Annotated in this window: 115 protein-coding genes and 1 tRNA gene (2 of these 116 only partly in view); 62 read left to right on the forward strand and 54 right to left on the reverse strand. The window is 64.9% G+C overall.

Annotated elements, in window-relative coordinates; genetic code table 11:
- A protein-coding gene (locus tag H7828_RS02365; RefSeq protein WP_226779331.1) for a 1-acyl-sn-glycerol-3-phosphate acyltransferase crosses the window boundary here: on the reverse strand, window positions 1-1,005 show its 5' portion. Its footprint begins 372 nt before the window's first position; the window shows 1,005 of its 1,377 coding nt (coding positions 1-1,005); it begins with the start codon at window positions 1,003-1,005; the stop codon falls past the left edge of the window.
- A 156-nt stretch (window positions 1,006-1,161) separates the two neighbouring features.
- Here H7828_RS02365 and H7828_RS02370 point away from each other — a divergent pair, with 156 nt between their 5' ends.
- From H7828_RS02370 to H7828_RS02380, 3 genes are all read left to right on the forward strand, one after another.
- Window positions 1,162-3,129 (forward strand): methylmalonyl-CoA mutase family protein, encoded by a 1,968-nt coding sequence (locus H7828_RS02370; RefSeq protein ID WP_226779332.1) that lies wholly within the window; start codon window positions 1,162-1,164, stop codon window positions 3,127-3,129.
- A gap of 143 nt (window positions 3,130-3,272) precedes the next feature.
- On the forward strand, window positions 3,273-3,587 hold the full coding sequence (locus H7828_RS02375; RefSeq protein ID WP_226779333.1) for an H-NS histone family protein: 315 nt from the start codon (window positions 3,273-3,275) through the stop codon (window positions 3,585-3,587).
- A 400-nt stretch (window positions 3,588-3,987) separates the two neighbouring features.
- On the forward strand, window positions 3,988-4,428 hold the full coding sequence (locus H7828_RS02380; protein WP_226779334.1) for a hypothetical protein: 441 nt from the start codon (window positions 3,988-3,990) through the stop codon (window positions 4,426-4,428).
- On the opposite strand, the gene creD is transcribed toward H7828_RS02380, so the two are convergent.
- The 12 genes from creD to H7828_RS02440 all read right to left on the reverse strand — a co-directional run bounded on the left by creD (window position 4,388) and on the right by H7828_RS02440 (window position 13,158).
- A complete protein-coding gene (creD, locus tag H7828_RS02385; RefSeq protein WP_226779335.1) occupies window positions 4,388-5,821 on the reverse strand; it encodes a cell envelope integrity protein CreD in 1,434 nt (477 codons plus the stop codon). The genes H7828_RS02380 and creD overlap by 41 nt on opposite strands.
- Window positions 5,822-5,938: 117 nt before the next feature.
- Window positions 5,939-6,718, reverse strand: a complete 780-nt coding sequence (locus H7828_RS02390; RefSeq protein ID WP_226779336.1) for a succinate dehydrogenase iron-sulfur subunit — start codon at window positions 6,716-6,718, stop codon at window positions 5,939-5,941.
- Window positions 6,719-6,728: 10 nt separating this feature from the next.
- Window positions 6,729-7,040: a hypothetical protein gene (locus tag H7828_RS02395; RefSeq protein WP_226779337.1), complete on the reverse strand. Its 312-nt coding sequence runs from the start codon at window positions 7,038-7,040 to the stop codon at window positions 6,729-6,731.
- Entirely contained in the window at window positions 7,040-7,321 is a 282-nt protein-coding gene (locus H7828_RS02400; protein ID WP_226779338.1) for a hypothetical protein, read from the reverse strand. Before H7828_RS02400 ends, H7828_RS02395 begins: the two co-directional genes overlap by 1 nt.
- A complete protein-coding gene (locus H7828_RS02405) occupies window positions 7,321-7,662 on the reverse strand; it encodes a hypothetical protein (RefSeq protein WP_226779339.1) in 342 nt (113 codons plus the stop codon). Before H7828_RS02405 ends, H7828_RS02400 begins: the two co-directional genes overlap by 1 nt.
- Window positions 7,662-9,467, reverse strand: coding sequence for a succinate dehydrogenase flavoprotein subunit (sdhA, locus tag H7828_RS02410; RefSeq protein WP_226779340.1), 1,806 nt, complete (start codon window positions 9,465-9,467; stop codon window positions 7,662-7,664). Before sdhA ends, H7828_RS02405 begins: the two co-directional genes overlap by 1 nt.
- A 24-nt stretch (window positions 9,468-9,491) precedes the next feature.
- Entirely contained in the window at window positions 9,492-9,863 is a 372-nt protein-coding gene (locus H7828_RS02415; protein ID WP_226779341.1) for a succinate dehydrogenase, hydrophobic membrane anchor protein, read from the reverse strand.
- An 11-nt stretch (window positions 9,864-9,874) separates the two neighbouring features.
- Window positions 9,875-10,258 carry a succinate dehydrogenase, cytochrome b556 subunit gene (sdhC, locus tag H7828_RS02420; RefSeq protein ID WP_226779342.1) on the reverse strand — a complete coding sequence of 128 codons (384 nt, stop codon included), beginning with the start codon at window positions 10,256-10,258 and terminating at the stop codon, window positions 9,875-9,877.
- A 258-nt stretch (window positions 10,259-10,516) separates the two neighbouring features.
- Window positions 10,517-11,542 (reverse strand): MaoC family dehydratase, encoded by a 1,026-nt coding sequence (locus H7828_RS02425; RefSeq protein ID WP_226779343.1) that lies wholly within the window; start codon window positions 11,540-11,542, stop codon window positions 10,517-10,519.
- Window positions 11,539-11,751, reverse strand: a complete 213-nt coding sequence (locus H7828_RS02430; protein WP_226779344.1) for a DUF1737 domain-containing protein — start codon at window positions 11,749-11,751, stop codon at window positions 11,539-11,541. Before H7828_RS02430 ends, H7828_RS02425 begins: the two co-directional genes overlap by 4 nt.
- On the reverse strand, window positions 11,744-12,289 hold the full coding sequence (locus H7828_RS02435; RefSeq protein ID WP_226779345.1) for an NnrU family protein: 546 nt from the start codon (window positions 12,287-12,289) through the stop codon (window positions 11,744-11,746). The genes H7828_RS02430 and H7828_RS02435 overlap by 8 nt, the downstream gene beginning before the upstream one ends.
- Entirely contained in the window at window positions 12,286-13,158 is an 873-nt protein-coding gene (locus H7828_RS02440) for an HpcH/HpaI aldolase/citrate lyase family protein (RefSeq protein ID WP_226779346.1), read from the reverse strand. Before H7828_RS02440 ends, H7828_RS02435 begins: the two co-directional genes overlap by 4 nt.
- A gap of 195 nt (window positions 13,159-13,353) precedes the next feature.
- Here H7828_RS02440 and H7828_RS02445 point away from each other — a divergent pair, with 195 nt between their 5' ends.
- Window positions 13,354-13,668, forward strand: coding sequence for a hypothetical protein (locus H7828_RS02445; RefSeq protein ID WP_226779347.1), 315 nt, complete (start codon window positions 13,354-13,356; stop codon window positions 13,666-13,668).
- A 17-nt stretch (window positions 13,669-13,685) separates the two neighbouring features.
- On the opposite strand, the gene H7828_RS02450 is transcribed toward H7828_RS02445, so the two are convergent.
- Entirely contained in the window at window positions 13,686-14,438 is a 753-nt protein-coding gene (locus H7828_RS02450; RefSeq protein WP_226779348.1) for a sulfite exporter TauE/SafE family protein, read from the reverse strand.
- A gap of 163 nt (window positions 14,439-14,601) precedes the next feature.
- Here H7828_RS02450 and mdh point away from each other — a divergent pair, with 163 nt between their 5' ends.
- From mdh to lpdA, 13 genes are all read left to right on the forward strand, one after another.
- A complete protein-coding gene (gene mdh / locus H7828_RS02455; protein ID WP_226779349.1) occupies window positions 14,602-15,564 on the forward strand; it encodes a malate dehydrogenase in 963 nt (320 codons plus the stop codon).
- Window positions 15,565-15,788: 224 nt separating this feature from the next.
- Window positions 15,789-17,528, forward strand: a complete 1,740-nt coding sequence (locus H7828_RS02460; RefSeq protein ID WP_226779350.1) for a coiled-coil domain-containing protein — start codon at window positions 15,789-15,791, stop codon at window positions 17,526-17,528.
- A 232-nt stretch (window positions 17,529-17,760) separates the two neighbouring features.
- Window positions 17,761-18,954 (forward strand): ADP-forming succinate--CoA ligase subunit beta, encoded by a 1,194-nt coding sequence (sucC, locus tag H7828_RS02465; RefSeq protein ID WP_226779351.1) that lies wholly within the window; start codon window positions 17,761-17,763, stop codon window positions 18,952-18,954.
- Window positions 18,955-18,958: 4 nt separating this feature from the next.
- A complete protein-coding gene (locus H7828_RS02470; RefSeq protein WP_226779352.1) occupies window positions 18,959-19,540 on the forward strand; it encodes a hypothetical protein in 582 nt (193 codons plus the stop codon).
- Window positions 19,537-20,037: a hypothetical protein gene (locus tag H7828_RS02475; RefSeq protein WP_226779353.1), complete on the forward strand. Its 501-nt coding sequence runs from the start codon at window positions 19,537-19,539 to the stop codon at window positions 20,035-20,037. The genes H7828_RS02470 and H7828_RS02475 overlap by 4 nt, the downstream gene beginning before the upstream one ends.
- 70 nt (window positions 20,038-20,107) lie before the next feature.
- Complete coding sequence (locus H7828_RS02480) at window positions 20,108-20,401, forward strand: hypothetical protein (protein ID WP_226779354.1); 294 nt, start codon at window positions 20,108-20,110, stop codon at window positions 20,399-20,401.
- Between the two features lie 45 nt (window positions 20,402-20,446).
- Window positions 20,447-21,328: a succinate--CoA ligase subunit alpha gene (sucD, locus tag H7828_RS02485; protein WP_226779355.1), complete on the forward strand. Its 882-nt coding sequence runs from the start codon at window positions 20,447-20,449 to the stop codon at window positions 21,326-21,328.
- Between the two features lie 211 nt (window positions 21,329-21,539).
- Entirely contained in the window at window positions 21,540-22,058 is a 519-nt protein-coding gene (locus tag H7828_RS02490) for a DUF805 domain-containing protein (RefSeq protein WP_226779356.1), read from the forward strand.
- A complete protein-coding gene (locus H7828_RS02495) occupies window positions 22,055-25,018 on the forward strand; it encodes a 2-oxoglutarate dehydrogenase E1 component (protein WP_226779357.1) in 2,964 nt (987 codons plus the stop codon). Before H7828_RS02490 ends, H7828_RS02495 begins: the two co-directional genes overlap by 4 nt.
- A gap of 3 nt (window positions 25,019-25,021) precedes the next feature.
- On the forward strand, window positions 25,022-26,560 hold the full coding sequence (gene odhB, locus H7828_RS02500; protein WP_226779358.1) for a 2-oxoglutarate dehydrogenase complex dihydrolipoyllysine-residue succinyltransferase: 1,539 nt from the start codon (window positions 25,022-25,024) through the stop codon (window positions 26,558-26,560).
- A gap of 78 nt (window positions 26,561-26,638) precedes the next feature.
- On the forward strand, window positions 26,639-26,902 hold the full coding sequence (locus H7828_RS02505) for a DUF3303 family protein (protein WP_226779359.1): 264 nt from the start codon (window positions 26,639-26,641) through the stop codon (window positions 26,900-26,902).
- A complete protein-coding gene (locus H7828_RS02510) occupies window positions 26,899-27,294 on the forward strand; it encodes an MAPEG family protein (RefSeq protein WP_226779360.1) in 396 nt (131 codons plus the stop codon). The genes H7828_RS02505 and H7828_RS02510 overlap by 4 nt, the downstream gene beginning before the upstream one ends.
- Before the next feature lie 88 nt (window positions 27,295-27,382).
- A complete protein-coding gene (gene lpdA / locus H7828_RS02515; protein ID WP_226779361.1) occupies window positions 27,383-28,771 on the forward strand; it encodes a dihydrolipoyl dehydrogenase in 1,389 nt (462 codons plus the stop codon).
- 153 nt (window positions 28,772-28,924) lie between these two features.
- Here the strand turns inward: lpdA and H7828_RS02520 are convergent, their stop codons facing one another.
- Window positions 28,925-29,575, reverse strand: a complete 651-nt coding sequence (locus H7828_RS02520; protein WP_226779362.1) for a GntR family transcriptional regulator — start codon at window positions 29,573-29,575, stop codon at window positions 28,925-28,927.
- On the reverse strand, window positions 29,572-30,261 hold the full coding sequence (locus tag H7828_RS02525; RefSeq protein ID WP_226779363.1) for a M48 family metallopeptidase: 690 nt from the start codon (window positions 30,259-30,261) through the stop codon (window positions 29,572-29,574). Before H7828_RS02525 ends, H7828_RS02520 begins: the two co-directional genes overlap by 4 nt.
- A gap of 160 nt (window positions 30,262-30,421) precedes the next feature.
- Between H7828_RS02525 and H7828_RS02530 the strand changes: the two genes are divergently transcribed.
- The 6 genes from H7828_RS02530 to H7828_RS22800 all read left to right on the forward strand — a co-directional run bounded on the left by H7828_RS02530 (window position 30,422) and on the right by H7828_RS22800 (window position 33,437).
- Window positions 30,422-30,745: a TIGR02300 family protein gene (locus H7828_RS02530; RefSeq protein ID WP_226779364.1), complete on the forward strand. Its 324-nt coding sequence runs from the start codon at window positions 30,422-30,424 to the stop codon at window positions 30,743-30,745.
- A 100-nt stretch (window positions 30,746-30,845) separates the two neighbouring features.
- Window positions 30,846-30,921: transfer RNA gene (locus H7828_RS02535), tRNA-Ala, on the forward strand.
- Window positions 30,922-31,089: 168 nt separating this feature from the next.
- The gene (locus tag H7828_RS02540) at window positions 31,090-31,629 is read left to right on the forward strand and encodes an AAA family ATPase (protein WP_226779365.1); all 540 of its coding nucleotides are present in this window, start codon (window positions 31,090-31,092) and stop codon (window positions 31,627-31,629) included.
- 204 nt (window positions 31,630-31,833) lie between these two features.
- On the forward strand, window positions 31,834-32,757 hold the full coding sequence (locus tag H7828_RS02545; protein ID WP_226779366.1) for an Abi family protein: 924 nt from the start codon (window positions 31,834-31,836) through the stop codon (window positions 32,755-32,757).
- A 240-nt stretch (window positions 32,758-32,997) separates the two neighbouring features.
- On the forward strand, window positions 32,998-33,315 hold the full coding sequence (locus H7828_RS02550; RefSeq protein ID WP_226779367.1) for a hypothetical protein: 318 nt from the start codon (window positions 32,998-33,000) through the stop codon (window positions 33,313-33,315).
- Window positions 33,312-33,437 (forward strand): hypothetical protein, encoded by a 126-nt coding sequence (locus tag H7828_RS22800; protein ID WP_281070677.1) that lies wholly within the window; start codon window positions 33,312-33,314, stop codon window positions 33,435-33,437. The genes H7828_RS02550 and H7828_RS22800 overlap by 4 nt, the downstream gene beginning before the upstream one ends.
- Before the next feature lie 20 nt (window positions 33,438-33,457).
- Here the strand turns inward: H7828_RS22800 and H7828_RS02555 are convergent, their stop codons facing one another.
- Complete coding sequence (locus H7828_RS02555) at window positions 33,458-33,883, reverse strand: integrase core domain-containing protein (RefSeq protein ID WP_226779368.1); 426 nt, start codon at window positions 33,881-33,883, stop codon at window positions 33,458-33,460.
- Window positions 33,884-34,243: 360 nt separating this feature from the next.
- Between H7828_RS02555 and H7828_RS02560 the strand changes: the two genes are divergently transcribed.
- Together H7828_RS02560 and H7828_RS02565 are read left to right on the forward strand one after the other, a co-directional pair.
- Entirely contained in the window at window positions 34,244-34,633 is a 390-nt protein-coding gene (locus tag H7828_RS02560; RefSeq protein ID WP_226779369.1) for an antitoxin Xre-like helix-turn-helix domain-containing protein, read from the forward strand.
- Entirely contained in the window at window positions 34,630-35,331 is a 702-nt protein-coding gene (locus tag H7828_RS02565; RefSeq protein WP_226779370.1) for an RES family NAD+ phosphorylase, read from the forward strand. Before H7828_RS02560 ends, H7828_RS02565 begins: the two co-directional genes overlap by 4 nt.
- Before the next feature lie 19 nt (window positions 35,332-35,350).
- Here the strand turns inward: H7828_RS02565 and H7828_RS02570 are convergent, their stop codons facing one another.
- Complete coding sequence (locus tag H7828_RS02570; RefSeq protein WP_226779371.1) at window positions 35,351-35,800, reverse strand: nucleoside deaminase; 450 nt, start codon at window positions 35,798-35,800, stop codon at window positions 35,351-35,353.
- A gap of 155 nt (window positions 35,801-35,955) precedes the next feature.
- On the opposite strand from H7828_RS02570, the gene H7828_RS02575 reads away from it, so the two are divergent.
- The 11 genes from H7828_RS02575 to dtd all read left to right on the forward strand — a co-directional run bounded on the left by H7828_RS02575 (window position 35,956) and on the right by dtd (window position 45,631).
- Window positions 35,956-36,774, forward strand: coding sequence for a pseudouridine synthase (locus H7828_RS02575; protein ID WP_226779372.1), 819 nt, complete (start codon window positions 35,956-35,958; stop codon window positions 36,772-36,774).
- 66 nt (window positions 36,775-36,840) lie between these two features.
- Window positions 36,841-37,686, forward strand: coding sequence for a TerC family protein (locus tag H7828_RS02580; protein WP_226779373.1), 846 nt, complete (start codon window positions 36,841-36,843; stop codon window positions 37,684-37,686).
- A 60-nt stretch (window positions 37,687-37,746) separates the two neighbouring features.
- Entirely contained in the window at window positions 37,747-37,950 is a 204-nt protein-coding gene (locus tag H7828_RS02585) for a hypothetical protein (protein ID WP_226779374.1), read from the forward strand.
- Window position 37,951: 1 nt separating this feature from the next.
- Window positions 37,952-38,842: a 5-bromo-4-chloroindolyl phosphate hydrolysis family protein gene (locus H7828_RS02590; RefSeq protein ID WP_226779375.1), complete on the forward strand. Its 891-nt coding sequence runs from the start codon at window positions 37,952-37,954 to the stop codon at window positions 38,840-38,842.
- Window positions 38,843-38,878: 36 nt separating this feature from the next.
- Window positions 38,879-40,069, forward strand: a complete 1,191-nt coding sequence (locus H7828_RS02595) for a toxic anion resistance protein (protein ID WP_226779376.1) — start codon at window positions 38,879-38,881, stop codon at window positions 40,067-40,069.
- Window positions 40,070-40,076: 7 nt separating this feature from the next.
- Entirely contained in the window at window positions 40,077-41,042 is a 966-nt protein-coding gene (locus H7828_RS02600) for a DUF2927 domain-containing protein (protein ID WP_226779377.1), read from the forward strand.
- A gap of 84 nt (window positions 41,043-41,126) precedes the next feature.
- Window positions 41,127-42,233 carry an SPFH domain-containing protein gene (locus H7828_RS02605; protein WP_226779378.1) on the forward strand — a complete coding sequence of 369 codons (1,107 nt, stop codon included), beginning with the start codon at window positions 41,127-41,129 and terminating at the stop codon, window positions 42,231-42,233.
- 299 nt (window positions 42,234-42,532) lie between these two features.
- A complete protein-coding gene (locus H7828_RS02610) occupies window positions 42,533-43,084 on the forward strand; it encodes a cytochrome b (RefSeq protein ID WP_226779379.1) in 552 nt (183 codons plus the stop codon).
- A 40-nt stretch (window positions 43,085-43,124) separates the two neighbouring features.
- Window positions 43,125-44,213 carry a TFIIB-type zinc ribbon-containing protein gene (locus H7828_RS02615; RefSeq protein ID WP_226779380.1) on the forward strand — a complete coding sequence of 363 codons (1,089 nt, stop codon included), beginning with the start codon at window positions 43,125-43,127 and terminating at the stop codon, window positions 44,211-44,213.
- A 66-nt stretch (window positions 44,214-44,279) separates the two neighbouring features.
- Window positions 44,280-45,197, forward strand: a complete 918-nt coding sequence (locus H7828_RS02620; protein ID WP_226779381.1) for a carbohydrate kinase family protein — start codon at window positions 44,280-44,282, stop codon at window positions 45,195-45,197.
- Entirely contained in the window at window positions 45,194-45,631 is a 438-nt protein-coding gene (gene dtd / locus H7828_RS02625) for a D-aminoacyl-tRNA deacylase (RefSeq protein ID WP_226779382.1), read from the forward strand. Before H7828_RS02620 ends, dtd begins: the two co-directional genes overlap by 4 nt.
- A 200-nt stretch (window positions 45,632-45,831) precedes the next feature.
- Here the strand turns inward: dtd and H7828_RS02630 are convergent, their stop codons facing one another.
- From H7828_RS02630 to bhcA, 9 genes are all read right to left on the reverse strand, one after another.
- The gene (locus tag H7828_RS02630) at window positions 45,832-46,392 is read right to left on the reverse strand and encodes a PqiC family protein (RefSeq protein ID WP_226779383.1); all 561 of its coding nucleotides are present in this window, start codon (window positions 46,390-46,392) and stop codon (window positions 45,832-45,834) included.
- 1 nt (window position 46,393) lies between these two features.
- The gene (locus tag H7828_RS02635) at window positions 46,394-49,603 is read right to left on the reverse strand and encodes a PqiB family protein (protein ID WP_226779384.1); all 3,210 of its coding nucleotides are present in this window, start codon (window positions 49,601-49,603) and stop codon (window positions 46,394-46,396) included.
- Entirely contained in the window at window positions 49,600-50,148 is a 549-nt protein-coding gene (locus tag H7828_RS02640; RefSeq protein ID WP_226779748.1) for a paraquat-inducible protein A, read from the reverse strand. Before H7828_RS02640 ends, H7828_RS02635 begins: the two co-directional genes overlap by 4 nt.
- 74 nt (window positions 50,149-50,222) lie before the next feature.
- The gene (locus H7828_RS02645; RefSeq protein WP_226779385.1) at window positions 50,223-50,864 is read right to left on the reverse strand and encodes a paraquat-inducible protein A; all 642 of its coding nucleotides are present in this window, start codon (window positions 50,862-50,864) and stop codon (window positions 50,223-50,225) included.
- Window positions 50,865-51,095: 231 nt separating this feature from the next.
- Window positions 51,096-52,076: a type I glyceraldehyde-3-phosphate dehydrogenase gene (locus H7828_RS02650; RefSeq protein WP_226779386.1), complete on the reverse strand. Its 981-nt coding sequence runs from the start codon at window positions 52,074-52,076 to the stop codon at window positions 51,096-51,098.
- A gap of 89 nt (window positions 52,077-52,165) precedes the next feature.
- Entirely contained in the window at window positions 52,166-53,131 is a 966-nt protein-coding gene (gene bhcD, locus H7828_RS02655) for an iminosuccinate reductase BhcD (RefSeq protein ID WP_226779387.1), read from the reverse strand.
- 83 nt (window positions 53,132-53,214) lie between these two features.
- Window positions 53,215-54,375 (reverse strand): 3-hydroxy-D-aspartate aldolase BhcC, encoded by a 1,161-nt coding sequence (gene bhcC, locus H7828_RS02660; protein ID WP_226779388.1) that lies wholly within the window; start codon window positions 54,373-54,375, stop codon window positions 53,215-53,217.
- Between the two features lie 11 nt (window positions 54,376-54,386).
- The gene (gene bhcB / locus H7828_RS02665; RefSeq protein ID WP_226779389.1) at window positions 54,387-55,340 is read right to left on the reverse strand and encodes a beta-hydroxyaspartate dehydratase BhcB; all 954 of its coding nucleotides are present in this window, start codon (window positions 55,338-55,340) and stop codon (window positions 54,387-54,389) included.
- Window positions 55,340-56,530, reverse strand: a complete 1,191-nt coding sequence (bhcA, locus tag H7828_RS02670) for an L-aspartate--glyoxylate aminotransferase BhcA (protein ID WP_226779390.1) — start codon at window positions 56,528-56,530, stop codon at window positions 55,340-55,342. Before bhcA ends, bhcB begins: the two co-directional genes overlap by 1 nt.
- Window positions 56,531-56,693: 163 nt before the next feature.
- Here bhcA and bhcR point away from each other — a divergent pair, with 163 nt between their 5' ends.
- Entirely contained in the window at window positions 56,694-57,518 is an 825-nt protein-coding gene (gene bhcR, locus H7828_RS02675; RefSeq protein ID WP_226779391.1) for an HTH-type transcriptional regulator BhcR, read from the forward strand.
- A gap of 63 nt (window positions 57,519-57,581) precedes the next feature.
- On the opposite strand, the gene ade is transcribed toward bhcR, so the two are convergent.
- From ade to H7828_RS02690, 3 genes are all read right to left on the reverse strand, one after another.
- Window positions 57,582-59,282: an adenine deaminase gene (gene ade / locus H7828_RS02680; protein WP_226779392.1), complete on the reverse strand. Its 1,701-nt coding sequence runs from the start codon at window positions 59,280-59,282 to the stop codon at window positions 57,582-57,584.
- Window positions 59,283-59,575: 293 nt separating this feature from the next.
- Window positions 59,576-60,247, reverse strand: coding sequence for an SOS response-associated peptidase (locus tag H7828_RS02685; RefSeq protein ID WP_226779393.1), 672 nt, complete (start codon window positions 60,245-60,247; stop codon window positions 59,576-59,578).
- A gap of 112 nt (window positions 60,248-60,359) precedes the next feature.
- Entirely contained in the window at window positions 60,360-61,916 is a 1,557-nt protein-coding gene (locus tag H7828_RS02690) for a bifunctional metallophosphatase/5'-nucleotidase (RefSeq protein WP_226779394.1), read from the reverse strand.
- Between the two features lie 200 nt (window positions 61,917-62,116).
- On the opposite strand from H7828_RS02690, the gene H7828_RS02695 reads away from it, so the two are divergent.
- Both H7828_RS02695 and H7828_RS02700 read left to right on the forward strand, forming a co-directional pair.
- Window positions 62,117-62,455, forward strand: a complete 339-nt coding sequence (locus tag H7828_RS02695; protein ID WP_226779395.1) for a DUF952 domain-containing protein — start codon at window positions 62,117-62,119, stop codon at window positions 62,453-62,455.
- Window positions 62,452-63,537, forward strand: coding sequence for a quinone-dependent dihydroorotate dehydrogenase (locus tag H7828_RS02700; protein ID WP_226779396.1), 1,086 nt, complete (start codon window positions 62,452-62,454; stop codon window positions 63,535-63,537). The genes H7828_RS02695 and H7828_RS02700 overlap by 4 nt, the downstream gene beginning before the upstream one ends.
- On the opposite strand, the gene H7828_RS02705 is transcribed toward H7828_RS02700, so the two are convergent.
- The 3 genes from H7828_RS02705 to H7828_RS02715 are packed head-to-tail and all read right to left on the reverse strand — an operon-like array spanning window position 63,507 to window position 65,753.
- Entirely contained in the window at window positions 63,507-64,820 is a 1,314-nt protein-coding gene (locus H7828_RS02705) for an MATE family efflux transporter (protein WP_226779397.1), read from the reverse strand. The two genes, H7828_RS02700 and H7828_RS02705, sit on opposite strands and share 31 nt — an antisense overlap.
- Window positions 64,813-65,319: a PaaI family thioesterase gene (locus H7828_RS02710; RefSeq protein WP_226779398.1), complete on the reverse strand. Its 507-nt coding sequence runs from the start codon at window positions 65,317-65,319 to the stop codon at window positions 64,813-64,815. Before H7828_RS02710 ends, H7828_RS02705 begins: the two co-directional genes overlap by 8 nt.
- Window positions 65,316-65,753 carry a PaaI family thioesterase gene (locus H7828_RS02715; RefSeq protein WP_226779399.1) on the reverse strand — a complete coding sequence of 146 codons (438 nt, stop codon included), beginning with the start codon at window positions 65,751-65,753 and terminating at the stop codon, window positions 65,316-65,318. The genes H7828_RS02710 and H7828_RS02715 overlap by 4 nt, the downstream gene beginning before the upstream one ends.
- Before the next feature lie 137 nt (window positions 65,754-65,890).
- On the opposite strand from H7828_RS02715, the gene H7828_RS02720 reads away from it, so the two are divergent.
- The 7 genes from H7828_RS02720 to H7828_RS02750 all read left to right on the forward strand — a co-directional run bounded on the left by H7828_RS02720 (window position 65,891) and on the right by H7828_RS02750 (window position 73,296).
- Entirely contained in the window at window positions 65,891-66,277 is a 387-nt protein-coding gene (locus H7828_RS02720; RefSeq protein WP_226779400.1) for a MerR family transcriptional regulator, read from the forward strand.
- 217 nt (window positions 66,278-66,494) lie between these two features.
- Window positions 66,495-66,893 carry a MerR family transcriptional regulator gene (locus tag H7828_RS02725; RefSeq protein ID WP_226779401.1) on the forward strand — a complete coding sequence of 133 codons (399 nt, stop codon included), beginning with the start codon at window positions 66,495-66,497 and terminating at the stop codon, window positions 66,891-66,893.
- Between the two features lie 11 nt (window positions 66,894-66,904).
- On the forward strand, window positions 66,905-68,680 hold the full coding sequence (locus H7828_RS02730) for an acyl-CoA dehydrogenase C-terminal domain-containing protein (RefSeq protein ID WP_226779402.1): 1,776 nt from the start codon (window positions 66,905-66,907) through the stop codon (window positions 68,678-68,680).
- Between the two features lie 24 nt (window positions 68,681-68,704).
- Window positions 68,705-68,917 carry a hypothetical protein gene (locus tag H7828_RS02735; RefSeq protein ID WP_226779403.1) on the forward strand — a complete coding sequence of 71 codons (213 nt, stop codon included), beginning with the start codon at window positions 68,705-68,707 and terminating at the stop codon, window positions 68,915-68,917.
- A 289-nt stretch (window positions 68,918-69,206) separates the two neighbouring features.
- Window positions 69,207-69,872: a glutathione S-transferase family protein gene (locus H7828_RS02740; protein WP_226779404.1), complete on the forward strand. Its 666-nt coding sequence runs from the start codon at window positions 69,207-69,209 to the stop codon at window positions 69,870-69,872.
- An 11-nt stretch (window positions 69,873-69,883) separates the two neighbouring features.
- Window positions 69,884-71,095 carry an acetyl-CoA C-acetyltransferase gene (locus tag H7828_RS02745; RefSeq protein WP_226779405.1) on the forward strand — a complete coding sequence of 404 codons (1,212 nt, stop codon included), beginning with the start codon at window positions 69,884-69,886 and terminating at the stop codon, window positions 71,093-71,095.
- An 11-nt stretch (window positions 71,096-71,106) separates the two neighbouring features.
- Window positions 71,107-73,296 (forward strand): 3-hydroxyacyl-CoA dehydrogenase NAD-binding domain-containing protein, encoded by a 2,190-nt coding sequence (locus H7828_RS02750; RefSeq protein ID WP_226779406.1) that lies wholly within the window; start codon window positions 71,107-71,109, stop codon window positions 73,294-73,296.
- A gap of 5 nt (window positions 73,297-73,301) precedes the next feature.
- Here H7828_RS02750 and H7828_RS02755 read toward each other — a convergent pair whose 3' ends face one another.
- A complete protein-coding gene (locus H7828_RS02755; protein WP_226779407.1) occupies window positions 73,302-73,982 on the reverse strand; it encodes a Hint domain-containing protein in 681 nt (226 codons plus the stop codon).
- 131 nt (window positions 73,983-74,113) lie between these two features.
- On the reverse strand, window positions 74,114-74,758 hold the full coding sequence (locus tag H7828_RS02760) for a sulfotransferase family protein (protein ID WP_226779408.1): 645 nt from the start codon (window positions 74,756-74,758) through the stop codon (window positions 74,114-74,116).
- Between the two features lie 167 nt (window positions 74,759-74,925).
- On the opposite strand from H7828_RS02760, the gene H7828_RS02765 reads away from it, so the two are divergent.
- Both H7828_RS02765 and H7828_RS02770 read left to right on the forward strand, forming a co-directional pair.
- Window positions 74,926-75,942, forward strand: a complete 1,017-nt coding sequence (locus H7828_RS02765) for a hypothetical protein (protein ID WP_226779409.1) — start codon at window positions 74,926-74,928, stop codon at window positions 75,940-75,942.
- Between the two features lie 116 nt (window positions 75,943-76,058).
- A complete protein-coding gene (locus tag H7828_RS02770; protein ID WP_226779410.1) occupies window positions 76,059-76,373 on the forward strand; it encodes a DMT family transporter in 315 nt (104 codons plus the stop codon).
- 60 nt (window positions 76,374-76,433) lie between these two features.
- On the opposite strand, the gene H7828_RS02775 is transcribed toward H7828_RS02770, so the two are convergent.
- The 6 genes from H7828_RS02775 to cdd all read right to left on the reverse strand — a co-directional run bounded on the left by H7828_RS02775 (window position 76,434) and on the right by cdd (window position 82,681).
- Window positions 76,434-77,675: an SPOR domain-containing protein gene (locus H7828_RS02775; protein ID WP_226779411.1), complete on the reverse strand. Its 1,242-nt coding sequence runs from the start codon at window positions 77,673-77,675 to the stop codon at window positions 76,434-76,436.
- 73 nt (window positions 77,676-77,748) lie between these two features.
- Entirely contained in the window at window positions 77,749-78,387 is a 639-nt protein-coding gene (gene upp / locus H7828_RS02780) for a uracil phosphoribosyltransferase (RefSeq protein ID WP_226779412.1), read from the reverse strand.
- Between the two features lie 260 nt (window positions 78,388-78,647).
- Window positions 78,648-79,634 (reverse strand): adenosine deaminase, encoded by a 987-nt coding sequence (locus H7828_RS02785; protein ID WP_226779413.1) that lies wholly within the window; start codon window positions 79,632-79,634, stop codon window positions 78,648-78,650.
- The gene (locus tag H7828_RS02790; RefSeq protein ID WP_226779414.1) at window positions 79,631-80,824 is read right to left on the reverse strand and encodes a phosphopentomutase; all 1,194 of its coding nucleotides are present in this window, start codon (window positions 80,822-80,824) and stop codon (window positions 79,631-79,633) included. Before H7828_RS02790 ends, H7828_RS02785 begins: the two co-directional genes overlap by 4 nt.
- Entirely contained in the window at window positions 80,824-82,104 is a 1,281-nt protein-coding gene (locus H7828_RS02795) for a thymidine phosphorylase (protein ID WP_226779415.1), read from the reverse strand. The genes H7828_RS02790 and H7828_RS02795 overlap by 1 nt, the downstream gene beginning before the upstream one ends.
- 4 nt (window positions 82,105-82,108) lie before the next feature.
- Window positions 82,109-82,681, reverse strand: a complete 573-nt coding sequence (gene cdd, locus H7828_RS02800) for a cytidine deaminase (RefSeq protein ID WP_281070679.1) — start codon at window positions 82,679-82,681, stop codon at window positions 82,109-82,111.
- Here cdd and H7828_RS02805 point away from each other — a divergent pair.
- Entirely contained in the window at window positions 82,610-82,831 is a 222-nt protein-coding gene (locus H7828_RS02805) for a DUF3072 domain-containing protein (RefSeq protein WP_226779417.1), read from the forward strand. The two genes, cdd and H7828_RS02805, sit on opposite strands and share 72 nt — an antisense overlap.
- On the opposite strand, the gene H7828_RS02810 is transcribed toward H7828_RS02805, so the two are convergent.
- Window positions 82,807-83,898, reverse strand: coding sequence for a cupin domain-containing protein (locus tag H7828_RS02810; protein WP_226779418.1), 1,092 nt, complete (start codon window positions 83,896-83,898; stop codon window positions 82,807-82,809). The two genes, H7828_RS02805 and H7828_RS02810, sit on opposite strands and share 25 nt — an antisense overlap.
- A gap of 160 nt (window positions 83,899-84,058) precedes the next feature.
- Here H7828_RS02810 and H7828_RS02815 point away from each other — a divergent pair, with 160 nt between their 5' ends.
- Together H7828_RS02815 and H7828_RS02820 are read left to right on the forward strand one after the other, a co-directional pair.
- On the forward strand, window positions 84,059-86,338 hold the full coding sequence (locus tag H7828_RS02815; protein WP_226779419.1) for an NADP-dependent malic enzyme: 2,280 nt from the start codon (window positions 84,059-84,061) through the stop codon (window positions 86,336-86,338).
- Window positions 86,339-86,780: 442 nt separating this feature from the next.
- The gene (locus H7828_RS02820; RefSeq protein WP_226779749.1) at window positions 86,781-88,673 is read left to right on the forward strand and encodes an AMP-binding protein; all 1,893 of its coding nucleotides are present in this window, start codon (window positions 86,781-86,783) and stop codon (window positions 88,671-88,673) included.
- Between the two features lie 26 nt (window positions 88,674-88,699).
- Here the strand turns inward: H7828_RS02820 and H7828_RS02825 are convergent, their stop codons facing one another.
- Window positions 88,700-89,098 (reverse strand): rhodanese-like domain-containing protein, encoded by a 399-nt coding sequence (locus H7828_RS02825; RefSeq protein ID WP_226779420.1) that lies wholly within the window; start codon window positions 89,096-89,098, stop codon window positions 88,700-88,702.
- Window positions 89,099-89,112: 14 nt separating this feature from the next.
- Window positions 89,113-89,874 (reverse strand): NAD kinase, encoded by a 762-nt coding sequence (locus H7828_RS02830; RefSeq protein ID WP_226779421.1) that lies wholly within the window; start codon window positions 89,872-89,874, stop codon window positions 89,113-89,115.
- 168 nt (window positions 89,875-90,042) lie between these two features.
- Here H7828_RS02830 and glyA point away from each other — a divergent pair, with 168 nt between their 5' ends.
- Window positions 90,043-91,338 carry a serine hydroxymethyltransferase gene (gene glyA / locus H7828_RS02835; protein WP_226779422.1) on the forward strand — a complete coding sequence of 432 codons (1,296 nt, stop codon included), beginning with the start codon at window positions 90,043-90,045 and terminating at the stop codon, window positions 91,336-91,338.
- A 152-nt stretch (window positions 91,339-91,490) separates the two neighbouring features.
- On the opposite strand, the gene H7828_RS02840 is transcribed toward glyA, so the two are convergent.
- Window positions 91,491-91,853, reverse strand: a complete 363-nt coding sequence (locus H7828_RS02840; RefSeq protein ID WP_226779423.1) for a hypothetical protein — start codon at window positions 91,851-91,853, stop codon at window positions 91,491-91,493.
- Between the two features lie 91 nt (window positions 91,854-91,944).
- On the opposite strand from H7828_RS02840, the gene H7828_RS02845 reads away from it, so the two are divergent.
- Complete coding sequence (locus H7828_RS02845) at window positions 91,945-92,706, forward strand: alpha/beta fold hydrolase (RefSeq protein ID WP_226779424.1); 762 nt, start codon at window positions 91,945-91,947, stop codon at window positions 92,704-92,706.
- Here the strand turns inward: H7828_RS02845 and lepA are convergent.
- Window positions 92,703-94,502, reverse strand: coding sequence for a translation elongation factor 4 (lepA, locus tag H7828_RS02850; RefSeq protein ID WP_226779425.1), 1,800 nt, complete (start codon window positions 94,500-94,502; stop codon window positions 92,703-92,705). The two genes, H7828_RS02845 and lepA, sit on opposite strands and share 4 nt — an antisense overlap.
- Window positions 94,503-94,649: 147 nt before the next feature.
- Between lepA and H7828_RS02855 the strand changes: the two genes are divergently transcribed.
- On the forward strand, window positions 94,650-94,847 hold the full coding sequence (locus H7828_RS02855; RefSeq protein WP_226779426.1) for a hypothetical protein: 198 nt from the start codon (window positions 94,650-94,652) through the stop codon (window positions 94,845-94,847).
- Here H7828_RS02855 and gndA read toward each other — a convergent pair.
- Window positions 94,817-96,244: an NADP-dependent phosphogluconate dehydrogenase gene (gene gndA, locus H7828_RS02860; protein ID WP_226779427.1), complete on the reverse strand. Its 1,428-nt coding sequence runs from the start codon at window positions 96,242-96,244 to the stop codon at window positions 94,817-94,819. The two genes, H7828_RS02855 and gndA, sit on opposite strands and share 31 nt — an antisense overlap.
- Window positions 96,241-97,143 carry an SMP-30/gluconolactonase/LRE family protein gene (locus H7828_RS02865; protein ID WP_226779428.1) on the reverse strand — a complete coding sequence of 301 codons (903 nt, stop codon included), beginning with the start codon at window positions 97,141-97,143 and terminating at the stop codon, window positions 96,241-96,243. Before H7828_RS02865 ends, gndA begins: the two co-directional genes overlap by 4 nt.
- Before the next feature lie 80 nt (window positions 97,144-97,223).
- Here H7828_RS02865 and H7828_RS02870 point away from each other — a divergent pair, with 80 nt between their 5' ends.
- From H7828_RS02870 to H7828_RS02885, 4 genes are all read left to right on the forward strand, one after another.
- Window positions 97,224-97,643 carry a GlcG/HbpS family heme-binding protein gene (locus H7828_RS02870; protein ID WP_226779429.1) on the forward strand — a complete coding sequence of 140 codons (420 nt, stop codon included), beginning with the start codon at window positions 97,224-97,226 and terminating at the stop codon, window positions 97,641-97,643.
- 213 nt (window positions 97,644-97,856) lie between these two features.
- Window positions 97,857-98,630, forward strand: coding sequence for an SDR family oxidoreductase (locus tag H7828_RS02875; protein WP_226779430.1), 774 nt, complete (start codon window positions 97,857-97,859; stop codon window positions 98,628-98,630).
- 184 nt (window positions 98,631-98,814) lie between these two features.
- The gene (locus tag H7828_RS02880; RefSeq protein ID WP_226779431.1) at window positions 98,815-99,741 is read left to right on the forward strand and encodes an IS1595 family transposase; all 927 of its coding nucleotides are present in this window, start codon (window positions 98,815-98,817) and stop codon (window positions 99,739-99,741) included.
- Entirely contained in the window at window positions 99,734-100,738 is a 1,005-nt protein-coding gene (locus H7828_RS02885) for a P63C domain-containing protein (protein ID WP_226779432.1), read from the forward strand. The genes H7828_RS02880 and H7828_RS02885 overlap by 8 nt, the downstream gene beginning before the upstream one ends.
- Window positions 100,739-100,877: 139 nt before the next feature.
- Here H7828_RS02885 and H7828_RS02890 read toward each other — a convergent pair whose 3' ends face one another.
- The 3 genes from H7828_RS02890 to proS form a co-directional block, all read right to left on the reverse strand.
- Window positions 100,878-101,555, reverse strand: a complete 678-nt coding sequence (locus tag H7828_RS02890) for an ABC transporter ATP-binding protein (RefSeq protein WP_226779433.1) — start codon at window positions 101,553-101,555, stop codon at window positions 100,878-100,880.
- Window positions 101,548-102,834 (reverse strand): lipoprotein-releasing ABC transporter permease subunit, encoded by a 1,287-nt coding sequence (locus H7828_RS02895; RefSeq protein ID WP_226779434.1) that lies wholly within the window; start codon window positions 102,832-102,834, stop codon window positions 101,548-101,550. Before H7828_RS02895 ends, H7828_RS02890 begins: the two co-directional genes overlap by 8 nt.
- 159 nt (window positions 102,835-102,993) lie before the next feature.
- Window positions 102,994-104,331 (reverse strand): proline--tRNA ligase, encoded by a 1,338-nt coding sequence (gene proS / locus H7828_RS02900; protein ID WP_226779435.1) that lies wholly within the window; start codon window positions 104,329-104,331, stop codon window positions 102,994-102,996.
- A gap of 929 nt (window positions 104,332-105,260) precedes the next feature.
- Between proS and H7828_RS02905 the strand changes: the two genes are divergently transcribed.
- The 3 genes from H7828_RS02905 to H7828_RS02915 are packed head-to-tail and all read left to right on the forward strand — an operon-like array spanning window position 105,261 to window position 109,251.
- Window positions 105,261-106,349 (forward strand): AI-2E family transporter, encoded by a 1,089-nt coding sequence (locus H7828_RS02905; RefSeq protein WP_226779436.1) that lies wholly within the window; start codon window positions 105,261-105,263, stop codon window positions 106,347-106,349.
- 3 nt (window positions 106,350-106,352) lie between these two features.
- A complete protein-coding gene (locus H7828_RS02910) occupies window positions 106,353-107,036 on the forward strand; it encodes an HdaA/DnaA family protein (protein WP_226779437.1) in 684 nt (227 codons plus the stop codon).
- A 40-nt stretch (window positions 107,037-107,076) separates the two neighbouring features.
- On the forward strand, window positions 107,077-109,251 hold the full coding sequence (locus H7828_RS02915) for an RNA degradosome polyphosphate kinase (protein ID WP_226779438.1): 2,175 nt from the start codon (window positions 107,077-107,079) through the stop codon (window positions 109,249-109,251).
- Between the two features lie 109 nt (window positions 109,252-109,360).
- On the opposite strand, the gene H7828_RS02920 is transcribed toward H7828_RS02915, so the two are convergent.
- The gene (locus H7828_RS02920) at window positions 109,361-109,915 is read right to left on the reverse strand and encodes a pyridoxamine 5'-phosphate oxidase family protein (protein ID WP_226779439.1); all 555 of its coding nucleotides are present in this window, start codon (window positions 109,913-109,915) and stop codon (window positions 109,361-109,363) included.
- Window positions 109,916-110,043: 128 nt separating this feature from the next.
- Here H7828_RS02920 and H7828_RS02925 point away from each other — a divergent pair, with 128 nt between their 5' ends.
- A complete protein-coding gene (locus H7828_RS02925) occupies window positions 110,044-111,591 on the forward strand; it encodes a Ppx/GppA family phosphatase (RefSeq protein WP_226779440.1) in 1,548 nt (515 codons plus the stop codon).
- Here H7828_RS02925 and H7828_RS02930 read toward each other — a convergent pair.
- On the reverse strand, window positions 111,588-111,923 hold the full coding sequence (locus H7828_RS02930; RefSeq protein WP_226779441.1) for an AAA+ family ATPase: 336 nt from the start codon (window positions 111,921-111,923) through the stop codon (window positions 111,588-111,590). The two genes, H7828_RS02925 and H7828_RS02930, sit on opposite strands and share 4 nt — an antisense overlap.
- A 76-nt stretch (window positions 111,924-111,999) precedes the next feature.
- A protein-coding gene (locus H7828_RS02935; protein WP_226779442.1) for an endonuclease/exonuclease/phosphatase family protein crosses the window boundary here: on the reverse strand, window positions 112,000-112,029 show its final stretch. 975 nt of this gene lie beyond the right edge of the window; the window shows 30 of its 1,005 coding nt (coding positions 976-1,005); its start codon lies beyond the right edge, outside the window; its stop codon occupies window positions 112,000-112,002.

Consider the following 112,029-nt stretch of genomic DNA (forward strand, 5'->3'; position numbering starts at 1 on the left):
CGATGACAGCGCCAGCGGCGCACCGAAGGCCACCGCCGCGACGCCGAACCGCCGGGCCTTGCCGGTGATCCGGCGCAGCGTCCATTGCAGGACAAAGACAGCATTGCTGACGATCGAGCCGCGAAAGCGCCGCTCGCTGGCTTTCTGCGATGCCGCACGCACCAGGATGCGATCTTCCAGCACCTGATCATAGTTCAGCGCCACCGGCACGAAGACCACGTCGCGCCCCGTGTTCTGCCCCTCGACGATATAGCTCAGCAGCCCCATCCGTGCCGTGCCCACGGCTCCGGTCAGTGACAGGCGCCCCTCGGGGAACATGGCCTGGGTCACCCCCGCCGCCGTCGCCATCTGGACATAGCGCGCCAGCACCCGACGATAGAGCGCATTGCGGGACCGCCGCCTTATGAAGAACGCCCCCATCGCCCGGATCAGCGCCGACAGCGGCCAGACCCGCGCCCATTCCCCCACCGCATAGGACAGCGCCGAGCGGTTGCCCGCCAGCCAGGTGACCAGCACGTAATCCATGTTGCTGCGATGGTTCATCACGAAAACGATGGTCGAGTCGGGGTCGATGCCGCGCAGCAAATCCTCGCGCTCGGCCTGCACCTGCACCCGGAACAACGAGGTGGACAACCAGCGGGCCGCCCGGATGGCAAAGCCGAAGTAGGCCGAGGCACTGAACGACGGCACGATCTCGCGCGCGTATTTCTGGGCCAGGGCAAAGGCCGCATCCTCGCGCAGGCCGGTTTCGCGGGCGTGATCGGCCACCGCCTGTGTCACCTCGGGGTCATAGCTCAGCCGCAGGATCGTGTCGTGACGGCGCGCCAGCTTGAATGGCTGGATCGGAACCTGCAGACGCTGGTTCAGCCGGGCAACGGCCCGCTCCATCCGGCCCCGGAAGAACCAGCGCACCGTGGGGTTGATGAAATGGGTGGCAAAGGTGACCGCCGCGAAAAGCAGGATCAACAGCAGCAGCCACAGCGGGAGTTCGACCGGTCTGAACATGGCGTGAAACTGGCAGGTTCGCGCGCATGCGTAAATCTCAATCCCTCGTGCACGGACGTCGGGGAATACGAACCGTGCCGCAGCGCAGCGGTTGACGCGCTCACAAAATTACGCCTATCAATCCAATATGGTAATTTTATTACGCACGAGGCTGACATGACCGACGCCCCCACCCGCGACGCGCCCTGGTTGTTTCGCACCTATGCCGGCCATTCGACAGCGCGGGCCTCGAACACGCTTTACCGTGGAAATCTGGCCAAGGGGCAGACCGGCCTCTCGGTCGCCTTCGATCTGCCCACCCAGACAGGATACGACAGCGACCACGTTCTTGCCCGCGGCGAGGTCGGGAAGGTCGGCGTTCCGGTCGCGCACCTGGGCGACATGCGGGCACTCTTTGCCGATATCCCGCTGGACCTGATGAACACCTCGATGACGATCAACGCCACCGCGCCCTGGCTTCTTGCGCTCTACATCGCCGTGGCCGAGGAACAGGGCGCCGAGATCGCAGCTCTGCAAGGCACGGTCCAGAACGACATCATCAAGGAATACCTGTCGCGCGGCACCTACATCACCGCCCCCGAACCCAGCCTGCGGATGATTACCGACGTGGCCGCCTACACCCGAGAACATCTGCCCCGGTGGAACCCGATGAACGTCTGTTCCTACCACCTGCAAGAGGCCGGGGCGACACCCGAGCAGGAACTGGCCTTTGCCCTGGCCACCGCCACAGCCGTTCTCGACGATCTGCGCAGCAAGGTGGCGCCCGAGCACTTTCCCGACATGGTGGGGCGCATTTCGTTCTTCGTGAATGCCGGCATCCGCTTTGTCACCGAGCTGTGCAAGATGCGCGCCTTTGCCGAGCTCTGGGATGAGATCTGCCTTCAACGCTATGGCGTGACCGATGCGCGCTATCGCCGTTTCCGCTATGGGGTTCAGGTGAATTCGCTGGGGCTGACCGAACAGCAGCCGGAAAACAACGTCTATCGCATTCTCATCGAAATGCTGGCCGTCACCCTGTCGAAGAACGCCCGCGCCCGCGCCGTGCAATTGCCCGCCTGGAACGAGGCTCTCGGCCTGCCCCGCCCCTGGGATCAGCAATGGAGCCTGCGGATGCAGCAGATCCTGGCCTATGAAACCGATCTTCTGGAATACGGCGACCTGTTCGATGGCAACCCGGCGATCGCCGCCCGGGTCGAAACGCTGAAATCCGGTGCGCGGGATGAACTGGCGCTGATCGACGGCATGGGCGGCGCGGTGAAGGCCATCGAATACATGAAGTCACGCCTTGTCGACAGCAACGGCACAAGGCTTGCAGGCATCGAAAGCGGAGAGACTCCGGTTGTCGGCGTCAACCGGTTCACCACCGGCGAAGCATCGCCCCTGATTGCGGGCGACGATGCGGTGATGGCCGCCGACAAGGGCGCCGAGGCCGACCAGATCGCCCGCCTGCAGGCCTGGCGCGCCGCCCGCGATGAGAAAGCGGCGCAAGCCGCGCTCGAAGAGCTGCGCGCCGCCGCCGCCTCGGGGGCGAACATCATGCCCCCCAGCATCCGCGCGGCCCGGGCCGGCGCAACAACCGGCGAATGGGGCGACATGATCCGCGCCGCCTTTGGCCAATATCGCGGGCCGACCGGCGTGTCGCGCAATCCGTCGAACCGGGTCGAGGGCTTGGACAGGTTGCGCGCCGAGGTCGATGCCGTTTCGGCCAGGCTGGGGCGGCGCCTTTCCCTGCTGGTGGCCAAGCCGGGGTTGGACGGCCATTCCAACGGCGCCGAACAGATCGCCGCCCGCGCCCGCGATTGCGGCATGGCGACGACCTACGACGGCATCCGCCTTACGCCCGGCGACATTCTGGCCTCGGTGATCGAAAATCGGCCCCATGTCATAGGCCTGTCGATCCTGTCGGGAAGCCATATTCAACTTGTCCGGGAATTGATCGGCCAATTGCGCGCAGAAGGATACGAGAGCATTCCCGTGATCGTTGGCGGCATTATCCCCGAATCGGACGCTGCAGAATTGCACGCAATGGGCGTTGCGCAAATCTATACGCCAAAGGATTTTCGTTTGAACGATATCATGGGCCAGATCATCGCCCTGGCCGAATGCCGCATTGCGGCTGCCTAGGTGGCAGGTTCGCCACTTGCGCGCCGTTCTCCGCCTATCGTTTCAGATTTGGCCAATTTATTCTTGCCAATCAGGGTTCAATGTAAAACAACAACCACGGAACGGCGCTCATTGTACGGGCGTATTGAACGATTGGAACAGTTATGGAACTTGATAAACTCTCCCGTGCGGAGTTGCTGAAGTTGCGTGCCGAAGTGGAGAACGCTATCGATACTCTTGACAGCCGCCGCAAAGCCGAAGCCCGCGCCGCCGCAGAAGCCACCGCGAAACAGCACGGATACTCGCTGGACGAACTTCTGGGCAACGAGAAGAAAAGCCGCAAGGCCGGTCAGAAGAACCCGCCGAAGTATCGCAATCCGGCAGACCCGGTCCAGACCTGGACAGGCCGCGGCCGCCAGCCCGCATGGATCAAGGAAGCGCTGGCCGCTGGCAAGCCACTGGAAGACTTCGAGATCTGAGAACATGGTCTGGCGCCGGCAGGGCCACCCCTGCCGGCGCCAGATCCGACCCTGATTGGTTGGATCAATTGCCAATCTGCCCCTGGGTCAGGCCGGATTGCGCGACATTGGGAATTGGCAAAGCTGCATTCCGCGAATGGCCATTACCCCGCGTCAAATAATATGCGATGCGCCCGGAAAATCACCAATTGAAATATCTTAATAACAGAATTTGCAACCGCACGTTGCCTTGACAATATTCGCCCGCGGCAAGGTTGAAATGACAGATTGCGGACCAATCCTTGTCCGCGAATGATGAAAGGCAGTCGCCCTGCCTCCGGCCCATTCCCGCCATCATTGACGAACAGCCCACCGGTTGCGATCCTGCTGGCACTCCCTCGGAAGCCACCGGAGCCGTCCCATGCGCCTTATCGCCGCTGCCCTGCTTTCCCTGACACTTGCCCTGCCCGCATCGGCCCAACAGGGTTGGGGCAACCTTGACCAGATGCTGCTGAACGCCCTGGCGCCCGGCGAACCGCTGGCCGGGTCCTACTGGCTTCCTGACAGTGTTGATCCCGAAGCGGCCACGACGGCCCTTGGCGTCGTCTATCCGGTCATCGTCGGCTCGGCCGGCAGCACCGGCATTTCCGTGGGCGTTTTCAACCGGTCCGGTTCGGGCTGGGGGATGACAACATCGGTTCCGGGCCTGTTCGGCCTTGACCCGCGCGAACATGTCATCCTGCCCGACCGGATCGAGGTGACAACCACCATGCAGGGCCCGGGCGAGCCGCGCTGCTGCCCCACCCTGCCCGTCCGCTGGATCATTGATCGGGCAAGCGGGGCGGTTCAGCGTCTGAACTGACCACCCCCGCCCCGCCTTCGGGTTTCTCCTCCGCGCGGGTGCCGCCGAACAGCGGCTTGCGCGGGCCGGCCTTGGCAGGGCCATACCAATCTTCGTTGCGGGTGGCATACATGGTTCCGGCCAATGCGCCGAAGGCCAGCGTCGACCCGGCCAGCAGCGCGTAATCCGCACTTTGCAGGATCAGGTACAACACGCCGTAAAGCACCACCAGCATCAGCCCCAGAACCAGCGTCCGCCGCCCCAGTTTCAACCCCCAGGCCCCGAACAGCACCAGAAGCGCGATGGTCGCCCCCGCCGAAAGGCCATAGGCCGCCCCGAAGCCGATCTGTTCGGCATAGGCGACCATCAGTAGGACAAAGACCGACTGCGCCAGTCCGATCAGGATGTATTGCACCGGATGTGCGGGCGCCCCCTGGCGGTTCTCGATCAGCAGGACCGACAGGAAGGTCAGGGCGATGAAAAGAATGCCGTATCGCGCCGCACGATAGGCCTTCTGATAAAAATCGTTGGGCTGGAAGAACCGCACGCCCAGGGCTTCACTTCGGGCGATGCGGTCATTGTCGTCGCGCGACATCTGCGGCAGGGCCCGGGCCAGGTGCGGGATGGTCCAGCGAGCGGAAAACCCATCCTCGCCCACCTCCGACCCATCGGGCAGGAAGGCGCCGGAAAAGCTGGGATGGGGCCAGTCGCTGTCCATCTCGATGGTGCTGTTGCGGCCGACCGGGGCGATCATCAGCTGTTCGGCGCCGTTGAAGCCCAGCTTCAGGGTCATCGCGCCCAGATCGCGCGGATCGCCCAGGGCGGCGATGATCCCACCGGTTTCGCCCGCCGCGCGTGGCTCAAGCGGCACCTCCCTTTCGCCCACCTTCAGACTTGCCACACCGCGCAGGGCCCGGTTCGACGTCAGGCTCAGGTCAAGGGCGGCCTGATCCCACAGGATACGCTCGCCCTCCTGCAGCAATGCCTGGGCGCCCGATGGGTCCAAGGCAAAGCCCATGTCGGCCAGCGCGGTATAGACGGGCACGTCAAACAGGCCCCGGTGACGGATTTCGCTTTCGGTGGTGATGGTGGCGTCGAAACGCTCGGGGTAGATATAGATCGCGCCGCGCCGCGCAATTTCCACCACGTCGACGGATTCGATCCGCGTCAGCCCGGTGGCCGGATCAAGGATCTCGCGCCGTTCCGTCCGGGTCAGGGGGCCTTCCAGCGGCAAGACAAGGCGCGGGCCGGCAATCACCTGCCGCCCGCCCCACTCCTGCCCGACATCCTCGATGGTGCGGCGCGAATATTCCGCCCGCTCGCCCACGATCTCGCCGACGAAAAACAGCGGAATGAACATGAACAGGGCCAAAAGCCCGACGATCAGAAAACGAAAGCCCGCAGATCTCAGCATGTCATGCCCCCTTGTCCAGAAAGGCAGAATGCCGCCTCACGGTCCGGCGGCAAGGGGCAATGTGCCAGAGCGCAGGTACAAGGGGCGGACCGGCAAAGTTCCGCCCGCCCCCAAGCGTCAGATGGTGCGTTCGACCATCAGTTTCTTGATCTGGCCGATGGCCCGCGCCGGGTTCAGGCCCTTGGGGCAGGTCTTGGCGCAGTTCATGATGGTGTGGCACCGGTAAAGCTTGAACGGGTCTTCCAGATCGTCCAACCGCTCGCCCGTCGCCTCATCGCGGCTGTCGATGATCCAGCGATAGGCATGGAGCAGCGCGGCAGGGCCAAGATAGCGGTCGCCGTTCCACCAGTAGGACGGGCAGGAGGTGGAGCAGCAGGCGCACATCACGCATTCATAAAGACCGTCCAGCTTCTTGCGGTCCTCGATGCTCTGCTTCCACTCCTTGGCGGGCCGGGTCGTGGTGGTTTCCAGCCAAGGCATCACGCTTTCATGCTGGGCATAGAAATGGGTCAGGTCGGGGATCAGGTCCTTGACCACGGGCATGTGGGGAAGCGGGTAAATCTTCACGTCGCCCTTGATTTCGTCCATGCCATAGATGCAGGCCAGCGTGTTGATCCCGTCGATGTTCATGGCGCAGCTGCCGCAGATCCCCTCGCGGCACGACCTGCGGAAGGTCAGCGTCGGGTCGATCTCGTTCTTGATCTTGATGAGGGCATCCAGAACCATCGGACCGCAGGTGTCCATATCGACGAAGTAATTGTCGACACGGGGGTTTTCGCCGTCATCGGGATTCCAGCGATAGATGCTGAACTTGCGCAGGTTCGTCGCGCCCTCGGGCTTGGGCCATGTCTTGCCGGTGCGGATGCGGCTGTTCTTGGGCAGGGTCAGTTGAACCATGGGTGGGCTCCTATCTAAGCAGGGCGGGCAGACCTTGGGTCGCCAGACATTGAATTGTGGCCGGGCGCGACAGGATGCCGCTTACGGTTTCCACGGTGCTGGCCGTCGCGCCCGTCAGGCTGTCCGAGGCCAGAGCCAGAAGCTCGGGCGAATTGGCGTTGTCGATCACGCAGTCGCTGGCCGGTTCGATCGGAACACCGGGCAGTTTCTGCGCCAGAACCGGGCGGATCGCCGATTTCGCCGCCGCGCGGGTCACCTCGTCGCGGGTGGGCAGCGCACAGCCTGCAACGGCCAGAAGGGAAAGAATCAGCAAAGCTCTCATTACAACACCAGAGGCCGGATTGGCCCCTGCCCCGATTTTTCGCGCACGCAACTATCATAGACCTGGTAGGGGTCGCGCTGGCGGAAGATGTCGCTGCTGACACCCAGTTTCACCTTGCTGCGCGCCCCGCCGGTGCCGATCCCGATGCCGACTTCGCCGGTCACGCCATCGGCCGCACGCGCGCGCTCTTCGCACTGGCGCGCCGCCAGTTCCGGCGAGATGGGCGCGCAGGCCGCAAGCAGCCCGGCCATGACGACAAGACATGGTGCGAGGTGTTTCATCAGCAACCGTACGCCCGGCGGACATCATCCTTGATGATGTAACCCGAACCGCCCGAAAACGCCGAATCCGAAGGCCGGTACGGATAGCCGCAGATGGCATGGCGCGGCGTGGCGTGCGCCGTCACCACCGGACGCACCGGAGCGGACGGGGTTGTCGAAAGGACCACGCTCTCACGCACGACACCATAACGCCCGGCATCGCGGCAGACGAGCGAGCCGCCCTCGTTCCGCATGACATATCCGATCGGGCAGGTGATCTCACCGCGCCCGCCCGCAAAGGATGGCGCGGCAAACAGCACCGACGCCCCCAGCGCGGCCAAGATGGCAAGCCCCCGGCGCATCAGTACACCCGCTTCTTGGGCGCGATCTTCTTCAGGTCGATCCCGCCGTCGTTGTGGCTTGTCAGGGGTTGCAGATGCACGCCGCGATAGCCCAGCGATGCCTCCTGCCCCTTGAACCAGACCAGGCTGTGCTTGCGCCAGTTCTCGTCGTCACGGTCGGGATAATCCTCGTGGGCATGGGCGCCCCGGCTTTCCTTGCGCGCCGCCGCCGCCGTGATGGTGGCCACGGCGTTGGGCATCAGGTTTTCCAGCTCCAGCGTCTCCATCAGGTCGCTGTTCCAGATCATCGAGGTATCGGTCACCTTGATGTCGTTCAGCTTGGCCGCGACCTCGTTCATCTTCTGGCGGCCTTCCTCCAGCGTCTTGTCGGTGCGGAAAACGGCGGCGTCCTGCTGCATGGTCTTCTGCATCTCAAGGCGCAGTTCGGCGGTCGGCACATGGCCTTTGGCATAGCGCAGCCCGTCGAAGCGCGACAGCGCCGCCTGAACCGAACGCTGGTTCGGCGTCGGCACCCGCGTTGACGGATCGACGATCTCACCCGCGCGAATGGCCGCGGCCCGCCCGAAGACCACAAGGTCGATCAGCGAGTTCGAGCCAAGCCGGTTCGCCCCGTGCACGCTCGCACAGCCCGCCTCGCCCACGGCCATCAGACCGGGGCTGATATTGTCGGGCTTGTCCGCCGTCGGCGCCAGAACCTCACCCCAGTAATTTGTCGGGATGCCGCCCATGTTGTAGTGAACCGTGGGCAGAACCGGGATCGGCTCCTTGGTCACGTCCACGCCGGCAAAGATGCGGGCGGATTCCGAGATTCCGGGCAGGCGTTCGTGCAGCGCCTCTTTCGGCAGGTGGTTCAGGTTCAGGTGAATGTGATCGCCGTCCTTGCCCACGCCGCGCCCTTCGCGGATCTCCATGGTCATGCAGCGGCTGACCACGTCGCGGCTGGCCAGATCCTTGTAGGTGGGGGCATAGCGTTCCATGAACCGCTCACCCTCGGAGTTGGTCAGGTATCCGCCCTCGCCCCGCGCGCCCTCGGTGATCAGACAGCCGGCGCCGTAGATCCCGGTGGGGTGGAACTGCACGAACTCCATATCCTGCAGCGGCAGACCGGCCCGGGCCGTCATGCCGCCGCCATCGCCGGTGCAGGTATGCGCCGAGGTGGCGGAAAAATACGCCCGACCATAGCCACCGGTGGCCAGAACCACCATCTTGGCCGCGAAAAGGTGCAATGTGCCATCGTCCAGCTTCCAGCACAACACGCCCTGGCAGACGCCATCGTCGGACATGATCAGATCGATGGCGAAATACTCGATATAGAACTTCGCCTTCTGCTTCAGGCTCTGGCCGTAAAGCGTGTGCAAGATCGCATGGCCGGTCCGGTCGGCGGCGGCACAGGTGCGCTGCACCGGGGGGCCTTCACCGAATTCGGTGGTGTGGCCGCCGAAGGGGCGCTGATAGATCTTGCCCTCTTCGGTGGGCGAGAAGGGCACGCCGTAATGCTCAAGCTCGTAAACCGCCTTGGGCGCCTCGCGGGCCAGGTATTCCATGGCATCCGTATCGCCCAGCCAGTCCGACCCCTTCACCGTGTCGTACATGTGCCACTGCCAGTTGTCGGGGCCCATGTTCGACAGGCTTGCGGCGATGCCGCCCTGGGCCGCCACGGTGTGGCTGCGCGTCGGGAAAACCTTGGTCACGCAGGCGGTGCGCAGGCCCTGTTCGGCCATCCCCAGCGTCGCGCGCAGGCCCGCACCGCCCGCCCCCACGACCACAACATCATATTCGTGCGTTTCGTATTCATAAGCAGCCATAGGCCGAACTCCCGTGCGTTGGCGTCAGAGCGCGATGCGTGCGATTGCGAAAAGGCCGGTCGCCGCCGCCGCGTAGGACAGGCAGATCACGCCGATGATCAGCGCCTTGCGCGTCAGTCCGCCGGTATAATCCTCGATCAGCACCTGCGCGCCGTTCTTGAAGTGCATGAACCCCACCGCGATGGTCAGCGCCGCGACGATGGCCGGGAAGGGGCGCGAGAAATAATCCAGCGCCTCAAGGTGCGGGCGGCCCAGCATCGGGCCGAAGGTGAAAACGAAAAGCGGCACCAGGATGATCAGGGCAACCGAGCTGATCGTCATCGACCAGTGATGCGCCGTTCCCGATTTTGCCGACCCAAGGCCCACGGCCCGCTTGCGATCTGTCAGAAATCTCATGTTACTCGCTCCTACACCAGGGCCACGGTCAACAGCGTCAGAAGGACAGAACCGCCGATGCAGCCCCAGCCCAGCTTCTCGGCGAATTCCACTTCGTACCCCCGGCCCGTGTCCCAATAGAGATGCCGCAGCCCCGCCAGCGTGTGATACCAAAGGCCCCAAACCGACAGGAACATCACCAGATCGCCGAACCAGCTGGTGATGAAGCCATCCGCGGTGGCAAAGGCATCGGGCGATGTCGCCGCAGCCAGGAACCACCACACGATCAGCAGCGCCGCAACCAGCATCGCGTTGCCGGTGATCCGCGTCAGGATCGACGTCATCGAGGTCAGCTGGGGGCGGTAGATGCTCAGGTGTGGCGACAGGGGCCGGTTGCCGCGGTTAACGTCTGCCATGGAAAAATCCTCGTATTGCGCACCGCCCCGATCGGGCCAATGGTAGCTTTCGGCGCACCTTACGCCCGTTACCGTGCCCAAGTCACGACCCCACGGCGATTTTCCGGCCACATTTCGCCGCTTTCCCCTGGATCGCGCATTTTCGTGATCACGGGCAGATTTTTTGTGATCACAAGAGGACGGGCCGCGCCCCACCCCCTCTTTCTTGCCTTCCAATACTCCCGCCGGAGGCGCCCGCACTCTCGCCCGGCGGCACCGTCAAAGGGGAATCACCGCCCAATAGTCCAGGTCCAGCAGGACATGGGGCAGATAGCGGCCGGCCTCGTCCTTCACCCCCTGCCCGTCTCCTTTCACGGCGACGGTGCGCAGTCGGATCGCCCCGACGCCCGGCGCCGTCGTCTCGGCCAGGTCCAGAACCTGTGACCAGGCGCGCACCGTATCCCCCGCCACGCAAGGGTTGGCATGGGCACCGCCATTCAGCGCCACGATCATCTGGGCATTGGCCAGCCCGTTGAAACTCAGCGCACGGGCCAACGATATGACATGGCCACCATAGATCAGCCGGCCGCCCTCGCGCTGGGAGGCATCGAAATGCACCTTCGCGGTATTCTGCCACAGGCGCGTGGCTAGCATGTGTTCGGCCTCTTCGATGGTCACGCCATCGACATGGTCGATCACCTCGCCGACGGCATAGTCACTCCAGCGGTGCGGCTCACCGGCCTGGGTGAAATCGTAGCCGGTGAAATCCAGCCCCCCGGGCAGAACCAGGTCGGCAGCGGCGACATGGAGGGCAAGGTCGGGGATCACCGTTTCCGGCGCCTCGCCCGGTGCGCGGCGGCGCACCATGACCCAGCGCACATAGCTCAGCACCGGCGTGCCGTGCTGGTTGGTGCCGGTTGTGCGCACCCAGAGCACGCCGGATTTGCCGTTGGAATTCTGCTTCAGCCCGATCACCTCGGACCGGCTTTGCAGCGTGTCGCCCGGCCAGACGGGGGCCAGCCACCGCCCCTCGGCATAGCCGAGGTTGGCGATGGCGTTCAGCGAAATATCGGGCACCGTCTTGCCGAAAACCACGTGGAACGCGATCAGATCGTCCAGCGGCGCAGCGGGCAGACCGCAGGCCATTGCGAACCGGTCCGAGGAATAGAGCGCCCCCCGCGCCGGATAAAGCGCGTGATAAAGCGCCCTTTCCCCGGCCCCGACCGTGCGGGGCACCGCGTGGTCGATCACCTCGCCAAGGCGGTAATCCTCGAAGAACCGCCCCGGGTTGGTCTTGCCGCTCACTGATGGCCCAGTTTCATGTCGGGGTCATAGGGTTTATCGATCACCTTGGTGACCGCCTGGGCGCAACGCATCACGCCGTTCGCCTGGTCAAAGGCATAGGCGGGCGAGCCGTGCAGCACCCACCCCTTGCTCATCGCAAGCGAGACCTTGTGACAGAATTCCGAGGTGTCATCGCCGGTCAGCAACCGATAAATGGTGTGTTCAGCCAAAGGGGTTCACTCCCAACAGAATGTGGATGCCCGACACGACGGCAAAGGCGACGATGGCCGCGATTGCCGCAGTCACTTCCTTCTTTACCGGAACCGGATGGGCGGGGGCCGGATTCGGCACGGCGCGGTTGATCACGATCACCTCGGCCACGGCCCAGGCCAGAAGCCCGCCGAACAGCACGAACGAGGGCGTATCGCCGTTCACCAGAAGGTGCGCGATCGCCCAGACCTTGACTGCCGTCAGCTGCGGGTGGCGGATGAAGCGGGTGATCCGCGTCTTCGCCCCGCTGGCCGCGAAAAGATAGAAGGCAAACAGCATCAACAGGTTGTTGATGCCCGTCATCGCCGGAGAGCGACCCCAATAGAACGCGCCCTCGGCCCCGCGATAGCCGATCACCATCAGCACGATCCCGATCACCGAAACAATCGCGACGATGCCCTTGCCCTTGTCGCCCATAGCGGCGCGGCTGTCGGGTGAAATTCGTTTCCAGAAATGGGCGCCCGACCACAGGATCAGGCCAAGGATGATGAGGATCATGAGTTCTCCAACGTGGCAATGGCTTCGGCTTTGGCCAAGGTCGCCTTTGCGGTGACGATATGCAAGTTCTCGACGATGCGCCCGTCCAGAACGGCCACACCCTGCCCGGCGGCGATGGCGGCATCGTGGGCTTCGATCTGGCGGCGGGCCAGGTCCAGCGCCTCGGGCGAAGGCGCGAAGATACCGTTGGCCACCGCCACCTGTGCCGGGTGGATCAGCGTCTTGCCATCCATCCCCAGGGCGCGGCCCTGTTCGCACTCGGCGCGCAGGCCCTCTTCGTCGCGGAAGGCGTTGTAGACGCCATCGACACAGGCGATGCCCGCCGCCCGCGCCGCCATCAGGCAGGTCTGCAATGCCATCATCATCTCCATGCGGTCGCCGCCGGTGGCACAGCCCAACTCGCGCGCCAGGTCGTTGGTGCCGATGACGAATCCCGCCATGCGCGGGGCGCGGGCCACGGCGGCGGCGTTCAGGATGCCTTCGCAGGTTTCCATCATCGCCCAGATCGCCGTCTCTCGGGTTTCGGGCCGGGCGTCCAGCCGGGCCGACAGTTTCTTGATGTCCTCGGGGCCGTTCACCTTGGGCAGCAGGATCGCCTCGGGCGCGGCGGGGGCGATGGCGTGCAGGTCGTCATCGGCCCATTCGGTGTCGAACCCGTTGATCCGCACCATGGTTGTGCGCGCACCAAAGCCCCAGGCCAGCGTGGAGACAAGCGTGCCGCGCGCGTCGGCCTTGGCCGCGGGGGCCACGGCATCTTCAAGATCGAAGATCACGGCATCGGTGGGCAGATCCCGCAGCTTTTGCAGCGCCCGTTCGTTCGAGGCCGGAACGTAAAGGACCGAGCGTAGGGGGCGTGACGTGGCGGACATGGCGATCTCCGTAATTATATTGCGCCAGAAAGCCCGCAAACGCACCATTCTGCAACCCCAAAGATGCCGCATCGCAGAAATGGGCGCGAACGGCGCGTTAACCACTCTTTGCGATGCTGCGCGCAGGCTGGCGGCAGGCGTCGTGATCGGGCGGTTCCGGCATCGGCGCGCCACTTCGTATCAAGGAGACACTTCATGAAACGTGAAATTGCCGCCGCCTTTCTTGCGCTGGGTGCGCTGTTCCTTGCCACCGATCACGCCCTTGCCCAGTCGCGCAACTGTGCACCGCGCGCCGTGGTGGTGGAAAAGCTGAGCGCGCAGTTCGGCGAAACCCGCCAATCCATCGGGCTGGCCGGCCCCAACCAGGTGGTCGAGGTTTTCGCCTCGACCGAAACCGGCACCTGGAGCATCGTGGTCTCCACCGCTGCGGGCCTGTCCTGCATCGCGGCCTCGGGCCATGCCTTCGAGAACCTGGCAGAATCGCCCGTCCCGGCCGGCAACCCGGCCTAGGCTTCCGCGACGCGCCTTCAGGTCAGCGCGTCGAAGATCAACTTGGCGCCGGTGATCGTCAGGAACACATAGGTAATCCCGAAGAAGAACTTCTCGGACACCACCTTGTGCAGCCAGACCCCCAGGAAGACACCGCCAAAGGCCACCGGCACCAGGAACACCCCCGCCCAAAGCGTATCGGCGGTGAAGATGCCAAGCGCGAAGTAAAAGCCGGACTTGTAAAGGTTGATCGCCGTGAAGACGAGAACGGTCGTCGCCTGGTAGGTCGTCTTGTCCAGGCCCCGCGTCAGCAGGTAAACCGCCGCGGGCGGGCCGCCGGCGTGGCTGATGAAGCTGGTAAACCCGGCCATCCCGCCCCAGAAATATCCGGCCCCGGGAAAGGGCCGCCGCCCCTCCAGCCGCAGCCAGCCGCGGGCGCGGGCCAGTTGATAGGCCACGAACCCTATCGCCACCGACCCGATCAGGAACCGCAGCACATCGGCATTGGCGACACTGTAAAGCCCCGCGCCCAGCACCACACCGGGCACGGCGCCGATCATCATCACCCGCGCCACGGGCCAGTTCCACCGCCGCCAGAAGGCGCGCAGGGCCGTCACATCCATGATCATGAGCAGCGGCAACATCAGACCGATGGCCTGGGCCGGAGGCAGAATCAACGCCAGCAGCGGGGCCGCGGCAAAGGCCGCACCCGAACCAAAACCGCCCTTCGACACCCCGGCAAACAGAACGGCCGGAATGGCGAAGGCAAAAAATGTGATGTCCAGTTCCAACTTGTGCGTCCTGCCCGAAACCCCAGATACGCCACCGCTTTAGCGCCAACATCTTCGGGGGGCCACCCGTCATCGCCCCGTGCCGCGGCGCGGCAGGCTTGCACGGGCTGCGCCAAATCGCTACCCAACCGGGCGACACCACACCAGATCGGAGATCACTTCCATGGCAAGACCCAAGATCGCCCTCATCGGCGCCGGTCAGATCGGCGGCACGCTCGCCCATCTCGCCGCCATCAAGGAACTTGGCGATGTCGTCCTGTTCGACATTGCCGAAGGCACCCCCCAGGGCAAGGCTCTGGATATCGCATCCTCCGGTCCGTCGGAAAAATTCGATGCCAGCGTGACGGGCGCCAACGACTACTCCGAGATCGCGGGCGCGGATGTCTGCATCGTCACCGCCGGCGTCCCCCGCAAGCCGGGCATGTCGCGCGACGATCTTCTGGGCATCAACCTCAAGGTCATGAAGTCGGTCGGCGAAGGCATCGCCAAGCACGCGCCGAACGCCTTTGTCATCTGCATCACCAACCCGCTGGACGCCATGGTCTGGGCGCTGCGCGAGTTCTCGGGCCTGCCCCACAACATGGTCTGCGGCATGGCCGGGGTTCTGGATTCCGCCCGCTTCCGCCACTTCCTGTCGCTGGAATTCAATGTCTCGATGAAGGACGTGACCGCCTTCGTGCTGGGCGGACACGGCGACACCATGGTGCCGCTGGCGCGCTATTCCACCGTGGGCGGCATTCCCCTCCCTGACCTGGTTGAAATGGGCTGGACCACGCAGGACAAGATGGACGCCATCATCCAGCGCACCCGTGACGGCGGTGCCGAAATCGTCGGCCTGCTGAAGACCGGCAGCGCCTTCTATGCCCCCGCCACCAGCGCGATCGAGATGGCCGAAGCCTTCCTGAAGGACCAGAAGCGCGTTCTGCCCTGCGCGGCCTATGTCGATGGCGCGCTTGGGCTCAAGGGAATGTACGTCGGCGTGCCCACCGTGATCGGCGCCGGCGGTGTCGAGCGTGTGATCGACATTCGCATGAACAAGGAAGAGCAGGCGATGTTCGACAAGTCGGTCGATGCGGTCAAGGGCCTGGTCGAGGCCTGCAAGGGCATCGACAGCTCGCTTACCTGAGCCACGGCCACGCTGACGACCGACCGAAAGGGCGCCCCGCGGGGCGCCCTTTTGCGTTGCCACTCTCCGAATATCGCCTGAAGCCTTGGAACTTCGGCCTGCCCCGGTCATTATCTTTGCAAGGGGCGACGACGATGCGCCCTCGGGGTGCGCTTTTCGCTCCCCTCTATCACGGGCGCCGGATCGGGGCGCCGAGAGCTGCTCAAAAGGGGAGACATCGAAACATGGCGGATCAGGAAAAATCCAGTGGCGGGTTCAACGGGACGACAGGCATAGCCGTCGCCGTGGCCGTCGTCGGCTGGCTTGCGGCACTCTATCTGTTCGTTCAGCAGAACCGCATGTCGGACGAAGTGACGGCCGCGCTGTCGCAACGCGACGCGGCCACCCAATCCCTTGAAGAGCAACGCAGCGCCTCTGGCAGTGTCGAGGATTTGAACACCCAGATCGCGGAACTGACGCCCGAGGTCGAGGAGTTGACCGCCCAGCGGGACAGCGCGCAGGAAAATGTCGATGCCCTGAGCGCCGAGGTTGCCGATCTTGAAGCCCGCCAGGGCGATCTGCAAAGCCAGCTTGAAACCACCCAGGCCGAGGAACAGGCCATCCAGGACGAACTGGCCCCCCTGCGCGAGGAACTTGCCGGTTTCGAAGACCGCAGCGCCGAGTTGCAGAAAACCATCTCTGAGCAGAACGATGAGCTGACCGAGATCAACGCCCGCGTGGAAGAGGCCCGTGCCCGCGAAGCCGAGCAGCAGGAGGCCCTGTCGCAGATGAGCGACGAGACCGCCCGCCTGACCGAAGAGGCCGCCAAGACCGAAAGCAGCCTGAACGAAGCCCGCAGCGAACTGGCCGAGGTCAACGAAAAGCTGACCGCCGCCCGTGACGAAACCGCGACCCTGACCGCGCAATCCACGACCCTGACCACCGAGGTCGATCAGGCCACCAAGCGCCTCGACAACCTGACGAAGGACGTGGCGGCGATCGAAAGCCAGCGCACCGAGTTGCAGTCGACCCTGACGGAACTGACCGAATCTGTCGCTGACCGCTCCAAGAAGCTGGCCGAAATCGAACGCCGCATTTCCTCGGAGATCTCCGAGGATGGCGCTGCGGCCCCGGGCACCGATGAAAAGGCGGCGCCTGCCGAGACTGAGGCTGGCAAGACCGATGCCGCCAAGGGCGATGAAGAGAAGTCGAAGAAGGCCGATGAGGTGAAGGATCAGTCCTCGGACGAGGGCGTTGCCGCCAAGGAAGGCGACGCGGCCAAGGATGAGGCCGCCGGGTCGGACGAGGCGAAGCAGGAGGCTTCGGATAAAGCCGAGGGCACCAAGACAGACGATGCCGCGAAGGCCGAGGAAGGCAAGACCGAAGGCACCGACGAACCTGCCAAAGCCAAGGAAGAAGAAGCCGGCAAAACCGACGCCACGCAGGAAAACGCACCCAAGGCTGACGACGCCAAGGAAGAAGCTTCCACCGAGTCGGACAAGGCGAAGAATGATGCCTCGGGTGAATCCGATGCGGCCAAGGGAGATGAAGCCCCCGAGGCCGAGGACGCGAAAGGCGAAGCCGAAAGCGATGCCAGCAAGGAAGACGCCAAGGCCAATGAGGCCGAGGCAGAAGCAAGCGCTGACCCCGCCAAGGACGAAGCCGCAGCAGACAGCGGCGAAGCCCAGGATGGTGCCGCCACGGTTGCCCCCGGTCGCTATACGGCTGACGGCGTGACGGCCCAGCTTTCCGAAGACGGCACCTTCCAGATGGCGACGGACGAGGAAGCCGAGTGGCTGAGCGGCAAATACACCCTTGACGGCACGACCCTCACCCTCAGCGATCCCGCGGGCAGCGGCCCGACCGACGCCTTCCCGCTGGAATGCGAAATCGAGGTGTCCGACGCGGGCTTTGCCATCGCCGATGAGGGCGAAAGCTGCGCCCCCCTTGCGGGCAAGCAGTTCGCCCCTGCCCAAGCGCAGTGATGCCGCACGATGCTGGCCCAAGGCCGCGTCAGATTGCAGAATGCTCCCGAAGGGACCGCGCGAATCACCCGCCCGGTCCCTTCCTCTTTTGTGATCACAGCATTTGAGCGTGTGATCACAAAAGCGGGATTTTCCGCCAATTCACCCTGCCGGTTGCAAATACCCCTTAAACCCTTTCGCAACTCATGCCATGCACAAGACAACCGACAGCCATGACAAGGGACCGCATGCCATGAACATTCACGAATATCAGGCCAAGGCCCTGCTACGATCCTACGGTGCCCCGGTCAGCGACGGGCGCGCCGTCCTGCGTGCCGAAGAAGCCAAAAGCGCAGCAGGCGAACTTGACGGACCGCTCTGGGTGGTCAAGGCCCAGATCCACGCCGGCGGGCGCGGCAAGGGCAAGTTCAAGGAAGCCGACGCCGGCGACAAGGGCGGTGTCCGCCTGACCAAATCCGTCGCCGAAGCCGCCGAAGAGGCCAAGAAGATGCTGGGCCGCACCCTGGTGACCCACCAGACCGGCCCGGCCGGCAAGCAGGTGAACCGCATCTACATCGAAGACGGCAGCGGCATCGAAACCGAACTTTATCTTGCCCTGCTGGTCGATCGCCAGACCAGCCGCATTTCCTTTGTCTGCTCGACCGAAGGCGGCATGGACATCGAAGAGGTCGCCGCATCGACCCCTGAAAAGATCCTCTCTTTCGCCGTCGATCCCGCCTCGGGCTATCAGGCATTCCACGGGCGGCGCATCGCCTTTGCCCTGGGGCTGTCGGGCCAGCAGGTCAAGCAGTGCGTCGGGTTGATGGGGCTGCTCTACAAGGCCTTCGTCGAGAAGGACATGGAGATGCTCGAGATCAATCCGCTGATCGTCACCGACAAGGGCGATCTGAAGGTGCTGGACGCCAAGGTTTCGTTCGACGGCAACGCCGTGTACCGCCACGCCGACATCGCCGCCCTGCGCGACGAGACCGAGGAAGATTCCAAGGAACTGGCAGCAAGCAAATACGACCTGAACTATATCGCGCTGGATGGTGAGATCGGCTGCATGGTGAACGGCGCGGGCCTGGCCATGGCAACCATGGACATCATCAAGCTTTACGGCGCCGAGCCGGCCAACTTCCTGGATGTCGGCGGTGGTGCCACCAAGGAAAAGGTGACCGAGGCGTTCAAGATCATCACCAGCGATCCGAACGTGAAGGGCATCCTGGTGAACATCTTCGGCGGCATCATGCGTTGCGACGTGATTGCCGAGGGCGTTGTTTCGGCGGTCAAGGAGGTGGGCCTGAAGGTGCCGCTGGTGGTGCGCCTGGAAGGCACGAACGTCGAGGAAGGCAAGCGCATCATCAACGAAAGCGGGCTTGACGTGATCGCCGCCGACGACCTGCGCGACGGTGCCGAGAAGATCGTGAAGGCGGTGAAGGGCTGAAGCGATGCGGGCGGCATCCCTCCTGACGGCCTTGGCGCTTGCCGCTCCGGCGGCGGCGCAAGAGGCATCGCGCGCGGATGCCGCCTGGGATGTTTTTCTCAAGACATGTCCGGCAGCGCTGAGCGACCCCGAAACATTTGCGAAATCCCTGCCCGTCCCCGGCCCGGTTGGCGAAAAGGTGTTCTTTCAGACCGATGACGGCAGATCGGCCAGCATCGACACCCTGATCGAAGGGCAGCCTGTCAGCGTGTCCATTGTCGCCGTCGGCACCCGCGAAGAGCGCACTTGCACGCTCAGCCTCAACGACATGACGGGCAGCGCTCCTGACATGAGAACCGCGCTCTTGCACGAAGTGTTCCTGCGGCGGACGGCGGCCCTCCCCGATCTCGACATCGTCGGCGGCCCGATGAACAAGGACATACCGGTGGGCGCACCGATGAACACGATCTTCCCCAGCGACGATCACCACGAATACTGGATCGCCGGATTGCTGCCTGGCACCGATGCGCTGGCTATGGTGGTTCTGGGCGATGGCTTTCTGACCCTCTATCTCGATCGGACCCTTCGTCGCGAGGACGGATCTTGACGGCACAGGCAGCATACGGGCTGGCCCTTGCGGTCAGTCTTGCAGGCAGCGCCGCCCACGCGGGCGAGGCGCGTGATGCCATCCGCGCCTTCAATGCCCATTGCTTCACCAAGGGGATGACGCAGGAGCAGGCCGAGCGGCGGATGCGCGAAACGTCGGGCACACCGGCAAGCGCCCCCCTGCCCTTCACGCTCACCTTCTATGACACCACCATCGCCCCCGCGCCCGGTGCCCATCCGGGCACTGACCGGCGCTGCGAAGTCACTTTCGATGGCGATCACACCGCCGAGGCCATCGCGGCCCTGCGCGAACAGATGCAGACGCCGCCGGTTTTCGGCACGGCCGGCATGCTGCCGCCTACCCATGCGCCCGAAGCGGGCACCGCCCTGATCGAGGGGCGCGATCTGCCGCGCGGACGGCGCGCCGTCGTCCATGTGACCCTGCGCAACGGCCGGACCGCCATCGGTGTCGACCGCCTTTCCCCGGAGGTGAACTGACCATGGTCCGGAACTCTGCCCTGTCTCTTCGGATTGGTCCCCTGCACACCACGCAACAGGGAACAGCACCATGACCCCCCAACCGAAGATGAACCCCCTGCTTTGGGGCCTGGCGATGCTGGGCATTGGCCTTGCACTTCGCCAGTGGCGCCCCGCCGCCCTTACCCTGCCCGACCGCCCCCGCACCGAAGGCCGCGACAAGGGCCTGGCGCGCGCGGCGCGGCACACGCGCGACGGCGTCGCCACCGTTCTGCCCGGCAACCTCACCGGCTCCATCGGGCGCTCTCTCATCCTGGCGGGGGCCGGGATGATCGCCCTGCGCGCCCTCGATCTGCTGGTCGAGGATGACGATGCGCTTTTCTGACACCCACAGCCTCGGCTGATCCATTTCACCGACCAAGGAACCAACATGGCCATTCTCGTAGACGAAAACACCAAAGTCATCTGTCAGGGCTTCACCGGCAGCCAGGGTACGTTCCACAGCGAACAGGCCATCGCCTATGGCACGAAAATGGTCGGCGGTGTGACGCCGGGCAAGGGCGGCCAGACGCATCTTGACCTGCCCGTGTTCAATTCCTGCCACGAAGCGGTGGCAAAGACCGGCGCCAATGCCAGCGTCATCTACGTGCCGCCCCCCTTCGCCGCCGATTCCATTTTGGAAGCGATCGACGCCGAGATTCCGCTGATCATCTGCATCACCGAGGGCATTCCGGTGCTGGACATGATGCGCGTCAAGCGCGCGCTGGAAGGCACCGCAAGCCGCCTGATCGGCCCCAACTGCCCCGGCGTCATCACCCCCGACGCATGCAAGATCGGCATCATGCCGGGCCACATCCACAAGCGCGGCAGCGTCGGTGTTGTTTCGCGCTCGGGCACCCTTACCTATGAGGCCGTGAAACAGACCAGCGACAGCGGCCTGGGCCAATCGACGGCCGTGGGCATCGGCGGCGACCCCATCAAGGGGACCGAGCATATCGACGTGCTGGAAATGTTCCTGGCCGACGAGGAAACCCAGAGCATCATCATGATCGGCGAAATCGGCGGCAGCGCCGAAGAGGAAGCCGCGCAGTTCCTGGCGGACGAGCGCAAGAAGGGCCGCTGGAAGCCCACCGCGGGCTTCATCGCCGGGCGCACCGCCCCTCCGGGCCGTCGCATGGGCCATGCCGGCGCCATCGTCGCCGGTGGCAAGGGCGGCGCCGACGACAAGATCGAAGCGATGAAATCGGCCGGCATCACCGTGGCCGACAGCCCCGCGGGCCTCGGCGAAGCCGTGCTGAAGGCCATCGGCTGAGCGCCATGTCGATGAGGGAAGCGGCCATATCCTTCGCTGCGGCACGCGTCGCCCGGGCCATGCCCGTGGCGCGCGGCCGCCAGTGCTGTATCGCGCCCCTCACCGACACCCGGGGCCGCCCCCTTGGCCTCGCCAGGGCCCACCTGGCTGGCATCCCGTCCCGGGCCTGCGGGCCCGCCCCGTTCATCGAAGGGCACCGGAGCATCCTGTCATGACCTTCCAGCAGTCCGTCAAAACCTGCTTTCGCAAGTATTTCACCTTTTCGGGCCGCGCCCCGCGCAGTGAATACTGGTGGTTCATGCTGTTCATCATCCTGGCCTCGATTGTTCTGGGCGTGCTCGATGCCCTGGTGTTCGGGGCAGGTTCCATCACCACCACGCCCGACACGGTGGCCGTCGAATCCGACGGGCCTCTGGCCAGCCTGTTCAGCCTGATCGTCCTGATCCCCACCCTTTCGGCGGGGTGGCGGCGGATGCATGACACCGGACGCAGCGGGTTCTACCTGCTTTATCCGCTGATCGTGACCATCGGCATCAGCATGGCCATCGCCTTTTTCGGCGGCTTCGGCATGTTCGACGATGGCACCGCTGGCGGTCTGGCCGCCATCATCCTTGTTCCCGCGATGATTGTTTTGGCGATATCGCCCCTGCTCGTGCTTTGGTGGCTGACCCGGCGCAGCCAGCCCGGCACCAATGTCTACGGTCCCAACCCCCATGAGGTGCAACAATGACCGACCAGTCCCCGAACGACGTTTATCACGCCTCCAGCTTCATGCAGGGGCACAACGCCGAGTATCTTGAACAGCTTTACGCCCGCTATGCGAACGATCCTTCGGCGGTCGACGAAAGCTGGCAGGCCTTCTTCAAGACCCTGGGAGACACCCCCGACGAGGCCCGCGCCGAAGCGGCCGGCCCGAGCTGGGCGCGCGCCGACTGGCCGCCGCAGCCCGCCGACGACCTGACGGCGGCACTTGACGGGCAGTGGCCCGCAGCCCCCCAGGCCGAGGCGAAGGCCGCCGGTCAGAAGATCGCCGCCAAGGCCGCCGAAAAGGGCGTGAGCGTCAGCGACGAGGCGATCAAGCGCGCCGTCCTGGACAGCATCCGCGCCCTGATGATCATCCGCGCCTACCGGATTCGCGGGCATCTTGCGGCCGATCTCGATCCGCTGAACCTGCGCGATGAGACCGCCCACCCCGAGCTTGACCCGAAGTCCTATGGCTTCACCGAAGCCGACATGGACCGCCCGATCTTCATCGACAACGTACTGGGCCTCGAAATCGCCTCGATGCGCGAGATCACGGATATCGTGAAGCGCACCTACTGCGGCACCTTCGCCCTGCAATACATGCATATCTCCGACCCCGAGCAGGCCTCGTGGCTGAAGGAACGCATCGAAGGCTACGGCAAGGAAATCGCCTTTACCCGCGAAGGGCGCAAGGCGATCCTGAACAAGCTGGTCGAGGCCGAGGGTTTCGAGAAATTCCTGCATGTCAAATACATGGGCACCAAACGCTTCGGCCTGGACGGGGGTGAATCCCTGATCCCCGCGATGGAGCAGATCATCAAGCGGGGCGGCAACCTGGGCGTGCGCGACATCATCATCGGCATGCCCCACCGGGGCCGTCTGTCGGTGCTGGCCAACGTCATGCAGAAGCCCTATCGCGCGATCTTCAACGAATTCCAGGGCGGCAGCTTCAAGCCCGAGGATGTCGATGGCTCGGGCGACGTGAAATACCACCTTGGCGCCTCGTCCGACCGCGAATTCGACGGCAACACGGTGCACCTGTCGCTGACGGCCAATCCCAGCCACCTCGAGGCGGTGAACCCCGTCGTCCTGGGCAAGGCCCGCGCCAAGCAGGACCAGTTGAACGACAGCGAGCGCACGAAGGTTCTGCCGGTGCTTCTGCACGGTGACGCGGCCTTTGCCGGCCAGGGCGTCGTGGCCGAGTGTTTCGCCCTTTCCGGGCTGCGCGGCCACCGCACGGGCGGCACCATCCATATCGTGGTCAACAACCAGATCGGCTTTACCACGGCGCCGCATTTCTCGCGCTCATCGCCCTATCCCACCGACAACGCGCTGGTGGTCGAGGCGCCGATCTTCCACGTCAACGGCGACGACCCCGAGGCGGTGGTCCATGCCGCCAAGGTGGCGACCGAGTTCCGCCAGAAGTTCCACAAGGACGTGGTGATCGACATGTTCTGCTATCGCCGCTTCGGTCACAACGAGGGGGACGAACCGATGTTCACCAACCCCCAGATGTACCAGAAGATCAAGAAGCAGAAGACCACGCTCACGCTCTATACTGACCGCCTGGTGGCCGACGGCCTGATTCCCGAGGGCGAGATCGAGGATGCCAAGGCGCAGTTCCAATCCTACCTGAACGACGAGTTCGAGGCCGGCAAGGAGTACCGCCCCAACAAGGCCGACTGGCTGGACGGGCGCTGGTCGCACCTGGACAAGCAGGGCAAGAAGTACCAGCGCGGCAAGACCGCCATCGACAAGAAGGAATTCGATGCCATCGGCAAGGCGATCTCGACCGCGCCCGAGGGTTTCGCCATTCACAAGACCGTCGATCGCCTGCTGGAAGCCAAGAAGCAGATGCTGGAAAGCGGCGAAGGCTTCGATTGGGCCACGGCCGAGGCACTGGCCTTCGGTTCGCTGCTGCTTGAGGGCTATCCCGTGCGCCTTTCGGGCCAAGACAGCGCGCGCGGCACCTTCTCGCAACGCCACTCGGCGCTGGTGAACCAGAACGACGAAGACCGCTACTATCCGCTGAACCACATCCGCGAGGGCCAGGCCCAGTTCGAGGTCATCGATTCGATGCTGTCGGAATATGCGGTTCTTGGGTTCGAATACGGCTATTCGCTGGCCGAACCCAACGCGCTGACCCTCTGGGAGGCGCAGTTCGGCGATTTCGCCAACGGCGCGCAGATCATGTTCGACCAATTCATCAGTTCCGGTGAATCGAAATGGCTGCGCATGTCGGGGCTGGTCTGCCTGTTGCCCCATGGCTACGAAGGGCAAGGCCCCGAGCATTCGTCGGCACGGTTGGAGCGGTTCCTGCAGATGTGCGGCCAGGACAACTGGATCGTCGCCAACTGCACCACCCCGGCCAACTATTTCCACATCCTGCGCCGCCAGTTGCACCGCAGCTATCGCAAGCCGCTGGTTCTGATGACGCCCAAGTCGCTGCTGCGCCACAAGATGGCCGTCAGCCGGGCCGAGGAATTCCAGACCGGCAGCAGTTTCCACCGGGTGCTGTGGGACGATGCCCAGCACGGGAATTCCGACCTGGCGCTGAAACCCGACAGCGAGATCCGGCGCGTCGTCATGTGCTCGGGCAAGGTCTATTATGACCTTCTGGAAAAGCGTGACGAGGCGGGGCTGGACGATGTCTATCTTCTGCGCCTTGAACAGTTCTATCCGTTCCCCGCGAAATCGCTGGTGAACGAGCTTGAGCGGTTCAAGGGCGCCGAGATGATCTGGTGCCAGGAAGAGCCCAAGAACCAGGGCGCCTGGAGCTTCATCGAGCCCAACATCGAATGGGTGCTGAGCCGCATCAAGGCCGACACCACCCGCCCCGAATACGCCGGGCGCCCGGCCTCGGCCTCGCCTGCGACGGGGCTTGCCTCGCAACACAAAGCACAACAGGCCGCGCTTGTGGCCGCCGCACTTGGCCTGGAAGGATAAGATATGAGCACCGAAGTCCGCGTTCCCACACTGGGCGAATCCGTCACCGAAGCCACCGTCGCCACCTGGTTCAAGAAACCGGGCGACAGCGTGGCCGTCGATGAAATGCTGTGCGAACTGGAAACCGACAAGGTGACCGTCGAGGTCCCCTCGCCCGTCGCCGGCAAACTGGCCGAACTGGTCGCCGCCGAGGGTGATACCGTCGGCGTCGATGCCCTGCTGGCCACCATCGCCGAGCACGGCGACGCCGGCCCCGAAGAGGTGACCCCGAAGGGCGAGGAGAAATCCGGGCAGAAACCCGAACAGAAATCCGCCCCCGCAAAGGCCGAGGCGCAGAGCGTCGACATCATGGTGCCCACCCTGGGCGAATCCGTGACCGAAGCCACCGTTTCGACCTGGTTCAAGAAGACCGGCGACAAGGTCGAGGCTGATGAGATGCTGTGCGAGCTGGAGACAGACAAGGTTTCGGTCGAGGTGCCCGCCCCCGCCGCCGGCGTGCTGGGCGAAATCCTTGCCAAGGAAGGCGACACCGTCGAGGCGGGCGGCAAGCTGGCCACGATGAGCAGGGGTGGCGAAGGCCAGCCCGATTCGGTGGCCGCCGGAACGCCCGAGACCACCGAACACCCGGGCGGACGCGGCGATCAGGGCGGCAAGGACGTGGAAGACGCGCCCTCGGCCAAGAAGCTGATGGCCGAAAAGGGCGTTTCGCGTGATGATGTCACCGCCACCGGCAAGGATGGCCGCGTGATGAAAGAGGATGTGCTCAACGCGCTCTCATCGGGCGCCAAGGCTTCCTCTTCGCCCGCGCCCGCCCCCCGCGCGCCTGCCCCCGCCGCCGATGCCGACCGCGAGGAACGGGTCAAGATGACCCGCCTGCGCCAGACCATCGCCAAGCGCCTGAAGGACAGCCAGAACACCGCGGCCATGCTGACCACCTACAACGAGGTCGACATGACCGAGGTCATGGCATTGCGCAACGAATACAAGGACTTGTTTCAGAAGAAACATGGCGTGAAGCTGGGCTTCATGTCGTTCTTCACCAAGGCCTGCGTGCATGCCCTGAAAGAGGTGCCCGAGGTCAACGCCGAAATCGACGGCACCGATGTCGTCTACAAGAACTTTGTGCACATGGGCATCGCGGCGGGCACCCCCACCGGCCTTGTGGTGCCGGTCATCCGCGACGCCGACGCCATGTCCTTCGCCACGATCGAGAAGAGCATTGCCGAGATGGGCGCCAAGGCCCGCGACGGCAAACTGTCGATGGCGGAAATGCAGGGCGGCACCTTCACCATCTCCAACGGCGGCGTCTACGGCTCGCTCATGTCCTCGCCCATCCTGAACCCGCCGCAATCGGGCATCCTGGGCATGCACAAGATCCAGGACCGCCCCATGGCGATCAACGGCAAGGTGGAAATCCGCCCGATGATGTACCTGGCCCTGTCCTATGACCATCGCATCGTCGACGGCAAGGGCGCGGTGACCTTCCTTGTGCGCGTCAAGGAAGCGCTGGAAGATCCGCGCCGGTTGCTGATGGATCTGTAAGGGTCCGGGCGTCTCCATACGTGTTCGGGGCGCGATTATGCACCAGGCAGTCGCGCCCCGGATAGAAAGGCACAGGAAATGCAACTCATTCTTCGCCAGAAGACGACCGATCCCGCAGCCTGGGAAAGCGCGTTCGCATCGGACCGCGAGAATCAGGCCAACGCCGGGCTGAATCTCCTGCAACTCTGGATCGACGCTTCCGATAAGGGCACCCGCTGGGCGCTGTTCGAAGTATCCGACAGGGATCAGGCGCAATCCTGGGTCGACACCGTACAGTCTGGCCTTCTGGACAAACGCGCAGCTGTTACCAGTTCCGAGTTTCATTTCGTGGAAACCGCATGACCCCCGAACTCACCGCCCTTACCCTCGCCGCCCTGCTGCAATGCCTGCAATTCGTGCTCTTCGCGGTGCCGGCGAACCTGGAACTCGGCTCGGGCTATACCACCTCGGCCCGCGACCGGCCGCCGTCGCGCGAGATGTCGGCGCGCACAGCCCGCCTGGGCCGCGCACTGTCCAACCATTTCGAGGGCCTGATCCTCTTCACCATCGCCGTTGCCGTCACCCAGATGTCGGGCCAGAACGGCACCCTCTCGGCCCTCTGCGGCTGGGTCTACCTGGCCGCCCGCGTCCTCTATGTGCCCGCCTATGCCCTGGGCCTGCGCCCCTGGCGCTCGCTCATCTGGAGCATCGGCTGGGGCGCCACCCTTATCATGCTGATCGCGGCCCTCCTTTGACTTCTTCTTTGACCGAAATACTCCGGGGGGAGGCCTGAAAGGCCGGGGGGCCGCGCCCCCACCCCGACGCAACGAAAGGAAACGCCCCATGTCCTCCTACGATGTCATCGTCATCGGCTCCGGCCCCGGCGGATACGTCTGCGCCATCCGCTGCGCGCAACTGGGCCTGAAGACCGCCTGCGTCGAGGGGCGCGACACCCTGGGCGGCACCTGCCTCAACGTCGGCTGCATCCCCTCCAAGGCGCTGCTGCACGCCACCCACATGCTGCACGAGGCCGAACACAACTTCGCCGCCATGGGCCTGAAGGGCAAATCGCCCAGCGTCGACTGGGCCCAGATGCAAAGCTACAAGGCAGACACCATCGCCCAGAACACCAAGGGCATCGAATTCCTGTTCAAGAAGAACAAGGTCGACTGGATCAAGGGCTGGGCCAGCATCCCCGTGGCGGGCAAGGTGAAGGTGGGCGACGAGGTGCACGAGGCGAAGAACATCGTCATCGCCTCGGGCTCCGAGGTCGCTTCCCTCCCCGGTGTCGAACTTGACGAGAAGATCGTGGTCTCCTCCACCGGCGCGCTGTCGCTGAAGAAGATCCCGAAGAGCCTGACGGTGATCGGTGCCGGCGTGATCGGCCTGGAAATGGGCAGCGTCTACAGCCGGCTCGGGGCCGAGGTGACGGTGGTCGAATACCTTGACGCGATCACCCCGGGTATGGACGGCGAAGTGCAGAAGCAGTTCAAGAGACTGCTCGAGAAGCAGGGGCTCAAGTTCATCATGGGGGCGGCCGTGCAGGGGGTCGAAACCTCGGGCGGCAAGGCGAAGACCACCTACAAGCTGAAGAAGGACGACAGCGAACACACCATCGACTCCGACATCGTGCTACTGGCTACGGGCCGCAAGCCGTTTACCGATGGCCTGGGGCTCGACGCGCTGAACATCACCACCACCAAGCGCGGGCAGATCGAAACCGACGATCACTGGGCCACCAATATCAAGGGCATCTATGCCATCGGCGACGCCATCGAAGGCCCCATGCTGGCCCACAAGGCCGAGGATGAAGGCATGGCCGTGGCCGAGGTGATCGCCGGCAAGCAGGGCCATGTGAACTATGGCGTGATCCCCGGCGTGATCTACACCCACCCCGAGGTTGCCAATGTCGGCGCGACGGAAGAGGCGCTGAAGGATCAGGGCCGCGCCTACAAGGTGGGCAAGTTCTCCTTCATGGGCAACGGCCGCGCCAAGGCGAACTTCGCCGCCGAAGGCTTCGTGAAGCTGCTGGCCGACAAGGACACCGACCGCATTCTCGGCGCCCATATCATCGGCCCCATGGCCGGCGACCTGATTCATGAGATCTGCGTCGCGATGGAGTTCGGCGCCAGCGCCCAGGACCTGGCCCTGACCTGCCACGCCCACCCCACCTACAGCGAAGCGGTGCGCGAGGCGGCCCTGGCTTGCGGCGACGGGGCAATCCACGCCTGAGGCATGAGCATTCCGGCGCGGCCCCGTCCGCGCCGGTCCGTCCATTCCCGGCCCGTCCCAAGGGGCGCCTCCCCACCCGCTCCCCCATCTTTGGTCCTGCAAATATCCTCGGGGGGGTCGGCGCAGCCGACGGGGGGCAGACAGCCCCCCCTTCTAGGCCAGCAACAACCGCAACCCCTGGGTCACATCCGTGCGCACCGCCAGGCGCAGCCCCGGCTCGTCTCCTGCTCGCAGCGCGGCAACGATCAGGCGGTGGCCCGATGGCACCTCGGTGCGCCGCAACCGCCCGTAAAGCTTGCGCATGGTCGGCCCCAGTTGCAGCCAGACTGTTTCGCACATGGCCAGCATCGCGGGGGCCTGGGCGCGCAGGTACAGCGTGCGGTGGAATTCCAGGTTGGTGCGGATATAGCCCACAGCGTCATGCCGTGCGATCACCTCGGCCATGGCGCCGTTGATCACCTGCAACCGGTCGATCAGCGCGATATGCGCCCGGGGAAGGGCACGCGAGGCCAGCTCCACCTCCAGCAGCGCCCGCAACGCCCCCAGTTCCTCGATTCGCTCGTTGCTCAGCTCGGGCGTCGACACCCGCCCCGACGAGGAAATGGTCAGCGCGCCCTCGGCCGCCAGGCGGCGCACCGCCTCGCGGGCCGGGGTCATCGACACGTCGAACTGGCGGCCGATTCCGCGCAGGGTCAGCGCCACGCCGGGCGCCATCTCGCCGTGCATGATCTGCCCGCGCAGGCTGCGATAGACCCGGTCGTGGGCGGCGCCTGCCGGTTCCGTGCTGCGGGGGGGCGGGGTCATTCGCGAAAGATCCAGCGGTGCAGGCTTGCGCCCTCACGCCGCAACCAGGCCCGCGGGGCGGCATAGCCGGGCATCAGCCGCGCCACGACGGCCCAGAAGGCCGGTGAATGGTCCATCCGCTCAAGATGCGCCACCTCGTGGGCCGCGACGTAATCCAGCACCTCGGGCGGCGCAAGCGCCAGCCGCCATGAAAACATCAGATCTCCCGCCGAGGAACAGGACCCCCAGCGACTGCGCGTGTCGCGCAGCGTCAGTTTGCCGTGGCGGCGGCCCAGGGCCGCGCCATAGCGTTCAGAGGCTGCCAGAAGCGCGCGCCGCGCCTCGGCCTTCACCAGGGCCTCGGCCCGCGCCCCGGCCCCCTGCCCCATGGGCACCAGAAGGCGCGCGCCCTCAAGCCGGGGCGCGCGCACCCTGGCCTCTTCCACCGTCACCTCACGGCCCAGCAGAGGCAGGGCGACACCGGGCGCAACCACCACCCCCCCCGGACGGCGCGCAAGCTGGCGGCGAATCCAGTCCTCCTTCTGGCGGACGAATCCCATGGCCTCGGCCTCGTTGCCGCGCCGTGGCAGGGTCAGCGTCACCTTGCCGTCCAGCCCCGACACCCGCAGCGAGATGCGTCGCGCCCGGGGCGAACGCCGCAACGTGATGTCGATCGGGGGGTTGCCGGGCAGCACCGCCTGGGCCATATCCAATGCCTCTCTCGCTGGATCGCAGGCCAGTCTATCGCAAGCGCCTTGATGCGGACCAGCACAAAAGCGGCCAGCGACACTGGCCTTTGACTTCGGCCTGTGCCTGTGGCATGGGACAGCAAATTTCGACCATGGATCACCTAGGAAAGGGTCTCACATGCCCAAGGAAGAATGGGGCACCAAGCGGGTGTGCCCGACCACCGGCAAACGGTTCTATGACCTGGGCAAATCGCCCGTGGTCAGCCCCTATACCGGCGAAGTCGTCGTGCTGGACACCGGCAAGGGGTCGCGCACCATGCTGGCCGACAAGGCCGACAAGGAAAGCGTCAAGGACGATGTGAACGACGACGAAGATGTCGTTCTGGACGATGATGACGACAACGAAGTCGACCTGGGCGATGACGTCCTGGAAGACGAGGACGACGACGATGACGTGTCCCTGGACGACATCGCCGACGTTGCCGTGAACGACGACGATTGATGCGCGAAAAGAAGATGATGCAGGGTGCAATTTTTCGCTTGAACTGCCCCGCATCATCTTCTAGACCGCGCTTGCAACACGGAGACACCGGGTTGCACACGGGGCCTTAGCTCAGCTGGGAGAGCGCCTGCATGGCATGCAGGAGGTCAGCGGTTCGATCCCGCTAGGCTCCACCAAATTCCCTTGAAAAGCACCAGATAGTTCTGCCTTTCTTGTCAGGGGATTTGCCTCTGCCACGCAGACCGGTGCTGTTTTCCCTACGAAAATCCATGCTGCCTTGATCGCCGCTCCTAGCGTGTCGATCGCTTCGCAGCGCTTTCCCCTGTCAAATCCGAGGATGGCCCATGAGCGACCATTTCTTCGTCGTGACGGGCGGTCCCGGTGCGGGCAAAACCAGCCTGATCACCGAGCTCGCCCGCCGCGGCTTTCATACGATCCCCGAATCCGGCCGCGCGATCATCCGCGAGGAGACGGCCAGCTGCGGAGACGCCCTTCCGTGGGCGGATCGCATGGCCTATGCCGAACGGATGCTTGAGCGCGACCTCCGCACGCACAGCATCGCACAGGCGCTCTCAGGCCCCGTGTTATTCGACCGAGGTATTCCGGATATCATGGGCTATCTAAGCCTCTGCAGCCCCCCCGTGCCGCCGCACGTCGCCGCAGCAGCCAAGGCAGCCCGTTACAACGCCCCCGCCTTTCTGGCGCCACACTGGGACGCGATTTTTCAACAGGATGCTGAGCGCAAACAGACTCGCGCCGAGGCCCAAGCAACTTGCGCCGTCATGCGCGAGACCTACTCCTTACTCGGATACGAGATCATGGAGTTGCCTTGTACCGACGTTGGATCACGCGCCGATTTTGTCGTTCAGCAACTGGCAAATTGACCGTCATTTCTAGGCGCAGCGGGCTCTGGTGCACAAATCGGCTGAACGCTGTGGCGCGGTCGTGCAGGGAGCTTCGCATGCACATACATTGACATTCGCCCTGACCGAACATATTGTTCCATCAACAACACCCCCCAGGCGACCGGTCGAGAGGCCGAGCTCAATACCGGGGGGTTACTTATTTTTAGGGGTCTGCTCAATACTTTGGAGTTCACGAAGAAGCCTTCAAGCATCGAGCAACAACTACAGCTCCTCATCCAGCGTGGTATGGATGTTGGAGACCATGACACTGCAAAGAAGTGGCTTGAGACAGTTGGATATTACAGGCTGAGCGCCTACTGGCTCCCCTTCGAAAAACCTCCAGCAAACGGAAACGCGCGCAGCAAGGTCTTCGAAAGCGGCGCAACTCTCAGCGCAGTAACCGATCTGTATGTCTTCGACCGACGGTTGCGCGTCTTGGTATTGGAAGCAATCGAGCGTGTTGAAGTGCACGTGAGATCGCGCTGGACCTATCATATGGCGCATGCCCACGGTGCTCATGCTCATCTGGATCACCGGCTGTTCTCTGGCTTTTTGAACCATGCCGAACAGCTCGTTCGTCTCGCTCGGGCCGTGGAGAAATCCGAAGAAACCTTCATTTTGCACCACAAAGGCAAGTACACGGACCCCTATTCCCCGCCCCTTTGGTCAGCAACCGAATTGATGACGCTTGGCGAACTCTCGAAGTGGTTTCAGGCAACGAAGGACAATTCAATCAAGTCGCAGGTGGGACGTGATCTGGGCTTGCCAACCAAAGAGACCGTGGAAGGAACTCTACAGGTCTTGGCGCTGACCAGAAACATTTGCGCACACCACGGACGGCTGTGGAACCGCAGGACGGTCAAACGACTGCCCAAGATCAAGCGCTTCAAGAATGACTTGGTACTGGTGAGCGAGGGCGCGCAAGAAGAGAACGACAATCGGCTCTATAACATATTGGTCGTTCTGCTGCACATGATGGACAAGCAGGCGACGGACAGCACTTGGCGAGATCGGCTGCGGAGTCTGATCGAAGCGCAATCAGATTCCGACCGCGCAAAAATGGGTTTCCCTACCGATTGGCGTGCACGACCAGTCTGGAACGCATAAGGCCTGATGGCCCCTTGACCCAGCCACGAACTGATCCGCATAACTTGAGGGTGGGTCAGTTCTCGATGGAAAACCTGGATCAGTTCTTGGTGGAAATTTGGTAGCTGCTGGACAGCGCGGTATCGCTGCCTTCTGTACGTCCGAAGTCAGGGCGTGTCGCAGCGAAGGTGATCAGTCTCCTCGGGGATAAGGTGTTGGGGGTGTAAGGTGGGGAAGGGTGGCTACCTTGGCGGATCAACCGTGATCCGGGCTTTCGAAAAGCTATCTGGGCGAAAGGGGCCACGAAAAGGCGCATTGGACGCGTGGGTCGAGGAAGCAAGGGATACGTCAATTGCCTTGCCAGATGATATTCACCTACGTCCGATCAGCTCGCCGGTCAGGACTGAACAGGATAGGGCGACGAAGAAATTCGCCAAAGGAAAGAAAAAAAGCACCGCGAAACGTGTTACAAAAAAGAGCAATCATCTCGTTTCCAAGAGCGATGAACGGAAGCCGAATGAGCCGCTCCCTGAATATGCAGACCTCGTGAAGGCACTACGTGAAAAGTACCAGAAATGACCCACTGCATCGCTGAAACCTTCTACGATGCCCCCGCCAAGCTCACGCCTCAAGAGCAGAAGCAGGTCACGAAATCGACCTTCGATTTTCAGGTGCTCCCGCCTTTGTCAGGCGTGTATTGACCCAGCGGAATCTGCTCAGGTTAAGCCGCTAATCTGAATGCCTCGGCAGGCGTGCGCATGGCAAGCGCCTGGTGAGGGCGGCGGTTATTGTAAAAGGCAATCCAGTCACCGATGACGCGCATCGCATGTTGGATGCTTTCGAAGCGGTGGCGATGCACGCACTGCTCCTTGAGCGTCCGAATGAAGCGCTCGACCATGCCGTTTTGCTGCGGACAGTGCGGGGTGATGAACTCCTGCTTCAGCCCGTAGCTGCGGACGATGGCCGTGAAGTGGTGGCTGGTGAAGACCAGGCCATTGTCCGAGCGCAGCAGGAACTCGTCTTCGACCCGGCCCAAAGTGCCGAACCTCGCGATCAGGGCATGCTCGAGCGCGGCGCTGGCCGTCGTGGCCTTGCCGGACTTCGACAGGTGCCAGCCCAGCAGCTCGCGGGTGGGGTCACGTCGCACTTCCGCAACAAATCGCCACCGCAGTCTCGGAAACCCGCTACAATCATCGTGTCTTCATGGCTCCTTTCTGGGATGCGATTTTCGAACAGGATGCCGAACGCAAGCAGACCCGCGCCGAGGCCGAAGCGACCTGCGCCGTCATGCGCGAGACCTATACGGTATGGGCACAGCCGTTGGCCGGAGGCAGCCAAGCCCCATTTTCTTTATCCAGTTCAACCGGCCATTCTTCTCTTCGATACCTGCACGGCGCCTGCCGCAGCCGCCGCCTACATTCGCAGATTCGCCGCTTAGCGTTCGATCGGATCATTTGGTCTTTACTATTAGATCATATGACCCATATTGAACCTACAGGAGGCCAGAATGCCAGTTGCCGTCACATCCCGCGAATCCACCCCGCTCAACGCTGTCGCCCTCAAGGCCTATGCCAATGTCGTCGATGCCTGGGCCCTTGGACAGAAAGATGCCGCCGCCCTGGCGGACATGTCGGAAAGCACATGGAAGCGCGCCCGCAAACCCGGGTTCGCGGGCGAGTTGACCAAGGATCAGCTTTTGCGCCTCAGTGCCGTGATCGGGATCTACAAATCGCTCGAACTCTACTTCTCCGAACCGCTGGCGCGAAGCTGGTTCACCCGGCCCAACACCGGACCGCTGTTCGGGGGCGCCCGGCCCGTCGATACCGCGATCGAGGGCGGCTTGCCGCAGATCCTCGCGATCCGCACCTATCTTGACGCACTTCGGGGCGGCGCATGAAACGTACCGAGCTTTCGGACCGCGGCCTTGTGCGGCTTTTGCCCGCAACCTACCACAAGCCCCCCGCCCTGCGCGGCCTGGTGGACACCGACGAAGAACTTGAGGTGCTGGCCGAGATCGAGGGGCTGACCAGCACCCGGTTGCTGGCCGAACGTGGCCGCAACCCGCACCTCGACCCCCGCGAACTGGCCTGGCTGCGGCGCACCCAGGATCTGCGCATCTATGGTCAGACCCATGTGAACGCCGCCTTCACCTATACCCGGGCCGGGGGAAACAGGTTCAACACAGGCGAACGGGGGGCCTGGTATTGCGCCTGGGATGTGCTGGTGTCGGTCTCCGAAGTGGCCTGGCACCGCACGCGCGAGCTTCGCTTTGCCGGCACCTTCGAGGACAGCGCGCGCTATGTCGAGATTCTGGCCGATTTCATCGGGGTCTTCGACGACATCACTGACGAACCGGGCCATGCCGCGCTGCACCCCGACCCCGAGATCGGATACCCCGAGGGCCAGAGCCTTGCCGAGAGGTTGCGGCGCGACGGATCGCGCGGGTTGATCTATCCCTCGGCGCGGGCGGAGGCGCCGGGCGGCAACTGCCTGGTCTGTTTCGAACCCCACGCCATCCAGAACGTGCGCCCCGGCGCCTCGTGGGATCTGATCTGGGAAGGGACGCCGGATTACGCCGTCGTGGCGGTGTCCTGATCGGCACCGCGCCCTCGGGTCAGCGGCGGTTTTCGAAGAATTCCCGCAGAAGGGCCGCCGATTCGCGGGCCGCTATGCCATCATAGATTTCGGGGAAATGATGGGCCTGGGGGTGCGAAAAGACCCGCGCGCCCTGCAGCACGCCGCCCGACTTCGGATCGTCCGCCCCGAAATAGAGCCGCGCGATGCGCGCCGCCGCGATGACGGCGGCACAGGCGGCGCAGGGCTCCAATGTCACGTAGATGTCGCAACCGGTCAGCCGCTGGCTTTGCAGGGTGGCGCAGGCGGCGCGGATCGCCAGAACCTCGGCATGGGCCGAAGGGTCGTGCAGTTCGCGCGTGCGGTTGCCGGCCGCGGCCAGAACCGCCCCGTCCGGTGCAATCACCACCGCCCCCACGGGCACCTCGCCCCGCGCGGCGGCGGCGCGCGCCTGTTCCAGCGCGCGTGACATATGGGAACGGAAGACCATGGCGCACCTTCGCCCGCGTCGCGAGGGGCGGCAAGGTTGGTTAAAGACTTTCAATGCCTCCGGCGGGGATATTTGAAGACCAAAGATGCAAGCGTCCCCTCCGGCGCCGCCTGACCGCCCCTTTCCACCGGCAGGCGGGCAGAGTAGAAGACGGCATGAGCGAAACACCCCCCCCCGGCGACCGAATCGCCAAGGTCCTGGCCCGCGCCGGACTGGCCAGCCGCCGCGATGCCGAGCGGATGATCGAAGACGGCCGCGTCATGGTGAACGGACGCCACATCAGTTCGCCCGCGCTGAACGTGACCGAGACCGACGAGATCACCGTCGATGGCAACCCGGTCGAGCCTCCGGCGCCGCCCCGGCTTTGGCTGTATCACAAGCCTCCGGGGCTGGTGACCAGTGCGCGCGACGAAAAGGGCCGGCCCACGGTTTTCGACAACCTGCCCGAGGGCATGCCGCGGGTGATGTCGGTAGGTCGGCTTGACCTGAACTCGGAAGGGTTGCTGTTGCTGACCAATGATGGCGGCATCAAGCGGCAGCTGGAGCTGCCCAGCACCGGCTGGCTGCGCAAGTACCGGGTGCGGGTGAACGGCACCCCCAAGGAAAGCGACCTGACCACCCTGCGCAAGGGCGTGACGGTGGACGGCGAGCGGTTCCTGGGCATGGAGATCACCCTGGACCGGCAGCAGGGCGCCAATGCCTGGCTGACCGTGGGCCTGCGCGAAGGCAAGAACCGCGAAATCCGCCGCGCGCTGGAAACCGTGGGTCTGAAGGTGGGGCGGCTGATCCGGCTCAGCTATGGTCCGTTCCGGCTGAACGATCTGAAACCCGGCGAGGCGGAAGAGATCAAGGGCCGCGTCATGCGCGACCAGCTGGGCATGGAAGGCGCCCCCAAGCTGAAGCCCGCGAGGGTGCGCAAGGCACGCCCCGCCCCCCCCGATCCGCGCCGTGGCGGGAACAAACCGCGCAAATAGACGCTTGGCATAGGTCTGCCATTCGGTTTCTGATGGCAAAACGACAGTTTACAAGTGCGGGGTGCCATGGCCGAGTTGCTGACAATCGAAAATCTTGGCCATCTGGTCATGTTGTGTTTCCTTCAGGCGGTGCTGGGGTTTGACAACCTGCTGTACATCTCGATCGAGAGCCAGCGCGCGCCCGTCGCCCATCAGAAGGCCGTCAGGTTCTGGGGCATCATCGTGGCGGTGGCCCTGCGGGTCATCCTTCTGTTCGTGATGATTCACCTGATCGATGCCCTGGCGACGCCCTTCTTCGTCCTGGACTGGGACGGGGTGCTTGAAGGCGGGGTGAACTTCGCCACCTGTGTCTTCGTCATCGGGGGCGTCTTCATCATGTATACCGCCGTGAAAGAGATTTCGCACATGCTGTCGGTGCAGAACCTGCATACCGACGTGAACGCCAAGGCCGGGAAATCGGCCATGGGGGTGGTGATGATGATCGTGCTGATGAACCTGATCTTCTCGTTCGATTCCGTCCTCTCGGCGCTGGCGATCACCGATGTCTTCCCGATCCTGGCCACCGCGATCATCCTGTCGGGGCTGGCCATGCTTCTGCTGGCCGATGGCGTGACCCGGTTCCTGGAGAAAAACCGCATGTACGAGGTGCTGGGCCTGTTCATCCTGCTGATCGTCGGCGTCGTCCTTCTGGGCGAGGCCGGGCCCGCCGCCGCCCATGCAATGCACGACGACACCCTTCAAATCCGCGTCTTCGGTTACGATATCATCCCCATGAGCAAGAGCACCTTCTATTTTTCGGTGCTGGTTCTGGTCGCGGTCGAGGTGATCCAGTCGGGCTACAAGCGCAAGCTGGACCGCGAGCGGCAGGCCGTTCAGGGCCAACCGGTGGAAAGCCGGACCATAGGCGGGTAAGCGCGGCAACCGGGGCAAGGCAACCGGCCTGTCGCAAGTGATTTCAACGGAGGCCGACAGATGGCCAGACTTTTCATCGTGCTGCTGTTCGTCGCCATCCTGGCGGCCATGGCCATCGGGGTGATCTCGGCGATCGGGCGCGCGGCGGATGCCGGACGCACCCGCCTGGCGCAGGCCGAAATGGGGAATGGGGCAATGCAGCGGATTTCTTTCGTGCTTCTGGTGGCACTGATCTTTTACGTCTCGATATGGGGGGCCGCCTGACATGGCGCAGCGATTTGGAGGCAGGCACAGCCCCGATGGCCCCGCGGGCGGCACGGCGGAAAACCCGGCCTGGGCGGGCAAGACGCGCACCAAGGCGGGTGGCCGGGTCAACGCCCTCTTTGTGGCACCCTTCCCCCTCTTGCCCCTGGCCTTCTTCAAAGAGCCTGTGGGCCTTGCCATCAACCTCTGTGCTTTCGGCATCCTGATGCTGGCCGCCTGGCTGACCCGCGAGGGCGTCATCGCCCACGAGGCTTATGACGCGCGCCGGGTTGCCCGCCGGCCGGCGATTCCGCGCAAGGTTTTCGGTGCGGTGGCCACCGGCCTGGGGCTGGGGCTGGTGGGTGCGCAGGGCGGCAGCCTGGTGGCGCCGGTGATCTTTGCCGTTCTGGGCGCGGGCCTGCACCTCATGTCCTTCGGGGCGGACCCATTGCGCAGCAAGGGCGCCGAGGGGGTCGATGCCCACCAGGCCAGCCGCGTCGCGCGGGTGGTCGACGAGGCCGAGCAGCACCTTGCCACCATGAAGGATGCGATCCGTCGCGCCGGCGACCGCCCGGTCGAGGCGCGGGTGGATGCCTTCATCCAGACCGCCCGCACCATGTGCCGCACGGTCGAGGAAGACCCGCGCGACCTGACCGCCGCGCGCAAGTTTCTGGGCGTCTATCTTCTGGGCGCGCGCGATGCGACGGTGAAATTCGCCGATATCTACGCCCGCAGCCGCGATGCCAGGGTGCGCGAGGATTACATCGCCCTGCTTGACGATCTCGAGCAGGGATTCGCCGCGCGCACGCAGAAGTTGCTTCTGGAAGATCGCAGCGACCTTGACGTTGAAATCGAGGTGCTGCGCGACCGGCTGGCGCGCGAAGGGCTGGCGCGAAGCCGCGTCAAAGAGTAACCCGGTCAGCAGACCGAAAAGGGAGAATCCTGTTTCATGTCCGATACCATCGCCAGGAAGGCCGCAGATCGCCAATCCGAGGTCAACGAGGTGACGGCCGTTGTCCTGTCCGAACCGACCGACCAGCATGTGCCCTTCGAACTGGCCGACGCGCCCGTCGCCGCCGAGATCGAACGGCGTATCGGTGAGATCGACATCACCGACACGAACTCCATCGTGTCCTTCGGCAGCGCCGCCCAGGCCGAGTTGCAGGAGATCAGCCAGGCGATGCTGGCCGACGTGCGCAACAAGGATGTCGGCCCGGCCGGCGATTCCCTGCGCCAGATCGTGACCACCATCCGCGGCTTCTCGGTGTCCGAGCTTGACGTTCGGCGCAAACGGTCATGGTGGGAAAAGCTGACCGGTCAACTGGCGCCCATGGCCAAGTTCACCGCCCGGTTCGAGGACGTGCAGGACCAGATCGACCGGATCACCGATACCCTGCTGACCCACGAACACACCCTGCTGAAGGACATCAAGTCGCTTGATATCCTCTATGACAAGACGCTGTCCTTCTACGATGAACTCGCGCTTTACATCGCGGCGGGCGAAGAGAAGCTGAAGCGCCTGGATGCCACCGACATTCCCGCCAAACAGGCCGAGGTCGACGCCGCAAGCGAAGAGAACGGCGTGATGGTGGCGCAAGAGCTGCGCGATCTGCGCGCCGCCCGCGACGATCTGGAACGCCGGGTGCACGACCTGAAGCTGACGCGCCAGGTGACCATGCAATCCCTGCCCAGCATCCGCCTTGTGCAGGAAAACGACAAGTCGCTGGTCACCAAGATCAACAGCACCCTGATGAACACCGTGCCGCTGTGGGAAACCCAGCTGGCCCAGGCCGTCACCATCCAACGCTCGCGCGAGGCCGCCGGCGCGGTGCGCGAGGCCAACGACCTGACAAACGACCTCCTGACCTCGAACGCCAAGAACCTGCGCGAAAGCAACAAGATCGTGCGCCAGGAAATGGAACGGGGCGTCTTCGACATCGAGGCCGTCAAGGCCGCCAATGCCGATCTTGTGGCCACGATCCAGGAATCCCTGCAGATCGCCGACGAGGGCAAGGCGAAACGGGCCGCCGCCGAGGATGAGCTGAAGCGCATGGAGGCCGAGCTGAAAGAGGCCCTGTCTTCGGCAAAGGCCCGGGCCACTGGCACGGGTGACGTCGCCGCCACCTCGATTCCGGGCTGATGCCGTGATGCGTGGCTGGGCATGGGGTGGCGCGCTTTCGGCGCTGATCGGGATGGCGGGATGCGACATGCCGCCACCGGTCGAGCCTGTGCCGCGCCCGCCGTCGCGCCCTGCCGCACCGCCAACACCCGAACCGCCCGCCCCAAAGCCGGCCGACCCCGATCCGGGCGCCGAAAGCCGCGCATTGGCCAGCTATTACCAGCGGGTGCAAAGCGGGCTTCAGGCGCAGGGGCTGCTTCGGCGCGACGGCGGCGGCGCCGACACGCCCTTCGGGGTGCGCCAGTTGGTGGACAACTTCGTGCGCATCGCGCTGTTCGAGGAATACGCCAGCGTCGGCGGAACCCTCGTGCCCCGGGCCACCGCCAGCCGCATTCACCGCTGGGAACAGCCGGTGCGCATGCAGGTCGAATTCGGCGCGACCGTGCCCGCCGACAAGCGCATCCGCGACCGCAACGCCATCAACCGCTTTGGCGCACGCCTGTCGCGGCTGACCGGGCTTCCCATCCGCCAGGTGAACTCCAACGGCAACTACAACGTCTTCATCGTCAACGAACAGGAACGCCGCGCCCTGGGGCCGCGGCTTCGCCAGCTTGTGCCCGGCATCAGCAACCTGGCGGTGCGTACCGTCACCGACATGCCCAAGTCATCCTATTGCCTGGTCTTCGCGCTGGATGGCGACAACAGCGGCGCCTATACCCGCGCCGTCGCGGTGATCCGTGCCGAACACCCCGATCTGCTGCGCCTGTCCTGCATCCACGAAGAGATCGCCCAGGGCCTTGGTCTGTCCAACGACAGCCCCGCCGCGCGCCCCTCGATCTTCAACGATGACGAGGAATTCGCCCTGCTCACGCGCCAGGACGAACTGCTGCTGAAAATACTCTACGATCGCCGGATGCGTCCGGGCATGACCGAACACGAAGCCCGCCCCATTGCCCAGGAAATCGCCACCGAACTTCTGGGCGGCGAAAGCTGACCCTCCGGAATGGCGGGCGGTGGCATCCCTTGGCCCGCTGCGCGATCCATGCTCTTATCCCGGCCAGACACCTGCGGAGGCCCCATGTCCATCTTCGATTTCCTTTCCGGTCAGTTCATCGACGTCATCCACTGGACCGACGACACCCGCGACACCATGGTCTGGCGGTTCGAAAGACACGGCCACGAGATAAAATACGGCGCCAAGCTCACGGTGCGTGAAGGCCAGGCGGCGGTCTTTGTCCACGAGGGGCAACTGGCGGATGTGTTCACGCCGGGCCTTTACATGCTTGAAACCAACAACATGCCGATCATGACGACGCTTCAGCATTGGGACCACGGGTTCCAGAGCCCGTTCAAATCGGAAATCTACTTCGTCAACACCACCCGGTTTTCGGACCTGAAATGGGGCACCAAGAACCCGATCATCCTGCGCGACCCCGAGTTCGGACCCACCCGCGTGCGCGCCTTCGGCACCTATACCGTCAAGGTGTCGGACCCTTCGCGGTTCATGTCGGAAATCGTCGGCACCGACGGCGAATTCACCATGGACGAGATCAGCTTCCAGATCCGCAACATCATCGTGCAGGAATTTTCGCGGGTCCTGGCCACCTCGGGTATCCCGGTTCTGGACATGGCCGCCAATACCGGCGATCTGGGCAAGCTGGTGGCCGAGCGGATTTCGGAAACCGTGACCGCCTATGGCCTGATCATCCCCGAACTGTACATCGAGAACATTTCGCTTCCCCCCGCCGTGGAAGCGGCAATGGACAAACGCACCTCGATGGGCGTGGTGGGTGATCTGAACCGCTATACCCAGTTCCAGGCCGCCGAGGCGCTTGGCAATGCCGAAAGCGGCGCGGGCAATGCCATGGCCACCGGCATGGGCGCCGGGCTGGGCATGGCCATGGGCGGACAGATGGGCGCCGCCGGCCCCTGGGGCCCCCGCCCGGCCCCCGTGGCACCACCCCCGCCGCCCCCCGTCGAGAAGGTCTGGCACATCGCCGAGAACGGCGCGACGAAGGGGCCGTTTTCAAAGGCCTCATTGGGGCGGATGGTGGCCGACGGCGCCCTGTCCCGCGACACCCATGTCTGGACCCAGGGCCAGGACGGCTGGATCAAGGCGGGCGAGGTTGCGGAACTGGCGCAACTGTTCACGGTGATGCCGCCACCCCCGCCGCCGGGGGTGTGAGCTTCCGGTTTCGGCCAGGGTGCCCCTGGCCGACCGGGGGGGGGGGGGGGGGGGGCCGGGGGGCGGGGCGGGGGGGCGGCGGCGGGGGGGGGGGGGGGGGCCCGGCCCGCCCGGTTCACGGGGCGGCCGCCACCCCCGCCGCCGGGGGGGTGAGCTTCGGGTTGCGGCCTGGGGGCCCGGGGCCGACCGGCCGGGGCTCTGCCCCGGACCCCGGAGTATTTTCAGCAAGAAAGAGGGGGCGGGCGGCGTGAAACCCCCGGGCCTTGTGCGGCGTGGCTGCTGTTGAAAGGGGAGTGGCAATGAATGGACTGACATCCCGCCTGCCGCACCGGCGCAGTTGGCTGAAGGCGCTTCATTGGGCGATGGTGCCGCTGTTCCTCTGGTTCACCCTGGTCCAGCCGCGCGATGTGCAACGGGTGGGCGCCTGGGCCGTGCAGTTGCATTCGGTGCTGGGGCTGGTTTTCGTTTCGCTGGCGTTGCTCTGGTGGGTGGATTACCGGCGGCGCGGGTTGGCCGGGCGGCCGGGGCCGAAATTGCCCCCCTGGGGGCGGCGGCTGCACCGGGCGTTGCACCGGGTGTTGGTCTGGGGCGTTTTCGGCGTTGCGCTGAGCGGTTTCGGCCTTGGCCTGACCTCGGCGGTACTGCTTTGGGCCGGGGGGATCGTGCCCATCGCGCCACCGCTGGACATGCCGCGCGCCAATGCCTGGGTGGGGCGCATTCACGAGATCGAGTTCTATACCCTTGCCGTCATCGCCCTGGGCCACGCGGGGTTTCACATCTGGCGGCATCTCTGGTTGCGGGACAATGCCCTGCGGATCATGGCGCCACGGGTGTTGCACCGGTTTCTCTAGCGGCTAGGGTGTGGCGAGGCCAGACGGAGCGCGCCCCCACATGACACCCCAAGACCACCGGTTCCCCTGCGATTCCTGCGGATCGGACATGCGCTTTGATCCGGGGCAGGACAAGATGATCTGCGATCATTGCGGCAACGAAACGCCCCTGGGCGGGAGCCGACCGGCCATCGCCCCGATCCGCGAGCTGGATTTCCGCGCCGCCATCGAGGCGCGCCTGCCCGAGGCCGAGATCGAGACCACCCGCGTGACCCAGTGCCCCAACTGCGGCGCCGAGGTGGAACTGGGCGCCGACACCCATGCCACGGAATGCCCCTTCTGTGCCACGCCCGTCGTCACCGATACCGGCGATCACCGCCACATCAAGCCGCGCGCCGTCATGCCCTTCGTGCTGGCCGAACCCGAGGCCCGCGCCGCCATGACCGACTGGCTGGGCAGTTTGTGGTTCGCCCCCGGCGGGTTGTCGGAATATGCCCGCAAGGGGCGCAGGATGCAGGGCATCTACGTTCCCTTCTGGACCTTCGATGCCGATACCAAAAGCGCCTATCGGGGCGAACGCGGCACCGTATATTACGAAAGCCGCACGGTGATGCGCGACGGCAAGCGCCAGACCGTGCAGGTGCAGAAGGTCCGCTGGACGCCCCGCTCGGGGCGGGTGGCGCGGTTCTTCGACGATGTGCTGGTGCTGGCCTCGCGGTCGCTGCCCAAGCGGTTCACCGATGCCCTGCAACCCTGGGATCTGTCGGCGCTGGTGCCCTATGCCCCCGAGTACCTGGCCGGATTTCGCGCCGAGGGCTACCAGGTGCAGCTTGAGGAAGGATTCACCGAGGCCCGTGCCCATATGGACCGGGTGATCGAACGCGACGTGCGTTTTGACATCGGCGGCGACCGCCAGCGCATTCACGGGATCGAGACGCAGATCGCCGATGTCACCTTCAAGCATATCCTGCTGCCGGTCTGGCTGGCGGCCTACAAGTACAACGGCAAGACCTACCGCTTCGTGGTGAACGGGCAAAGCGGGCGGGTGCAGGGCGAACGACCCTATTCCACCATCAAGATCGCGCTGGCCGTGATAGCCGGGCTGATCCTTGCCGGCATTGTAGGCTTCATCTATGCGCAGAACGGCTGAGTTGATGGTGGATCGCCGGGCCCGTTAGCGGTAACAAGGCCGAAATCGGATTATGGAGAATCGGGAATGATCCTGTGTTGTGGTGAATCGCTGATCGACATGCTGCCCCGCACCAGCAGCGCGGGCGAGCCTGCCTTCGCGCCCCATGCGGGCGGTTCGGTGTTCAACACCGCCATCGCTCTGGGGCGGCTGGGGCGGGAGGTCGGGTTTTTCTCGGGTCTGTCGGACGATCTGTTCGGCGAGATGCTGGTTGAAACCCTGGCCGCATCGGGTGTCGATACCGGGCCGGCCCACCGATCGTCGCGCCCGACCACGCTGGCCTTCGTCAAGTTCGTCGATGGCCATGCGACCTATGCCTTTTACGACGAAAACACCGCCGGGCGGATGCTGACGGCCGAGGATCTGCCACCCCGGGGCGCGGAAAAGGCGCTGTTTTTCGGGGGGATCAGCCTTGTCGTCGAACCCTGCGGCACGGCCTATGAAACCCTGGCCCAACGCGAATCGCGCGACAAGGTGGTGATGATCGACCCCAACATCCGCCCCTCGTTCATCGCCGAAGAGGCCGCCTATCGCGCCCGGATCGAACGGATGCTGGCCGCCGCGGATATCGTGAAGCTGTCCGACGACGATCTGCACTGGCTGGAGGGGTCGGGCGATCTGCCTGCCCTGGCCGCCGGGTTGCTGAAGAAGGGGCCATCGCTGGTCTGCATCACCGAGGGCGCGAAGGGGGCTACCGGTTACACCGCATCGGGGGCCACTTTCGTGCCATCTCGCAGTGTCGAGGTGGTGGATACCGTGGGTGCCGGCGATACCTTCAACGCCGGTGTCCTGGCCGCCCTGGACGAGGCGGGCGCGCTGGACAAGCGGGGCGTGCGCGACCTGCCCGAGGACCTGGTGCGCCAGGCGCTTGACCTCGGGGTGCGCGCCGCCGCCGTCACCGTGGGGCGTGCCGGTGCGAACCCGCCGCGCCGCAACGAACTGTGAGGGCGCTGCTGCAAAGGGTCAGCCGGGCCGATGTTTCGGTCGAGGGGGCGGTGCTGGGTGAAATCGGCTCCGGCCTGCTGATCCTGGTCTGCGCCATGCAGGGCGATTCCAGCGACCAGGCCGAACGGCTGGCCGCCAAGGTTGCCAAGCTGCGGATCTTCAAGGATGAAGCCGGGCGCATGAACCGTTCGTTAAGCGATGTGGCCGGGTCGGCCCTGATCGTTTCGCAATTCACCCTGGCCGCCGACACGTCGCGCGGGAACCGCCCCGGGTTTTCATCCGCCGCGCCGCCCGATGAGGGCAAGGCCCTGTACGAGGAATTCGCCGCTGCTGTTCAGGCCCTGGGCATTCCCGTTGCCACGGGGCGCTTCGGGGCCGACATGCAGGTGAGCCTGGTGAATGACGGGCCGGTGACGATCTGGGTCGAAGCCTGAATTCCGCGCCGCGATTCACCGCCTGTTTACCCTGACGCCGTAGAACGGGGCTGCCCGGAAAATCCGGGGATGACCCGCCCGGAACCCGGCGCGGGGGCGGCCCGGCGGGGGAATGCCCGCAGGCACCGCCCGTTCAGCAAACGCGCCCACCCGCTCGAACTGCGGGGGGCGCGACAGCCTTGCCGGCGATGGTCAGGGCGTCAAAGGCCGTTCTGCGCGATGGTGCGGGCAAGGCCGGTGATGGCCTGCCCCTGGGCCGCCGCGATGGCCCTTGCGTTGCCCGCCACATAGGGCACGGCGATGTCGAACCGCCCCGCCACGTCGCGCCGCGCGCCGGTGGGGAAGGAAACGAAATACTGCCCCGCGATCCGGTAATTGCCATCGGCCTGGGCCAGCGCCTTTGAAAATCGCACCTCAAGCCGGGCATCGGGCGTGTCGCTCAGCGGCCAAGGCTCGGCGGCGACCTTGGCGCGCGTCAGGGTCGACAGGGCATCGGCCAGCCCCTGTGTCATGCCGCGGGTCGGATCATCGGCCCAAAGCAGGTTCTTGTCGGTCAGAAGCTCGCCGTTCACCCCTTCCAGTGTGATCGTCTCAAGCGAGGCATACAGCGGCAGGTTCACCTCGCGCACCTCGACCGTGCCGACCCGCACCGCGATCTTTTCGTCGGCCGTGACCGAGGGCACCGCATAGCGCAAGGTTGGCGTATTGGCGCAGGCCCCGAGGGCGACAAGGGCAAGGGCGGCAAGGGGAAGGATTTTCATATCAACGTCCAAACAACAGGGAATTCGGGCTACGCTCGATCGCGCGGGCCAGGGAACTGACGGATTTGGCGGCATCGCGGATGTCGCGCAGGGCGGATTTCGCTTCGCTGCCCAGCTGGCCGTTGGCATCATAGCCTCCGACAACGCCTTCGGCTTCGGCCAGCAGGCGGTTCATCCGGTTCAGCAGCGCCGGAAGATCGTTGCTGGCATCGGCCACGGCTGTCGCGGCCTGCTGGGTTGCGGCCAGGGTGGCATTGGCGTTTTCGATCAGCCCGCCCTCGCGCATGTCGGCCAGCACGCCTTCGATCTGGGCCAGGGCATCGTTCAGCGCCGCGGGCACCGCCTGGGTATCGGACGACGCGATCAGGGTATTGGCGCTGTCGATCAGCTTGCCCGCCTTGTCGGCCAGATCCTCCAGCGGGATTTCCCCCGCCGAGGCCACCAGTTTCTCGATCTCGGCCGCGATGGTATCGGCCCGCGCGGTCAGGCGCGGCAGATCGGTGGCGGCGGCGTCCAGGCTGGTCACGGCGCTGCGGGCCGATTCCAGCACCGGCAGAAGCGCCTCGGTGATCCGGCTGACGGCATTGCTGGCCTGGTCAAGCGTGGCATCGGCGCTGTCGATCACGCCGCTGGCGCGCAGGTCGGCCAGGGTATCGCGGGCCGTTTCGACGGCGGCGCCGAGCTGCACCGGCAGCGATTTGGTGGCCGGATCGTTCAGGATCGCGTTGGCGCTGACGATCACCCCGGTGGCCTGCGTCACCAGTTCATCCAGCGGCAGCGCATTGGCGGTCACCATCAGGCCACGGGCATCGGCGGCCACGCCTTCCAGTTCGGTGATCAGCGACGGCACGCCTTCCAGCGAGGTGTTGACCCCGCCCAGCGTGCTGCGCGCGGCGTCGATCACCGGCAGAACCGCCTCGGTCACGCGGTTGACGGCACTCTGGGCCGAGCTGAGCGTCGTGCCCACCTGCCCCACCACGCCGCTTTCGCGCAGATCGGCGATGATGCCACCCGCCTCGGCGACGGTGGCGCGCAGATCGGCCGGAAGCGCCTTGACCTCGGGGTCGTTCAGGATGGCGTTGGCGCTGACGATGACGGCGCTGGCCTGGCTGACCAGGTCTTCCAGCGGCAGGGCATTGGCCGAAACCATCAGCTGCTGCGCGCTGGTCGCCACGCCCTCAAGCTCGGTGATCAGCGTCGGCAGCCCCTCAAGCGAGGCGTTGACGCCGTCCACCGTGCTGCGGGCCGCCTCGATCACCGGCAGAACCGCCTCGGTCACGCGGTTCACCGCGCTTTCGGCGCTGGTCAGGGTGCTGCCCACCTGGTCGACGATCCCGCTGGAGCGCAGATCGGCGATCACGCCGCGGGCCTCGTCCACAGTGGCGCGCAGGGTTTCGGGCAGGGCCTTGGTGGCCGGGTCTTCCAGCAGGGTATCCGCACTGGCCAGGATCGTCGTGGCCTGCGACAGCAGCGCCTCAAGCGGCAGGGCATTGGCCGTGGTCATCAGCGTGTCGGCGCTGCGCGCCACCACCTGGAGTTCGGCAATCAGTTCATCCACATCGGCCACGGCAAAGGTCACGGCATCGGCGGCCTTCTGTGCCGATTCCAGCGCGGCGACCAGCGAATTGACGGCGCCCGCATCGCGGACTTCCTGCAACAGCGTCTCAAGCGAGGCAACGCTGCCCTGCAGGGTCGCCATCACATCCGCGGCCTGCACCGGCAAACCCTGAACCTGATCCGACCCCACAAGGGTTCGGATGTCGGCGATCAGGCCCATCACCTCGGCCGGGGTGCCGGTGGTGCCTTCGTCGTTCAACAGGCGGTTGACGCTGTCCATCACGTTGATGGCGGACCCCAGCAGTTCCTCGATGGGCAATTCGTTGATCCGGTTGAACACGCCCTCGGCGGTGTCGGAAAAGTCCGACAGGTTGGCCGGGATCGACGGGATGATCGGATAGGGTTCGCCGTCGCGGTCGATGCTGCCGGGAAGCTGTGGCCCGATGGCGTTGGGGATCAGAAGCGAGACTTTCAGCCCGCCGGTCAGGATCGAGGCGTTCTGAAGCTGCGCGCGCATGCCGCGCGATACCGCGTCGTCCAGGAAATCCAGCGCCTGTTCCGGGGTGGCATTGGCCGAAAGGCCCATCTTCACCAGCTTGAGCGAAAGCGTCGCCAGAAGCCGCACCGACCGGTCGCCGAAGCGGTCTTCGTCGACAAGGCCGGTGATGGCCGTCACGGTGCCGATCTTGATGCCCTGAAATTCCACGGCCGCGCCCGCCGCCAGGCCACTGACCGACCCTTCGAAGATCACGGCCATGTCCAGGGTCGGGCCTTCGTCGCCATCGGTGAACACGCTGTTGCGGGCGGTTTCCTCGTCCCCGAACAGTTGGAAGGTCTGGCCGGGTTCGACCGCTTCGCCGCCCGACACGATGGTGTCGAAGGCAACGCCGCCCGACACCAGCGAAGCCAGCGAAGATACGTCAAGCTGGGCGCCCTGCGCCCCGAACGAGAAGGTGAAACCCGAGGTGTCCCAGAACCGGGTCGACGTGGTGATCAGCCGGTCCTCGGGCGAGCGGATGAAGCCATCGGCCATGACCGAGACGCCATCGTCGGACAGCCGCAGGTTGGCCACCTGCCCCACCTCGATCCCGCGATAGAGGATCGGTGTCCCCTCGCTCAGCCCCTCGATGCTGTTGGACCGCAGCGTGATCGGGATGCCCTTCTGCCCCGAGCGCACCAGCGGCGGGCGCTCCAGCCCCTTGAACCGGTGTTCGGCACCAGTGATTTCGCTGTCCCAGCTGCCTTCGATGTAGACGCCCGACAAAACCGTATCGAGGCCGGACACACCGCGCGCCGAAACCTCGGGGCGGACCACCCAGAATTGCGCGCTGTCGTCGATATAGGGGGCGATATCCTTGTGGACGCGCACCGCGATCACGACATCGGCCAGTTCATCGGAAAACCGCACCTCTTCGACGACACCCACCGTCACCTCGCGGTAGCGCAGTTCGGTTTCGTCGATCTTGACGCCCGATGCGCTTTCGAAGGCGATCTCGATCAGCGGACCGCGATCGTTGTAGGCGTTGAACACGACCCAGAGCGACACGGCAAGCGCGCCGAAGGGAACCAGCCAGACCAGCGAAAAGCGGTCCCGCAGGGATTTGCGGGCCGGGGCGACATGGGGCTCGGCTGCGGAATCGTTGGAATGTGTCAAGCGGTCGTATCCTCCGGGAAGTCCCAAATCATGCGCGGATCGAAACTCAGTGCCGACATCATCGTGAAGATGACCGACAGCGCAAACGTGATGGCAGCGGGCCCCGGATTGATCGAGGCCACGGAGCTAAGCTGGACCAGCGAACTGAGGATCGCCACCACAAAGACGTCGATCATCGACCAACGGCCAATGAATTCGACAAATTCATAAAGTTTGTGGCGCGCATGCGACGATAGCCTGACCTGCCGCCGCAGGCTGAGCGCCAGGTATCCGATGGCGATGAACTTGCCGATCGGAATAACCACCGAAGCGATGATGATGATGGCCGCGATCCCGTAGCTGCCGTGATGGGCAATCTCGATGGCGCCCCCCAGGATCGTGCTTTCGTCGGTCATGAACAGGGTGCGGGTGCGCAGCATCGGATAGATGTTTGCCGGCACGTAACAGATCATTCCGACAAAAAGCCAGGCCCAGACCCGTTGCAGGCTGCGCGTGCGCCGCGACACCAGCGGGCTGCCGCAGCGGCTGCACCTCTCCTGGCCCATGGGCCAGACGCGGGTGCAGCGCGTGCAGGCCACAAGGCCGCGGTCGCGCGCGGTTTCGATGGGGGCCGCGTGGCTCACTTCCGGGCCTCCTTGTCCAGTGCCTTCCAGATGGTCCAGCGGCAAAGATACCCGTCCTGCAGGGTGATCACCACAACGAGGGCCGCGAACATCCAGAAGGCCGGGCCGTAATCGACCCGCGCCAGATCGGAGATCTTGACCAGCGCCACCGCGACACCGATCACGAAGATTTCGGCCATGGACCAGGGTTTCAACCTTTCGGCCCAGCGAAAGGCGATGGTCGCCCCGCGCAACGGCGCACGGTCCATGGCCAGCGGCACGAGGACATAGAGCACCAGCCCGGCACGGGCGACAGGGATCAGCACGATCAGCGCGGCCACCGCGACGGAAAGCGGCAGCATCGGCCCATCGACAAAGGCCAGGGCGGCATCGAAGACCGAACTGGAGTTGCGAAAACCCGAGACCCGCACCTGGAGAAAGGGAAAGAAGGTGGCGCCGAACATCAGGATCATCATGGTGATGGCCAGGGCGATGACCCTGAGAAAGGCATTCCGGCGCGGCGCGATCAGCACCGTGCCGCAACGCAGGCAGGTTGCCCTTTCGCCCGGGCCGGGAGCGACAGCCGAATAGAGCGCATCGCACTGCGGGCATGCGATCAGCTCGGGCTCGGCAACAGGGGTCTGCGCGGTATCGGTCATGGCACAAGTGTAATCATCAACATGATGTGTACTATCAGGAACATTCGGCAAGGTGCAGTGACGTTTTCGCGAAGGCCATCACCGCCCGTCTGCCGTGCCATCCTTGTCACGCTTCTGCATGGAAGGCCGGGGGATTCGGGAATGACTTCGTCATTGCGCCGCCTTCGGCGTCGCCCCGTGGGGGCCAGCCCCCACACCCCCGGGATATTTCAGGACCAAAGATGGGAAGAGTCAGGCGCGATGAAGCCGCAGGGCCATGTCGATCATGCGGTTGGAGAAGCCCCATTCGTTGTCGTACCAGCCGAAGATGCGGGCCATGCCATCGGGTTGCACGATCAGTTCGGGGCCGGCCAGGACCAGGGATTCGGGGCGCGCGCGCAGATCGGAGGAGACAAGCGGGCGGTCCGTCCAGCCGATGACCGGGCCGGTGGCGGCGCGCAGGGCGTTGCGGATGGCGCCATGGTCGGGCGCGCCGGAGAGGCGCACCACCAGATCGACCGCCGAAACGCTGGCCACCGGCACCCGGACGGCCGCTCCCGTCACCCGGCCCGCCATATGCGGCAGCACCACGTCGATCAGGTGGGTCGCGCTGGTGGTGGTGGGTACCATCGACAGGGCCCCTGCCCGGCTGCGGGCGAAATCGCCGCGCGGCGCGTCGATCATCGGCTGGCTGCCGGTGTAGCAGTGGATGGTGGTCATGTGGCCCTGCATCACGCCGAAGGCCCGGTCGAGCACCGCGAGAAGCGGCGCCAGCGCGTTCGTGGTGCAGGAGGCATTCGAGACGATGGCGTGATCGCCGGCCGCCTCTTCGTTCGCCCCCAGAACCACGGTCACATCGGCACCCGCGGAGGGGCCGGAGATCAGCACGCGGGTCGCCCCGGCGGTCAGGCCGCGTTCGGCCACCGCGCGGCTGTCGGCCTTGCCGGTGCATTCCAGCAGGAGGTCGATGCCGCGCAGGTCCAGCGTCGAGATGTCGTCGGTGCGGTGCAGGGTGATCGTGCGGCCATCTACCGTCAGCCTGGTATCCTCCAGCGAGACCTTGCCCGGATAGGGGCCGAAGACGCTGTCGTATTCGAAGAGATGGGCGCAGAGATCGGGCGCGGCGATGTCGTTGATGCAGACCACCTCGATGCCGGTATCGCCGCGTGTCGTCGCCAGGGCGCGCAGGATGCTGCGCCCGATCCTGCCGAACCCGTTGATCGCAATGCGCATATTTCCAACTCCGACTGCCGCACCGCCATCAAAGGCCTTGCGCGCGGCAAGTCAAATCAGTTTCCGTGAAACCTGCCATCAAGCGGGACTCAGAAGGCCACCTCGATCGCCACGCCCCTGTCGCGGGCGATCTTCACCGCGCGGGCGGCGACGGCCAGGTCCTGAAGCCCCACGCCGGTGCCGTCGAACAGGGTGATTTCGTCGCCCGAGGTGCGGCCCGGGTGGGTGGCGTTGATGACCGCGCCGATGCGGGTGATGTCGCCCTCGCCGATCAGACCGGCGGCGATGGCGTGCTGTGCTTCGCCGATGCTGATGGATTGCGCCACCTCGTCGGTGAAGACCGAGGCGCGGGCCAGAAGTGCCGCCTCGACCTCCTGCTTGCCCTTGGTGTCGGTGCCCATGCAGGCGATGTGGGTGCCCGGTCGCACCTGGGCGTCCATCAGGATCGGATCGAAGGACGAGGTGATCGAGATGATGACATCGGCCTGCGCGCCCAGTTCGTCCAGGCTCACCTCCTGGAACGGCAGGCCCAGTTGGGCGGCGCAATCGGCCAGGCGCGACAACATCTCGGGGTGATAGTTCCAGCCGACCACGCGGTCGAAGCTGCGCTGCGCCACGGCGGCGCGCATCTGGAACACCGATTGGTGCCCGGCCCCGATCATGCCCAGAACGCGCGAATCTTCGCGCGACAGGTGCTTGATCGACACGGCGCTGGCAGCGGCGGTGCGCAGGGCGGTCAGAAGGTTGCCCCCCACCATGGCCGAAACGCGGCCGGTGTCGGCATCGAACAGGATCACGGTCGACTGGTGGTTGGTCAGCCCCTTGTCGGCATTGCCAGGCCAGTAACCGCCCGATTTCAGGCCCATGGCCAGGCTGTCACGGTCGAACCCCGACTTGAAACCGTAGAGCGCGTCGGCATGGCCGATCGCCTCGCGGATGACGGGAAAGTTGTAGGCCCGCCCGGTATCCATGGCCGCAAAGACCGCCTCGACGGCATCAAAGCTGTCTTCGGGCGTGATCAGGTCGGCGATTGCCGCTTCGGGTACTATCCACATGTTCTATCTCCGGTCAGGATGAGGGGGCAGCGCACCGCCCCCTTCTCTTTCTTGCTGAAAATACTCACTCTTTCGGAGCGACCTCAGTAGGCTTTGCCACGGGCCGACACCGGCCAGAGCGTTTCAACCTTGCCGTTGCGCACACCGACGTACCAATCGTGGACGTTGCAGGTGGGGTCGCAGTGGCCGGGCACCAGGCGCAGTTTCTCGTTCACCTTCAGCACGCCCTCCGGGTCGGACACCACGCCGTGTTCGTCGCTGCACTTGACGTATTTCACGTCGTCGCGGCCATAGATGAAGGGCAGCCCGCTATCCACCGACTGGGCCTTGAGGCCGGCGTCGACGATGGCCTTGTCGGCCTTCGCGTGGCTCATCACGCTGGTCAGGATGAACAGCGCGTTTTCCCATTCGCCCTGGTCGATGCGGTTGCCCTCCTTGTCGTGGATGCGGCCATAGTCGGCATCCATGAAGGCGTAAGAGCCGCACTGAAGCTCGTTATACACCCCCGAGGCCCCTTCGAAGTAATACGACCCGGTGCCGCCGCCGCCGACGATGGGGCAGTCCAGCCCCTCGGCCTTCAGCGTGTCGACCGCATCCTTCACCATGGCGATGGCGATATCGGTCTTGCCCTTGCGTTCCTCGTAGCTGTCCAGGTGCTGCATCGCGCCCTGATAGGCCTGGATGCCCGAGAAGGTCAGGTTCTCGGCCGCATCGATGGCCTTGGCGATTTCCACGACAGCGGGCGTGTTGGTGACCCCGCAGCGCCCGGCGCCACAGTCGATTTCCACGATGCATTCGATCTGGGTGCCATGGCTGACCGCCGCCGCCGAAAGATCGGCCACGTTGTTCACGTCATCGACACAGACGATGGTGCGCGCGCCCAGCTTGGGCAGGCGGGCCAGGCGGTCGATCTTTTCAGGCTGGGTCACCTGGTTGGACACCAGGATATCCTTGATGCCACCGCGGGCAAACACCTCGGCCTCGGACACCTTCTGGCAGCACACGCCACAGGCGCCGCCCAGATCCTGCTGGATCTTCTGCACGTCCACAGACTTGTGCATCTTGCCGTGGCTGCGGTGCCGCACGCCATGGGATTTGGCGAATGCGCCCATCTTGGCGATGTTGCGCTCCATGGCGTCCAGATCCAGGATCAGGCAGGGCGTGGCGATGTCCGCCTCGTCCATGCCGATGGAGGCCGGGATGTCATAGCCGACTTCGTAGTCGTCGAAATTCAGGTCTTTCATGGCTCTACTCCTCAGCCCTGCATCCAGGGCAGTTTCTTCAGATCGACATTGCCGCCGGTGATGACGACGCCCACGCGCTTGCCCCGGAACACCTCGGGGTTCTTCAGGATCACCGCAAGCGGCACCGCGCAGGACGGCTCCATCACGATCTTCATGCGCTGCCAGGTCAGGATCATGGCATTCACGATCTCGTCCTCGCTGGCCGTCAGGATGTCGGTGACATGGTTCTTCACGAAATGCCACGTCAGCTCCTTCAGCGGCACCTTCAGCCCGTCGGCCACCGTCACCGGCGCGTCGTCGGCGATGATGTGACCGGCGCGGAAACTGCGCGCGGCATCGTCGGCCTGATCCGGTTCGGCGGCATAGATCGCGGTTTCGGGCGCGATGCTGGACAAGGTAAGGCAGGTGCCAGATACCATGCCACCACCTCCGATCGGCGCCACCACAGCGTCAAGACCATCGGTCTGCTCCATCAGTTCGCGTGAACATGTCCCCTGCCCCGCGATCACCCGCGGGTCGTTGTAGGGGTGGACGAAATTCGCGCCGGTTTCGGCCTGCACCCTGGCAAACACCTCTTCCCGGCTGCTGGTCGATGGCTCGCATTCGGTGATGATCCCGCCATATCCGCGCACCGCGTCCTTCTTGGCCTGCGGAGCGGTACGGGGCATGACCACATGGCACGGGATTCCCCGCCGCCCCGCCGCATAGGACAGGGACAGCGCGTGGTTGCCGCTGGAATGCGTGGCGACGCCGTTCCTCGCCTCCTCATCGCTCAGCCCGAAGACGGCGTTGGACGCGCCACGCACCTTGAAGGCGCCGGCCTTCTGGAAGTTCTCGCACTTGAAGAACAGATCGGCGCCCGTCAGCTCGTTCAGATAGCTTGAGGTCAGGACCGGCGTGCGGTGGATATGGGGGCGCACCCTTTCATGCGCCGCCTTCACATCGTCAAAGGTCGGAATATACATCAGGCCGCCTTCTCGGTTTGCGCCGGAACACCGCGCAGGAACGATCTCTGCGCCGCCGCCACGCCACTGCCCAGTGTGATGTCCAGGCCAAGGTCGGCCATGACCATCTCGGCGGTGGCGATGCCGCTCAGCGCCATCACGTCGGTCAGGCTGCCCAGGTGGCCGATGCGGAACAGCTTGCCCGACACCTCGCCCAGGCCCACACCGAAGGCCACGTCATAGACCGAGGCGGCATGGTTGACGATGCGCCCCGAATCGAAGCCCTCGGGCGTCATGATCGCGCTGACGGTGTTGGATTCCACCTCGGGCGACACGGCGCACAGCTTCATGCCCCAGGCCCTGACCGCCGCGCGCACGCCGGTGGCGATGCGGGCATGGCGGGCGATGACGTTGTCGATCCCTTCATCCAGCAGCATGTCGGAACTGGTCAGCAACCCGTTCATCAACCCGACGGCGGGGGTGTAGGGATAGGCGTTGTTGGCATAGCCCTTTTCCATGTCGCGGATATCGAAGAAGGTGCGCGGCAGCTTTGCGGTATCGACGCAGGCCCGCGCCTTTTCGGAAAACCCGACGATGGCCAGGCCCGCAGGCAGCATGAAGCCCTTCTGCGATCCGGTCACGGCCACGTCCACGCCCCAGTCGTCGAACCGGAAATCCATCGACCCGATCGAGCTCACCCCGTCCACCAGCAGCAGCGCGGGGTGATCGGCGGCGTCCATGGCCCGGCGGACGGCGCCGATGTCCGAAACGACGCCGGTGGCGGTTTCGTTGTGGGTGGCCAGAACGGCCTTGATCGCCTTGCCGCTGTCCTCGCTCAGGATCTCCTGGAAGGTGGCGGCCGGAATGCCCTCGCCCCAGGGGGTTTCTACGACCTGCACTTCAAGCCCGAAGCGCTGGCACATTTCGATCCACTTGTGGCTGAACATCCCGTTGCGCGCGATCAGAACGTTGTCGCCGGGCGACAGGGTGTTGGTGATCGCGGTTTCCCATCCGCCGGTTCCGGTGGACGGAAAGATGAAGATCAGCGCGCTTTCCGATTTCAGAACCTTGCGGACATTGGCGCGCACCGGATGCAGGATGCGCCCGAAGATGGGCGAGCGGTGATCGACGGTGGGCATGTCGCAGGCCTTGCGCACGACTTCGGGAATATTCGTGGGGCCGGGAATGAAAACGGGGTTCTGAAAGCTCATCGCGTCCTCCTGGGGTGTGAACAGCCTGTCTAGGCCATGCCCCGAGTCGCCACAATTTTTTTGAATATATTTTTCATTTTCCGAAGGCGCATAAATTCCTTGCCAAATCATGGCCTTGTGTTTTTCATAAGGCGAACTCGTTTTTCAATTTCAGGGAAAAGCAATGCCACCAGATCAGCCGCGCCGTGGTCGCCCCCGCGCATTCCACGATCAGACCGACCAGAACATCATCAAATCGCTCGACCGGGCGCTGGTGGTGTTGCAGGCCCTGGCGGATCAGCAATCCGCCACCCTGTCGCATCTGGCGCAAAGCCTGGATCAGTCGCCCGCCACGCTTTATCGCGTGCTGCTGACCCTGCAACAGCGCGGCATGGTCGATCTGGACGAGGCCGCCCAGACCTGGCACATCGGCGCAGGCGCCTTCCTGATCGGGGCCTCTTTCCTGCGGCGCACCGCGCTGGTGGACGTGGCCCGCCCGGTGCTGCGCGCCCTGATGGAGGCAACGGGCGAAACCGCCAACCTGGGGGTGGAACGGGGCGACCAGGTGCTCTTCGTCAGCCAGGCCGAAACCCATGAAACGATCCGCGCATTCTTTCCCCCGGGCTCTCTATCACCGCTGCATGCCTCGGGCATCGGCAAGGCGCTGCTGGCCACCTGGCCCGAAGACCGGCTGAACCGCCACCTGGCACGCCGGGCGCTGGAACGCTTCACCCCCCATACCATCACCGACGCCGAGGCCCTGCGCGACGAGCTGCGCCAATGCGCGGCCCGGGGCTATGCCGTGGATGGAGAGGAAAAGAACCTCGGGATGCGCTGCATCGCGGCCCCCGTCACCAATGCCATGGGCGATGTGGTGGCCGGCATCTCGGTCTCCGGCCCCACCAGCCGGGTCGATCTTGCGGCAACCGGGGCCCTGGCAACCGAAGTGGTGCGCGCGGCTCAGGCGCTTTCGGCCGCCATGGGGGCCCGCGCCGAACCGGCACGCTGACGCCAGCCCCGGGCGCGCCCGAAAAAATCGCGTGGGGCCGCAAGGCCCCGCATTTCGGTCAGGTCAGCCGATGATCTCGAATTTCGTCACATCCACCATGCCCCGGTCGGTGATCTTCAGCATCGGAATGACCGGCAGCGCCAGAAAGGCCAGCTGCAGGAAGGGTTCATCCAGCACCACCCCCAGCGACACAGCCGCTTCCCGCAGTTCCTCCAGCCTTTCGCGCACATGCTCGAAGCTCTCAAGGCTCATCAGCCCGGCCATGGGCAGGGCCAGTTCCGCCAGCACCCGGCCCTCTCGCACCACGACGAAGCCGCCTTCGATCTCGCCCAGCCGTGTGGCCGCCAGCGCCATGTCGTCGTAATCCATACCAACGACCGCGATGTTGTGATGGTCGTGACAGACGGTCGATCCGATGGCGCCCGCCTGCATCCCGAAGCCGCGCACGAAACCGTTGGCCACGTTGCCGTTCTTGCCATGGCGTTCGATCACCGTGATGCGGGCCAGATCGCGCGCCGGGTCGGGCCGCTTGTCGCCATCCTGCACCGGAATGTCCCCGTGCAGGTGCTCGGTTATGATCTTGCCCGGCAGAATGCCGATCACGTCGGTTTCGGCCTTGTTCGACGTGGTCCGGAACGAGGCCGCCCCCACCACCGGCGCCTTGACCGATCCGCGCCCGATGGGCGGCACGATGCGCCGTGCGGCAAAGGCCGCCTCTTCCATCACCACACCGCCACAGACCACCAGCCGCGCGTCACAATCGGCCAGCGCACCCAGCGCGACGATATCGGCCCGCTGGCCCGGCGCGATCTGGCCCCGGTCTTTCAGGCCAAAAGCCTCGGCCGCCGAAAGCGATGCCGCGCGATAGGCCGCCAGGGGCGACACACCCCGCGCTATGGCGGTGCGGATCATGTAATCCAGGTGGCCATGTTCCCCGATGTCCAGCGGGTTGCGGTCGTCGGTGCAGAAGCAGCAGTAGGCGCTCGTGGCATCGTTCAGGATCGGCAGCAGCGCATCCAGATCCTTGCTGACCGAGCCTTCGCGGATCAGCACCCGCATTCCCTTGCGCAGCTTCTCCAGCGCCTCTTCGGCGGTCGTCGCCTCGTGCTCGGTGCGGATGCCGGCCGCCACATAGGCGTTCAGGTCGCGCCCCGACAACAGCGGCGCGTGGCCGTCGATATGGCGCCCCCTGAAGGCTTCAAGCTTCTCCATGCAACCCGGCTCGCGGTTCACCACGCCGGGATAGTTCATGAACTCGGCCAGGCCCAGGGCGCTGGGGTGCTCCATCAGCGGCACCAGGTCGGCGGCCGAAATCGCCGCCCCCGCCGTCTCCATGTCGGTCGAGGGCACGCAGGACGACAGCTGAACCTTGATGTCCATGATGGTTTCCAGCGCACAGTCCTGGAAATACCTAATGCCCTCCACCCCCAGGACATTGGCAATCTCGTGCGGGTCGCAAATGGCCGTGGTCACACCGCGCGGCCCCACGCAGCGGTCGAACTCGAAAGGCGTGACAAGGCTGCTTTCGATATGCAGGTGGGTGTCGATGAACCCCGGCACCAGGACAAACCCGCTCACGTCCCGCACCTCGGCGCCCTCGTAGGTATCGCCGATCCCGACGATGCGGTCGGCGGTGATGGCCACATCGCCGGGAATGAAGGCCCCGGTCACCACGTCGAAAACCGTTCCACCACGCAGAACAAGATCACAGGGAACTAAGCCACGGGCAGTGTCGATCAGGCGCGCTAGGGATGAGTCGGGCAAAACGGTCTCCTGCCGGGGGTAAATTGTGTGACAGATTGGCACCAATTCGCCCGAAAGGTCCACCCCGGGCGCAAAGCTCCGCCTATTGTATGCAATGCGGCTTTTTTCTGCCCGATTTCCGGGCTAGATTGAAATCAACACCACATGACGACGGTACAGCGGTGAAGCCGGGCCAAGACCCCGCAAACCGCCACCAGCCAAGAATTTCGCCCCCTGCCCGGTTTCGGGCAAAGGTGGCACCCAGTTCCTCCCTGACTGGACAGGTCGCGGCTTGCCGCGGCCTCTTTTTTTTGTCAGATGCCCGCCTCTTCCAGCGGCTCGATCAGCTCCGGGCCTTCGGCACGGTTCGAATTCACCGCAGGATCGACACGGTGCCATGTCAGGGCCTCGTCGGGCGGCGCGGTCATCAGGGGTGCCGCGCCATGACCGGCCTCCCCCAGCCACAGCGCCCAGTCCTCGGGCTCCAGGATCACCGGCATCCGGTGGTGAATGGCCGACATCGCCGCATTGGCGCCGGTGGTGACCACGGCGCAGGTGTTCACCGGGTCGTCCTCTCCCCAGCCCTGCCAGACGGCGGCCATGGCCATGGGCGATCCGTCGGCGCGGGTGATGTACCAAGGCAGGCGATTGCCCGCCTCGTCCTTCGTCCATTCATAGAAACCGCTGGCCGGCACGATGCAGCGGCGCAACCGGACGGCGGCGCGGAAGGCCGGTTTCTCGGCGATGGTTTCGCCCCGCGCGTTGATCAGAAGCGGCCCGCCGTTCATCGCCTTGTACCAATGGGGCAGAAACCCCCAGCGCATGGCACCCAGCCGCCGCACCCCGTCCTGCGCGCTCACGACATGGACGCGGTCGGTGGGGCAGATGTTGTAGTCGGGCACCTCGGGCAGGTCGTTGCCCGGCGTCGCGCCGAACAGGTTCACCATCGCCTCGTGGGGCAGGGTCAGGACCATTCGTCCACACATGTCTTTTCCTCACATGAAACGGGCCGCCCGACATCCCGGGCGGCCCTTCTCTTTCTTGCCGAAAATACTCAATTCCCGCCGTGCCCCCGGGCGGGCCCTTCGGCGGGTGGCGTCACTTGCGCGTGATGCGCCCTTCCACCTTGGGCGAAACCGGCCCGTTGGCGATCATGTACTCGGCCAGAACGTCGGCCACGTCGGGGCCGAAGTCATAGGCGTTCTCGGCATCGCGGAACATCGCGAAGCCGTCGCCGCCGTTGCGCACGAAGTTGTTGGACACCACGCCGTAGGTCGCGGCAGGGTCGATCGGCTTGCCATCCACCATCACGTCGGAAATCCGGCTGCCCACCTCCTTGCTCAGATCAAAGGCAAAGGTCATGCCCGCCACCTGCAGGAACCGCCCCGAGCCTTCCTCGTGCTGGCTCACGGCATTTTCCAGCGCCTCAAGGATGGTCTCGCCGCTAACCTGGAAGGTCGACAGGGTGTTCTGGAACGGCAGCACCGTCAGGATCTCGCCCATGGTCACCTCGCCCGCGTCGATGCTTGCCCGCACCCCGCCCGAGTTCTGAAGCGAGATCTGCACGCCCTGATCGGCGGTGCGGGCCAGCATGGCATCGGCAATCAGGTTGCCCATGGCGCATTCCTCGGCCCGGCAGACGCTGCGGTCGCCCTCGATCGCCTCGGTCGTCTCGGCCACCACCTTGTTGCGGATCTCGTCCAGCGGCACGGCGGCCTCGGTGATGCGGTCCTTGGTGGCGCCATCCTCGGCGACATTGCCGTCCATGATCAGCGGCGCGCCGGTGGCGGCGGTGATGACGCCCTCGTCGTCGAAGGTCACGTTCAACTCGCCCAGGAACTTGCCATAGGCATAGGCCGAAACGATGGCCGTATCCCCCACCATGGTCGGATAGGCGCCCTCGGCCCCTTCCATGTCGCCCAGCAGGGTGTTGGTGTGGCCGCCCACGATCACGTCGACACCGGTCGTGTTCTTCGCCACCTCCTGGTCAACACCATAGCCCGAATGCGAGAGGACGATGATCTTGTTCACGCCCATTTCAGTCAGCTTGTCCACCTCGCCCTGCACGGCATCGCTGGGGTCGGTGAAGATGACATTGGGGCCGGGGCTGGCCAGTTCCGGGGTGTTCTGCGGTGTCAGACCGATCAATCCGATCTTCTCGCCGTTCTTCTCGATCACGGTGGATTTCTGGATCGCGTCCTTCAAAAGGTCCTCGCCCGAGACATCGGCGTTGCTCATCAGGATGGGAAAGTCCAGCGCATCGACAAAGCCGCGCAGAACCTCGGGGCCATCGTCGAACTCGTGGTTGCCGACGGTCATCCCGTCATAGCCCATCTTGTTCATCATCTCGGCGGCCAGCTTGCCCTTGTAGTAGGTATAGAACAGCGTGCCCTGGAACTGGTCGCCGCCATCCACCAGGATTGAATTGTCCGCCCGGGCCCGCGCCTCGGTGATGGCGGTCATCAACCGGGCCGATCCGCCGAAGCATTCGCCCGCCGTGTTGTCCTCGGCCGAGCAGCCCGAATCATACTTGCTGATCGGTTCGAACCGGGCGTGGAAATCGTTGGTGTGCAGAATCGTCAGCGAATATTCGGCCGAAGCGGTCCCCGCGACAAGCGCCAGCGCGGCAGCGGTGGAAAGAAGACGGATGGTCATGATGATCCCCCTGAGGTTTATGATTGCCAACAGCTTGGCCCCACACCCCGCACGAGTCAAAGGCCAATCGGCATCGCTCTATCGCCAGGTTGCAACAGGCGGGTGACACCCCCCTGTTTCTTTCTTGCGCCCAATACTCCCCCCGGAGGGTCCGCCGGTGCCGCCTTGACCAAAGGCCGCCAAGGGGGCATGACGGCGCCATGCAAATATACAAAATTTTCCGCGCCCAAGAATGGGCCGCCCTCTCCGAACTCGGCACCACCGGCGGTGCCCCCATCGACATCGAAGATGGATTTGTTCACTTTTCCACCGCAGCCCAGGTCCAGGAGACGCTGGACAAGCACTTTGCCGGCGAAACCGACCTGCTTCTTCTTGCGGTCGAGGCCGACAAGCTTGGCGAAAGCCTGAAATGGGAAGAATCCCGTGGCGGGCAGGAGTTCCCGCATCTCTATCGCGCGCTCAGCCTGGCCGATGTCATCTGGCATCGCCCGATCGGCACGGGCCCCGCCGGCCACATCCTGCCAGAAGGGGTGGAATGAGCGGGCTTGAACGCCTCGGCCTGGGGCTTTTGCACCGGGTCGATCCCGAAACCGCCCATGGGCTTGCCCTCAGGGCGCTGAAGCTGGGGCTTGCCCCCGCGCCCGGCGCGCGGACATCGCCGCGCCTTGCCACCCGGCTTGCCGGGCTGAGCCTGCCGAACCCCGTCGGCCTGGCCGCGGGTTTCGACAAGAACGCCGAAGCCGTCGCGCCCCTGTCGCGGGCCGGTTTCGGTTTTGTCGAACTGGGCGCCGCCACCCCCCGCCCGCAGCCGGGCAATCCGCGCCCCCGCCTGTTCCGCCTGACCGAGGACGCGGCGGCGATAAACCGCTTCGGGTTCAACAACGACGGGATGGAGGCGATTGCCGCCCGCCTGTCGCGCCGCGCTCCCGGCATTCCCGTGGGGCTGAACCTGGGCGCCAACAAGGACAGCGAAGACCGCGCCGCCGATTTCGCCCGCGTGCTGGCCCATTGCGGCCCGCACGTCGATTTCGCCACGGTCAACGTTTCGTCCCCCAACACCGAAAAGCTGCGCGATCTGCAGGGGCCGGCCGCGCTTTCGGCGCTGCTGGGCGGGGTGATGACGGCGCGCGCCGCCCTGCCCCGCGCCATCCCCGTCTTCCTGAAGATCGCCCCCGACCTGACCGATGCCGACCTGGCCGACATCGCGCAGGTGGCGCGTGATACCGGTGTCGATGCGATTATCGCCACCAACACCACCCTGTCGCGCGCGGGGTTGCACAGCCCCCACGCAGGCGAAAAGGGTGGGCTTTCGGGCGCACCACTGATGGCCCCTTCGACGCTGGTTCTGGCGAAACTGTCGCGGCTGACCGATGGCGCGCTGCCCCTCATCGGTGTCGGAGGCATCGCCAGCGCCGAAGATGCCTATGCCAAGATCCGCGCCGGGGCCTCGGCCGTGCAGCTTTACACCGCGCTGGTGTTCGGCGGCCTTTCCATGGTGGATGACATCGTTGCCGGGCTTGAAACGCTTCTGTCGCGCGACGGCTTTGCCACGGTCGCCGATGCCGTGGGCACCGGGCGTGACGCCCTGCTTCAGACGACCGAGCGTTCCAGCGACGGGTAACGCAGGCCCAGCGTCACGCCACGGGCGGCGAATGAGATCATCAGCGCCGCCCAAAGCCCGTGGTTGCCGAAGACCGGGGCCAAGAGGAACACCGCCCCGAAATAGACCGCCGCCGAGATGAACATCATGTTGCGCATCTCGCGCGTTGCGGTGGCGCCGATGAAGATGCCGTCGAACATCCATGCCGCCAGCCCGATCAGCGGAGCAAGGCACATCCAGGGCAGGTACAACCGCGCCTCGGCCCGCACCAGTGGCGCGGTTGTCATCAGGTCGATCAGCAGGCCGCCGAAGACCGCAAAGACCATGGCCAGGACCACCACGATCACCAACCCCCAACCCGAGGTGACGATGGCCGCGCGGCGGAACAGATCGCGCCGCCGCCGCCCCATGGCCTGGCCCACAAGCGCCTCGGCGGAAAAGGCAAAACCGTCCAGCCCGAAGGCGGTGATGTAAAGGAACTGCAACAGGATCTGGTTCGCGGCCAGGGGTGTATCGCCGAAATCGGCCCCCAGGAACATGAAGGACAGCAGGATCGCCTCAAGCAGGATCGACCGGATCAGGATATCGCGGTTCACCATCGCCATGCGCGCCAGGTGCACCTTGTCGAACACCTGCGCCCAGTTGCGCCAATCCGGCACCCGGAACGCCGCCCGGCACAGCCAGAGGCCAACGGCAAAGCCGCTCCACTCGGCCAGGAAGGTCGCGAAGGCCACGCCGCTGACACCCCAATCAAGCCCCAGAACGAACCAGAGATCGAGCAGGATGTTGAACCCGTTCATCCACAGTTGCAGAACCAGCACGGCGCGCGTCCGCTCGGCCGCGATCAGCCAGCCGGTTATTCCGAAGATGGCGATGGCCGCAGGGGCCGACCAGATGCGGATCTGCATGTAGTCGCGCGCCAGCGACTCGACCTCGGGGCTGGCGGGAGCGACCGCAAAGGCCGCCGCGAAAAGCCACACCTGCAAGGCGATCAGAGCAACACCCCCGCCCAGCCCGATCAGCAGGGCCCGCGACAAAAGCGCGGCCACCTCGCCCTTGTCCCCGGCGCCGATGGCCTGGGCGGTCAGGCCCACGGTGCCCATGCGCAGGAAGCCGAAAATCCAGTAAAGCGCCGAAAGAACCACCGCGCCGATTCCCACCGCGCCGATGGGGGCCGCCAGGCCGATCTGGCCGACGACGCCGGTATCCACGACACCAAGGATCGGAACCGTGGCGTTGGACAGCACGATGGGCACCGCGATCTTCAGAACCCGGCGATGGGTGATCGCCGCCGCTTCAGCCATCGCGCGGCGCCGCCAGGTCGGGCATTATGAAATGGCCGGTCCCCTGGGCGAAAAGCCGGGCGCGATTGTCCTGCCAGGCCTCGACATGCACGCTGGCATAGCGCCGCCCCGAGCGGTTGATCCGGGCGCGCGCATAGGCATCGCGCGGCAGGCCCGAGCGCAGGTAATCGACGGTGAAATCCACCGTGCGCGGCAGGCGCGGCAGGGTGTCGGCATCCATGCGCCCCGCCTCGATCTCGGGCCAGAGGATCGCCCAGCTCAGCTCGATGATCGCCGTCACCTCAAGAAAGGCGGCGGTGGCCCCGCCGTGGATGGCCGGGAGGATCGGATTGCCGATCAGCATTTCGGAATAGGGCATGATCGCAGTCAGTTCATCGCCGCGGCGTTCGAACTGGATGCCCATGAAACGGATGTAGGGCACGTTGCCCACCAGCGCGGCCAGCGCACCGTCGCGCCGCTGCTTGATCACCTGCACGGGTTCGGGGCGGGGGCGTTTCATGCTTTCGTCCCCTTGCGTTCAAACGTGAAGGCGCCCGTGGCGGCCGCCACCGGATTGTCGGAATCCTCGTCCATCGCCTCGGCCCGCACGAAGGCGACGTTGCGGGTGACGTGGTAACAGGTGGCGCGGGCGCGGATCGTCTGACCCGGCGTCGCGGCGCGCATGTAGTCGATCCGCAGGTCGATCGTTGCCGTGCTGCCGTTGCCCTCGGGGTGGCACATCACGGCGGCCCCGCCGCAGGTATCCATCAATGCCGACACCGCGCCGCCGTGAATCACCCCCGTCACCGGGTCGCCGATCAGGCGTTCGTCATAGGGCATCTCGATCTCGGCGGCACCGTTGCCGATGCTCAGCATCCTCATTCCCAGCGCGCGGGCATGGGGCAAGGCGGTGATGAATTGCTGCGCCACTTGCGCTTCGGTGCCGTCGGTCATCTTGCGTCCCTTGCTGCTGGCCCTCGTTATTGGCCCTTGCCCGGCGCATCACAAGGGTAAATTGCCGGCGCGGCCGGGCGCAACCGATTGATCCCACGCCAAAGCTGGACTAGCCTTGAGCGAGGAGGTCCGCAGCCATGCCAGATCAACGCCTGTCCTTCAAGGATATGTGCTCAAGGTTCGATGTGACGCCGCGCACCCTGAGGTACTATGAATATATCGAGCTGTTGCAGCCCGAGAAGGAGGGCCGCTCGCGGTTCTACCATTCGCGCGACATCGCCCGCATGAAGCTGATCCTGCGGGGCCGGCGGTGGGGTTTCTCGCTTGAGGAAATCCGCCAGTGGCTTCTGATCTACGACAAGCAGGGCAACGATGCACAGATGGCCGAATGGGTCCGCCTGGCCGACCGGCAGCTGACCACCCTGCGCGCCGAATTCACCCAGCTGGAAAAGACGATCGGCGAGCTTGAGGAGATGCGCAACCAGGTCGCGAACGAGATGAAATCCGACGGCGACCCCACCTGACCTTGCGTCAGGAACCGCCCCCAGGGCGGCCCGGACAAGGGGAATTGAAAGCGCTTTGGCCCAAGTTTAATTGCGTATTCCCCTACGTCATCTTTTGCATAATTTCACGCCACGGCAAGTGACGCGACGTTCCGTTTACGTCCACGTCAACCAATCTTGTAAGGTGATGGAAACCGACGCATCTCAGGCCGGTAATCGGAGCTGAGAGGTACTGGAAATGGAAAAGCAAACGATGACGATCCGCGAGATGTGTGACGCCTTCAACGTGACGCCCCGCACCCTGCGGTTCTACGAGGCAAAGGAATTGCTGTTCCCGATCCGCGACGGACAGAAGCGCCTGTTCACCCATCGCGACCGCGCCCGCCTGACGCTGATCCTGCGGGGCAAGCGTTTTGGCTTCTCGCTGGAGGAAATCCGCCAGCTTCTCGATCTCTACAATGCCGACGATCAGCAGGTCACCCAGCTGTCGCGCACCTACGAGATCGCCAAAAGCCGCCTGGCCGAGATGGAACAGCAGCGCGCCGAACTGGACGAAGCGATTGCCGACCTGAAGAAACAACTGGACTGGGGGGCAGACCGCCTGGCCAGTCTTCGCGCCCACGACGCCGCAGCCTGAGGAGCACAGCCATGCCCACCTACTCCGCCCCCACCAAGGACATGCAGTTCATCCTGCACAATGTCCTCGAAATCACCTCGGCCGACATTCCCGGCTATGACGAACTTGACCGGGAGTTCACCGGGGCGATCCTGGAGGAAGCGGGCAAACTGGCCGAGAACGTGCTGGCCCCCCTGAACGTGGTGGGCGACGAACAGGGATGCACCCTGGAAAACGGCGTGGTGCGCACCCCCGAGGGGTTCAAGGGCGCCTATGACCAGATGCGCGAAGGCGGCTGGATCGGGCTGGACTGCGACCCCGAATTCGGCGGCCAGGGCATGCCCTATCTGCTGAACTCGGCCGTGGGAGAGATTTTCGTCTCGGCCAACATGGCCTTCAACATGTACCAGGGGCTGAGCCACGGCGCCTACAACGCCATCCACACCCACGGCACCGACGAACAGAAGGCGACCTACCTGCCGAAGATGGTCGAGGGGTCCTGGTCGGGCACCATGAACCTGACCGAGCCGCACTGCGGCACCGACCTGGGCCTGATCCGCACCAAGGCCGAACCCCAGGATGACGGCACCTACAAGGTGAGCGGTCAGAAGATCTGGATCTCGGCCGGGGAACACGACCTGACCGACAACATCATCCACCTGGTCCTGGCCAAGATCCCGGGCGGCCCCGATGGCGTGAAGGGCATTTCCCTGTTCATCGTGCCGAAATTCCTGGTGAACGAGGACGGAAGCCTAGGCGCACGCAACGCCTTGTCCTGCGGCGGGCTGGAAAAGAAAATGGGCATTCACGGCAATGCCACCTGCGTGATGAACTACGATGGCGCCACCGGCTACCTGATCGGCGAGATGCACAAGGGCATGCGCGCCATGTTCACCATGATGAACGAGGCGCGGCTTGGCGTCGGCCTTCAGGGCTATGCCCAGGGTGTCGTGGCCTACCAGAACGCGCTTGGGTTCGCCCAGGACCGCTTGCAGGGCCGCGCCGTGACCGGCGCCGAAGCACCCGACAAACCGGCCGATCCGATCATCGTCCACCCCGACGTGCGGCGCAACCTGCTGCACCAGAAGAGTTTCGTCGAGGGCGCCCGCGCCTTCACCTTCTGGGGCGCCTCGCTGATCGACCGCGCCCGCCGCAACGACGACGCCGAGGCCGAGGCGCTGATCTCGCTGCTGACGCCCGTTCTGAAAGGCTTCCTGACCGACAAGGGTTTTGAAACGACCGTGCTGGCCCAGCAGACCCTGGGCGGATCGGGCTTCACCCGCGAATGGGGGCTGGAGCAGTTCGTGCGCGATGCCCGGATCACCATGATCTATGAGGGCACCAACGGCATCCAGTCGCTTGATCTGGTGGGCCGCAAGCTGGGCCTGAACGGCGGCAAGACGGTGATGGGCTTCTTCGAGATGGTGAAAGCCTTCATCAAGGAAAACGAAGGCGATGCCGAACTGAAAGCCGGCTTCCTCGACCCGCTGAAGGCGGCCAGCAAGGATCTGCAGGCGGCGGGGATGTATTTCATGCAGAACATGAAAAACCCCAACGATGCGCTCTCTGGCTCCTACGACTTCATGCACCTCTTCGGCCATGTCTGCCTGGGGCTGATGTGGGCCAAGATGGCCAAGGCGTCGATGGCGGCGCTTGCGGCAGGCGATACCGACAGGGCCTTCCATGAAACCAAGGTCGCGACGGGGCGTTACTACATGGCGCGCCAGCTTCCCGCGACGGCCATGCACCTGGCCCGCATCACCAGCGGAGCGGAAACGGTGATGGAACTCGACGCCGCGAACTTCTAGCGTCCCGTCCGAAAGGAGAACGCCATGCCGAAACGGTTCAAGACCACACGCCGCCTGCCCGTCGCGATGACCGAGGACGGGTACCGGAGGCTGAAGCGGTTTTCCGACGAGGCAGGGCTGGAGGAAGGCGAGGCGCTGAGTTTCCTGTTCGAGCATTTCGACAGCGTGATCCACCGCGAAAACCTGACCGCGCGCCTGCGGTTGTTCCTGGCCGAACTCGAAGCGCGCAAGAGGTGACGCGGTGCGGTTTGCAAGGGAGGGACGCCTCCGGCGGGAGTATTTGGACAAAGAAGAAACCCAAGTGGGTGCGCTCCATCGCCATATCGGTCTTACCCAGTGCCCTTGCCGGGCGGCGATGGAGCGGCTTCTCCTTTGGCGGTCATCGGCTCTCCAGCCTGTACCGCATCACGATGATCGCGCGTTAACGTTAATGAAACCCTACCGATTGCCTTCTTCTTTGTAAAAATACTCGCCGGGGGTGCGGGGGTGGCAAACCCCCGCTCCGACACTGGCAAAGGGAGCAACCATGACGATAAAACTCTATTGTTTCGGAGAGAGCGGCAACGCCTACAAGGCTGCGCTGGCACTGGAACTCTCGGGGCTCGACTGGGCGCCGGTGAAGGTGGATTTCTTCAACGGCGAAACCCGCACACCCGCTTTCCGCACCGACATCAACGCCATGGGCGAAGCGCCGGTGATGGTGGACGGTGACTGCCGGCTGAGCCAATCGGGCGTGATCATGGATTACGTCGCCGAGAAGTCCGGCAAGCTGGGCGGTGCCACCCCCGAGGCACGGCGCGAGATCCTGCGCTGGATGTTCTGGGACAACCACAAGCTTTCCAGTCAGGCGGGCATGTGCCGTTTCCTGATGAACTTCCTTCCCGCGGAAAAGCGCCCGGCCGAAGTGATCGCCTTTACCCAGGGCCGCCTGAAGGCCGCCTATCAGGTTCTTGACACCCACCTTGGCGAACGAAAGTGGATCGCCGGTGAAGAGGTCAGCATCGCCGATCTGAGCTGCTGCGGTTATCTTTATTACCCCGAGCCCTTCGGGTTCGACCGTGCCGACTGGCCCAACATCGACCGCTGGCTGGACGACATCGCCGCCCTGCCCGGTTGGAAGCACCCCTACGATCTCATGCCCGGGTCGCCCGCCGACCGGGCACAGGAAAGCGCGTCTGCGGGCCGTGTATGAAAGGAATGACCATGACCGATGCCTATATCTTCGACGCCGTGCGCAGCCCCCGTGGCAAGGGCCGCGCCGATGGTGCCCTGCACGAAGTCACCAGTATCCGGCTTTCGGCGCTGATGCTGAACGCGATCAAGGCCCGCAACGGGCTGGAAGGCCACGCAGTCGAGGACGTGATCTGGGGCAATGTCACCCAGGTGGGCGAACAGGGCGGTTGCCTGGCGCGGACGGCCGTTCTGGCCTCGGAGCTTGACCAGGCGATCCCCGGCCTTGCCATCAACCGGTTCTGTGCCTCGGGCATGGAGGCGGTGAACCTGGCCGCCAACCAGGTGCGCGGCGGCGCCGGCGGCGGCTATATCGCCGGCGGGGTCGAGATGATGGGCCGTGTCGCCATGGGCAGCGATGGTGCTGCCATCGCCGTCGATCCCTCGATCGCCATGAACACCTATTTCGTGCCCCAGGGCATTTCCGCCGACATCATCGCCACCGAATACGGGTTCTCCCGTGACGATGCCGATGCGCTGGCCGTCGAATCCCAGAAGCGGGCCGCCGCTGCCTGGGCCGACAACCGCTTTGCCAAATCGATGATCGAAGTGAAGGACATCAACGGTCTGCCCATCCTGAGCCGTGACGAATACATGCGCCCGGGCACCGACATGCAGAGCCTTGGCGCGCTCAAGCCCAGCTTCAAGGACATGGGCGAGGTGATGCCGGGCTTCGACAAGGTCGCGCTGATGAAATATCCGCATCTCGAGGCGATCAACCACATTCATCACGCCGGGAACTCGTCGGGCATCGTCGATGGCTCTGCCGCCGTCCTTATCGGCAGCAAGGAATGGGGCGAGGCGCATGGGTTGAAGCCCCGCGCCCGCATCCGCGCCACCGCCAAGATCGGCACCGACCCCACCATCATGCTGACCGGCCCGGTGCCGGTAACCGAAAAGATCCTGAAGGATCACGGCATGGCGATTTCCGACATCGACCTGTTCGAGGTGAACGAGGCCTTCGCCAGCGTGGTTCTGCGGTTCATGCAGGCCTTCGACGTCGATCCTTCGGTGGTGAATGTCAATGGCGGCAGCATCGCCATGGGCCACCCCCTGGGCGCCACCGGGGCGATCATCATCGGCACCCTGCTGGACGAGCTGGAACGCTCGGACAAGGAGGTGGGTCTTGCCACCCTGTGCATCGCGTCCGGCATGGGCGCGGCCACCATCATCGAACGCGTGTGAGGAGCGAAGCCATGACCGATTTCACCTATGAAGTGGATGCCGACGGCGTAGCCGTGATCACCTGGGACGCGCCGGGCAAGTCGATGAACGTGTTGACCCGCGAGGCGTTCGCGCTGGTCGAAGACCATATCGACCGGGCGCTGGCCGACGACGCCGTGAAGGGCGTGGTCATCACCAGCGGCAAGAAGGATTTCGCCGGGGGGATGGACCTGAACGTGCTGGCCAGCATCCGCGAGGAATCGGGCGAGAACCCGGCGCAGGGGCTGTTCGATTTCACGATGAACGGCCACCGCATCCTGCGCAAGCTGGAGCGCGCGGGGCTGGACCCCAAGACCAACAAGGGCGGCAAGCCTGTCGCCTGCGCGATCAATGGCACCTGTGCGGGCATCGGCACCGAGATCGCCCTGGCCTGTCATCGCCGGTTCATGACCGACAACGAAAAGGCCAGGATCGGCCTGCCGGAAATCCTGCTGGGCATTTTCCCCGGCGGTGGCGGCACCACGCGGTATTCGCGGATGGTGGGGGCCATGGCGGCCTCTCCGGTGCTGCTGGAAGGCAAGATGCTGGACCCGAAAAAGGCGAAATCCGCCTCGCTGGTCGATGAGGTTTCGGCCGATCCGCTGGCCGATGCCAAGGCCTGGGTGCTGTCGGCCGGCGACGCCGACATCGTGAAGCCCTGGGATGTGAAGGGCTGGAAGATGCCGGGCGGCGCGCCCTATCACCCCGCCGGGTTCATGACCTTCGTGGGTGCCTCGGCCATGGTGAATGGCAAGACCCAGGGCGTTTACCCGGCGGCCAAGGCGCTGCTCAGCGCGGTTTACGAGGGGGCCATGGTGCCTTTCGACACGGCGCTGAAGATCGAGGCGCGGTGGTTCACCCATGTGCTGATGAACCCCTCCAGCAGCGCGATGATCCGCAGCCTGTTCATCAACAAGCAGGCGCTGGAAAAAGGTGCGAACCGCCCCGATGTGGCCGATCAGACCGTGAAGAAGGTCGGTGTTCTGGGCGCGGGCATGATGGGGGCCGGTATCGCCCTGGTGTCGGCACTGGCCGGGATCGAGGTTGTCCTTCTGGATCAGAAGCAGGAAGCCGCAGACAAGGGCAAATCCTATACCGCCGATTACATGGACAAGGGGATTTCCCGCAAGAAGGCCACCCCCGAGAAGAAGGACAAGGTGCTGTCGCTGATTACCGCCACCACCGATTATGACGCGCTGAAAGGCTGCGATCTGATCGTCGAGGCGGTGTTCGAGGACATGGGCATCAAGGCCGAGGTGACCAAGGCGGTCGAGGCCGTGGTGGGAAGCGATTGCATCTTCGCCACCAACACCTCGACCCTGCCGATCAGCGACCTGGCCCGCGCCAGCCAGCGGCCCGAACAGTTCATCGGCATCCACTTCTTTTCGCCAGTCGACAAGATGATGCTTGTAGAAATCATCAAGGGCGCGAAAACCGGCGATGTGGCCGTGGCCAAGGCGCTGGATTTCGTGCGCCAGATCCGCAAGACGCCCATCGTGGTGAACGACGCGCGGTTCTTCTACGCCAACCGCTGCATCATTCCCTACATCAACGAAGGCATCCGCATGGTGAAGGAGGGCGTTGCCCCCGCCCTGATCGAAAACGCCGCCAAGATGCTGGGTTTCCCCCTGGGGCCGCTGCAACTGGTGGACGAAACCAGCATCGACCTTGGCGTGAAGATCGCCAAGGCCACCAAGGCGGCCATGGGCGATACCTATCCCGACGAGGCGGTGGACGAGGTTCTGTTCTGGATGGCCGACGAAGGGCGCCTGGGCCGCAAGGCGAAGGCGGGCTTTTATGCCTATGACGACAAGGGCAAGCGCCAGGGCCTGTGGGACGGGCTGTCGAAGTTCCCCGAGGCAGACGATCAACCCGACCTGTCCGAGGTACAGCATCGCCTGATGTTCGCGCAGGTGCTGGAAGCGGTGCGCGCGCTTGAGGATGGCGTGCTGACCGACATCCGCGAAGGCGACGTGGGCGCGATCCTGGGCTGGGGCTTTGCCCCTTGGTCGGGCGGGCCGTTCAGCTGGCTGGATATCCTTGGCGCGGCGCGGGCGGTCGAAATCTGCGACCGGCTGAGCGAAAGCCATGGCGAACGCTTTGCGACGCCGGAAATGCTGCGTGAAATGGCCGCGAAGGGTGAAACTTTCTACGGGCGCGCCGAAGCGCAGCGCGCCGCCTGAGATCGCTATTCCGGCATCGCCCCCCAAAGGGCGGTGTCGGCCCCCGTTTCGATCAGGGTCAGCAGGGCTTCGGCCTGATCCAGCGGCAGGGGCGCATAGGCCGGGGCGCCGGTGGTGTGGGCCATGTCGATCATTTCGGTGACGGCCCGTTTGGCCGGGCAGAAGAACAGCACGCCCATGTTGGCGAACACCACCTGATCGTCGGCAAAGCGCAGGGTGATCACGTCAACCTCGCGCGGCATGGCCACCAGTTCGACGCCCGCACATTCGGCAAGGGCCGCCGCGGGGATCAGCACGAAGGGGTCGCCCAGCACGTCCTCGGCGCAATCGGCCTCGATCATCACCACCTGTTCGGGCAGCAGCATCGTCTCGGTCCGGTTGCCCAGAACGCCCTTGCCCACCCGAAGCGGCCACAGGTGGCGGGGGCAGGCCGTGGGCGAAGACCAGAGATGCCCCCGTTCGACCGCGACAACCTCTTGCATGCCGCCATCAAAGGTCAGAACCCGGTCACCCGGGATGACACCTTCCACCGGGCGCCAGCCCATCGAAGTGGCCACCTGCGTTCCTGCAACCATGCCCGTCGCCAAACCGCCCTTGGCCATGTCACCGCCATCGGCGGCGGCGCTGTGTTCTGCCTGACCCAGCGTCACTTCCTTGGCTCTTCCCCAACTTCCGAAACCGAACATCCCTTAACTTCCCATACTGATACGGCCTTTCTGGCCCCGCTGAACGATTGATCGCGGGGAAACTGGCCGTCACTCCGACGCAAAACCGGCAAATTTGTGTTAATTGCAACTGAGCGTTGATCGCCCTGCAATCAGAACCCGTAGCCGAACCGCGCGATGTCGCGGGCGCAGAGTTCGCCCACCAGGTTGCGCGTTTCCGTGTCATAAAGGCTGCGATAGCCAGCCGGGCGGCGCGATGGGTTCGCATGGGGCACCGCCAGCGCAAAGCCGAGGTGGGCCTCGAATGTGGCAAGATCGCGGCCCAGATGTTCCAGCCGCAGGAACAGCGCCGGACGCTCGGCCCCGTCCGATCCGGTGACGTAATGGGCAAACCCCTCACCGGCGAAGCTGCGCCGCGTCACCGGGTGGCGTAGGAAATCACCAAAGGCCAAGGTCTTTGCCAGGGGAACGGCGGGGTGGTCGAAGGTCTGATCGCGCAACCAGTGATAGTAGCTGGCCATCCTGTCCCATGGATTGCGCACGAGGGTCACCACCATCATGCGGGCCATCTCCTCGGGCGGCAGGATGCCTTCGATATCCGCAAGGGTCGAATGCTTCCAAAGCCGCCCCCGCGCGGTCAGCCCCTTCAGCCGCCCCCGCCGCCGCCGCGCCTTGGGGGTGTCGCCGATCAGGATATCGTCCTTCATCGCCCGCGCCTCCAGCGCCAGGGCAAGCGAAGTGCCGCCCGTCTTGGGCGCATGGGCAAAGATGTATCCGCGACCGGGCGAAATGATCATGCAAAGGCCAATAGCGCCCGCCTGTCGCCACATCAATCGTTTCGCGCCCACCCCGCCCGATTGCGCCGCAGACAGGGGCCGATCGCGATTGTCGCCACCTGCCGATTGCCCTATCATTGCGTACAATAATGACAGTGAGGCGGCCGCAAACCCCGCCCGGCAGGTAAATGACAGCGCTGAACGAATACGAACGGCTTGAAACCACCGGCATCTGGCGCGCCAGCCCCTATACCCAACGGCGCGACGTTGTCGTTTCCCTGGGCGATGCCACGCTTGCCATCTACGACATGAACGAAACCGCGCTGGCCCATTGGTCGCTGGCGGCGGTCCAACGCGAGAACCCGGGCACCCTGCCTGCCCTGTTCAGCCCCGGTGCCGACGCCGAAGAACGGTTGGAGATCGACGACGACACCATGATCGCCGCCATCGAAAAGGTGCGCCGCGTGGTCGACCGGCACCGCCCCAAGCGCGGCCGCCTGCGGTATTACCTGATGGCCGGGTGCCTGGCGGCGGTCACGGCGCTGGCGGTGTTCTGGCTGCCCCAGGCGATGATCCGCCACACGGTCAAGGTGGTGCCCCCCGCCAGCCGCGCCGACATTGGCGCCCAACTGCTGGAAACGATCCAGCGGGTGGCGGGCCGCCCCTGCGCCAGCGACACCGCGACCGAGACGCTGGAAACCCTGGCGCGCCGGATGCTGCCCGACCGCAAGGTGCGCATGGTGGTGCTTTCCCGCGGGGTCAGCGCCTCAGAACATCTGCCGGGCGGTTATATCCTTCTGAACCGCGCCCTGATCGAGGATTTCGAAGGCCCCGCCCCCCTGGCCGGCTATATCCTGGCCGAGGATGAACGCGCCCGACAGCTAGACCCGCTGGAGCGTCTGTTGCTTTCGACCGGCGCGGCATCGGCCTTCCGCCTGCTGATCACCGGCCACATGGATGTTGCCACGCTTGAAGCCTACGCCGAAAAGCTGCTGCTGCAACCGCCCCTGAAGATCGACACCCAGGATCTCCTGGAACGCTTCCGCCTGGCCGGTGTCAGCGCGACACCCTATGCCTATGCTCTGGACATTTCCGGCGAAGCCACCCTGCCCCTGATCGAGGGCGACCCCATCGCCCCCGAAGACAGCCGCACCATCCTGAACGACGGCCAATGGGTGACCCTGCAGGGCATCTGCGGCGAATAGACTTCGATCCAGACATTGACCCCGGCGCGGCAATGCCTAAATAGCGGATGAGAGGACGACCTCCCCACATCGGGCAGCTTCGTCGGGACGACCCGACCTGCAAAGGAGGGGGCGTCATGTCCTGGATATTCCTCATCATCGCCGGCGGTCTTGAAATCGTCTGGTCCGCCGCCATGAAACAATCGGCCGGCTTTACCCGGTTGGCACCCAATCTGCTGATGCTGGTCGCCATGGTCGGGTCATTCGGGCTTCTCGCGCTGGCCATGCGCAACCTGCCCCTTGGCACGGCCTACATGATCTGGACGGGGATCGGCGCGGTCGGGGCCTTCGTTCTGGGGGTGGTGCTGTTTGACGAACCGCTCAGCCCGGCGCGGATCTGCGCAGCCCTGCTGATCGTCGCGGGGATGATCCTGATGAAACTGTCCCAGTAACGAAACGGGCGGCGCAGCCCCCTGCACCGCCCGAAAAGCTGTTGTCGCCCTGACCTGCGCTCAATTGCGCAGGAAGGCATCCGCAAAACCGGCCCGGCGCGCCGCCGACAAGGCGCTCTGCGCCTGACCGGCATCGCCGAAGGGCCCGGCCATGACGATCTGCAGGGCGCGCCCCTTGCGGTTGACGGTGCCGATCCGCACCGGCAGCCCCGCCTGCTGAAGCCGCGCCGCCGTCTTGCGGGCGTTACCCTCGACGCCGAAGGTGCCCACCTGAACGTAGCGCCCGCCGCCCGCCTTGGGCGCCACCCGGGCGCTGGCCACGGCGGGGGCGCGGACCGACTTGGTGGAATAGGTCGGGTTGACGCCGGATTTCAGGATCGTCTGCCCCGTGCGCTTCGATACGGCAAGCTGGCTCTTGTGCACGATCATCCGCTGGCCCGATCCGGTGCGCACCACGATGTGCTGACCGCCCGCCAGGTCACGCTTCTGCTTGGCGTAATCGGTGTAGGGGTAGACAAGATAATTATAGTCGCGCGTCACATCGGCGCCGGTGCGGTTGTCGACCAGGCGGCGCGGCACCGTCTGCGTCCAGACCAGCGCGGTCTGCAACGCCCCCGACAGCAACTGCTTGCCCCGGTTCGGGTTCAGGCGATCATCCTTCCAGACGTTGCGATACCCCTTGGGCACCTGCACCGGCGCGGGCGCCGTCACGGGAAGCGAACGCACGACAGGCGTGCCCGCACCACCCCGCAACAGCACCGCCCCACCCGAGGGATGCTCGGCCTGCGGGCCGCAGCGGGCGCCGGGGTTGATGTATTGCGCCGAAATCGCCGAGGCACCGGGACAGCTCCCGCGCACCTGGCGCACCTGCGCGCTTTGCACCACGGGCGCAGGGGCCACCGGGCGCGTCACGACACGGGGCTGGGCAACCACAGGGCGCTGCACCACCACACGGGGGCGCTCCGGCGCAACGACGGGTGCGCTGGCCGTCGGGGCGGGCGTTCCGGGCGCATCGGCGATGACCGGCGCATCGGCACGGCGCACGGTGCTGGGGGTGAAGCCGCACAGCTTCTTCCGCGACCGCGACACGCGCGGCACCCAGGTCACCGCGCCATCGAACCCGGCCCGCACAAAGACGCAGCCCGCACTGTCGACATATTGCCTGCCGGTATAGCTTGACGGTGGAAACTCGGCCGGCTGGTCATTGGCGGTGATCAGCTGCGCCTCGGCCGGCGCCCCGATGGAAAGCCCGATCGCCATGGCAGCGGCGACGGCATATGCACTTGCACGCAAGGTTCTCATGAAATGTGCCCCCACACATCTGATTTTCAACGACGATGCCGGAATTGCCCCCCTGGGTAAAGTCCAATTCGCCTTATTTTGTACCGAACATCCGGTCGCCCGCATCGCCAAGCCCGGGCACGATATAGCCCCGGTCATCCAGCCTTTCGTCCAGCGCCGCCGTGACGATCGGCACGTCCGGATGCGCCTCCTTCATCCGCGCCACACCCTCGGGGGCGGCCAGCAGACAGAGAAACCGGATATCCTTGGCGCCCGACTGCTTCAGCAGGTCGATGGCCGCAACCGAGGAATTGCCCGTGGCCAGCATCGGATCGACGGCGATCACCAAACGCTCATCCAGCTCCGAGGGCAGCTTGCAGTAATACTGCACCGGCTCCAGCGTCTTTTCATCCCGGTAAAGCCCGACAAACCCCACCCGCGCCGAAGGCACCAGCTCGAGAATACCATCCAGAAGCCCGTTGCCCGCCCGCAGGATCGACACCAAAGCCAGCTTGCGCCCGTCCAGAACCGGCGCATCCATCGGACAGACCGGCGTGTCGATCCGCCGGGTGGTCATCGCCAGGTTGTCGGTGATCTCATAGGCCAGAAGCTGCGAAATCTCGCGCAGAAGCTGGCGAAACACGGCGGTGGGCGTGTCGCGGTCGCGCATCAGCGTCAGCTTGTGCTGCACCAGCGGGTGGCGAACGACGGTCAGATGTTCGAGGGTCGACATGGCAGTGTCCTTTGGCAGCGGCGGTTGCCATCGGGATAGCCCGCCCCGCCCCCGGGGTAAAGCGCCCGCTGGGCCCGCGGCTTGCGCGCCCCTTCCATCTTTGGTCCACAAATATCCATGCCCGGGCGGAAAACCCGGTTCTCGGCCTGAAAGGCTCCTGCACCGGAAACCAACCGCCGCCCTTTATCCGCGGCTCGGTCCGCCTGACACGGGCGCTTCCGAAAAAATGTCGGGGCGCGCGCCAGCGCGCCGCCGCCAGGTCAGCGCCCCGCCAAACGCTTCAGAAGGGCTTCACGGGTGTCCTTGTCGCAGAAGGCCGCCTCGGCGCTGGTCCGCTCGATATCCTCGAAAACGCCGTCGTCCCAATCGAAGACCTCGGCCAGCATGTCGTATTCGTGGCTCATGGTGGTATGGAAGAATGGCGGATCGTCGGTCGAAACCGTCACCTTCACCCCGCGTTCGCGCAGCCGGTGGATCGGGTGGTCGCGCCAGCGCGGATAGACCCCCAGCGCGATGTTCGATCCCGGGCAGACCTCAAGCACCACGCCATCCTCGGCCAGCCGGTCCACCAGCGCCAAATCGTCGATGGCCTGCACGCCATGTCCGATCCTCTCGACCCGCAGATCGTCCAGCGTGTCGCGCACCGACTGCGCCCCGCCCCATTCGCCCGCATGGGCGGTCAGCCGCAGGCCCGCCTCGCGCGCCATGTCGAAGGACCAGGCGAAATCCCCGGGTTTGCCGGCCATCTCGTCGCCCCCGATGCCGAAGCCGACAATCCAGTCGCCCGCCGTTTCCGCCGCGCAGCGCGCGGTTTCGCGGGCCTTTTCGGGCCCGAAATGGCGAATGCAGGTGACGATGCCGCGCAGGATGATGCCATCGGCGCGCTCGGCCTCGGCTGCCGCTTCCTGCATGGCGTGCAGGTATTCGCGCCAGGCCGCCACATCGCGCCCGCCGCAGAAATCGGGCGATACGAAGGTTTCGGCATAGATCACGCCGTGTTCGGCGCATTCGGCCAGAACCGCGCGGGTAAGACGGGCATAATCCTCGGGCGTGGTCAGAACGCTGGTCGCCGCTTCGTAGACGCGCAGGAATTCGGGAAAGCCATTGTAGGCATAGTGGCCCCTTTCATCGAAGATCCGCCCGATGTCGGCGTTCTTTTCCTTGGCAAGGCCCCGGATGAAGGCGGGCGGCGCCGCGCCCTCCAGGTGCAGGTGCAGTTCGATCTTGGGGCGGCTGGACAGGCTCACAGGAAGCTCCTTCCTCGTTTGGGCGTCGGCAATCCAAGGTGCGCGGCGACCGAGGCGGCCACGTCGACAAAGGCGCAGTGGCCGATCTCACCCGTCCCTGCCCCGGCCACCAGAACCGGAACCCGTTCGCGGGTGTGTTCGGTGCCCCGCCAGGTGGGGTCGTTGCCATGGTCGGCGGTGACGATCAGGATGTCGCCCTCTTGCATCCGCGCGGTCAGATCGGGCAGTGCGGCATCGAACCATTCAAGGTGGCGGGCATATCCGGCCACGTCGCGGCGATGCCCATAGACCGAATCGAACTCGACGAAATTGGCAAAGATCAGGGCCTTTTCGTCGGCGCTGTCGATCCGCCCCGCAAGGGCCGTCAGCAGGTCTGCGTCGAACCCCTTGTCGACGGTGTCGATCCCCTGCATCGAGAAGATATCGCCGATCTTGCCCACCGCATGCACCTTGCCCCCCGCCCCCTGCACCCAGTCGCACAGCGAGGGTTCGGGCAGGGCGATGGCGTAATCGTGCCGGTTGGCGGTCCGGCGGAAATCGCCGTCGACGCCGACAAAGGGACGGGCGATGACGCGCCCCACCTTCATGGCGTGCAGGGCCGGCGCCAGGTCGGCGCAGAGCTTTTCCAGCCGGTCCAGCCCGAAGGCCTCTTCATGGGCGGCAATCTGGAACACGCTGTCCGCCGAGGTATAGCAGATCGGCCAGCCGGTTTTCAGGTGCTCGCCGCCCAGACGCTCGATCACCTCGGTCCCCGAGGCATGACAGTTGCCCAGGATGCCATCGGTTCCGGCCAAGGCGCAGACCTGCGCGGTCAGAACATCGGGAAAGGCGGGGGTTTCGTCGGGAAAGACCGTCCATTCCCACGGGACCGGCACGCCCGCCAGTTCCCAATGCCCCGAGGGCGTGTCCTTGCCGCGCGACACCTCGGTCGCAGCCCCCCAGCGCCCCGTCGGACGCGCCATCAGCCCCGGCGTGGCATCCCCCGAGGCCAGGCGCACCGCCGCCCCAAGCCCCAGCGCGTCGAGGTTGGGCAGGTGCAGCGGACCGCTGCGCCCCTCGTCGCCCTGCCCCGCCGCGCAGGCCTGGGCGATATGGGCAAGGGTATTGGCACCCGCATCGCCGAAATCACCGGCATCGGGCGCACCGCCGCATCCGACGGAATCAAGCACGATCAGGATGGCGCGTGGCATCAGCGGATTTCCTCGTGAATCAGGGGGGGAAGATCGGGCGGCGCGCCGATATGGATGGCCGCCCCCAGGGCAGCGGCGGCGGCATCGGCGCCTGCCGCGTCGGCGGCATGGATGCGCAGCAGCGGCGCGCCCTTTTCGACGGCATCACCAAGGCGCAAGACCAGCGACAGGCCGACGGCGGGGTCGATCCTGTCGGTTTCGCGTTGCCGCCCGCCACCAAGGCGCACCACCGCCATGCCAAGCGCGACGCCGTCGATCGCCGCGACATGGCCGGTTTCGGGGGCCGGCAGATCGCGGATCACGGGGGCGACGGGCAGATGCGCGCGCCAGTTCCGCGCGAAATCGCCGGGCCCGCCCAGAGCCGCGATCATCCTGCCAAAGCATTCGGCGGCGCGCCCGTCCCGCAGGGTCGCGGCCAGATCGCCCCCCTGCCCCGACATGTCCAGCAGCGCCGCGCCAAGGGCCAGCGCGACCTGCGCCAGCGGGCTATCCGTGGCACCGTTCAACACCGCCATGACCTCGGCCAGTTCCACGGCATTGCCGACCGAAGCGGCCAGCGGCTGGTTCATGTCGGTGATCAGCGCCATGGTCGGGCAGCCCGCGCCATTGGCAGTCGCCACCAGTTGCCGGGCCAGGGCGCGGGCCTCGTCCGCCGTGGCCATGAAGGCGCCGCTGCCTGCCTTCACGTCCAGCACCAGCGCGCCGATCCCGCCGGCCAGCTTCTTGGACAGGATCGAGGCGGTGATCAGGTCGATGCTTTCCACCGTCGCCGTCACGTCTCGGATGGCGTAAAGCCGCTTGTCCGCCGGGGCGATCCGCCCGGTGGCCGAGACGATGGCACAGCCGACATCGCCCACGATGGCGCGAAACCGCGCCTCATCGACCGAGGTATCGACGCCCGGAATGGATTCAAGCTTGTCCAGCGTGCCGCCCGAATGGCCCAGCCCCCGCCCCGAGATCATCGGCACGTAACACCCGAGCGCCGCCAGCGCCGGCGCCAAGATCAGCGACACCGGATCACCGATGCCCCCGGTCGAATGCTTGTCGATCACCGGGCCGGGCAGATCCCAGGCCAGAACATCGCCGCTGTCGCGCATCCCTTCGGTCAGAGCCACCGCGCCGCCGTTGCCCAGCCCGTTCAGGCAGGCCGCCATGGCAAAGGCACCCGCCTGCGCATCGCTGACCCGGCCATCGGCCAGGCCCAGCGCGAAGTCGCGCAGTGCCGCCGCATCGGGCGCACGCCCGGCCCGCAGATCGGCGATGACGGCGCGGGCATCCATCGCCCTAGACGTTGTCCATGTGCGAGGCATCGAACCGCCCCGGCAGCAATTCGCCCACCGTCATGGTTTCGGCCTTCCCGCCGGTGGTGGCCATGGTGACAGGCACATCATTGGCGGCAAATTCGGCCAGCTTCTGACGGCAGCCGCCGCAGGGGGGCACCGGCGTGGGGCTGTCGGCGATCACATAGGCCTCGGCGATCACCCGCTCACCGGCCGCGACCATGGCGGCGATGGCGCCCGCCTCGGCACATGTGCCTTCGGGATAGGCCACGTTTTCGACGTTGCAGCCGACGAAAATGGTCCCGGCCTCGGTGCGCAGGGCGGCGCCCACCTTGAACCCGGAATAGGGCGCATGGGCGTTTTCGCGCACCTGGCGGGCTGCTGTCTTGAGTGTCACTTGCTGCTCCTTCGCCACGTTGTCGGCCCATGGTGCCGACTGTCCTGACCGGGCGCAAGGGGAACTGCGCCGACCCGCCCGGCGTTTGCACAGGGAAAGGAGAACACCATGCCCAAGCACGAAGATCCGGAAATCGCCCCGGCAAGCGCGATTGGTGCCGTTCCCACTGTCGACACCCATGGCGATGAACCGATGACCGACAAACAGGCCGCCTATCTTCGCAACCTCTGCGACAAGACCGGCGAAGCCTTCGACACCGCCCTGTCCCGCCGTCAGGCGAACGAGCGGATCGAGGCCCTGCGCTGTCAGGTCGAAGACAGAAGCGTCTGAAAGACCCCGGGCAGGGACACCTCGAGAAGTTCGAAATCGTCGCTTGCCCGGGCGAAACGGGTGTCCATGTCGGGCGGAATGACAAAGGCATCCCCCGCCGACAGGGCAAAGGGCGCCCGCCCCTCGCCCTCAAGCATCATCGTGCCTTCCATGACGAAGCCGAACAGGATGTCGGCGTCATGGCGCACCATCGGCACGTCACCCTTTCCCTTCCGCGCAACCTGCACCCCCGCCACGTTGCCCGTATGCTGCGCGATGGTGGTGTCGCGTGCGGTGAAACCGGGCACGCGGAAGGGTTTCCAATCCGCCGTTTCGGCGCGGTGGTGAACGAACCGCTGGCCCTGGAAGAGGCGTTCGGGATTCACCCTTTCATTGGGCAGATCCATGTCGTGGTCGATGGTCGTGACATGTTCCGCCGGAACGCCGATCTCGATCACCTCGATATTGTCGCTGGCAAACAGCACGCGGTGGCGGATTTCGGGCGGCTGGATCACGCAGTTCCCGGCGTGCAGGCGGAAGGGCGGGCCCTGATCCTCGTAGACCAGATCGACCCAGCCGCGATAGCAGAAGATCAACTGGAACCCCACCGTGTGATAGTGGACCATGTCGGGCACCGGGCCGCCATCGGGGATGCGGATGTGGCTGGCGATGATCGACCCGCCCAGCCTGTCAGGAATGAGATCGCGATACTGCATCCCGGCCCGCCCGATCACCCAGGGCGCCTGATCGGCCAGGCGGCGCACCACGAAGGAATGGACGGTCTGCGGCATCACCAGCGGCGGGTTCAACTCGGCAATCTCGACCCGTGTTCCGTTGGGCGCCGTCAGTTCCAGGGCGCCACCGGCAAACCCATGCGGATCGTCGGTCAGGATGCGGAGCGTTGCAGGGGGTTCATCGGCCCCCTTTTCAACCCGCAACCGCAGGCCATGGCCCGAGAACACCGCCACCTGCGGATCGTCGGCCGGATAGATCATGTCCAACCGCATGCCCAGCACCTTGGTGAAGAAGGGAATGTCGTCGCGCAGTTCCTGAGTGGAAAGACGGATTTCCGCGCGAATCTGGGCCATTTTCTTTTCCCATTTGAAAGTGTTGCCGGGTTCGCGCAACTGTGGGATCCCTTTCATCATTTGACAAGACGCCCGCAACCGCCGGATATGGGCGAACCCCGGGCCCACACGCGGCCCCGGCATCACATACGACCACGCCCCAATTCGAAAGGCCCCCATCATGGACGACGCCAAGAAGGAAAGCCTTAGGCAGGCCGCGCTGGATTATCACCAGTTTCCCAAACCCGGAAAGCTTGAGATCCGCGCAACCAAGCCCCTGGCAAATGGCCGCGACCTGTCGCGCGCCTACTCTCCCGGCGTCGCCGAGGCCTGCCTGGAAATCAAGGCCAACCCCGACACCGCCCGCGACTATACCTCGCGCGGCAATCTTGTCGCCGTGGTTTCCAACGGCACCGCCGTGCTGGGGCTGGGCAACATCGGCGCGCTGGCCTCCAAGCCGGTGATGGAGGGCAAGGCCGTCCTGTTCAAGAAATTCGCCAACATCGATTGTTTCGACATCGAGCTGAACGAGAACGACCCCGAAAAGCTGGCCGATATCGTCTGTGCGCTGGAACCCACCTTCGGTGCGATCAACCTGGAAGACATCAAGGCACCCGACTGTTTCATCGTCGAAAAGCTGTGCCGCGAGCGCATGAACATCCCGGTGTTTCACGACGACCAGCACGGCACGGCCATCGTCGTGGGCGCGGCGGCCACCAATGCCCTGCGCGTGGCGGGCAAGCGGTTCGAGGACATCAAGGTGGTGTCGACGGGCGGCGGCGCGGCGGGAATCGCCTGTCTCAACATGCTGCTGAAACTGGGCGTGCAGCGCGAAAACGTCTGGCTTTGCGATCTGGCCGGGCTGGTCCACGAGGGCCGCACCGAGGACATGACCGAACAGAAGGCCGCCTTCGCGCAACCCGGCGGACCGCGCGCCTTGATGGACGTGATCGAGGGCGCCGACCTGTTCCTGGGCCTTTCGGGCCCCGGTGTCCTGAAACAGGACATGGTGGCGAAGATGGCCAATGATCCGGTGATCTTTGCCCTGGCCAATCCCAACCCCGAAATCGACCCGGACGAGGCGCGCGCCGTCGCCCCCGGCGCCCTGATCGCCACCGGGCGCAGCGATTACCCCAACCAGGTGAACAACGTCCTGTGTTTCCCGTTCATCTTCCGCGGCGCGCTGGACGTGGGCGCGACCGAGATCAATGACGAGATGAAGATCGCCTGCATCGTGGGCATCGCCGCCCTGGCCCGCGCCACCACCAGCGCCGAGGCCGCCGCCGCCTATCAGGGCGAACAGATGACCTTCGGGCCCGATTACCTGATCCCGAAACCCTTCGATCCGCGCCTGATGGGCGTGGTCGCCAGCGCCGTGGCCAAGGCCGCGATGGAAACCGGAGTGGCCACCCGGCCGATCCCCGACATGGCGGCCTACAAGGCCAAGCTGGACGGCTCGGTCTTCAAGTCGGCCATGATCATGCGCCCGGTCTTCGAGGCCGCCGCCACCGCCGAACGGCGCATCGTCTTTGCCGAGGGCGAGGACGAGCGCGTGCTGCGCGCCGCCTCGGCCATGCTGGAGGACACGACGGACAAGCCGATCCTGATCGGCCGCCCCGATGTCATCGAAAGCCGGGCAGAACGCGCGGGCCTTGCCATCCGGCCAGGCCGCGACTTCGAGATCGTGAACCCCGAGAACGACCCGCGCTATCGCGATTACTGGGGCACCTACCACGAGATCATGCAGCGCAAGGGCGTCACCCCCGACCTGGCCAAGGCCATCATGCGCACCAACACCACCGCCATCGGCGCCGTCATGGTCCACCGCGAGGAAGCCGATTCGCTGATCTGCGGCACCTTCGGTCAGTATCTGTGGCACCTGAACTATATCGAACAGATCCTGGGCACCCCCGATCTGCACCCGGTGGGCGCGTTGTCGCTGATGATCCTGGAAGACGGGCCGCTGTTCATCGCCGATACCCAGGTGAACCCGACCCCCACCCCCCAGCAGATCGCCAATACCGTGATCGGCGCCGCCCGGCATGTCCGCCGCTTCGGGGTGGAGCCCAAGATCGCGCTCTGTTCCCATTCGCAATTCGGCAACCTGAACTGCGATACCGGCATCCGCATGCGCGACGCATTGGCGATCCTCGACGCCCAGCCGCGCAATTTTGCCTACGAGGGCGAAATGCAGGCCGATGCGGCACTGAACCCGCAACTGCGCGAGAGGATCTATCCCAACAGCCGGTTCGAGGGGCAGGCCAACGTGTTGATCTTCGCCAATACCGACGCCGCCTCGGGGGCGCGCAACATCCTGAAGCTGAAGGCCGGGGGGCTGGAGGTGGGGCCGATCCTGATGGGCATGGGCAACCGCGCCCATATCGTCACCCCGTCGATCACCGCGCGCGGCCTTCTGAACATGAGTGCCGTCGCCGGCACGCCGGTAGCGCATTACGGATAAGGCAGAGGGGGGCTGTCTGCCCCCCGATGGCTGCGCCATCCCCCCCGAGGATATTTGAAGACCAAAGATGCAAAAAGGCCCGCCGCCCCCGGTTGGGGATGGCGGGCCTTTTCGGCCGGTGCCTTTCCTACTTGCGTGGCGGTTGCTTTTTCGATGTCGGCGCCGCGGGGGCGATCATCGGTTCGATCTTCGCGCCCGGTTTGGACGGCTGTTTCATCTTCTTCTTCGGATTCTTGTCGCCCATGGCAACGTGTCCTTGATTTTGGGACCGGCCCAATGCCGCTGTCCCATGGGATAAGCATGCCGCAGATTCCGCCACGCTGCGCATCCGAAACCGACCTGCGTGTCGAAAACCGCCCACGGTGCGCGGTATCGCGCCGCTTGCCGCAGGGCCACCCGGGGGCGTAGAACCGAGGCAATGCACGAACGGGAGGCGCGCACCATGGGATACCGGGACATCTATCAAGGCTGGCGGGACGACCCCGAGGGGTTCTGGCTGGAGCAGGCGCGCGCCATCGACTGGGACGTCGCACCGACCCGCGCCCTGAACGACAGCCGCGCGCCGTTCTATACCTGGTTCGACGATGCCATGGGCAACACCTGCCACAATGCCGTCGACCGCCACGTCGCCGCGGGGCGCGGCGATCAGCCCGCGATCATCTGGGACAGCCCGATGACCGGTTCGAAATCCACCACCACCTTCACCCAGTTGCAGGAGCAGACCGCCCGCCTGGCCGGCGCCCTGGCGGCCAGGGGCGTGGTCAAAGGCGACCGGGTGATCATCTACATGCCCATGGTGCCCGAGGCCCTGGTGGCGATGCTGGCCTGCACCCGGATCGGCGCGGTGCATTCGGTGGTCTTTGGCGGCTTTTCGGCCCATGAACTGGCCAAGCGGCTGGACGACGCCACCCCCAAGGCGGTGATCGCCGGTTCCTGCGGGTTGGAGCCGGGGCGCGTGGTGGCCTACAAGCCGCTTCTGGACGGCGCCATCGCCGAGGCGCGCCACCAGCCCGAGTTCTGCGTGATCTTCCAGCGCGACCAGCAGCGCGCCGACCTGACCGAGGGACGCGACATCGACTGGCACGCCTTCCAGGAGGGCGCCGCCCCTGCCCCCTGCCTGCCCGTCGAGGGCAGCCATCCGGCCTATATCCTCTATACCTCGGGGACCACCGGCCAGCCCAAGGGGGTGGTGCGCGCCACCGCCGGGCACATGGTGGGGCTGCACTGGACCATGAAGAATGTATACAACGTCGATCCGGGCGATGTGTTCTGGGCGGCTTCGGATGTGGGCTGGGTCGTCGGGCACAGCTATATCTGCTATGCTCCGCTTCTGGCGGGCAACACCACCGTGGTGTTCGAGGGCAAGCCCGTGGGCACCCCCGATGCGGGCACCTTCTGGCGGGTGATTTCCGAGCATAACGTGCGCAGCTTCTTCACCGCGCCCACGGCCTTTCGCGCCATCAAACGGGAAGATCCCGACTGCCGCTGTCTCGAGGAATACGACATCTCGTGCCTGCGTATCCTTTACCTGGCAGGCGAAAGGGCCGACCCCGACACCGTGGAATGGGCCCAGCGGCACCTGCAGATCCCCGTGATCGACCATTGGTGGCAGACCGAGACCGGCTATACCATTGTCGGCAACCCCATGGGGATCGAACCGCTGCCGGTGAAGGTAGGCTCGCCCACCGTGCCCATGCCCGGCTATGACGTGCAGATCCTGGACGAGGCCGGCCACCCGGTGCCCCCCGGCACCCTGGGCGCCATCGCGCTGAAGCTGCCCCTGCCGCCCGGCACCCTGCCCACGCTCTGGCAGGCGGAAGACAGGTTTCGCAAGGCCTACCTCGACCATTTTCCCGGCTATTACGAAACCGGCGATGCGGGCTATGTCGACGAAGACGGCTATGTCTTCATCATGGCCCGCACCGATGACGTGATCAACGTCGCCGGGCATCGCCTGTCGACGGGCGCGATGGAGGAGGTTCTGGCGGGCCATCCCGATGTGGCCGAATGCGCCGTGATCGGTGTGGCCGACCCGGTGAAGGGCCAGGTTCCAATGGGCCTGATCTGCCTGTCGAAAGGGGTGGAGAAACCGCACGCCGAGATCGAGGCCGAATGCGTGGCCCGCGTGCGCGAGAGGATCGGCCCGGTCGCGTCGTTCCGGCTGTGCAAGGTGGTGGAGCGTCTGCCCAAGACACGCTCGGGCAAGATACTGCGCGCCACCATGGGCAAGATCGCCGATGGCGAGACGTTCAAGGCCCCCGCCACCATCGACGACCCGGCCATCCTGGACGAAATCGCGGCGGCCCTGCGCGCGTTGGACTATCCGGCCCGCTGAGACCTGCGCGGCCGGGTCGGCGCAACCTAACTGTCGTCGGGCTTTTCCACCGGCCCGCCGGCAGACTGCCAGCCCGAGAACCCATCCTTCAGGTGGGCGGCGTCAAACCCCATGTCCTGCAGGGTGGCCACCGTCAGCGCCGAGCGCCAGCCCGAGGCGCAGTGGAAGACAAACCTCTTGTCCTGACCGAACACCTCCTTGAAATAGGGGCTTTCGGGATCGACCCAGAATTCGATCATGCCGCGCGGGGCGTGGAGGCTGCCGGGAATATACCCGCTGCGTTGGCGTTCGCGCACATCGCGGATATCGACGATCACGACGTTCGGGTCATCCACCATGGCGATGCCATCGGCGGTCTCGACCTCGTCAATGCGCGCACGCGCTTTGGCGACCATTTCGGCGGCGGTGGTTTTCAGCGGTTTCATGCCCTCTCCCTTCTTCAGACGAACTGTTCGCGGATCAACCGTTCTTCCAACCCGTGCCCCGGATCGAACAGCAACCGGTGACCCACGGCGCGTTCACTGCGAATCTCGACGCTGGCCACGTCGCGCACCGATTGGCGGCTGTCGGCATCGGCCATGACCGGGCGCTTGTCGGGTTCCAGAACGTCGATCCGCACCACCGCCCCCGAGGGCAGCAGGGCCCCGCGCCAGCGCCGCGGGCGAAAGGCCGCCATCGCCGTCAGCGCCAGCACATCGGCACCGATGGGCAGGATCGGGCCGTGGGCGGAATAGTTGTAGGCGGTCGATCCCGCCGGCGTCGAAACCAGCGCCCCGTCGCAGACCAGTTCATCCATCCTGAGCCGCCCATCGACGCTGATGCGCAGCTTTGCCGCCTGCGGTCCGGCACGCAGCAGCGCCACCTCGTTGATGGCCAGGGCGTTGTGGCGGCTGCCGTCGCAGGTGACCGCCGACATGGTCAGCGGGTTGATCACCTCTTCCACCGCCTGTGCCAGGCGGTCGGGCAGATCCTCTTCGCTGTATTCGTTCATCAGGAAACCGATGGTGCCGCGGTTCATGCCATAGACCGGCACATCCAGCGTGCTGTTGCCATGCAGCGTCTGCAGCATGAACCCGTCGCCCCCCAGCGCGACGATGACATCTGCCGCCTCGGCCGCAACCTCGCCGTAAAGCAAGCGCAGGCGGTGGGCCGCCTCCTGGGCCATCGGGGCCGTGCTGGCGGCAAAGGCAATAGCGCGCATATCGTACTCCGTTGACCAGGGGAAAGGTTGGCCGACCCCAACGGGAAACACAAGGGCAGGCTATGGGTGGAATTGGCGCGATGAGGGCCGGTTGCGTCGCAATGCGGGCTTTCTTGCCCGCGCGCCATGGCCTATACCGCCGCCAACCAAAGCCCCAGGAGAAGCTCCATGAACGCCCCGCACAAAGACAACGGTTTCTTCACCGAAGACCTGGCCAGCCGCGACGCCGAAGTGTTCGGCGCCATCGGCAAGGAACTGCACCGCCAGCAGACCGAGATCGAGCTGATCGCCAGCGAGAACATCGTCAGCCGCGCGGTCATGCAGGCCCAGGGCACCGTCCTGACGAACAAATACGCCGAGGGCTATCCCGGGCGGCGTTATTACGGCGGCTGCGAATACGTGGACATCGCCGAGGAACTGGCCATCGCCCGCGCCTGTGAATTGTTCGGGTGCAGCTTTGCCAACGTCCAGCCCAACAGCGGATCGCAGGCCAATCAGGGCGTGTTCACCGCCCTGCTGCAACCCGGTGACACGATCCTGGGCATGTCGCTGGACGCGGGCGGCCACCTGACCCACGGCGCGCGGCCCAACCAGTCGGGCAAGTGGTTCAACGCCGTGCAATACGGCGTCAAACGCGACACCCTGGAACTGGATTATGACCAGGTGGAACAGCTCGCCAAGGAGCATCAGCCCAAGCTGATCATCGCCGGCGGCTCGGCCATTCCCCGCCAGGTGGATTTCGCGCGGATGCGGGCGATCGCCGACATGGTGGGCGCATACCTTCATGTCGACATGGCGCATTTCGCGGGCCTCGTGGCGGCGGGCGAACACCCCTCGCCCTTCCCCCATGCCCATGTTGCCACGACAACCACCCACAAGACCCTGCGCGGCCCGCGCGGCGGCATGATCCTCACCAACGACGAGGCGCTGGCGAAAAAGTTCAACTCGGCCATCTTCCCCGGCATCCAGGGCGGCCCCCTGATGCATGTGATCGCCGCCAAGGCGGTGGCCTTCGGCGAGGCATTGCAGCCCGAATTCAAGACCTACCAGCAGCAGGTGATCGCCAACGCCAAGACCATGGCGGCGCGGCTGGTCGAGGGCGGGCTAGACATCGTCACCGGCGGCACCGACACCCACGTGGTGCTGGTGGATCTGCGCCCCAAGGGGGTGAAGGGCAATGCCACGGAAAAGGCCCTGGGCCGCGCCAACATCACCTGCAACAAGAACGGCATCCCCTTCGACGATGAAAAGCCGACCATCACCAGCGGGATCCGGCTCGGCTCGCCCGCCGGAACCACCCGCGGCTTCGGCGCCCCCGAATTCACCCAGATCGCCGAATGGATCGTCGAGGTGATCGACGGTCTTGCCGCGAACGGAGAAGAGGGCAACGCCGCCGTCGAGGCAAAGGTGAAGGCCGAGGTCGAGGCGCTCTGCGCCCGCTTCCCCATCTACACCGACATCTGATCCTCATATACGCAGGTGCGCGGCCCCGCGGGGCCGCCGCCACCCCCCATCTTTGGTCCGCAAATATCCCGGGGAGCGCGAGGGGCTGGCCCCTCGCTCCGCCCCCGCGTCCAGGCGCCGCGCCATAGGTTTCGCGCCCCGCCCTGCCCGGCTCAGAGATAGCCGCGCCAGACCAGGACAGCGATCAGCGCCGCCGAAACCGCCAGGAAGTTGAAGGCATTGGCGGTGACGATTCCCAGGACGAAACGGATGATCCGCTCCGACCCGTCGATCTGCTCGAGGAAGCGCTTGCAATCGCGATAGGCCTGCTTCTGCGCCGCCGGGTCCACCATGCGCGACAGTTTCGGATGCGCCGAAAGCTTCGCCCCCTCGATCAGCACGCCCGCCTCGCGCCGGATTCGACGGGGCAGAAGGCGGCCCGCCCGGCGCACCTTGCGCTCAAGCCCCTGACCACCGATCCCCAGCCGCGCGCCGATCAGGTCGGCAATGTCCTGGGCCTGTTGTTCTGGTGTCATCGCATCCTCCGGTCATGGTTCGATTACCCCCCTGACCGGATTCGCTCAATCCCCTGTAGCCCGCAAAATTCCGTTGCGCTAACAAGGGCTCATGTTGAACGTCATCACCCACGGTTCGCCCACGGATCGCCCGCCTCTCCTGATTGCCCATGGCCTCTTCGGTTCGGCCCGCAACTGGGGCGTGATCGCCAAACGCCTGTCCGACAGCCGGCAGGTGCAGGCCGTCGACATGCGCAACCACGGCGAATCCTTCCGGGATCCCTCGCATTCCTACCCCGCGCTTGCCGATGATCTTGCCGGTGTCCTCGACGGCCCCGGCGATGTGCTGGGGCACTCCATGGGCGGCAAGGCGGCGATGGTCCTGGCGCTGCGCCGGCCTGACCTGGTGCGCCGCCTGGTGGTGGCCGACATCGCCCCCGTGGGCTATGGCCACACCCAGATGCCGCTGATCGACGCGATGCGCGGGCTGGACCTGTCGCAGATCACCTCGCGCGGGCAGGCCGACGCCGCGCTGGCCGATGCAATCCCCGAACAGGGCGTGCGGGCCTTTCTTCTGCAATCGCTGGATGTGGCGGGCAGGACATGGCGGCTGAACCTCGATGTCCTTGCCAGCGAAATGTCCGGGATCATCGGCTGGCCCGAGATCACCGGCCGCTACGAGGGTGAAACCCTGTTCCTGACGGGCGCCGACTCTGACTACGTGCAGCGCGAACACCGCGAGCGTATCCGCAGCTATTTCCCCGCCGCCCGCTTTGCCAAGATCCCCGGCGCGGGCCACTGGCTCCACGCCGAGAAACCACGCGAGTTCGAGGCTGCGGTTCGCGCGTTCCTTGACCGGCCAGAGGGCGGTTAACTGTCCATCTTCAGCGCGTTGATAAACGCCTGCTGCGGGATTTCCACCTTGCCGAACTGGCGCATCTTCTTCTTGCCCGCTTTCTGCTTGTCCAAAAGCTTGCGCTTGCGCGAGGCGTCGCCGCCGTAACATTTGGCCGTCACGTCCTTGCGCATGGCCGACAGGGTTTCGCGGGCGATCACCCGCCCACCGATGGCGGCCTGGATCGGAATCTTGAACATGTGGCGGGGGATCAGCTCTTTCAGCTTTTCGCACATGGCCCGACCGCGCATTTCGGCGCGGTCGCGGTGCACCATCATCGACAGGGCATCGACCGGTTCGTCGTTGACCAGAACCGACATCTTGACCAGCGCATCCTCGCGATAGCCCAGCATCTGGTAATCGAAACTGGCATAGCCCTTGGTCACCGATTTCAGCCGGTCGTAGAAATCGAAGACCACCTCGTTCAGGGGCAGGTCATAGACCACCATGGCACGCGACCCGGCATAGGTCAGGTCCAGCTGGATGCCGCGCCGGTCCTGGCACAGCTTCAACACGTCGCCCAGATATTCATCGGGGACAAGGATCGTCGCCTTGATGCGCGGTTCTTCGATATGGTCGATATTGGCCGGGTCGGGCATGTCGGCGGGGTTGTGCAGTTCCTGCTCGGTGCCGTCGCGCATGAAGATCTTGTAAACCACCGAGGGCGCGGTGGTGATCAGGTCGATATCGTATTCCCGTTCGATCCGGTCGCGGATCACCTCAAGGTGCAGCAGCCCCAGGAACCCGCAGCGGAAGCCGAAGCCAAGCGCGGCCGAGGTTTCCATCTCGAAGCTGAACGAGGCATCGTTCAGGGCAAGTTTCTCGATGGCGTCGCGCATGTCCTCGAAATCATTGGCATCGACGGGAAACAACCCGCAGAACACCACCGGGATCGACGGCTTGAAGCCCGGAAGCGCGGTTTCACAGCCCTTCTTTTCGTGGGTGATCGTGTCGCCAACACGGGTGTCGCGCACCTGCTTGATCTGGGCGTTCAGATAGCCGATCTCGCCCGGGCCCAGTTCGCTGAATTCTTCCATCTTGGGGCGGAACACCCCGACGTTGTCGACCGAGTAGAGCCCGCCGGTCTTCATCATCCTGATCTTGTCGCCCTTCTTCAGGACACCGTCGATCACCCGCACGATGACGACAACGCCAAGGTAGGCGTCGTAATAGCTGTCCACCAGCATCGCCTTCAGCGGCGCGTCGCGGTCGCCTTTGGGCGCGGGCAGGCGCTTGACGATCGCCTCCAGAACATCGGGGATGCCCAGGCCGGTCTTGGCGCTGATCTGGATCGCGTCCGAAGCGTCGATGCCGATCACGTCCTCGATCTGCTCGGACACACGGGCGATGTCGGCGGCGGGCAGATCGACCTTGTTCAGGACCGGCACGATTTCATGGTCGGCGTCGATGGCCTGATAGACATTGGCCAGCGTCTGCGCCTCGACCCCCTGAGAGGCATCGACCACCAGAAGCGATCCTTCGACCGCCCGCATGGAACGCGAGACCTCATAGCCGAAATCGACGTGGCCGGGCGTGTCGATCAGGTTCAGCGTATAGGTTTCGCCATCCTGCGCCGGGTATTCGATGCGCACGGTATTGGCCTTGATCGTGATGCCCCGCTCGCGTTCGATGTCCATGGCATCCAGCAGCTGGTCCTTCATGTCGCGCGCGGCGACAGTTCCGGTCAGCTGGATCAGCCGGTCGGCCAGCGTGGATTTACCATGGTCGATATGGGCAACGATCGAGAAGTTGCGGATATTGGAAAGCTTGGTCATCAAATCAGCGCCTGTCGCGGGGTTCAGCTGCCGTGAATGAAGCGTGACAAGGAAATTTGCAAGAGGGATAGGCGAGAAGTCTGTGACGCCAGCCTGGGAATGCGCAATGGAACATGCATCCTATCGCACATCACATGAGGTATCGCCATGCCCCGCCGGCCGACCAACGAAATCGCCACGATGACCTGGGTGCGCGAGCCGCCAAAGGTGCTGGACCGCGCGAACGGTAAACCCGTCGCCATCGCCACCGCGCAAGGCAGGATCGCGGGCGATGACCTTGCCGCGTGGTTGCGCGGCAAGGTCGAGGTGCCGGATCAGCCGTTCATCGCCCAGGGGCCGTGGTAATCCTTGCCGTCGCGGTCGGTGCGTTCAAATCCGTGGGCGCCGAAGAAATCACGCTGGCCCTGGATCATGTTGGCGGTGCTGCGCGCGGTGCGGATCATGTCGAACCAGTTCAGCGCGGCGGACAGCGCCGGCACCGGCAGGCCGTGGGACAGCGCGGTTGCCACCGTCTGGCGCAGGGCCGGAATGTGCTGCACGATCAGGTCGCGGAAGAACGGTGCAAAGATCAGCGTGTCGTCCGGCGCCTCGGTCAGGGCATCGGCCATGTCGTTGAGCATGGATGAACGGATGATGCAGCCTTCGCGCCAGACCCGCGCCACCTCGGGCATGGGCAGGCCCCAGTCGAACTGTACCGAAGCCGCGCCCAGAAGCTCGAACCCCTGCGCATAGCACATGATCTTGCCCGCGATCATGGCACCTTCCAGCACCTCGTCGCTCAGCGCGCCCTCGGGCAGGGCCATGGGGGCGGCGCCGAACACCTCTTCGCCGCGCTTGCGCAACGGCAGCCGCGACGAGGCATTGCGCGCAAAGACCGCCGCCTCGATCACCGGGATGGCCGCGCCCAGGTGCTGCGCCTCGATCACGGTCCAGCGGCCGGTGCCCTTCTGCCCGGCACGGTCGAGGATGATGTCAAGCATGGGCTTGCCGCTGTCGGGGTCCGTCGCCGTGGCCACCTTGCCGGAAATCTCGATCAGGTAGGATTGCAGCAGGCCGTCGTTCCACTTGGCGAAGGTCTTGCCGATGGTGACGGCATCACGGCCCATGCCATCGCGGAAGATGCCATAGGTTTCGGCGATCATCTGCATGTCGGCATATTCGATACCGTTGTGCACCGCCTTGACGAAATGCCCGGCCCCGCCCTTGCCCATCCATGTCGCGCAGGGGGTGCCTTCGTACTTGGCAGAAATCGCCTCGAGCACGTTCGACACCCGGTCCCAGTGATCCTTGGGGCCGCCGCCCATGATGCTGGGCCCGTGGCGCGCGCCCTCTTCGCCGCCCGAAACGCCCATGCCGATGAAGGGCCAGCCTTCGGATTCGGCAGCGGCGGCGCGGCGGTTGGTGTCGTGGAAATTGGCGTTGCCCGCGTCGATGATCAGGTCGTCGTCGTTCAGAAGCGGGCGCAGCGCCGCGATCACCTTGTCCACCGGATCGCCGGCATCGACCATGACGATCACCGCGCGCGGCGTGGCCAGCGCGGAAACGAAACCCTCAAGGCTGTCGGCCGGTGTCAGCCGTTCGGCCAGGGCCGGTTCGTTGGCCTTGGTGTGGGCGATGAAATCGTCGGTCTTTTCGGTGGTCCGGTTGTAGACGGCCAGCGGCTCGGCGTTCTCGGCGATGTTCAGGGCCAGGGCGCGGCCCATGGTTCCAAGGCCGATCAGGCCGATGCGTGGTTGTGTCATGGTGTCTGAACCCCCTGGCGGTTGAGTGAGATGGAATAAAGGCTGGTGGTGGCGGTGATGAACAGGCGATGCTTGCCCCGCCCGCCAAAACAGATGTTGGATACGATCTCGGGCACATGGACATGGCCCAGAAGGGTGCCGTCGCGGGCATAGCAATAGACGCCATCCCCCGCCGAAGACCACAGGTTGCCGTCACTGTCACAGCGGATGCCGTCCGAGGCGCCCACCGGCACGGTGCAGAACACCGCGCCCCCGCTCAGCGTGCCGTCCGGGGCAACATCCCAGGCCCGCACATTCCGGGCGTCCTCGCTGAACATCCGGCCCGTGTCGGCCACGTAAAGGCGGGATTCATCGGGCGAAAAACACAGACCGTTGGGCGCATTGATGCCCGGCGTCGGCACATGGTGCACCGCTCCGGTTTCGGGTTCGACGCGATAGACCTGCAGGGGCAGTTGCGGCGTGGCGGCATGGCCTTCGTAATGGGTCATGATCCCGTAGTGGGGATCGGTAAACCAAATGCTGCCGTCCGATTTCACCACCACGTCATTGGGCGAATTCAGCGGCTTGCCGTCGAAGCTGTCGGCGATCACGGTGATCGTGCCGTCGTGCTCGGTCCGACTCACGCGCCGCGCCCCGTGTTCGCAGGATACCAGCCGCCCCTGACGGTCACGGGTGTGGCCATTGGCGAAATTCGACGGCGCGCGATAGGTGGTGATCCCGGTCTCCGCGTTCCAGCGCAGGATGCGGTTGTTTGGAATGTCGGAGAATAGCAGGCAATCGGCATCTCCGAACCAGACCGGCCCCTCGGCCCAGTCAAACCCCGTCGCCAGTCGCTTGAGCGGTGCGTTGAACAGCACGAAACGCTCGAATCGCGGGTCGTTGGCGGTATGAAACGTCACATCCTGTCTCCGGGCTGGTCGGATCGCGGCTTCATTGCTATCCCTGCGCGCAGGTCAGGTAAATGACAAAGGGGAATACCATGGACTTCACCGAAAAGACGATGCGCCTTACCCATGCGGGCGTGATGAAGATGCTTGAGGCCGCGATCGCCAGGGCAACCGAGGCCGGGCAACCCCAATGCATCGTGATCGTCGACGCCAGCGGCGAAACCCTGGGCGAGCTTCGGATGACCGGCGCCAAGTTCCTGAGCCTGAAAAGCGCCCGCGCCAAGGCCCGCACCGCCGCCAGCATCCGCGCCCCCAGCGCCAATATCCCCGAGGCGGTGCGCGCCGGCATTCCCGCCGCCACCGAAGGCAACATGACCGCCCTGCCCGGCGGCCTGCCGATCAGGATCGACGGCCATTGCCTGGGTGGCATCGGCGTCGGTTCGGGCACCGGCGATCAGGATGTCGACGTGGCAAACGCCGCCCTGGCCGCCATCGGCGCCGACCTGTGTTGACCCCCGCCTAGCCAAGGGCAGTCAGCCCCATCCGCGGCGGGTTCACGGTGCCGCCAGCGCGGCCCAGGTCAGGCCCGCTGTGCGGGCTGTCCGTACCATGAATGATGATCGACTGCTGGCTCATAAGGCTCCGGCGGTTTCGTTGACAGGTTCTGTTACCGTTATCATAAAGAGCCGGCGACGGAATTGTCGAGGTCAATCGGGAGAACGGAAATGGCTGATGGCCTTGCGCTTTTTTCACTGAAGGGCAAACGCGCCCTTGTCACCGGGTCATCCCAGGGGATCGGTTTCGCCCTGGCACGCGGCCTGGCCGCCGCGGGGGCCGAAATCCTGCTGAACGGGCGCGACACCGGCAAACTCGCCACCGCCGCCGACACCCTGCGCGCCGAGGGCGCGACGGTGCAGATCCTTGCCTTCGACGTGACCGATGCGCAGGCGGTCACCGCCGCCATCGACACCTTCGAACAGGAAAACGGCGCCATCGACATCCTCGTGAACAACGCCGGGATGCAACACCGCACCCCTCTCGAGGATTTCCCCGCCGACGCCTTCGAACGTCTGATGAAAACCAATGTCACCTCGGTTTTCCTGGTGGGCCAAGCAGTGGCGCGTCACATGATCGCCCGCAAGGCCGGAAAGATCGTGAACATCGCCAGCGTCCAGACCGCTCTGGCCCGCCCCGGCATCGCCCCCTACACCGCCAGCAAGGGCGCCGTCGCCAACCTGACCAAGGGCATGGCCACCGATTGGGCCCGCCACGGGCTGCAATGCAATGCCATCGCACCGGGCTATTTCGACACGCCCCTGAACGCCGCGCTGGTGGCGGACCCCGAATTCACCGCATGGCTTGAAAAACGCACCCCCGCAGGCCGCTGGGGCAATGTCGAGGAACTGGTGGGCGCCTGCATCTTCCTCGCATCCGCCGCATCCAGCTTCGTGAACGGCCACACGCTTTTCGTGGACGGCGCGATCACCGCATCCCTCTGACCGAATTCGGAAGGTCGGATTGGGGTTCCCCCCCAAACCCCGGGATATTTATAGGACCAAAGATGGAGGGTCCGGCACCTTTCCATCTTTGGTCTTTCAAAGGGGCTTATATATTTAACTAGCCAAAAATCGCTTGCGTCGTTTGGCTAGTTAGGTTATTCATGGTGCATAAGGAGCTTGCACCATGTCGAAGCCTGAAACCCTCTCCACCTTTGAGTTCTTCCGCAAGTTCCCGGATGAAGATGCCGCACGCAAGTTCTTTGAGGCTAAGCGTTGGGGCGACGAGCCGGTTTGCGGTCACTGTGGTTCGGTCAGCGTGGCCGAGTGCAAAGACCACAAGCCCATGCCGTACCGCTGCAAGGATTGCCGGAAGCATTTCAGCGTCCGCACTGGCACTGTTCTGGCCGAGAGCCGCCTTCCCCTGCAAAAATGGCTCCTTGCTATTTTCATGCTGACCAGCGCCCGCAAAGGCATTCCCAGCACTCAGATGGCGCGGGAGCTTGGCGTCACTCAGAAAACCGCATGGTTCCTTGCACAGCGCATCCGCGAAACTTGGCTCAAGGATCGTGACGACCACATGGACGGTCAGATGCAGGTTGACGAAACCTATGTCGGTGGCCGCGAGAAGAACAAGCACGCCGACAAGAAGCTCCGCGCTGGCCGTGGCGCGGTTGGCAAGACTGTGGTCGTCGGCGTTCGTGACGAGCATGGCGAAGTTCGCGCGGTCGTGGTCGAGAACACTAAGGCAACGACGCTTGAACGCTTCGTCCGCGAGCATTGCAAGGCGGGCGCTACCATCGTGACCGACACCCACGGCGGCTACATCAACCTCAAGGCCCGTGGCTACAATCACATCACCATCAACCACACCGCTGGCGAGTACGTCCGCGACATGGCGCATACCAACGGCATCGAAAGCTTCTGGTCCCTGCTCAAGCGCGGCTACATCGGCATCTATCACTACATGAGCGCCAAGCACCTGCACCGCTACGTGAAGGAGTTCTCCTTCCGCCACAACACGGCACAGATCGGCACCATGGGCTTCATCGGAATGACTATCGACCGCATGGCAGACAAGCGGCTGACTTACAAAGGGCTGATCAATGGCTGACAACGAGAAAGACCTGATTGAACCTATCGATGCGAGCTTCGACGAGGTAGTGAGCGCGATTGCACCTGCGCGTGGATCCGTGGTCACTGACAACCTGCCCAAGGCAACCCATCGAGGCATTTTGCCAATCGGCGGCTTGCAACTGGATTGCTTCGTTCTCCAGGATGGACGGCGGCTTTTCCACAAAAGAGGCATGGCAAAGGCGCTTGGCCTTAAGTCGGAAGGCGGTAACGCCTTCATGAAGACTTTGGGGGGCAAGAAGCTTGGATCTGAACTGGATCTGGAGCTTTGGGAAAAGATCGAAAATCCCATTGTTTTCAACACAGAAGGCCCGGATCCGGCGCACGGATATGAGGCTGACGTCCTAGTTGATGTTTGCAAGGCAGTAGGTCGCGCTTTTGCGGCGGGCAAGCTGACAAAAGCTCAAGAGCCGATGGCGCGGCAAGCACAGGCAATCGTTAACGCTCTGGCCAGCGTCGGCATCACCGCCCTGATCGACGAGGCGACGGGATATCAGACCGAGAGAAGCCCTGATGCATTGCGCCTCCTCGTGGCCGCGTACATCGAGAAGGAGCAAAGGGAGTGGGAAAAGGAGTTCCCGGACGATTTTTACATCACGCTGAACCATGTCTACGGTTCGGATCCATACGTTAAGAGGGCCAAGGGGGCCGTTGTCATCAACAAGCCTCAGCACTTTGGGAACTTTACCAACAAGTACGTGTACGGACCGCTCGAAAACGGGGAAGTCCTAAAGGAGCTTCAACGGCTCAACCCGCAGATTGATGCGAAAGGAACAAGGAAGCAGCGCTTCCACCAGTTTCTGAGCGAAGGATATGGTCTTGAGAAGCTTCGAGCCCAAAGACAGGAAGTGCTGACCATGCTGAAGCTGTCTGACGACATTGAAGACTTCAAAAGGCTTTACGAGAAGCGGTTCGGTCCAATGGATGACCAGTACTCCATGTTCCCGGACTTCTTCCCCGTGGGACGCAAGAAGTAGGCTGCATGAGTTTCATGGGCGGATTGATCTCCGCCCATGATGAGTTGAAGGCTAGTTAAGTATATAGTCCCCCTTTCAAATATCCCCGCCGGAGGCTCCGACATTTTTGCCCGCACCCGCGCCGGAAAGCCGGGCGCCGTCAGATCAGCCCGCCGTCCTTCAGATGCAGCGTGCGGTCCATCCGCGCGGCCAGTTCCAGGTTGTGGGTGGCGATCACCGCCGAAAGCCCCGTGGTGCGCACAAGGTCCATCAGGGCCGCGAAGACGGCATCCGATGTTCCGGGGTCCAGGTTGCCGGTCGGCTCGTCGGCCAGCAGAACCTTGGGCGCATTGGCCAGCGCGCGGCAGACCGCGACGCGCTGCTGCTCCCCGCCCGACAGGGCCGAGGGGCGGTGATCCTCGCGGTGCCCGATCCCGACGCGGCCCAGAAGGTCGCGCGCGCGGCTGGCCGCCTCGGCCTCCGGCACGCCATTGGCCAGCTGCGGCAGCACGATGTTCTCAAGCGCGGTAAACTCGGGCAGCAGGTGATGGAACTGGTAGACAAAGCCGATGTCGCCGCGCCGCGCCCGGGTGCGGCGCCGGTCGGACAGGCCGGTCATGTCCTCGCCCCCCAGCACCACGCGCCCGGCGTCGGGCGTGTCCAGCAGGCCCGCGATGTGCAGCAGTGTCGATTTGCCCGCCCCTGAGGGCGCGATGATCGCCACCACCTCGCCGCGCTTCACGCTCAGCGAAGCCCCTGCCAGCACCTGCACGGCGTTGACGGCCCCCTTGTTGTAGGTCTTGTCGATGCCCTCCAGCACCAGCACCGGATCACTCATAACGCAGGGCCTCGACCGGGTTCATCCGCGCCGCGCGGCGGGCGGGAAAGATGGTAACGATGAAGGACAGGCCCAGCGACAGGAACACCGCCGACATCACGTCGCCCGCCTGCAACTTGGCCGGCAGGGCATAGATGCCGCGGATCGACGGATCCCACACCCCGCCGCCGGAAAGATAGTTCACCGCCGAAAAGATCGGGTCGATCCAGATGGCAAAGGCGCATCCCAGCGTGACCCCCAACAGGGTGCCAATGATGCCGGTCGCCGCACCGCAGATGAAGAAGATCCGCAGCACGCTGCCCTCGGAAAGCCCGATGGTGCGCAGGATGCCGATGTCGCGCCCCTTGTTCTTGACCAGCATGATCAACCCCGAAACAATGTTCATGGCCGCGATCAGCACCAGGATCGACAGGATGATGAACATCACGTTGTCCTCGATATCCAGTGCCCGCAGGAAACCTCCGCTCGCATCCCGCCAGGTCCAGAGCAGGGCATTCTCGCCCCCCGCGGTCAGCAGCGGCAGCGTCAGGTCGTCCACCGCCTCGGGGTGTTCGACCATGATCTCCAGTTCGTCCGCCACGCCCTCGCGGTTGAAGAACGACTGCGCCTCGGCGAAGGGCATGTAAAGGCGGGTGCGGTCGATGTCATAGCGCCCGGCGGTGAAGATATAGGTCACGTCATAATTGCTGACCCGGGGCGAGGTGCCGAAGGCCGTCTTCGCCCCATCGGGCGAGATCAGCTTGATCCGGTCGCCCACGCTCAGCCCCAGCTCGCGCGCCACCCCCGATCCGATGGCGACGCCCTGCCCAAAGTCGGCAATGTCGCCCCAGGCTTCCAGAGGCTCGGCGACACGCGGGATGGTGGCCAGGTCTTCCGCGCTGATCCCGAAAACCTCCACCCCCGCGTTCGATCCGCGGTGGGTGGCCATGACCTGCCCCTTGACCAGGGGCGCGGCCCGGATCACGCCATCGACGGCGCGCACCCGCGCGGCCATCTCGGCATAATCGGGGATGGTGCGGGTGGTCTGTCCCGTCTCGGTGACACGCACCGAGGAATAGAGCGTCACATGGGCGTTGGCCCCCAGGATCGTATCGACAAACTCTTCCCGGAAGCCCGAGCGCACCGCCAGCGTCGCGATCAGGGCAAAGACAGCCAGGGTGATTCCGGCCAGCGAAATCCAGGTCATCACGCTGACCCCGCCCTCGGCCCGCTTGGCCCGAAGATAGCGCCAGGCGATCATCCATTCGAAACGCGAAAACGGGGCGGTGCGGCCTGTCATGTGGGTGCTGCCTTTGCTTGCGTCACGCGCCCGGGGGATCGGCGCGCCTGTGGTCGATGTGGGGACGCCTCCGGCGGGAGTATTTTTCCAAAGAAGAATACAGCCGGTCTGACTTCTTCTTTGTCCCAAATACTCCCCCGCCGGAGGCGTCCCGTCCTCTCAGCCCTTGCCGTAGATCGACGCGATGCGCGCGACGGCAGCTTCGGCGCTCATTTCCTCGCTCTCGCCCGTGCGGCGGCTGGTCAGTTCCACCACGCCGTTCTTCAACCCGCGCGGGCCGACGGTGATCCGCCAGGGCAGGCCGATCAGGTCCATGGTGGCGAACTTGCCCCCTGCCCGTTCCTCGCGGTCGTCATAGAGCGGTTCAAGCCCCAGGGCTGTCAGCCTGGCATAGAGGCTTTCACAGGCGGCGTCGCAATCGCTGTCGCCCTGGCGCAGGTTGACGATGCCGCAGTGGAAGGGCGTCACGCCCTCGGGCCAGATGATGCCCTTGTCGTCATGGCTCGCCTCGATGATGGCGCCCAGCAGGCGCGAGACGCCGATGCCGTGGCTGCCCATGTGGACCGGCACCCGCCCGCCCTTGCCGTCGTCCACCAGCGCGCCCAGGGCGTCGGAGTACTTGGTGCCGAAGTAGAAGATCTGCCCCACCTCGATGCCGCGCGCCGTGCGGCGGCGGTCTTCGGGCACCTTGGCAAATTCCGCCTCGTCGTGGGTTTCGTCGGTGCGGGCATAGCGGGACGTGAATTCATCAAGGACGGCGGCGCATTGCGCCTTGTCGTCATAGTCGATCTCGCGGTCGCCGAATTTCAGATCGGTGATCTCGGCGTCATAGAACACCTCGCTCTCGCCGGTTTCGGCCAGCACCAGGAATTCGTGGGTATCGTCGCCGCCGATGGGGCCTGAGTCGGCGCGCATCGGGATCGCCTGCAATCCCATGCGTTCATAGGTGCGCAGGTAGCTGACAAGGTGGCGGTTGTAGGCGTGCAGCGCGTCCTCTTTCGTGAGGTCGAAGTTGTAGCCGTCCTTCATCAGGAACTCGCGGCCGCGCATCACGCCGAAGCGGGGGCGGATCTCGTCGCGGAATTTCCACTGGATGTGATAGAGCGTGAGCGGCAGATCCTTGTAGCTGCCCACCGCGCCCTTGAAGATGTCGGTGATCATTTCCTCGTTCGTCGGCCCATAGAGCATGTCGCGCCCGTGCCGGTCGGTGATGCGCAGCATTTCGGGGCCATAGGCATCGTAACGTCCGGATTCGCGCCACAGGTCCGCGCTTTGCAGCGTGGGCATCAGCATGGGGATGTGGCCCGCGCGCTGCTGCTCTTCGTGGACGATCGCCTCGATGTTCTTCAGCACCTTGTAGCCCAGAGGCAGCCAGGAATAGATGCCCGCGCTGGCCTGCTTGATCATCCCCGCCCGCAGCATCAGGCGGTGCGAGACGATCTGCGCCTCGGAGGGTGTTTCCTTGAGAACGGGCAGAAAATAGCGGGACAGGCGCATGTGGGTGGCTCACTTGATGAGGCAGGAATGTTGCTGGCCGGTTTAGACGGGCCGGGCCGCACAGGCAAGGCGGCAGTGCCGACCGGCGCTTGCCCGCGCAGCAGGTGAGGCCATGGCTGGAGAGGTTTCGGCGCAGGAGACACGGGGTTGGCCGCACCTCCTGCGCCTGCGCGGCTGGGGATAACGCGCCGCGTATCCCTTGACCACCGAAGCGAGCTCCATCTGCGCCCCCGAAGGCGCGCCTTGGCCAAGGGCGGACAGGCGGGCCGCCTGAATGCATGGCTGCGCCGCCTGTCCGTTGTTACCGGGAACAATTCCCCGTTCAGTCAACAGGGCCATGTTGACGCAGCGGCATGAGCGGCGAAAGTACGGAAAACCCTACCCCCGGCCGAGCCGGTGCCCGGTTGCCGGCATCTGGCGATTGTTCTCACGACAGCTTGACCTGAAGGTTGGTTAAAAAATGGCAGAGGGCGGCGACACTCACCACCTCCCCTCTGCCATCCGTGGTTCGCCACCTGGGGAAAGGGGGACCACGATGTTTCCCTGGCCGACGCGCGGAATGGCACGTTTGGGGAACCGGGACAGTCCCCTGGTCAGGGTCGGACAGACGGGCCACCTGAATGAATGGCGACACCGCCCGCCCGCTGTTTCCGGGAAAAATTCCCCGCTCACGAAACAAGATTACAATGACGCAAGGGAAGGACGAAATAAAGTAAGGGATACCTTACCCATGGTCACCGGTGCCCGGCAGCCGCCCCGGCGCGGCCCGCAGCACCGGTGATGGCGGCCCGGGGAGGCTGGGCCGCAAGGACGCAGACACAGGGATTTCGGGCCACAATTGCATACCCGGCACCTTCCCGACAGGCAGGTTGCGCTTGAACCATGGCATGGGGTGGGCGATGAAGAGAACGTAAATGCGAGGACGCCCGATGGCACTTACCGTGCGCGAACAACTGAAATACTGGGGAATCGCCGCGGCGGTCTTCCTGTTCCTTCTCTGGTGGCTGGGCGGGGTGATCCTGCCGTTCCTGCTGGGGGGCGGTATCGCCTACCTGCTTGATCCGGTGGCAGACCGGCTGGAGCGTCTTGGCCTCAGCCGGGTGATGGCGACCACGGTGATCACGATCGTCGGGCTGCTGCTGTTCGTGGTGCTGGCGCTGGCGGTGGTGCCGACCCTGATCAGCCAGGCCGCCGGTCTGATCGAATCGGCGCCCAAGATGGCCAGCAATCTTCAGAAGTTCCTGACCGAACGCTTCCCCGACCTTGTCGACGAAGGGTCGGTCGTGCGCAAATCCCTTGCCGGGGTCGGCCAGACCATCCAGAGCCGGGGAGGCGAGTTGCTGAACGGTGTCCTTTCGTCGGTCAGCGGCATCGTGAACGTGCTGGTCCTGTTCGTCGTGGTGCCGGTGGTGGCCTTCTACCTGCTGCTGGACTGGGACAAGATGGTTGCCCGGATCGACTCCCACATCCCGCGCGAACATGTCGTGACCGTGCGCCAGATCGCCAGCGACATCGACCGTACTCTGGCCGCCTTCGTGCGCGGACAGGGGACCGTCTGCCTGATCCTGGGCATCTATTATGCCGGGGCGCTGATGCTGGTCGGGCTGCCCTTCGGCCTGGTGGTGGGCGCCATCGCGGGCGCGCTGACCTTCATTCCCTACGTCGGCGCCCTGGTGGGCGGTGGCCTTGCCATCGGCCTTGCGCTGTTCCAGTTCTGGGGGGATTGGCTGTGGATCGTGCTGGTGGCGGTGATCTTCCAGGCCGGCCAGTTGATCGAGGGCAATGTCCTGACGCCCAAGCTTGTCGGCTCGTCCATCGGGCTGCATCCCGTCTGGCTGATCTTCGCGCTGTCGGCCTTTGGCGCGCTGTTCGGCTTTGTCGGGCTGCTTGTCGCGGTGCCGGTGGCGGCGGCCCTTGGCGTCATCATCCGCTATGCCCTTGGAAAATACCGCCACAGCCAGCTTTACCGTGGCAACGACCCCGACGACAGCACTGTCGTTCGCCAGGACAGCTTCTGAACCATGGAACGGCAACTGACCTTCGATCTGCCCAGTGTCCCGGCACTGGGGCGCGAGGATTTCTTCGTCTCGCCCGCCAATGCCAATGCCGTCGCGGCACTGGACGGCTGGCGCGACTGGCCGCTGCGCAAGCTGGCGCTTTGCGGGCCGCCGGGCGCGGGCAAGACGCATATGGCCCATGTCTTCGCCGCCGCCACAGGTGCGCCGATCCTGCCCGCAGCGGCGCTGGAGGAGGCCGACATTCCCGCCCTGGCCCGCGCGCCGCTGGTGGTCGAGGACGTGCATGCCATCGCCACCGATGCCCCGGCCCAACGCGCGCTGTTCCACCTGCACAACCTATCCCAGGCCGAGGGCGGCACCCTGCTGCTGACCGGACAAGAGGCGCCGGCCCAGTGGCGCCTTACCCTGCCCGATCTGGCCAGCCGGATGCAGGCCGCCGATGTTGCCCGCATCGACCCGCCCGACGACAACCTGCTGGCGGCCGTGGTGGCCAAGATGTTTTCCGACCGGCAGTTGAACGTCGACCCCGAGGTGATCCGCTATGTCACCCTGCGGATGGAGCGGTCCTTTGCCGCGGCGCGCGCCCTGGTCAACCGGCTGGACAAGATCTCGCTCGCGGAAAAGCGGCCGATCACCAAACCGCTGGCGGCGCGGGTGCTGGACAATGGTGACACGCCGGACGCATGATCGTCATGTTCCCGTTACAGCGATTGGTCACAAACCGCCCATGAGCATCACCGATTTCCTTGCCGCCCCCTTCCCCGAAGCCACCGATCTGCCCGATGTCGACCTGACCGGCCCGGCGCGGTTCTTCAACCGCGAACTCAGCTGGCTGGCCTTCAACTGGCGGGTGCTGGAAGAGGCGGGCAATCCGCGCGTGCCCCTGTTGGAGCGGCTGCGGTTCCTGTCGATCAGCGCCACCAACCTTGACGAATTCTATACCGTCCGCGTCGCCGGGCTGCGCGAACTGGCCCAGGCAGGCAACACCACCCCCGCCACCGACGGGCTGACCCCGGTGGAACAACTGGTGCTGATCGACCGTGACGCCCGCGCCCTTCTGGAAAAACAGCAATCCCAGTTCCAGGAGTTGCGCGCCCTGCTTGAGGACGAGGGCATCAGCATCCTGGCGCGCGATGCGTTGACGGATGCCGACCTTGCGCATCTCGAACAGGTCTTCCTGACCCAGGTCTTCCCGATCCTGTCGCCCCTGGCCATCGACCCGGCCCATCCCTTTCCGTTCATCCCGAACACCGGCTATTCCCTTGCCCTGCAACTGGAACGCCGGGCCGACCGGCGCAAGCTGCGCGCGCTTCTGCCGATCCCGGCCCAGATCGACAGGTTCGTGCGCCTGCCCGCCGAGGACGGAAAGGCCCGCTTCCTCCCGCTTGAGGAACTCCTGCTGCTGCACCTCGGCTCGCTCTACCCCGGCTATACCGAAAAGGGCTCCTGCGCGTTCCGGGTGTTGCGCGACAGCGATCTCGAGGTGGAGGACGAGGCCGAAGACCTGGTGCGCGAATTCGAGGTGGCGCTGAAACGCCGCCGCCGCGGCGAGGTGGTGCGCCTGACCATCTCCACCGGTGCGCCGGCCGGGCTGCGCCGGGTCATCATGGAGGAACTGCCCGTCCGCGAGAACGAGGTGATCGAACTGGACGGCATGATCGGCATGGCCGACCTCAAGGAACTGGTGCTGGACGAACGCCCCGACCTGCTGTGGCCCAGCTTCACGCCCCGCGTCCCCGAACGGGTGCAGGACCACGACGGCGACATGTTCGCGGCGATCCGCCAGAAGGACATGCTGCTGCATCACCCCTACGAGACCTTCGACATGGTGATCCGGTTCCTGGCCCAGGCCGCGAACGACCCCGACGTGGTGGCGATCAAGCAGACGCTCTATCGCACCTCGCGCAATTCGCCCATCGTCTCGGCCCTTTGCGATGCCGCGGAACAGGGCAAATCCGTGACCGCCCTGGTCGAGCTGAAGGCCCGCTTCGACGAGGCGGCCAACATCGCCCAATCCCGGCGGCTGGAACGGTCGGGGGCGCATGTCGTCTATGGTTTCATCAACCTCAAGACCCACGCCAAGATTTCCACCGTGGTGCGGCGCGAGGGCGATCAGCTTGTCACCTATACCCACTACGGCACGGGCAACTATCACCCGATCACGGCGCGGATCTATACCGACCTGTCGTTCTTCACCTGCGATGCCGCGCTGGGGCGCGATGCGACGCGGGTTTTCAACTATCTTTCGGGCTATGCGGTGCCCGACCGGTTGGAAAACCTGGCAATCTCGCCGCTTTCGCTGAAGACGGCGCTGGTGGACATGATCGGGCAGGAAGCCGAGAACGCCCAGGCCGGGCGCCCCGCGTCGATCTGGGCAAAGATGAACGCGCTTGTCGACCCCGAGGTGATCGACGCGCTTTATGCCGCCAGCCAGGCGGGGGTGAAGATCAGCCTCGTGGTGCGAGGCATCTGCGGGCTGCGCCCCGGCGTGAAGGGGCTGAGCGAGAACATCCGCGTGAAATCCATCGTCGGGCGGTTCCTGGAACATTCGCGCATCGTCTGTTTCGGCAACGGCCACGACCTGCCCTCGCGCAAGGCCCGCGTCTTCATATCCTCGGCCGACTGGATGGGCCGCAACCTCGTGCGCCGGGTCGAAACCCTGGTGGAATGCACCAACCCCACGGTCAAGGCACAGATCGTCAGCCAGGTGATGGCGGCCAACATGGCCGACACCGCGCAAAGCTGGATCCTGTCGCCCGACGGCAGCTTTGCCCGCAGCCTGCCCGAGGGCGACACGCCGCCCTTCAACTGCCACCGCTTCTTCATGGAAAACCCATCGCTTTCGGGGCGCGGCACGGCCGGCGCCAGCGATGTGCCGGCGCTGACCCATTCCGAGGACTGAGCCTGCGGCAACGCCGGATTAATGAGTATTTTCAGCAAGAAAGAAAGGCAGCGCCCGTTTCTTTCTTGCCCAAATACTCAAATTCCGACGGTGCGGCCGGGCGCAGCGTTCAGAGGGCCGGAAAGCCCGTCGGCAAGCCGTCGATGCTTTCGCGGTTTTCCTTGTCCCACCAGTCGCGGATGCCCTCTTCGCCCTTGTTGTCGTGCCAGTTCTCCATCGCCTGGCGTTCGCCCTGGTAGTCGAACAGCGGCACGCCGTAGCCACAGGATGTCTGCACAAGGTCGATGGCCAGGCGCACGATCTGCCGGGTGCCCAGGGGCAGCGGGGCATCGAAATGGGCGGCGATGGCGCTGTCAAATGCCGCGGTTCCGTGGCTGAGCGCGGTGCCCTGGCCGTAAAGGCGCATGATCTGCGGCGGGCCCGCGAAGCTGCACAGCATGATTGTCATCCGCCCGTCGGCCCTGAGGTGGGCGGCGGTTTCCATGCCGCTGCCCGTCCTGTCGAGGTAGAGCACCGTCTGCGCATCCACCACGCGCAGGGCGCCGATTTCGCGGGGCGAGATATTGACCCGGCTGTCGGTGGTCGCCGTGGCGGTGAAGAACATGTGCTGGCGCGCGATGAAATCGCGGTGGGCATCGGAAAGTGCGGGAAACTGCTTGGCCATGGCAACCTTCAGAGTGGAATCGCCCCAGTCTGCCCCGGATTGCACCGGGACAAAAGGCCGCTTCGCATTGACCGGGCGCCGATCACGGGGCAGTGTCGCCGCAACGACAAAGCTGCCGGGAAAGCGCGATGCAGGACGACCAGGAAGACCGGACGCCGTTTGGCCGCCCTCTTTTCGATGATCCGACGGCCCGTGCCCTGTCCCGTGTCGGGGTGGTCGACGTGGGGTCGAACTCGGTCCGCATGGTGGTCTTCGACGGCGCGGCGCGCTCGCCCGCGTATTTCTTCAACGAAAAGGTGATGGCGGGCCTTGGCGCAGGCACCGGTGAAACCGGCCGTCTGAGCGTCGAGGGGCGCAAACGCGCGCTGGCCGCCATGATCCGGTTTCAGCAACTGGCCGAGGGGATGAACGCCACCCCCCTGACCGTGGTTGCCACCGCCGCCGTGCGCGAGGCCGAGGACGGCCCCGAGTTCCGCGCCGAGGTGGCCGAACATACCGGTCTGAAGATGTGGGTTGTTGACGGGCGCGAAGAAGCCCGCCTATCGGCCCAAGGCGTTCTGCTGGGCTGGCCCGGGGCGCACGGGATGGTCTGCGACATCGGCGGTTCGTCGATGGAACTGGCCCAGATCGGCGAAGGGCGCGTGGGCAAGCGGGTGTCATCCGCGCTTGGGCCGCTGCGGCTTCAGGGGATCAAGGGCGGCAAGAAGGCGATCAAGGCGCATATCGCCGCCACCTTGGACGATCTGGTCGAAACCATGGGGATCGACAACAAGCGGCTGTTCCTGGTCGGCGGGTCCTGGCGGGCCATCGCCCGCCTGGACATGGAGCGGCGCGGCTATCCGCTGCACGTTCAGCATGAATACCGCATGACGCCCCAGGGTATTCAGGACACGGTGAAATTCATCGACAGCCACAGCGTGGAAGAACTGCGCGCCATGACCGGCATCGGCGAGGCGCGCATGGCCCTGGTGCCCTTGGCGGCCATGGTCCTGAAACAGCTGGTGCGCCGGTTCAAGCCGCGCGACATCGCGATTTCCAGCTATGGCATCCGCGAAGGTCTGCTGTTTGAACAGATGCCCCAGCGCCTGCGCGACCGCGACCCCCTGATCGAGGCCTGCCGCTGGGCCGAGCAGAAGGACGCCCGCCTGCCCGGCTTCGGGCGCGCGCTTTATCAATTCCTGCTGCCGCTGTTCAAGGGCGAGGGCGAAAAGCGGCTGCGCATCATCCGGGCCGCCTGTCTGTTGCATGATGTCAGTTGGCGCGCCCACCCCGATTACCGCCACGAAGCCTGTTTCGACAATGCCACCCGCGCCAACCTGGGCGGGCTGACCCACCGCGAACGGGTCTTCATGGGCCTTGCCCTGCTGCACCGCTACAAGAATTCGCGCAGCGGCAGCCGGTTCGAACCCCTTGTCGCCCTTCTGGACGAACGAGAGGTGGCCCTGGCCGAGGTTCTGGGCCGGGCCATGCGGTTCGGCGCGATGTTCTCGGCCGACAAGCCCGGTTCGCTGGGAGAATTGCGGTGGTTTCCGAAGAAGAAGTTGCTGGAGCTCTGGCTCACGAAACCGGCCGAGGCGCTGTTCGGCGAGGTGGCGCAATCGCGCTTCACCTCGCTGGTCACCGCCCTGGGGGCGGAAAGCAACGTTAAGCGACTGCGCGCGAAGGGCGAGCGTTAGAGTTCGATCTCGGAACCGTCGGGCAGGGGCAGATCCGGCTCGGGCGTCTTGCGGCGCAGGATGATATCGCCATTGGGCAAGACTTCGGGCGGATGATAGTCATCCAGATCCTCGATGTTCAGCCCTTGCCAGTTGAGGTTCTGCAATTCGCGCGCCAGATCGCGCATGGCGGGTTCAACCTCGTCCAGCAGGCCGCGAAACAGCAGGCGCGCGCCCCTGTCCAGCAGATCGACACCTTCCCCGACATCGCCTTCGGGCGCGGGTTCGGTGGTCTGGGCGGGGGCGGACAGGGCGAAGGTGCCCGCAAGGAAAAGCACGGCAATCTGTTTCATACCACCCAATATAGCGCAGGTCGGGCGATTTTCTAAGGGCTTCGATGGTTTTCGCCCGCACAGGCCGGCATCGGCGCTAAATGTCAATGTCCAGCGTCACCGGGAA

Origin of the sequence: Oceaniglobus trochenteri (genome assembly GCF_020529025.1) — a bacterium.
GTDB classification, from domain to species: domain Bacteria; phylum Pseudomonadota; class Alphaproteobacteria; order Rhodobacterales; family Rhodobacteraceae; genus Oceaniglobus; species Oceaniglobus trochenteri.

Bases quoted from the DNA above. Each gene is read 5' to 3' on its own strand.
- H7828_RS22800 (WP_281070677.1), top strand. From the start codon at position 33,312: ATGACCCACTGCATCGCTGAAACCTTCTACGATGCCCCCGCCAAGCTC.
- gndA (WP_226779427.1), bottom strand. From the start codon at position 96,244: ATGACACAACCACGCATCGGCCTGATCGGCCTTGGAACCATGGGCCGC.
- creD (WP_226779335.1), bottom strand. From the start codon at position 5,821: ATGCTGAGATCTGCGGGCTTTCGTTTTCTGATCGTCGGGCTTTTGGCC.
- upp (WP_226779412.1), bottom strand. From the start codon at position 78,387: ATGTCGACCCTCGAACATCTGACCGTCGTTCGCCACCCGCTGGTGCAG.
- H7828_RS02855 (WP_226779426.1), top strand. From the start codon at position 94,650: ATGCCCCGCCGGCCGACCAACGAAATCGCCACGATGACCTGGGTGCGC.
- H7828_RS02695 (WP_226779395.1), top strand. From the start codon at position 62,117: ATGCAAATATACAAAATTTTCCGCGCCCAAGAATGGGCCGCCCTCTCC.
- sucD (WP_226779355.1), top strand. From the start codon at position 20,447: ATGGCCATTCTCGTAGACGAAAACACCAAAGTCATCTGTCAGGGCTTC.
- H7828_RS02925 (WP_226779440.1), top strand. From the start codon at position 110,044: ATGCAGGACGACCAGGAAGACCGGACGCCGTTTGGCCGCCCTCTTTTC.
- H7828_RS02565 (WP_226779370.1), top strand. From the start codon at position 34,630: ATGAAACGTACCGAGCTTTCGGACCGCGGCCTTGTGCGGCTTTTGCCC.
- H7828_RS02805 (WP_226779417.1), top strand. From the start codon at position 82,610: ATGCCCAAGCACGAAGATCCGGAAATCGCCCCGGCAAGCGCGATTGGT.
- H7828_RS02510 (WP_226779360.1), top strand. From the start codon at position 26,899: ATGACCCCCGAACTCACCGCCCTTACCCTCGCCGCCCTGCTGCAATGC.
- H7828_RS02400 (WP_226779338.1), bottom strand. From the start codon at position 7,321: ATGAAACACCTCGCACCATGTCTTGTCGTCATGGCCGGGCTGCTTGCG.
- H7828_RS02395 (WP_226779337.1), bottom strand. From the start codon at position 7,040: ATGAGAGCTTTGCTGATTCTTTCCCTTCTGGCCGTTGCAGGCTGTGCG.
- H7828_RS02620 (WP_226779381.1), top strand. From the start codon at position 44,280: ATGATCCTGTGTTGTGGTGAATCGCTGATCGACATGCTGCCCCGCACC.
- H7828_RS02760 (WP_226779408.1), bottom strand. From the start codon at position 74,758: ATGATCATTTCGCCCGGTCGCGGATACATCTTTGCCCATGCGCCCAAG.
- H7828_RS02435 (WP_226779345.1), bottom strand. From the start codon at position 12,289: ATGATCCTCATCATCCTTGGCCTGATCCTGTGGTCGGGCGCCCATTTC.
- bhcC (WP_226779388.1), bottom strand. From the start codon at position 54,375: ATGAAAGACCTGAATTTCGACGACTACGAAGTCGGCTATGACATCCCG.
- H7828_RS02875 (WP_226779430.1), top strand. From the start codon at position 97,857: ATGGCTGATGGCCTTGCGCTTTTTTCACTGAAGGGCAAACGCGCCCTT.
- H7828_RS02705 (WP_226779397.1), bottom strand. From the start codon at position 64,820: ATGGCTGAAGCGGCGGCGATCACCCATCGCCGGGTTCTGAAGATCGCG.
- H7828_RS02570 (WP_226779371.1), bottom strand. From the start codon at position 35,800: ATGGTCTTCCGTTCCCATATGTCACGCGCGCTGGAACAGGCGCGCGCC.
- H7828_RS02815 (WP_226779419.1), top strand. From the start codon at position 84,059: ATGGACGACGCCAAGAAGGAAAGCCTTAGGCAGGCCGCGCTGGATTAT.
- H7828_RS02820 (WP_226779749.1), top strand. From the start codon at position 86,781: ATGGGATACCGGGACATCTATCAAGGCTGGCGGGACGACCCCGAGGGG.
- H7828_RS02575 (WP_226779372.1), top strand. From the start codon at position 35,956: ATGAGCGAAACACCCCCCCCCGGCGACCGAATCGCCAAGGTCCTGGCC.
- H7828_RS02580 (WP_226779373.1), top strand. From the start codon at position 36,841: ATGGCCGAGTTGCTGACAATCGAAAATCTTGGCCATCTGGTCATGTTG.
- H7828_RS02445 (WP_226779347.1), top strand. From the start codon at position 13,354: ATGAAACGTGAAATTGCCGCCGCCTTTCTTGCGCTGGGTGCGCTGTTC.
- mdh (WP_226779349.1), top strand. From the start codon at position 14,602: ATGGCAAGACCCAAGATCGCCCTCATCGGCGCCGGTCAGATCGGCGGC.
- H7828_RS02915 (WP_226779438.1), top strand. From the start codon at position 107,077: ATGAGCATCACCGATTTCCTTGCCGCCCCCTTCCCCGAAGCCACCGAT.
- H7828_RS02585 (WP_226779374.1), top strand. From the start codon at position 37,747: ATGGCCAGACTTTTCATCGTGCTGCTGTTCGTCGCCATCCTGGCGGCC.
- H7828_RS02480 (WP_226779354.1), top strand. From the start codon at position 20,108: ATGACCCCCCAACCGAAGATGAACCCCCTGCTTTGGGGCCTGGCGATG.
- H7828_RS02610 (WP_226779379.1), top strand. From the start codon at position 42,533: ATGAATGGACTGACATCCCGCCTGCCGCACCGGCGCAGTTGGCTGAAG.
- lepA (WP_226779425.1), bottom strand. From the start codon at position 94,502: ATGACCAAGCTTTCCAATATCCGCAACTTCTCGATCGTTGCCCATATC.
- sdhA (WP_226779340.1), bottom strand. From the start codon at position 9,467: ATGGCTGCTTATGAATACGAAACGCACGAATATGATGTTGTGGTCGTG.
- H7828_RS02505 (WP_226779359.1), top strand. From the start codon at position 26,639: ATGCAACTCATTCTTCGCCAGAAGACGACCGATCCCGCAGCCTGGGAA.
- H7828_RS02700 (WP_226779396.1), top strand. From the start codon at position 62,452: ATGAGCGGGCTTGAACGCCTCGGCCTGGGGCTTTTGCACCGGGTCGAT.
- H7828_RS02930 (WP_226779441.1), bottom strand. From the start codon at position 111,923: ATGAAACAGATTGCCGTGCTTTTCCTTGCGGGCACCTTCGCCCTGTCC.
- H7828_RS02375 (WP_226779333.1), top strand. From the start codon at position 3,273: ATGGAACTTGATAAACTCTCCCGTGCGGAGTTGCTGAAGTTGCGTGCC.
- H7828_RS02755 (WP_226779407.1), bottom strand. From the start codon at position 73,982: ATGTTCGGTTTCGGAAGTTGGGGAAGAGCCAAGGAAGTGACGCTGGGT.
- H7828_RS02895 (WP_226779434.1), bottom strand. From the start codon at position 102,834: ATGACAGGCCGCACCGCCCCGTTTTCGCGTTTCGAATGGATGATCGCC.
- H7828_RS02840 (WP_226779423.1), bottom strand. From the start codon at position 91,853: ATGACACCAGAACAACAGGCCCAGGACATTGCCGACCTGATCGGCGCG.
- H7828_RS02830 (WP_226779421.1), bottom strand. From the start codon at position 89,874: ATGCGCGCTATTGCCTTTGCCGCCAGCACGGCCCCGATGGCCCAGGAG.
- H7828_RS02405 (WP_226779339.1), bottom strand. From the start codon at position 7,662: ATGCGCCGGGGGCTTGCCATCTTGGCCGCGCTGGGGGCGTCGGTGCTG.
- bhcD (WP_226779387.1), bottom strand. From the start codon at position 53,131: ATGTGGATAGTACCCGAAGCGGCAATCGCCGACCTGATCACGCCCGAA.
- H7828_RS02690 (WP_226779394.1), bottom strand. From the start codon at position 61,916: ATGACCATCCGTCTTCTTTCCACCGCTGCCGCGCTGGCGCTTGTCGCG.
- H7828_RS02730 (WP_226779402.1), top strand. From the start codon at position 66,905: ATGCCCACCTACTCCGCCCCCACCAAGGACATGCAGTTCATCCTGCAC.
- H7828_RS02650 (WP_226779386.1), bottom strand. From the start codon at position 52,076: ATGCGCATTGCGATCAACGGGTTCGGCAGGATCGGGCGCAGCATCCTG.
- H7828_RS02440 (WP_226779346.1), bottom strand. From the start codon at position 13,158: ATGTCCGCCACGTCACGCCCCCTACGCTCGGTCCTTTACGTTCCGGCC.
- H7828_RS02590 (WP_226779375.1), top strand. From the start codon at position 37,952: ATGGCGCAGCGATTTGGAGGCAGGCACAGCCCCGATGGCCCCGCGGGC.
- cdd (WP_281070679.1), bottom strand. From the start codon at position 82,681: ATGGGTGTCGACAGTGGGAACGGCACCAATCGCGCTTGCCGGGGCGAT.
- H7828_RS02460 (WP_226779350.1), top strand. From the start codon at position 15,789: ATGGCGGATCAGGAAAAATCCAGTGGCGGGTTCAACGGGACGACAGGC.
- H7828_RS02490 (WP_226779356.1), top strand. From the start codon at position 21,540: ATGACCTTCCAGCAGTCCGTCAAAACCTGCTTTCGCAAGTATTTCACC.
- lpdA (WP_226779361.1), top strand. From the start codon at position 27,383: ATGTCCTCCTACGATGTCATCGTCATCGGCTCCGGCCCCGGCGGATAC.
- H7828_RS02890 (WP_226779433.1), bottom strand. From the start codon at position 101,555: ATGAGTGATCCGGTGCTGGTGCTGGAGGGCATCGACAAGACCTACAAC.
- H7828_RS02750 (WP_226779406.1), top strand. From the start codon at position 71,107: ATGACCGATTTCACCTATGAAGTGGATGCCGACGGCGTAGCCGTGATC.
- H7828_RS02885 (WP_226779432.1), top strand. From the start codon at position 99,734: ATGGCTGACAACGAGAAAGACCTGATTGAACCTATCGATGCGAGCTTC.
- H7828_RS02605 (WP_226779378.1), top strand. From the start codon at position 41,127: ATGTCCATCTTCGATTTCCTTTCCGGTCAGTTCATCGACGTCATCCAC.
- H7828_RS02390 (WP_226779336.1), bottom strand. From the start codon at position 6,718: ATGGTTCAACTGACCCTGCCCAAGAACAGCCGCATCCGCACCGGCAAG.
- H7828_RS02595 (WP_226779376.1), top strand. From the start codon at position 38,879: ATGTCCGATACCATCGCCAGGAAGGCCGCAGATCGCCAATCCGAGGTC.
- H7828_RS02795 (WP_226779415.1), bottom strand. From the start codon at position 82,104: ATGGATGCCCGCGCCGTCATCGCCGATCTGCGGGCCGGGCGTGCGCCC.
- H7828_RS02525 (WP_226779363.1), bottom strand. From the start codon at position 30,261: ATGGCCCAGGCGGTGCTGCCCGGCAACCCCCCGATCGACATCACGTTG.
- H7828_RS02910 (WP_226779437.1), top strand. From the start codon at position 106,353: ATGGAACGGCAACTGACCTTCGATCTGCCCAGTGTCCCGGCACTGGGG.
- H7828_RS02715 (WP_226779399.1), bottom strand. From the start codon at position 65,753: ATGACCGACGGCACCGAAGCGCAAGTGGCGCAGCAATTCATCACCGCC.
- H7828_RS02415 (WP_226779341.1), bottom strand. From the start codon at position 9,863: ATGAGATTTCTGACAGATCGCAAGCGGGCCGTGGGCCTTGGGTCGGCA.
- H7828_RS02845 (WP_226779424.1), top strand. From the start codon at position 91,945: ATGTTGAACGTCATCACCCACGGTTCGCCCACGGATCGCCCGCCTCTC.
- H7828_RS02825 (WP_226779420.1), bottom strand. From the start codon at position 89,098: ATGAAACCGCTGAAAACCACCGCCGCCGAAATGGTCGCCAAAGCGCGT.
- sdhC (WP_226779342.1), bottom strand. From the start codon at position 10,258: ATGGCAGACGTTAACCGCGGCAACCGGCCCCTGTCGCCACACCTGAGC.
- H7828_RS02530 (WP_226779364.1), top strand. From the start codon at position 30,422: ATGCCCAAGGAAGAATGGGGCACCAAGCGGGTGTGCCCGACCACCGGC.
- H7828_RS02905 (WP_226779436.1), top strand. From the start codon at position 105,261: ATGGCACTTACCGTGCGCGAACAACTGAAATACTGGGGAATCGCCGCG.
- odhB (WP_226779358.1), top strand. From the start codon at position 25,022: ATGAGCACCGAAGTCCGCGTTCCCACACTGGGCGAATCCGTCACCGAA.
- H7828_RS02710 (WP_226779398.1), bottom strand. From the start codon at position 65,319: ATGAAACGCCCCCGCCCCGAACCCGTGCAGGTGATCAAGCAGCGGCGC.
- H7828_RS02920 (WP_226779439.1), bottom strand. From the start codon at position 109,915: ATGGCCAAGCAGTTTCCCGCACTTTCCGATGCCCACCGCGATTTCATC.
- H7828_RS02775 (WP_226779411.1), bottom strand. From the start codon at position 77,675: ATGAGAACCTTGCGTGCAAGTGCATATGCCGTCGCCGCTGCCATGGCG.
- H7828_RS02370 (WP_226779332.1), top strand. From the start codon at position 1,162: ATGACCGACGCCCCCACCCGCGACGCGCCCTGGTTGTTTCGCACCTAT.
- H7828_RS02640 (WP_226779748.1), bottom strand. From the start codon at position 50,148: ATGGGCCAGGAGAGGTGCAGCCGCTGCGGCAGCCCGCTGGTGTCGCGG.
- H7828_RS02685 (WP_226779393.1), bottom strand. From the start codon at position 60,247: ATGTGTGGACGAATGGTCCTGACCCTGCCCCACGAGGCGATGGTGAAC.
- H7828_RS02745 (WP_226779405.1), top strand. From the start codon at position 69,884: ATGACCGATGCCTATATCTTCGACGCCGTGCGCAGCCCCCGTGGCAAG.
- glyA (WP_226779422.1), top strand. From the start codon at position 90,043: ATGAACGCCCCGCACAAAGACAACGGTTTCTTCACCGAAGACCTGGCC.
- H7828_RS02645 (WP_226779385.1), bottom strand. From the start codon at position 50,864: ATGACCGATACCGCGCAGACCCCTGTTGCCGAGCCCGAGCTGATCGCA.
- bhcB (WP_226779389.1), bottom strand. From the start codon at position 55,340: ATGTATATTCCGACCTTTGACGATGTGAAGGCGGCGCATGAAAGGGTG.
- H7828_RS02615 (WP_226779380.1), top strand. From the start codon at position 43,125: ATGACACCCCAAGACCACCGGTTCCCCTGCGATTCCTGCGGATCGGAC.
- H7828_RS02740 (WP_226779404.1), top strand. From the start codon at position 69,207: ATGACGATAAAACTCTATTGTTTCGGAGAGAGCGGCAACGCCTACAAG.
- H7828_RS02870 (WP_226779429.1), top strand. From the start codon at position 97,224: ATGGACTTCACCGAAAAGACGATGCGCCTTACCCATGCGGGCGTGATG.
- sucC (WP_226779351.1), top strand. From the start codon at position 17,761: ATGAACATTCACGAATATCAGGCCAAGGCCCTGCTACGATCCTACGGT.
- H7828_RS02600 (WP_226779377.1), top strand. From the start codon at position 40,077: ATGCGTGGCTGGGCATGGGGTGGCGCGCTTTCGGCGCTGATCGGGATG.
- H7828_RS02735 (WP_226779403.1), top strand. From the start codon at position 68,705: ATGCCGAAACGGTTCAAGACCACACGCCGCCTGCCCGTCGCGATGACC.
- H7828_RS02630 (WP_226779383.1), bottom strand. From the start codon at position 46,392: ATGAAAATCCTTCCCCTTGCCGCCCTTGCCCTTGTCGCCCTCGGGGCC.
- H7828_RS02720 (WP_226779400.1), top strand. From the start codon at position 65,891: ATGCCAGATCAACGCCTGTCCTTCAAGGATATGTGCTCAAGGTTCGAT.
- H7828_RS02540 (WP_226779365.1), top strand. From the start codon at position 31,090: ATGAGCGACCATTTCTTCGTCGTGACGGGCGGTCCCGGTGCGGGCAAA.
- H7828_RS02725 (WP_226779401.1), top strand. From the start codon at position 66,495: ATGGAAAAGCAAACGATGACGATCCGCGAGATGTGTGACGCCTTCAAC.
- proS (WP_226779435.1), bottom strand. From the start codon at position 104,331: ATGCGCCTGTCCCGCTATTTTCTGCCCGTTCTCAAGGAAACACCCTCC.
- H7828_RS02495 (WP_226779357.1), top strand. From the start codon at position 22,055: ATGACCGACCAGTCCCCGAACGACGTTTATCACGCCTCCAGCTTCATG.
- H7828_RS02560 (WP_226779369.1), top strand. From the start codon at position 34,244: ATGCCAGTTGCCGTCACATCCCGCGAATCCACCCCGCTCAACGCTGTC.
- H7828_RS02810 (WP_226779418.1), bottom strand. From the start codon at position 83,898: ATGGCCCAGATTCGCGCGGAAATCCGTCTTTCCACTCAGGAACTGCGC.
- H7828_RS02520 (WP_226779362.1), bottom strand. From the start codon at position 29,575: ATGACCCCGCCCCCCCGCAGCACGGAACCGGCAGGCGCCGCCCACGAC.
- H7828_RS02880 (WP_226779431.1), top strand. From the start codon at position 98,815: ATGTCGAAGCCTGAAACCCTCTCCACCTTTGAGTTCTTCCGCAAGTTC.
- bhcA (WP_226779390.1), bottom strand. From the start codon at position 56,530: ATGAGCTTTCAGAACCCCGTTTTCATTCCCGGCCCCACGAATATTCCC.
- H7828_RS02790 (WP_226779414.1), bottom strand. From the start codon at position 80,824: ATGCCACGCGCCATCCTGATCGTGCTTGATTCCGTCGGATGCGGCGGT.
- H7828_RS02770 (WP_226779410.1), top strand. From the start codon at position 76,059: ATGTCCTGGATATTCCTCATCATCGCCGGCGGTCTTGAAATCGTCTGG.
- bhcR (WP_226779391.1), top strand. From the start codon at position 56,694: ATGCCACCAGATCAGCCGCGCCGTGGTCGCCCCCGCGCATTCCACGAT.
- H7828_RS02470 (WP_226779352.1), top strand. From the start codon at position 18,959: ATGCGGGCGGCATCCCTCCTGACGGCCTTGGCGCTTGCCGCTCCGGCG.
- H7828_RS02765 (WP_226779409.1), top strand. From the start codon at position 74,926: ATGACAGCGCTGAACGAATACGAACGGCTTGAAACCACCGGCATCTGG.
- H7828_RS02380 (WP_226779334.1), top strand. From the start codon at position 3,988: ATGCGCCTTATCGCCGCTGCCCTGCTTTCCCTGACACTTGCCCTGCCC.